A 114,471-nucleotide genomic window follows, 5' to 3' on the forward strand; every position below is an offset into this window, starting at 1 on the left:
CACCAGCGACGAGATATCCTGGTTGTTCTCATCCCCCGGCTCGGTTTTGGAAATAGCGATCTGGTTAAGCCGTGAAGGGTACAAACGCACCACCCGAAATTGGGAGATATCGCCGCCGTACTCTTTCAGCCGTTTTGCTGCCCAGGGCGACATCACGCTGCGCAGATAACGCTGAGGAATGCCGTACTCTTTCTCCAGCAGTTCAACATCCTCTTCGGGAGAGAACAGGCCCAGCGGCGACTCGTAAACCGGCGACCCCTTAATGGCATAAAACGGGATGCGCTCCATCAACAGCTTAAGACGCTCCGCCAGCGACGATTTACCGCCACCCACAGGGCCAAGCAAATAGAGAATCTGCTTGCGTTCTTCCAGCCCTTGAGCCGCATGACGGAAGTAGGACACGATCTGCTCAATGGCCTCTTCCATGCCATGAAACTCGGCAAAGGCAGGGTAGCGGCGAATCACTTTATTAGAAAAAATACGTGATAGACGCGGGTCTTTCGCCGTGTCGATCACTTCAGGCTCGCCTATAGCTTCCAGCATACGCTCGGAGGCGCTGGCATAAACCTTAGGGTCACGGCGACATAACGCCAAGTACTCCTCAAGGCTCATATCCTCTTGCTGGACGCGGGAAAAACGGTCTTGAACGTGATCAAAGATGCTCATGGAACTCTCCTGTGGCCCATCCCCAGGCAGTCACCGTAAACCAAGTGTCTTGCAACGGTGTGCCAAACGAGGTGTCGCTTTTTTAGCGTAGTCAGCATTAGCAAAAAGTGATGACTAAAACCTTCAACGCTGCAGCGATACAGATAAGAGAATTATTCAGACGAATAGTTGCGTTAGTCCAAGCATCACCAATAAACGCAAGGCACTAAACAAGCGACGCCGCTGCAATAGGCAGCGGCGTCGCTAGGCCGTAGGCGGCAAACCGTGGCGAAAAAGCGGCTATCAGCCGAGGTTAATCCGCGAGTACTGAGCGAATATCGGCCAGTAGCTCATCTAGCAGTTCAACGGTAGTGTTCCAAGCACATACAAAACGGGCACCGCCTGCGCCAATAAAGGTATAGAAGGTCCACCCTTTGGCTTTCAACGCTTCAATAGCCGGTGGCGGCAATTCAACGAACACGCTATTGGCTTGGGTAGGGAACATAAGCGATACGCCAGGTAGCGCTTGCAGGCCTTCCGAGAGGTAGCGGGCCATCGCGTTGGCATGCTGTGCGTTGGTTAACCAGGCACCGCTCTCTAATAGGCCTAACCACGGCGCGGATACAAAGCGCATTTTAGAGGCGAGCTGCCCTGCCTGCTTGCAACGGTAGGAGAAATCTTCTGCAAGCTCTCGGTTAAAAAACAGAATCGCTTCACCAAACGCTAAACCGTTTTTGGTTCCCGAAAAACACAGTGCGTCCACGCCTACCTGCCAGGTCAGCTCGGCCGGTGACATGTCTAAACTGGCACAGGCGTTGGCAAAGCGAGCCCCGTCCATGTGCAGGCGCAGGTCATGTTTATCGGCAATGGCGCGAATCGCCATGAGCTCTTCACGGGAGTAGAGCGTGCCCACTTCGGTGGCTTGCGTGAGCGATACCACTTTGGGCTTGGGGTAGTGGATATCGCTGCGCTTGGTAACCAGCGCCTCAATGCCTTCCGGCGTCAGCTTGCCATTGGCACCCGGTGAGGTGAGCAGCTTAGCACCGTTTGAGAAGAACTCAGGACCACCGCACTCGTCGGTTTCGATATGCGCCAGCTCGTGGCAAATAACGCTGTGGTAGCTGCGTCCCATTGCAGAGAGCGCCAGTGAGTTGGCGGCGGTGCCGTTGAAAACGAAGAAGACATCGCAGTCGTAGTCAAACATCTCGCGAAAGCGATCCGCAGCGCGGGCTGTCCAGAGATCGTTACCGTAAGCCAAATCATCGCAACGGTTGGCTTCTAACAGATATTCCATCGCCTCCGGGCAGATACCGGAGGTGTTATCACTGGCTAAAAAACGCGGGCTACACTCCGAGGTCATTACGACAGTCCTTTTTCTGGCGATCGAACAGCGCGAGCTGGGTGCCACTCGCGCCTTAAGTATCTAACTATGCTTAATAGATAGATTAGTCATTTAGTCTATCGCCATTTATGGCCTAACGTCACCTGCGCTTTTAAGCACTTTCTTATCAAGCCACCGTTATGCTTTTTTTACAATCTCGCCGCCAATCGAGTGCCCTGCTCAATCGCGCGCTTGGCATCCAATTCGCTGGCTTCATCCGCGCCACCAATAATATGTACCGCCGTTCCCGCACGCTCTAACGGCGCCAACAAATCACGTACCGACTCCTGCCCGGCGCAGACGACAATGCTATCAACGGCAAGTACTTGTTCGACGCCTTCGCGGCGAATATGCAACCCTTCGTCGTCGATTTTAAGATATTCGCAGCCGGTAAGGGTTTTCACTCCGCGCTGCTTAAGCGATGCCCGGTGTACCCAACCGGTTGTTTTACCCAGATACTTGCCCGGCTTGGAGGTTTTACGCTGGAGCATAACAATCTCGCGGGGAACCGCTGGCGGCGTCGGCGCTTTTAGGCCGCCCCGTTCGCCTACTGCCAAATCAACCCCCCACTCGTTGCACCAATCGGCGATGTCCAATGCCGGATGTCCTTGGTGGGCCAGCAATTCAGACACATCAAAGCCAATGCCTCCCGCACCGATCACCGCTACTTTACGGCCAACCCGCTCAGGGGATTCAATCGCTTCGGCGTAGCTCAGCACCTTGTTATGATCATGACCGGGCAGGCTTAGCTCCCGGGGGTGAACGCCGGTGGCCATGACCACCTCATCGAAGTCAGCAAGCGCTTCTGCAGTGGCGGTGGTTTTCAAGCGCACCTCTACCGCATACTTCTCCAACATCACCCGGTAGTAGCGTAGGGTTTCGTTAAACTCTTCTTTACCAGGAATCTTACGCGCATAGTTAAACTGCCCACCCAACTCGCGGCGCCGCTCAAACAGCACCACCTTGTGCCCACGGCTGGCTGCCGTCACTGCAGTGGCTAGCCCAGCAGGGCCGCCGCCCACCACGGCCACCCGCTTGGGCGTTTGCGCGGGTTCTACGACTAACTCAGTTTCGTGGCAGGCGCGGGGATTAACCAAACAGGAGGTTAACTTCCCAGCGAAGGTGTGATCCAGGCAGGCCTGGTTACAGGCGATGCAGGTGTTGATCTCGTCTGCCAGCCCCTCCTTGGCTTTGCGCACCCAGGCGGAGTCGGCTAGGAAAGGTCGCGCCATGGAGACCATATCGGCGTGGCCTGCTGCCAGCACGCGCTCGGCCACCTCGGGCATATTGATGCGGTTGGTGGTGATCAGCGGAATCGATAGCGCCGATTTGATGCGTTTAGTGACTTCAGTAAAGGCAGCGCGGGGCACGCTGGTCACAATCGTGGGCACCCGCGCTTCGTGCCAGCCGATGCCGGTGTTGATCACATTCGCCCCGGCGGCTTCGATCGCTTGGCCCAGCGTAACGACCTCTTCCCAGGTGCTGCCGTCTTCGACCAAATCAATCATCGAAAGGCGGAAGATAATCACAAAACGCTCCCCCACCGCCGCGCGAACTCGACGCACAATCTCGACCGCAAAGCGCATGCGGTTCTCGAACGCCCCGCCCCACTCATCGTCACGCTGGTTGGTACGCTGGCAGATAAACTGATTGATTAGGTAACCTTCTGACCCCATGATTTCAACGCCATCGTAACCCGCCTGTTGAGCAAGCTTGGCACAGCGCACATAGTCGGCAATTTGCTGATCGACTTCATCGCTACTCAGCGCCCGAGGCATAAAGGGGTTGATGGGCGCTTGAATGGCCGAAGGAGCGACCAAGTCCGGCGAATAAGCGTAACGCCCGGCGTGGAGAATCTGCATGCACAGATGACCGCCCTCCGCATGCACCGCATCAACGACTCCTCGGTGCTCTGGCAACTGCGCTTCATCAACCAGCGCGTTGGCTCCCTGGAACACCGCACCCTCTGGATTAGGCGCGATCCCACCGGTGACGATCAGGCTAACCCCTTCCCGCGCCCGCTCAGCATAAAAAGCGGCCAAACGTTCAAAGCCATTGGGTGCTTCTTCCAAATTGGTGTGCATTGAGCCCATTAAAATGCGGTTGGGCAGCGTTAAATGACCAATAGTCAGCGGGCGGAACAGATGCGGATAGGCGGGCGCACGGGTCATCACGGGTCTCCTTGATATTATTAGTTGCACGGTTAAAGCATATTCAAACAAGCGTATGACATACTCGCCGCAACGTACAGACCTTTACCTACCTGAATATTGCCAGATTTGCCGAGCTACCCTCTTGCCCAGCGTGCGAATCCACGTCACATTACCTGGCTAACGATAAGGAACCGTTGCTATGCCCTTGATGTATTTTCTGCCACCGCTCGCCACCGTGCTTATCTGGTCAGGCAATATGACCATTAACCAGCTTAGCGTAGGTGCCATCGCGCCCAGCAGCATCGCTTTTTTACGCTGGCTGCTCGCCCTGGCGGTGATGACCCCCTTTGTGTTGCCCGCAGCGTTACGCTACCGCGACGAAATCCGCCGCCAGTGGCCTAAACTAGCGCTGCTGGGGCTACTCGGCATGGGGCTATGGCAAGGGCTGGCCTATGTAGCGGCAGAAACCACGACCGCCACCAACATGGGCATTCTCGCCGCCATGGTGCCGCTGCTAACCGTATTGCTTAGCGCGCTGATTCTACGCGAGCCGCCGACCCTGGGCGGTATCGTGGGCGGCGTGCTGGCCTTTGTGGGGGTTACCGTTCTACTCGGGCGTGGCAACCCTCTCTCGCTGCTGCAGTTACAGGTGGCCCTCGGTGATGCACTGATGGTAGTGGCAGCTACCTGCTACGCACTCTATGGCGTAATGCTCAAACGCTGGTCGATGAATTTACCGCCCTGGGTGATGCTTTACGCCCAAGTCTGTTTTGCAGTGCTGTTCTTATTACCACCTTATTTGATGGGGCCAATGACGCCTATCGATGGCCATAATATCGGGCTGATTGTCTACGCAGGTATTCCTGCCTCGATCATTACCACCTTTTTATGGATGCGTGCGGTGCGCCAGATCGGCGCCAACCAATCAAGTATTTTCATCAACTTAATGCCGCTATTTAGCGCACTGATTGCGATGGCCTTCTTGGGTGAACAAGTGGCGGGGTTCCACTTTGCTGGCGGGCTGCTGATTCTGGCAGGGGTCATCATGGCGCAAACGCTGACACGCCCGTTAACACGGAGTTTAACCTCTGATAAACCGAGCAGCGCCCGATAATGCTAGAATGGCGGTCGATTTCTAACGCTGGGAAGCCCTGATATGTCCCTGGAAGAACTGCATCTTAATCTGCGCAACCTAATGAGCGATGACTACGATCAGCTCAAGGCATTGATGGACGCCGTCTATCACGATATCGGCGGCGCATGGCCGAAGCGCACCATCGACAAATTAATCCAGGAATTCCCCGACGGCCAAATAGCCATTGAAGACGATGGCCTTCTGGTGGGCGTAGCGCTCACCGTGCAGGTGGATTACGACGAATTCTCCAACCCGCATAAGTACGATGACCTGATTGGCCATCGCGAGATCATCCTCAACGATGAGGATGGCGATGCCATGTACGGGCTGGATGTGCTGATTCACCCGGATTACCGGGGCTACCGCCTGGGCCGCCGCCTTTACGAAGCGCGTAAAGAGCTATGCCGCTCCATGAACCTGCGGGCGATTCTTGCCGGTGGGCGGATTCCTGAGTACCACCAGCACGCTGATGAACTCACGCCCGCTCAATATATCGATAAAGTCTCGCGTAAAGAGATCTACGATCCGATCCTCTCTTTTCAACAGGCTAATGATTTCCAGGTAAAGCGCCTACTGCGCAAATACCTGCCCGAAGATGAGCAGTCTCGCGGTTACGCCACCCTGCTTGAGTGGAATAACATTCTGTTTGAGCCCGCGGCCAGCGTGCTCGACAACAAGCCGACCCAGGTGCGGGTGGGCGCAGTTCAGTGGCAGATGCGTGAGTTTTCATCGGTGGAAGCCGCGCTTCAGCAGATCGAATATTTCGTAGACGCGCTTTCCGACTACCAGAGTGACTTTGCAGTATTCCCAGAGCTGTTCTACGCACCGCTTATGGGTCTTCAGGATCGCGATGCGCAGAAAGATCAAATGGGCGCGATTCGCTTTTTAGCCGGCTTCACCGAACGCTTTAAAACTGAACTGTCGCGTATGGCGGTCTCCTACAACATCAATATTGTCGGCGGCTCGATGATTGAAGTGGGTGACGATGACCGCCTCTACAACATCGCTTACCTGTTCCACCGCGACGGCAGCGTTGAGCGCCAGGCCAAGCTGCATATTACGCCTCAAGAGCGCCGCGACTGGGTGATTGAGGGCGGCGATGAGCTACAGGTGTTTGATACCGATGCAGGTCGCGTGGGCATCCTGATCTGCTACGACGTGGAGTTCCCGGAGCTTGGCCGCCTGCTGGCCGACCAGGATATGGATATTCTGTTTGTGCCTTTCTGGACCGACACCAAAAACGGTTACCTGCGGGTGCGCCACTGCAGCCAAGCCCGGGCGATTGAAAACGAGTGCTACGTGGTGCTCTGCGGCAGCGTCGGCAACCTACCTTCGATTGAAAACCTGGATATCCAGTACGCCCAATCGGCGGTGTTCTCACCGTCTGACTTCGCCTTCCCCCACGATGCGGTGCTGGCGGAAACCACACCCAACACCGAGATGATCTTCTTCTCGGATCTGGATCTTACTCGCCTGACGGTGGTACGTGCCGAAGGCTCGGTGACCAACCTGAAAGACCGCCGCAAGGATCTGTTTGATCTGCGCTGGCGCGACTGGTCGTGGAAATCGGGCGCGAATCTCGAAGAGTGAGGTGTTAAATATACGATAACGCCGCCCAATGGGGCGGCGTTGTTATTTCTAAAACTGCCTTAGAAGGTTCAATCAGGCCAAACGAGGTGGGCTGGCACGCGTCCTTTGGCATCGAACAGCACGCCTTCATCGCGCAGTTTGCGGTGCTGGCGCTCGGCGCCGCCGTGATCGGCAAGCTTCAAAGAGGAGGCAATCACGCGATGCCAGGGCAACTGGTGGCCATCCGGCAGGTGGCGCATCGCTGAACCGACCATGCGCGGCGTAGCGCCTTCGGTCATCGCAGCAATGCGGCCATAGGTCGTCACCCGCCCCGGCGGAATCTGATCGACAATGGTGTAGATCTGTTCGAGCAACTCCGGCCGGGCCATGTGATTATCCTTATTCCTTAAACTATTCCTTGAGGGCGCTTATGAGCGTGCTTAAAGCCCCTCAACCAATTGATCGATCGCTTGGAAGGCTTCTTTAAGGGCAGTTGCGCGATGCTGGTCACCCATGTTCAGGCCTTCTGCGTAAACCACGTCTACATCGGTAATGCCCATCAAGCCTAGCATGGTTTTCAGGTGGGGCGTTTGGCTATCAAGTTCGGTGCCTGCGTACTGACCGCCCCGCGCGGCAAGAATAATCGCCCGCTTGCCTTCCACCAAGCCTTGAGGGCCATTTTCGGTATAGCGGAAGGTTTCACCGGCACGCAGTACTCGGTCAAACCACGCCTTCAGTTGCGAAGGAATTCCCAGGTTATACATCGGCACCGCAATCACCAGTACATCATTAGCATGCAGCTCAGCCAACAAGCCATCCGAGCGAGCGGCTAAAACCTGCTGCTCAGCAGTACGCTCTGCGGCCGCCACTTGCCAAGCATCTAGTTCACTAATATCCAAATGGGGCAGCGCGTTCTTGACGACATCACGCTGGGTGACCTCAATACCATTACGGGCATTAGCCTGTTCGATAAAGCGATTCGCCAACGCATTAGATTGGCCGTTTTCAGCCAAAATCGATGAGGTAATCACCAGGGCACGAGTCGTCATGGAAAGCTCCAAAATCATTAAGGGGAAGGAATGGGAGCTATTCTACGGCGCTTTCCAAAAAGCAAAAGCGCAACGTTTTCAGACTTGTATTCGATTAAATCGAATTATACAACGGCCAACCATAAGCCCCGCGACGCAAAATGCGAGGCGGGGCGCAGCCAGTATATGCAACGGCTATAGTTCGATTACCTCAGTTCGATTACCTCAGTTCAATTACTTCTTGGGCCAAGCCTTAGGATCAACTTTATTAACCAGCTTGGGAAAGCGGCTAGGATCAAATACCGGTTCTTTGCCCGCTTTTAGCTGTATTTCATAGTCGCGAAATAGCGCGAAAGCTACCGGTGAGAGCATTAAAATGGCGACCAAGTTAATAATCGCCATCATGCCCATAGAGAGGTCAGCAAAGTTCCAGATCGCCCCTAGGCTTGCCACCGAACCGACCATAATCATCGCCAACACTGCCAGGCGGTAAATAAACACGGCAACCGGCGCGCGGCGTCCGGCCAGGTACTCAATGTTGGACTCGCCGTAGGAATAGTTGGCTATCACCGAGGTAAATGCAAACAGCAGAATCGCCACCGCGATAAACATGCCGCCCCAATCGCCCACATGGCTGGACAGCGCCATTTGGGTCAACTGAATGCCGTTGCTCTCCTCACCCGCCATCAGCTCCGGCCCAGCCATAATGATGATGGCCGCCGTGGCCGTGCAGATCACCAGGGTATCCAGAAACACACCCAACATTTGAATAAAGCCCTGGGCAGCAGGATGATCTGGCCGCGTAGAGGCCGTGGCTGCCGCATTGGGTGCCGAGCCCATGCCTGCTTCATTGGAAAATAGCCCGCGCTGAATGCCGTTCATGATGGCCTGAGAGACCGCATAGCCCACCGCGCCACCGGCAGCCTGCTCGAAACCAAACGCACTGCGCACAATGGTCATTATGGCGGTGGGCAAGTCGCTGATATTTAGACCCACTACTACCAATGCCAGGATCAGGTAAAGCAGCGCCATAAGCGGCACAACAAGCTCAGCCACCTTGGCAATCGACTTTAAACCGCCAAAGATGATCGGTGCCACTACGACCATCAAAACTAACCCCATGGCCCAGGTGGGAACGGCAAACGCCTGCTCCATGGCCTGGGCGATAGAGTTGGCCTGAACGCTGTTAAACGCCAACCCAAAGGCAATAATCAAACAGATGGAAAACAGCACAGCCAGCCAGCGCAATCCCAGGCCACGCTCAATATAACGTGCGGGGCCACCACGGAAGGTGTTATCACCGTGGTCGGTTTTATACGCCTGAGCCAAGGTTGACTCTACAAAGCTGGTGGCCATCCCCACCATGGCGGTCATCCACATCCAGAAAATGGCCCCAGGGCCACCCAAAGAGATAGCGACCGCGACCCCCGCCAAGTTACCCGTACCGACTCGTGCCGCCAAACTGGTGGAGAGCGCTTGAAACGAAGAGATACCACCATTTGATTGGCGAGAGCTGCCCAGCAACTTAAACATATGGCCGAAATAGCGCAGCTGAATACCGCGGGTCATCACCGTGAAATAGAGACCGGCACCAATCAGCAGGTAAATCAGCACGCTGCCCCAGAGCAAGCCATTACCGCGATCCACCAGCGAGGTGAGCAACGGAGGAAGAGTAAAGTCCATGAAAAACACACCTTTTTAAACAATGAAGGCGCATCATTCTTCACGGTTGCACCAAAATGGCAAGAAAATTGGCAAAAAGACGTTAAGACAGCAATAACCACTTACCCTATTGAAGCGCACAGCCACTCCCACACCAAGGCGGCTTCGTCGCTAACATGGCGTCGGCTAGGGCGCACCAGCCAGAAGCGTTCATCGCTGGGTACACTGAGCTCAAAAGGCGCCACCAAATCCGTACGCTGTTCCATTAAGCGGCGGTGGGTTAGCGCGATCCCCCCACTTTGGCTAGCCAGGGCTAGCGTCATCACCTGGTTGTCGCAAGTCAGCGACCAGCACTGTGCCTCCAAATGGGCAACCCCCGCTTCGTGTAGCCACCCCGGCCACCCTACGCCAAACCCGACTGCGTGAAGCAGCGTATGCCCCGCCAAATCACTTGGCGCAGTTAGCGTCTGCGCCAAGGCTTGCGAGCAAACAGGCAGCAGTTGCTCCTCGCCTAGCGGCTGCATTTCAACGCCCGTCCACTCTCCTTTGCCATAGCGAATCTCGATATCCGCCCCTTCAGGGCCAAAGTCATCGGGCCAAATAGCGCTTACCACACGAATCGCCACCGGCGTGTGCGCACGGTGGAAAGCTATTAAACGCGGCGCCAGCCACGACTGCTGAATCGCAGGTGTGGCTCGCAGCGTTACCGGCTGCTCAGCTGTGCTGCCAAAGACTTCCAAGGTACCTTCGCTAATGCGCACAAAGGCATCGTGAATGCTCGGTAGCCACGCCTGCCCGGCGGGAGTGAGCGTTAAGCTGCGCGCATGACGCACAAACAGCTTCTGCCCCACACGGTCTTCCAGCAAGCGAACGCGCTGGCTAATCGCAGCCTGAGTGACGCCCAGCTCATTTCCCGCGGCGGTAAAACTCAACGTGCGCGCCGCAGATTCAAAGGCTTGTAACCATAGCAATGGCGGTAATTGACTCATGAAAAAGTGACCTATAAGTAAAATGACACCTTAGGGGTCAGATTAATCGTTTGTCACTGCCGTTGCTACTCCGCATCCTAGACACCATCTACGCACCCCCCTTATGTAATGCCGTTGAGGGAGCGAATCGGAGTTTTAATGAATAGCGCAGCACAGACCACACTCACGACACCTCATTCCCACGCCCCAGAGATGGGCGAATTAAGTCCTTATCAAGCGGGCCCGATACTCACTCAAGCGATGCTGACTCAAAAGGGCGTGGCGCTGAACTGGCAAGATGGCCAACAAACCACCCTGCCCCTGATTTGGCTGCGCGACCACTGCGCCTGCCCGGCCTGCCGTCACCCGCAGACCCGCGAACGGCTCTACCTGCCCCTTGAGGCAATCACTGAACCTCCCAGCGTGGCGCTACAGGATGGGCACTTACACCTGAAATGGCCGGATGGCCATGCCAGTGCCTTTCATAGTGGCTGGCTTTACCAGCGCCGTCCCGAAGCTAAGCAGATGAATACCGAGCCCAACACCCAGCCCTGGGTAGATAATTTCGCCCCGGAGCGCATCCGCCATAGTGATTTTCTTACCCCGCAGGGCGAGAAAGCCTGGCTCACCGCAATGCTGCGTGACGGCTTGGCGCTGATCACCGATGGCCCCTTGATAGAAGAAGAAGTGAGCCGCTTAGCTGAACGTATTGGCCCCCTGCGCGCCACCAATTTTGGCGCCCGCTTTGACGTACGCTCTAAACCCAACCCCAATAACGCGGCCTATACCGCAGTGGGATTACCGCTGCATATTGACCTGCCCAACTGGCGGCAGCCGCCGGATATTCAGTTGCTCTATTGCCTGCAAAACGGCGCCAGCGGCGGCGAATCGCTGTTTGCCGATGGTGCGCGGGTTGTAGACGCTTTGCGCCAGCAGTCTCCAGAAGCGCTGGCGATTCTCAGCGAAACACCGATTGATTTTCGCTTTCAGGATGAAACCCACGATATTTCTATGCGGGCACCTGTGATCACCCTGGATAGCGCGGGCAACTTGGTCGAAATGCGCTTAAACAACTGGATTCGCGATGCCCTGCACCTGCCGGTAGAGCAGATGGAGGCCTGGTACAGCGCCTACGCCTTACTGTGGAAACTGTTTCATAGCGAAGCACACCAACTGGAGTTCACTCTTCTCCCCGGCCAGATGGTGGCATTTGATAATCGCCGAGTACTGCATGGACGCCGCGAGTTCGATCCCAACAGCGGCGCACGCCATTTACAGGGCACCTATTTAGACCGCGACATGCTGGCCTCACGCCTTCGCGTGCTAGCCCGCAGCTAGTCGATTATAAAACCAAGCAAGGAGATCCTATGACACACCTCAAACCTCTCGCCTCAGGCATCGCCCTCGCCACCACCGCGCTATTCGCCTCAGCGGCGCAGGCGGACGACCAAACCCTGGACTTCGGTGTCCCCGCCTGGCCCGGCATTACCGTCAAGACGGCCATCGCCGAGCAGTTATTAAACCCACTGGGCTACGAGACCAGCACCCAGGAAATCGGCCTGCAGGTGATTTACCAAGGCATTGAAAGCGGCGATATCGATGCGTTCCTGGGAGCTTGGCTGCCGGCTCAACGAGAAATGTTTAATCCCCGTAAAGAGTCAGGTGTACTAATCGATGTCGCCAATAACGTCGATGGCGCACAAATGACCCTGGCGGTACCGGAATACCTGTACGAGAGCGGCATTCAGAGCTTTGCTGATTTAGACGAACATCGTGAACAGTTCGATGGCGAAATCTATGGCTTTGGCGCGGGCTCCGCCGCCAGCGAGATTCTCCACAATGCTATCGACAACGATACCTGGGGGTTAGGCGACTGGCAGATCGTCGATACCAGTGAAGTAGGCATGCTTTCCGCTGCACGTGATGCCATTTCCCGCGAGGAACCAATTGTCTGGGTAGGCTGGACGCCTCACTGGATGAACCTTGAACTGCCCATGCGCTACCTGGAAGATCCCGAAGATCTGTTCGGTGAGAACAACGGTGAAAGCGATGTGCTGACGCTACTGCGCGGCGACTATGCCGATGCCAACCCCAATTTAGTCACGTTCTTTGAACAGTTCACCTTCACTGCCGAAGAGCAGAGCTGGATGATTCAAGCCTATGGCCAGGAAGAGCAGGACCTTGCAGCGGTGGCCGAGCAGTGGATCACTGAGCACCCAGAGCGTATCGAAGCAGTGCTGGCTGACGTTACCACCACTGACGGCGACCCCGCATGGCCGGTCATTGAAGCGCAGCTCAACAACTAGCCCTTAGTGTAAAAGCGCCTTCATCCCATCGGACGGCTAGCGTATGCTAGCGCTTTTTTCGCCGATGGGAGTGGGTATGTCACGGACACTGCTTAAGGGCGTTGGCCTGCTGGTCGTCGTTGTGCTGCTAGGTATCATGTGGCATTTACTGCAGCGCTACGACCTGCTCACCCAGGCGCGCCTTAGTGAGTTGATTGGTTACATCCGCCAATGGCGTAACGCCCCTTGGATGTTTGCCGCGGTGATGGGCGTTTACACCAGCGCCCTGCTGGTGATGTTTCCCCTTAGCCTTCTCGTGGTCGTGACAGGCTTACTGTTTGGCCCAGTGTGGGGGCTCGTCTACGCCACGCTGGGAACGCTGTCTTCGTCGGTGGTCTCTTACTGGGTGGGGCACTGGTTGGGCCGTGAGGCGCTAATGCGTTATGGCGGCCAACATCTACGCGGTTTATCTGGCTATCTATCCAAGCGCGGCATTCGAACCATGACGGTGATCAACCTGCTGCCGCTCGCCCCGTTCACACTCACCAATATGCTGGCGGGCGCTTTCCACCTTAAATTTCGCGACTATATGATCGGCTCCACTCTGGGCATTGTGCCGGGGCTGGCGGCGGTGATTCTACTCGGTAGCCAGCTAGGTGCCTTGTTCACCGCCGCGTCGGCCAAGGAAATCGTTCTAGCGGCTGTCGGACTCGCTGCTGGGGTTGGCCTGTTAATAGGCCTTAAACGTTATGCCAACCGGCGCCAAGCCTCCAAAAAACCGTCTCATCGCGAAGGAGAGTGATATTTGGCCAGCACTTCGGCGTAGAAGTTAGCCACCGCTGAGGCAAAATTGGCAATATCGAACTCCTCGGCAAAGTGGCTGGCCTGCTTGCCCAGCTGTTGGCGCAGCGCTGCGCTATCTTTTAACTCCACCACTTTTTGCCCCCACGCCTGGCGATTTTGCGGTGTTTTGAAGCCGTTGACTCCCTGGCGTACCACGTCATCGATACCGCTGGAACGCACCGCCACCACGGGCAGACCCGCCGACATCGCTTCAAGAATCACCATACCCTGGGTTTCCGAGGTAGAGGCAAACACAAACAGATCGCCCAGATGGTAATAATGCGCCATTCGCTCAGGGGGCACTGCGCCTACCAGGGTTGCCTGCGAGGTTAGCTTCAAGGTGTCGATTTGGGTTTGAATCGCCTCGCGATCAGGCCCGTCTCCAATCAACAGCAAATGAAAATCCTCGTGCCCCTGAGAGCGAAGCTCGGCGAGGGACTCCAATATAAAGCCAATATTTTTCTCTTTGCTAATCCGCGAAACGCTGATCAATATTTTGCGTGAAGCGCTAACACCTAATTGCTCACGCAACGCGTCAAGTTCACTCTCATCAACTTGAGAGAAACGCTCAACATCAATGCCCGTTGGCTGTACCAGCGTAGGCGTCTTTACCCCGATCATGCGCAGATACTCTTCTGCCGAATAGGTCGGCACAATCACCCCTTGGCAGCGGTTAGAAAAGCGTTTGATCAAGTAATGCGAGATAAGATTACGAAACAGCGCACCGGGCAATGGCACAAAATGAGCATAGTGCTCCAAGCGGGTGTGGTAGGTGTAGATCACCGGCACCTTAAGCCGACGGCCCATAAACAGCCCCATGGAACCAAGCCAGAAGGGGTGGTGAACATGAATAAGATCAGGTTTGAAGGCCCGCAGGCAGCGGCGAAAACGCGCGCTAAACGGGTTAGTTAACCGGAACTCGCCCTTCTGCCCAAACGCCATCAGCGTCGGAATGCGCTTTATTGAGCTATCGTCCTGCCATGCTTCTCGATAGCGCGGCACGAACAGTTGAAGGGAGTGACCTAAGGCGCGTAAGCCATTACGCAAGCGATCCACCGACACCGACACCCCGGAAACAAATGGGAAGTAGTTATTGGAGACCATCGCTACGCGCAGTGATTTACCCAGGAAAGGCGTTGGATCAATATCAAAATCGGGGTAGTAATCACGATCTTCAAAAATCAGCCGATGCAAACGCAGGGTGAGTAGCGTAAGTACGCCTACAATCAGCAAAAACCGCGTGTAGCTGACATAAAAAAACGCATAAAGTGTCGACCAGACGCTGGTGACCATACGCCACCAGCCGGGGCTATCCACGTTCAAACGCACAGGGGCAATGGCGACATTGTCGCTTGCTACATCGACGATGACGTAGTGATGAAAGCTGCTATCGGCATCGATCAGAATACCGCCCGCACCGCCGGTGGTAACGTAATCCACACCGTTAACCGTCTGTTGGGAGAAGAGGGTTAGGTTGGCGGAGAACACCGTATCGACACCATACTCTTCCGCAAGCGCCATAATACCATCCGCCAGACGCGGATCATTGAGATAATTGTCCGCCTCAAACAGCGGCGCGTCGCTCACCACATTGTGCAGCGGCAGACCCACAAACAAAAACTTATGCTGTGCCTCAGAGGCCGCTAGCTCCCGGGATAACCAATCAAGCTGCCAAGAGGTGGATGACTTACCGGTACCGTCGAGAAAGATAAAGTGACTGTTGCCCGCTACAAAGGAGTAAAAGTGCGGGCCAAAGTACTCATAAAACAAGTAGCTGCCAAAGTCGCTATCTTCGTTGTCGCCGTAGGTGAGTAAGTAAGGAACATTGAGCTTCTCCAGACTTCGGTAAATCGCCTGATAGCTCTCCTGTTGTCCCCCATTCACGGCATTCCCCGCCGAAATCAGAAAGTCGATGCCACCCTGGTTAATCAGCGGCACAATCTCTTCTTGAAACACGCTCACCGAGTTATTGATATTGCCCACTACCGCAAAGCGGTAGTCGCTTCGCCCCGTCAGTACCTCACGAATATTAGCCACTTCAAGGGTGTGCACCGACTCAAACTTAGGCTCTGCCACGTACAGCCATACTTGGTGGGCGATCAGCCCCACCACCAGGGCGAGATTAAGATAGAAGAACAGCCGCAACCAGCGCTGGCGGGAAAAACGAAGAAAGGAGCGTCGTGGCATTTAAAAGCGCTTTTTCAAGAATAAAAACGAGGATATATAACCGCCACACTGGCGGCCTAAGTCTAAAAAACGCCTTTACTATACAGCAACGCCGCATAGAGTTGGCGTCTCAGGTTAGCGGGCATCGCTCCCATTTAGTGTGGCCAGTAACCGTCGCGGCCCGGCTTGATTGCGGTGTTCACCCAACCATAATCCCTGCCAGGTTCCTAAGGCCAGGCGCCCGTCGCGCACTGCTAAGGTGAGCTGAGTGCCCAGCAAGCTAGCAACCACATGGGCTGGCATATCGTCAGGGCCCTCCAAGGTATGGCGGAAATAGGCTAACTCTTCAGGCACCAGCCTGCGCAGAAAAGCATCTAAATCGTGGCGCACATCAGGGTCGGTGTTTTCGTTCAGCGTTATTGATGCGGAGGTATGCATCAGTTGTAAGTGCAACATGCCCATATGACAATCGCTTAAACACGGCAGTGCCCGGGCGACATCATTGGTAATCAAATGAAAACCACGCGCCATCTCGGGCAAATGAATCTCTTGCTGGCACCACATAAGCACCTCATATATTTGTTATGTAAACGGAAACGCGGCGTCACCAGCATCCCCCTCTTGTGTGGCAAAATGACGACAGATAGCACTAACCATAGTCGATTGGCCATAGTTCATGGCATTTAGTTCATGGCATTTAGTTCATGGCATATAGCTCATCGTATATAGTTCACCACTAAGGAGCGCGTTAATGAAAGTACTGCTAAGCAGCAGCGTCGTCAGCATGGCCTTACTCACTGGCTGCACCGGGATACCCGATGGCACGCAGCCAGTCTCGGGCTTCGAGCTAGACCGCTACCTCGGCCAGTGGTTCGAAATTGCCCGTTTGGATCACTCTTTTGAGCGCGGCCTAGATTGCGTCACCGCCACTTACAGCCTACGTGATGACGACGGCGTGCGGGTAATCAACCGAGGCTACAACTTGGAAGAGCAAACGTGGGATGAAGCCGAAGGCCGCGCCTACTTTATTGATGACGAAAGCGTTGGGCGCTTGAAAGTGAGCTTTTTCGGCCCCTTCTATGGCGGCTATAACGTCCTTGAGCTGGATGAAGATTACCAGTGGGCGCTTGTGGCTGGCCCTAACCGCGACTACCTGTGGATACTTTCGCGCACGCCGGAGATGGATAGCGCGACCGAAACCCGCCTGCGCGAGCGGGCAGCCGAGCTGGACTTCCCCACCGATGAGTTGATTGATGTTACCCAGGGCGAAGAGTGCCCCACCCAATAGCCCATTACCTCTCGGGCATTGCTGACACTCGCCTCGCGATCTCGCACTGAACATAGTCAATAAAGGCGCGCAGCCTGGCGGGCACATGGCGGCGCTGCTCAAACACCGCGTAAAAATCTGACCGTACCCCCTGCCAACCCGGCAGCAGCTCAACCAATGCGCCGCTGGCAAGGTGTTCATTGACATCCCACCAGGAGCGCAGCATTACCCCGTGCCCGTCCAAGGCTAAACGGGTAATCACCTCGCCATCGTTACTCGCCAGCCGACCGCTAACTTTGACCGACTGCACCTTTCCAGATACTAACTTGGTCGGCTGCTCGCTAGGCTCAAAGCGCCATAGCGGAAAATCGCTGTCGTTCTCGCGAATCACTAAACATTCATGCTGCTGTAAATCTGCCGGTGTGTGAATGGGCAACGCTTGGGCAATATAGGCAGGCGACGCGCAGAGTACCCGCCGATTGGCCAAAATACGCCGAGCCACTAAGCGCGACTCCGGTGGTTCGCCAATACGAATACCTATATCGAAACCGTGATCGCTAAGGTTAAGCGGAAAATTAGTCAGCTCTAACCACCCTTCCACCTCGGGGTGTTCGGCACAAAAGCGCGACAGCAACGGTGCGATATGGCGACGGCCAAAACCAAAGGTGGCGTTGACACGCAGCCGTCCACTCAGCGCCTGATCGGCCTCCTCTCCCAGAGAATTTTCCAGCTCATCCAACTCATCTAATATCAGCGTGCCACGCGCCAGGTAGCGCTCGCCTTCAGCGGTTAGCGTCAGCCGCCGTGTGGTGCGAGCCGCCAGCTCTACCCCCAGGCGCGCCTCCAACTGCTTCAGCCGTTTGCTTACCGCGGAGAGCGACAGCCCCAGCTCACGGGCGGTAGCGGTTAAGCTCCCCGCTCGGGCTAAGTGCTGAAAAAACGCCAAATCATCCAGGTGCGCCATATCGCCTCTCCGTCATTCTGCACTTTCACGCAACAATAACTTGAATAATAGCCTGATTATCTCCTCCAAAATAGCCGCTACACTCTATTCACGATTCACGATTCACGATTCACGATTCACGATTCACGATTCACGATTCACGATTCACAAGCATGCCAAGCAACTAACAAGATAAGGAAACACTATGACCCACCGTATTGCCATTATCGCCGGTGACGGCATCGGCACCGAAGTGATGCCCGAAGGCATTCGCGCCCTAGAAGCCACTGCCAAGCGCTTTAACATTGACCTTGAGTTCACCACCTTTGAGTTTGGTAGCTGCGACTACTACCTGGAGCACGGCAAAATGCTGCCGGATGACTGGTTCGAGCAGTTAAAAGGCTTCGATGCACTGTTTTACGGCGCGGTGGGCTGGCCGGATAAAGTGCCCGACCATATTTCCTTGTGGGGCTCACTGCTGCAGTTCCGCCGCCGCTTTGATCAGTACATCAACCTGCGCCCCTGCAAGCTTATGCCCGGCATTAAAAGCCCGCTGGCAGGACGCGAGCCCGGTGATATCGACTTCTATGTGGTGCGAGAAAACACCGAAGGCGAGTACTCCAGCGTTGGCGGCAAAATGTTTGAAGGCACCGACCGTGAAGTGGTTATTCAAGACACCGTCATGACCCGCACCGGCGTTGACCGCGTATTGAAGTATGCGTTTGAGCTGGCCCAGACCCGCCCGCGCAAGAAGCTTACCTCCGCGACCAAATCCAACGGCATCTCCATCACCATGCCCTACTGGGATGAGCGGGTGGTCGAGATGGCCAAAGGCTACCCGGAGATCGCGGTGGATAAATTCCATATCGATATTCTCACCGCCAACTTCGTTCTCCATCCGGATTGGTTCGACGTCGTTGTCGGCAGCAATCTATTTGGCGATATCCTCTCGGACTTAGGCCCCGCCTGCACCGGCACCATTGGCATCGCCCCTTCGGCTAACATCAACCCGGAGGGCATCTTCCCCAGCCTGTTTGAACCGGTACACGGCAGCGCGCCAGATATCGCCGGTAAAGGCATTGCCAACCCTATTGGCCAGATTTGGTCGGGTGCCATGATGCTTGAACACCTCGGCTATAAAGAGGCCGGTGATGCCATGGTCACGGCCATTGAGGCGGTGCTAAGTGAGGGTAACGCCAATGTACTTACCCGAGATGTGGGAGGGCAAGGCACCACAGAAAGCCTAGGCAAGGCGATTGCCGACAAGCTGGCAGAGTAGCCATCAGCCACTAAAAAAGCCTCGCTGGACTTCTCCAACGAGGCTTTTTAGATAACGAGTTAAACACTATAGAACTAGCTAGCTTAAACCAACAATTAACTGGCCAGTTTAGCCGCCGTTTTAGCCACTAGCTCACCCTGGAAATGGGCAATCTTCAGTTCACGTTCGTCAGGTTGGCGAGAGCCATCGCCACCAGCGAGGGTCGCTGCACCATAGGGTGTGCCGCCACTTACTTTAGAAATATCAAACTGCTCTTCGATACCATAACCAATCGGGACAATGATCATGCCGTGGTGGGCGAGCGTAGTCCAGGTAGAAGTAATGGTCATTTCGTCGCCGCCGCCAGTGCCGGTAGAGGTAAATACGCTGGCTACTTTGCCACGCAGAGCGCCGTTCGCCCACAGACCGCCGGTCTGATCCAGGAAGGTACGCATTTGACCAGCCATATTACCAAAGCGAGTGGGCGTACCGAAGATGATCGCATCGTAATCGGCAAGCTCTTGGGGCGTGGCTTCTGGCGTATCGTAGTCCTGCTTGCCACCCGCGTTTTTAAACGCCTCGGCAGGCATTGTTTCCGGCACGCGCTTAACGGTGACGTCGACACCATTGACGCCTTTTGCGCCTTCCGCCACAGCCTGGGCCAGCGTATCGATATGACCATACATTGAATAATAAAGTACCAGCACTTTCGTCATTACTATCTCCTTCGCTTATTCCTACACTCATTAGTCGTGTAGTGGGCGTCGCCCGATAAACAGTAACCACAACATAGCTCACCCAAGCATAGAAAAAAGCGAATGTTTTCGTCCGTGGGCGTCGATTTCATCGACGAACGCCACCTTGCACTTTACGCCATCCACCACTAGCTTTTGACTTGCCTATCTCAAACGTATCCAAGGAGTCTGGAATGACGATTTTTGAAGCCCTGCGCAAGGATCACGATATTCAGCGCGACCTGCTCGCTCGCTTAGTTGAGACACATGGAGACAGCGACGAGCGCGATAACCTTTATCAGCAAGTGCGTGCCGAGTTGCACTATCACGCTGCTGCAGAAGAGCGGGCGCTCTATATCCCCATGATGTCGATTGACCTGACCCAGGAAAAAGCCCGCCATAGCGTTGCTGAACATCATGAAATTGATGAGCTATTAGAATTGCTCGATGAAACTGACTACAGCGCGACTCACTGGCTGACCCACGCCAAACAGCTCCAGGATTTAGTCACCCATCACCTAGATGAGGAGGAGCAAGAGGTTTTCCAACTGGCTGGCCGCGGCCTGAAAGATAAGCAGAAAACATCGCTGGCCGGTGAGTATCAGGAAGAGATGCAGCGCCAACGCTCAGCGTAACCTGATAAGCCAATTGAAGAAGCGCTCATGTATCCCATGGGCGCTTTTTTGATGCTAGCGACTTAGTAGGGCCACTTTCGGATGCCTCTTGTTTCATGAATACGCTTTTTCACGAATACGCTAGGCTTTTACACGCGAACGACCTACAGGCTTGTGACACACGCTCAGCGTGGTAAATCTAGCCTTCTCTAATACTGACAATGACACTGGTTAACAGATGCTAAGGAGCGACAATGCTAGGCCAATGGCTCGACTGGTCGCTTGATGGGCAGCTTCCCGCCGCCAGCCAAGGCGTCTTCGCAAGCGGTACTTACCATTTGCGGGCACCTGGTATCTTGGAACTCATTCCCAACACACAAAGCCAATACGCCCGCGCGTGCATTTTTTCAGCGGCCATCCACGGCAATGAAACTGCGCCCGTTGAATTGTTAGGTGAATGGTTAAGCGGCGTAGAAGCGGGCAGCATATCGTTCGGCGCGCCCGTACTGGTGATATTAGGTAACTTGCCCGCGCTTAAGGCGCAGCAGCGTTTTCTTGCCACCAATTTAAACCGGCTATTTAATCGCGAGCTAACCGTGAAGGGCGAGGAGCCAAATCGCGCCAGAGAATTAATGGCCGCCGTAGATGGTTTTTATGCCCGCCATGCCGAGCTCCCCAAACTGCATTACGACCTACATACCGCAATTCGTGATAGCCGTTACCCCCGCTTCGTTGTAGAACCCTATGCCGACGTCCCCACAGACGCCGAGCAGTGGGGCTGGCTCGCGGCAGCGGGTATGCAGGCAGTGTTGCACCAACATCAGCACAGCTGGACGTTCTCCCACTACAGCAAGCACTATCACGCCGCCCAGGCATTTACCTTTGAGCTAGGCCGCGTCGCCCCTTTCGGTCAAAACGATATGGCCTCCCTAAAACCGATGCGTGCGCTGCTCTCGGCGCTTAGTGAAGGACGCGCCCCGCCCAGTCAGCCAGCCACAGAAATGCTATTTTTTCAGGTGCATCACGAGTTAATACGTCACTCCGATGACTTCCAGCTCTGTTTTGCCGACGATACGGCTAACTTCAGCCGCTTTGAGCCAGGCACCCTGCTGGCACTAGACGCTAAGACAGGAGAGTTTAGGGTCGGCGATATGCCACTCTACGTGGTGTTTCCCAATGCCCAGGTTGAAGTGGGCGCCCGCGCCGCGCTACTGGTGGCGCCTATCGCTTAGAGCCCCAGTCAGGCAAAGCTCTCGCTAAGATAATAACAATGGTAAGGCGATAACAGGCCCCTTGGCGTCGATACGACCAACGTCGAGTGCATAATGTTATAAGGAAAGCGCGCATAATGCGCCCAGCCTGATAGAATCGCCCCTTTTTTCGCGCCAGCCGCATCAAAGCATGTTCTTGATAACCCGTTGCTGCGGCAACTCTGTACTGGAGCCAATGATATGGCCGCTACGCCTACTCCCCTTGAAGTGCGTAATATTAAAAAACGCTTTGGCGATACGGAAGTTCTGAAAGGTCTCTCACTGCAAGCCCAAAAGGGCGATGTGATTACCCTGATTGGTGCCTCTGGATCGGGTAAAAGTACTTTTTTGCGCTGCATGAACTTGCTTGAACAACCCGACGATGGCGACCTCATTGTCCATGGCGAACCCATTCGCTTTAAAACCACTCGACACGGTCGTGAGCCCGAAGATTGGAAGCAGGTAGTACAAATGCGCGCCAAGCTCTCCATGGTGTTCCAGAGCTTCAACTTGTGGGCGCATATGACGCTGCTGGAAAACATCATCGAAGCGCCAATTCATGTGCTGAAAAAACCTAAAAAAGAAGCCTTGGAACATGCCCACGCCCTGCTTGATCGCGTCGGCTTAACGGCCCGCGCAAACGCCTACCCTGCGCAGATGTCCGGTGGCCAGCAGCAGCGCGGTGCAATTGCTCGCGCGCTGGCAATGGATCCTGAAGTGATGCTGTTTGACGAACCCACCTCAGCCCTTGATCCGGAATTGGTCGGTGATGTATTAAAAGTCATGCACGGCCTCGCCGAAGAGGGCCGCACGATGGTCGTGGTCACCCACGAGATGGGGTTTGCCCGGGATGTCTCCAGCCAAGTGATTTACCTTCACCAAGGCTTGGTGGAAGAGGCAGGCCCTCCCGACCAAGTGCTCAATAACCCGCAATCACCGCGCCTGCAGCAATTCCTGGCACCTAAATACTGATCCGCGAGGCTCACCATGATTGATTTGCAAGGTTATGGTCCCCGGCTGATCGAGGGGGCAGGCGTCACCATCCAATTAGCGGTGCTGTCGCTGATTTTAGCGATTATTTTAGGGCTACTGACCGCCAGTGCGAAAATGTCGCGCAACTGGTTTTTAAGACGCACGGCGACGGTTTACACCACGCTGATTCGCGGCGTGCCGGATCTCGTCTTGATGATGCTACTGTTTTTTGGCGGCCAGATTGGTGTTAACGCCATCAGCGACATGCTCTATTACAGCTACGACATCGATATTTACATTAACTTTAATGCCTTCGCTGCAGGCGTACTGACCATTGGTTTTATCTTCGGCGCCTATATGGGTGAGACCTTCAGGGGTGCCTTTATGGCGGTGGATAACGGCCAGATTGAAGCGGGCAAAGCCTACGGAATGAGCAATGGCCTCGTATTTCGACGCATCCGCTTTCCGCAAATGATGCGCCATGCGCTGCCGGGGTTATCTAATAACTGGATGGTACTGCTCAAAACCACCGCACTGGTTTCAGTCATCGGATTAACCGATATGGTACGGGTGGCCGCAGAAGCCTCCCGAGCGACCCATGAGCCCTTTACCTTTTTGATCCCCGTCGCCGTAGCGTACCTACTCATCGCCAGCGTGTCTGAATGGATTTTCGCGCGCCTGCAGAAACACTACGACATCGGCTTTGGAGGTCAGTGACATGCTCGATATTTCCACTTGGTTTAATGACCTGCTAGCTGGCAACACGATTTTCACCGCGGATACGCTGGGCTACTACTGGGAAGGCCTGGTTACGACCACTCAGCTGGTATTTTTATCGCTTGTTGCGGGGCTCATTCTCGCTGTTCCGCTGGCCATCATGCGCAGTTCCAAGCATAAATGGATCAGTCTGCCGATTTACCTCTACACCTACATTTTTCGTGGCACTCCGCTGCTGATTCAGCTCTATATCATCTACTACGGCGTAGTATTTATTGACGGCATTCAAGAGAGCTTTTTATGGCCGGTGCTGCGTGAAGCCTTCTACCCAGCGCTGATCGCCTTCACGCTGAATACTGCCGCTTACACTACCGAGATTTTTCGGGGCGCCATCAAAGCCACCGCTAAGGGCGAGATTGAGGCCGCTCGTGCCTATGGCATGTCGCAGAATTTAATGATGCGTCGAATCATCTTACCCAGCGCCTTTCGACGCGCCCTGCCCGCCTACGGCAATGAAGTGATTTTCATGCTTCACGCCAGTGCCATTGCCAGCGTGGTCACACTGATGGATTTAACCGGTGCCGCGCGTTTTGTCTACGCCCGCTACTACGCGCCGTTTGAGGCGTTTCTATTCGTGGCTGCGATTTATCTATGCTTAACGTTCGCGATTTTGTTCTTCTTTCGTTATCTGGAGAAAAAGTTGCTGGCGCATCTACGGCCTCAAGACGCTTAAGCATGGAAAACCGGTTGATCATGGAAAAACGGTGCAAGCGTCAAACAAACGTTGGTTCACAACGTAACGTCCCCTTTTCGTCAACGCCAACCTGGGTTAGTTTAATTGTCGGCTAACAACTATTTGTCAGTTAAAAACGGGGATCACTTTTAAGTGAACCCGCTTTCTACGGAGTAATAAGATGAAAAAACTACTATCTCTTTCGCTGTTAGGCTTGGCAGTCGCTGCCGCATCCTCGGCACAGGCGCGTGATTACGACAATGTACGCATTGGCGTGGACGTTCCTTACGAGCCTATGGAGTTCCGCACCGCTGAAGGCGAACTTACCGGTTTTGACATCGATCTGGGTAACGAGCTATGTGACCGCATGGGCGTTACCTGCGAATGGGTTGAGCAAGAGTGGGACGGCATTATTCCCGGCCTAATGTCACGCAACTACGACGCCATCATGTCGTCAATGACCATTAACGACGAACGCCGCGAGCAAGTGCTGTTCTCTGACCCCTACATCACTATGCCCTCTGCATGGTTTGCAGCAAGCGATCTGGGTATCAGCGAAGCCACCAAAGAGACGTTGGAAGGCATGACCATCGGCGTTCAGCGCGGCACCCTGCAGGACAACTACGTAACGGATAATTTCAGTGATGTGGCCGACATTAGCCGCTACTCCACCGCCGATGATATGGTGCTGGATATGGAAGCTGAGCGTCTGGACATTGTGTTCCTCGACTTCCCGATTGGCCAATCCACCCTGCTGGAAAGCGAAGAAGCTGAGTACGTAGTCATTGGTGAGCGCATCAGCGAGCCAAAAGAGTACTTCGGTGACGGCTTTGGCATCGCCTTCCGTCAACGCGACGAAGCACTGGCCGAAAAATTCAACGAAGCCCTGGCTGAAGTGCAAGAAGACGGCACTTACGACGAGATCTACAGCCGTTATTTCGGTGAAGAAGAGTAAGCATCAAAGCAAGTTTTAATATCTATCAACCGACCATCACCCCGGCAACCGCCGGGGTGATGCGTTTCTGCCTAATGCATTCAATTTAGTGAACTAGGTAAAGCTACCTCTGTCTGTGTATCATTGCGCCTATTCAACACGGAGGTTTTATGGCTCATTCGACTAGCCCACATGCAGGCACTCTCCCTCGCCCCTCTTCCCACTGGACAGGTTGGGGCCAGTGGCTGGCGCTGATCACCATGACCGTGGATCATCTTACCCGCTATGTGCTGCCCGGTGATTGGGATTTAAGCTGGGCAGGCTCTTCCATTGGCCGTATCGCCTTTCCACTGTTTGCCGCCATGGTGGCTTGGCACGGGCTATTTAATACCCGCAATCCGTTACGCTACTCACGGCGTATTTTAATTATCGGCCTGGTCGCCCAGCTCCCTTACATGATGATGCCGCGCTCATCAGACGCCTTTATCCTGAATGTCTGTTTTACACTGGCTAGTGGCTTGGCCTTGGGGACGCTGGTACGTCAGGGATGGCAACACTACCAACAGCAAACGCTAGGTTTACCCTGGCTGTTTGCAGGCGCGGCGGTAGGCGTTACGGTGTGGTACTTGCTCGGTTTTTGGGTGGAGTACGGTCACAACGGGCTGTTGCTAATTCCGCTGTTAATGTTTGCCATGCATGCGCTTAGCCAAGCAGAAAGCCATTTTCAAGCGCGCCTATGGGCAGGTCTAGCGGCGTTTCCGGTGCTTTGGATTGCCGGGCAGATGAATGCCTCTGATATGGCCAAATCGTTTACCGTAGGCACCTGCCTATTTGTGCTTATTCTTGCTGCAGGCGCAGCTCAGCGCATCCCCCCTGTCAGCTTAGCTATGCCGCGCCGTTTATGGCTGGCGTGGTATCCCGGCCACTTTGCATTAATTGCCTTATGGGTAGTGCTTAGCGGTCAACTGGCTTAAGCGCTCAGATCATTGCATCTTATCGCGCATCCAGGGCTGGTAGCGGCACAGCCGCGCCCGCCCTTCGATCTTGGCGCGGTACATCGCAACATCCGCCTGTTTAAGCACCTCCTCGTGGTCACAGTCTGCTGTCGTAAAGCAGGTATACCCTATGCTGGGTGTTACATCCGTATCCTGGCTTGCCAATCGGTAAGGCGGAGAGAACGCCTGCTGAACCTTGCGCATATAACTCTCAGCGCGTGCTTCGAGTGGCGCCTCAGCCTCCCCTTCCATCAGCGCTAGCAATACAAATTCATCGCCGCTGAGACGAGCAGCCATATCTCCCTCACGCAGACAACTTTCCAGGCGGCGAGCTACCTGCACCAATAGGTCATCCCCTGTAGCGTGGCCCCAGGTATCGTTAATCAACTTAAAGCGATCCAGATCTAAGAACATCAATAAACCGCTCTGCGTTTCGGTTTGATTTTGGTCGCAGAGCGTTTCCAGACGTTCGATAAATAGGCGGCGATTGGGTAAGTCAGTGAGTGAATCATAGAACGCCTGACGGTGAATAACCTCTTCATTGCGCTTACGCTCGGTGAAATCCTCAACAATCACAATACCGCCCACAATCTCGTCATCAACGCTACGCACTCCGTTGAAAAAAGCACGCACCGGCGTACCTTCCGCACGGCTAGATAAGCAAGACATTAACTGGGAGCCTTCATAATATCCGGCACCTTTATCCAGCGCATTTTGAGCAGCCGATGCTATATCCGCATCCACATCGTGCTGCATACAAAACCCCAGTAGTTTAGAACGGTCAAGGGACAAAATTTTCAATAAGTTTTCATTGCTGCCGGTAACGCTGCCTGTTTTGTCGAAATGCAGCACGCCTAACGGAGAGTGCTGAAAAATAGAGAGGTACCGATTTTCGCTTTCAAGCAGCTCTACTTCACGGGCTGCCATCGTCAAATTCAGCTCAATATTATTATGAATGAGACGGCCTAAACGATGACTGGTAGCGATTAGCAATGCCACAAAAACACCCAATAGAACACCAATCATGGTATGGGTTGGGGCATCAGAGAATATAAATAATAGCTGCAGTGGAATCGCAATAGGCAGTATGAAGAAAAGAACCATCCACCATAGAGCAGATAGCATCGTCACGCTTCCCGCCACCACACCAGCTAGAACAATGGCTAAAGCGGCAGCCTGCGCAGGCCGTTCACCGTCAAACATTAACAGGCCGCCCACGCCCCATACGCACCCCGTCAGGAATACCGTAATGACAAACAAACGCAGCCAACGTGGATGTTCTTGATCCGCGGAAGAGGCGCGTAAAAAGTGGACAGCAATTCTTAAACGTAACCCATAAACCAGCAATATCGCGATAAGCCAGCCCACTAACACAGCAGAGCTAGTCATTTCCTTCATAAGAAAAGCTAATAAAAAAGCGCCTAATACACCTGCAAAAACGGGCTGCCAAACATTGCCATATAGCAAACGTATTTTTTCGTGACGCAAACGTTTTGTAAGATTTTTCTCGTTGGATGAGTTAACCATTCACAACCTTCCATATATTTTTTTGTAATATGTTGAAGACTTATAAAAATAAATAAATTCAAGTATTTAAAATAAATTAGACTGGTCATATGCAAAAGAAGAGGATCAAATAACCTAATGAGGTCAGAATAAATAATAAACTAATACTCAGCACTGCAAAAATTGTTAAATTTCATGAATTTTGAAAAACAGAACTCCACTATCTACCTAAAATCAAATACACCTCAGCCCTTGGAGGTTAACCCAACGGCTGGGGTGCAGTTTAGAGAAGGCGGCTTGTGGCGCTACTGCTTAATGCAAAAGCTTAATGCTGGCGGCGGTGCCTCAGGCAGTAACGCGCTGCAGGCATTCACTTTTTCCAGCAGTTCGGCATGGTTAGGCGCGAGGATATTAACGTGGGCAAGCTTACGCCCGGCGCGCTCGGCTTTGTCATAACGATGCAGGTGCGTATTGGCAAGCGCGAGCATCGCCGCGTTGTCGCCCTCACGGCCAATGATGTTAATCATGCAGGTAGGCGCAATCGCCTGAGTATCGCCCAAGGGCAAGCCTTGTATCGCCCGCAGGTGGTTTTCAAACTGGCTGGTCACCGCGCCATCCATTGTCCAGTGGCCGGAATTATGGACGCGGGGGGCCATTTCATTGGCCAGTAGGCTGCCATCGCGGGTTTGAAACAGCTCTAGCGCCAGCACGCCTACATAGTCCAACTCATCGAGCAGAGCACGAATATAGCCATCAGCGGTCTGCTGAACGCTGGCATCCAGATCCGGCAGCGGCGCCACCGAGTAGCGCAAAATGCCATCGACGTGCTGGTTTTCCGCCATGGGGTAAAAAACCACCTCGCCATCGCGACCGCGCACGGCGATCATCGAAACTTCGCGCACGAAGTCGACAAAGGCCTCAACGACCAGTTGCGAGTGCCCGATAGCGTTCCACGCCTCGCCCGCTTGCTCAGGCTGCTTTAAGACCGCCTGGCCTTTGCCGTCGTAGCCCTCAGTGACCGACTTAGCCACCACCGGACATCCCAGCTCACGGGCAGCCGCTTCAAGCTGCTCGGCGCTCTCTACCACCCGATAAGCAGGCGTAGGGATGCCTAAACGGTCAAACAGTGTCTTCTCTTCGACCCGGTTCTGGCACACTTCAATGGCACGGCTACTAGGATAGACCGGCTTGTGCTGCTCGATCTCACGCACCAGTTCAACGGGTAAGTGCTCAAATTCGTAGGTCACCACGTCAACCTTGGCCAAAAACTCGGCTAAGTGCTGGTTGCCGGGATCAACAATCACCTCACCGATACCCGCACTGGGATTTCCCGTGGTATCCAGGAAGGTAAACCGATTGCCCAGCGGATAGCCCGCTAGCGCCAACATACGCCCTAATTGGCCTGCGCCAAGTACGCCGATGTTTTTTGCAATGTCGGTTTTGACAACGTCGCTCTTTGCGATACCAGAGCTCATGGGCAGGCTCCTTATTCTGCTTCCGGCTCAGGGCGCGGATCCGGGTTATCAAGGACTTTCTGCGTCTGCTCAGCACGAAATGCTTCTACTGCGCTGCGTACAGTGGCATCTTGCAGGCCGACAATTTGCGCCGCCAACAAGCCTGCGTTGGTGGCGCCCGCTTTGCCAATCGCCAAGGTGCCCACCGCAATGCCGCCCGGCATTTGCGCGATGGAGAGCAGAGAATCCAGGCCTTTCAGGGCTTTCGACTCCACCGGCACACCCAGCACCGGCAGCGCTGTTTGCGAAGCCACCATACCCGGCAAGTGAGCAGCACCGCCCGCGCCTGCCACAATCACCTGCAAACCGCGCTCGGCAGCACTCTTGGCATAGTCGAACAGCAGGTCAGGCGTGCGGTGCGCCGAGACGACCCGCGTTTCATAAGCCACGCCCAAACGCTCTAGCATAGAGACAGCGTGCTCCATGACCGGCCAATCAGACTTGGATCCCATGATCACGCCCACCTTGGGTGCGCTGTTCGATGACATGCAAAACTCCTCGGCCCAACGGCCTATAAAAAGCGAAACTAAATTGAAAAAACAGCGTGCACCGCGTCAGGCACACATCAAAATAGGAAGGCGAATAGTCTACCAGAGCTAGCCCCTTTGCGGGCTTTGCTGAGGTCGTGAAATTTTCATCAAAATAGGCATTGAAATGCGCCCCGGTTGGCGGCATTGTGTGTTTGTCATTTCAGACTGATGGAGCCACATGAGCACGGCACGCGCAACTGCCACTGCGGAACAGCTTGATCCTCCGCGAAGCAGCCCTGACCTCGACGTCAGGGAACTTGAAAAACGTACGCGATTGATGCGTATTATCACGCGTCTGATCGCTGTATCAGACCTAGGAAGCCGAGAAATTGCCCGCCGGGCAGGGCTTCCCGTTCAGAAAATTAGCGACTTGCTCGCCGGAAGGCTAGAGCATCTGGGAGTGGACGAACTCCACGCCCTGCGTCGCACCTTAGAGCTGGAGGCGCCATAGCAGACACTTTTTCTGCTGTTCCCACTCCGCTACTCATCACAGGCCGCCTCACGGCGGTCTGGCAAAGCGTTTTTCATTTCCTCTTTAGCTTTTCCTCAAGGCGCAATCGCAATCCCTCCCAGTGCTATCACTGCGACCACTACCCAAGCGGGCAGCTTCCAAACGGTTAGCAGTAAAAACCCTGTCAGTGCCAAAGCGAACTCTTCTTTCCCTACAATTGCGCTCGTCCATACCGGCTGATAAAGCGCTGCGCCTAAAATACCTACCACCGCTGCATTGGCTCCGCGCATTATCGCCTGGGCACTGCCCCACTGACGAAATTGATTCCAAAACGGCAACACCCCCACCAAGAGCAAAAAGCCGGGGATGAAAATCGCCAACAGCGCCAACAAAGCGCCAACTAAACCATTGATACCGGGCAACAGCGCGCCCAGATAAGCCGCGAAGGTAAATAACGGCCCTGGCACCGCCTGTGCCGCGCCGTAGCCTGCCAAAAACTCATCTGGGGTAACCCAGCCCGACTGCACCACTTCCGCTTCTAATAGCGGCAGCACTACATGCCCACCACCAAACACCAACGCACCTGAGCGGTAAAACCCATCAGCGATATCTAACCAAACCGTCGCTCCTGCTAATAGCGGCAGTAGAATCAACAGCCCACTGAATAAACCCAGCGCCACCATGCCTGCTCGGCGCGATACCGGAAAATGCAGCGAGTCACTTGTTTTACCAGCAGAGCTATCCCTACAAAGTGCGAGTCCGGCGAAGCCACCTAACACAATCGCCGCGACCTGGCCCAGCGGGCCACTGACTAGTACCACCGTAAATACTGCCGCAAGTGCTATTCCCGCACGGGTTTTATCGGGGCAGAGGTTGCGCGCCATGCCCCATACCGCGTGAGCAACAATGGCAACCGCCACCACTTTCAAGCCGTGAATAATACCGCTGGCGATAGGGCCATCGAGCACCGCTGCGCCAAAGGCAAACAGCACCAGCACAATCGCGGAAGGTAGCGTAAACGCTAGCCACGCCATGGCCGCGCCCCAGGGCCCTGCACGCATTAAGCCTAAGGCAAAGCCTACTTGGCTACTCGCGGGCCCTGGCAAAAACTGACAAAGCGCGACTAAATCAGCGTAGGCACTTTCGGTTAGCCACTTGCGGCGTTCCACAAAAGCGGTACGAAAATAGCCCAGGTGCGCTACTGGGCCGCCAAAGGATGTTAAGCCCAGCGCTAAAAATGCCCAAAAAATCTCACTGACACGACCTCGCGCCTGCGTTTGCTCCACCATGCTGGTCACCTGCTAACCAATTAAAAAAGCGCAAGGCTTTGATTATAAGCCTTGCGCTTTAACGCTTTATGACAACGTCATTTTAACGTGCGTTACTCCTGGTCAGTCACTGCGCCGGTACTCGCCGAACTAACCAAGCGCGCATATTTGGCCAATACGCCGCGAGTGTAACGGGGTTCCGGCTGCTGCCACGCAGCGCGGCGGCGGATCATTTCATCATCCGATATATCCACGTCGATGGTATCCGCTTCCGCATCAATGGTGATGGTGTCGCCATTTTCCACCAGCGCCAGCGGGCCACCGTCGAAGGCTTCTGGTGACACATGTCCGACCACAAAACCGTGGCTACCGCCCGAGAAACGTCCATCGGTGATCAGCGCCACATCATTGCCTAGGCCTCGGCCCATAATCGCGGATGTCGGCGTGAGCATTTCGCGCATACCCGGGCCACCTTTCGGACCTTCGTAGCGAATCACCACCACATCACCCGCGACCACCGTGCCATCGTTAATGCGCGCCTGCGCCTCTTCTTCCGAACCGAATACCCGCGCCGAACCCGAGAAGCGCGTGCCTTCTTTGCCGGTAATCTTCGCTACCGCGCCTTCCGGCGCGAGGTTGCCGTAAAGCATGCGCAGATGGCTCTCCGTTTTAATCGGGTTACCTAAGGGGGCGATAATCGGCGGCTCAGCAGGATAGGGCTCGACCTCAGCCAAGTTCTCTTCCAGCGTTTTACCCGTAACGGTTAAGCACTCACCGTTGAGTAGACCGGCATCCAGCAGCATTTTCATCAGCGGCTGAATACCGCCAATCGCTACCAGCTCGCTCATCATGTAGTGGCCACTGGGGCGCAGATCAGCCAGCACCGGCACACGCTTACCAATCTCGGTAAAGTCAGCAAGGGTAAGTTCAACGCCAATGGTGCGCGCCATGCCAATCAAGTGCAGTACCGCGTTAGTGGAGCCGCCCAGGGCAATCACCACGGTGATCGCATTCTCAAACGCCTCTCGGGTCATAATATCGGAAGGTTTGATATCGTCAGCCAGCAGCGCCATCACCGCCTCGCCCGCGGCTTTACAATCGTCACGTTTCTCTTGGGAAATGGCGTTCTGCGCCGAGCTACCCGGCAGGCTCATACCCAGCGCTTCAATCGCCGAGGCCATGGTGTTGGCGGTGTACATACCACCACAGGAACCTGGCCCAGGAATCGCCGTTTCTTCGATGTTTTTAAGCTCGATCAGATCGATATCACCACGGGAATGCGCACCCATCGCTTCAAACACCGAGACGATATCGGTGTGCCCTTTGCCGGGCATAATAGTGCCGCCGTACACGAACACACTGGGGCGGTTCAAGCGCGCCAACCCCATCAGGCAGCCCGGCATATTCTTATCGCAGCCGCCAATCGCGACCAAGCCATCAAAGCCTTCGCAGCCCGCGACGGTTTCGATGGAATCGGCGATCACTTCCCGGGATACCAGTGAATACTTCATACCTTCGGTGCCGTTGGCAATACCATCCGAAATGGTGATGGTATTGAAAATCACACCTTTACCACCGCCCGCGTCCGCGCCATCACGGGCAAACTCGGCCAGCTCATTAATATGGCTATTGCACGGCGTCACCATGCTCCAGGTAGAAGCAATCCCCACCTGAGGCTTTTTGAAATCTTCGTCATTAAAGCCCACGGCGCGCAACATGGCGCGGCTAGCGGCTTTGCCGGGGCCATCGACCACTTGAGCAGAGTGGCGGCGGGAATTATTGGTAGACTCGGTCATTAGGTTCTCTCTTAGCGTTGTTCACGGTATCCGCATAGCTTGGCGATATAATCCCCATCCCGCAAGACGATTAACTTATGGCACCATACACTTAGCTGCTACCCAGCCGTGAAGGAACCATCTTCCAAGCTACTCAGCCATTAGGGAACACCGTGCATGCCTGCAAACCCACTGCTCTCAAAAACGCCGTTAGCGCCGGGCTTTATGGTGGTACACGCCAATCGCCTGGAAGATTTGCGCGGTTTGGCAGTGGAGTGGATGCGCCGACACCCGCTCTCGCCGCTAGAAAATGAAACTATTCTGGTGCAGAGCAACGGTATCGGACAGTGGCTAAAACTGGCATTGGCAGAAGACCCGGCTCAAGGCGGGGCGGGCATTGCAGCAGCGCTGAACGTCACGCTGCCTGCGCGTTTTCTATGGCAGGCCTACCGCACGGTGCTGACGCAGCTGACCCATGACGATCAGGCGGTTCCCGAAACCTCGCCATTTGATAAATCGCGGCTGATATGGCGCTTACTGCGCCTGCTGCCTAGCCTTGCCGAGCAGAAAGCCTTTGCCCCGCTGGCACGCTTTTTAGAGATTGATCGCGACCAGCGTAAGCATTACCAACTAGCCGAGCGGCTGGCGGATCTGTTTGATCAGTATCAGGTCTACCGCGCCGACTGGCTGGACGCCTGGGCGAAGGGCAACGACGTATTAATCACCGCCCGTGGCGAAGCCCGCCCCCTAGAAGAACACCAGCTTTGGCAGCCCGCATTATGGCGCGCCCTACGCGATGACGTGGCCAACACCCAGGGCGAGGCAGGCCTTAACAGCAGCCGCGCCCAGGTACACAGCCGCTTTTTGGAAGTTGCTAAACAGCTTGAAGGCCAAGACTGCCCGAACGGGCTGCCCCGGCGGCTGATTATTTTTGGCATTTCATCGCTGCCGCAACAGACGCTGGAAGCTTTGGCGGCGCTGTCGCGCTGCTGCCAAATTGTGCTCTGTGTGCACAACCCCTGCCAGTACTACTGGGCGGATATCATCGAACATAAGGATCTGCTCCGCGCCAGCCGCTATCGCCAGCAGCGCAAAGCGGGCATGCCGGATGCGTTAGACGTGCTGGGCACCGGTGATGCCAGCGATGCCCTACACCTGCACGCTCAACCGCTATTAGCCGCCTGGGGCAAACAGGGCCGCGACTATCTTCGCCTGCTCGATGAACACGACGATTCGGGCAACTACCAGACCCTATTCGAACAGCAGGCGCTGCGTATTGATATGTTTGAGCCGTTTAGCGACGCCGAACACAGCTGCCTACTCAGCCAACTCCAAGACGATATCCGCGAGCTGCGCCCGGTAGCAGAGACCCAAACCCACTGGCCCGCGCTAGACCCGGCCAGCGACGACTCTATCGTGTTTCATATCGCTCACGGCCCCCAGCGGGAAGTGGAGATCCTTCACGACCAACTGCTCGCGGCATTTAGCGCCGACCCGGATTTACGCCCCCGCGATATTATCGTCATGGTGCCGGATGTTGACCGCTACGCGCCGCATATTGAAGCCGTGTTCGGCCAGTACCGTTCAGCTTCTGGTAGTTATCATTCGAAACCCGACGACCCGCGCTACATTCCCTACACGCTGTCGGATCAGGCCAGCCGCCACCGATTGCCGATGATGATTGCGCTGGAAAAACTGCTGCGCCTGCCGGAGCTGCGCCTATCGGTAAGCGACCTGTTAGACCTGTTGGAAGTCCCCGCGCTGCGTACCCGCTTTGGCATTGATGAGCACGACCTGCCGACGCTCAGCCGCTGGATTGAAGGGGCAGGCATCCGATGGGGGCTGAATGCAGAACAGCGCACTCGGTTGGATCTACCTGAAGGCCTGACCCAGAACACCTGGGCCTTTGGCCTGCGCCGCCTGCTGCTGGGTTACACGGTAGGTAGCGCCGACGCCTGGCAAGGCATCGAGCCGTTTGACGATATTGGCGGACTGGAAGCCTCACTGGCAGGCCCGCTGGCGAACCTGCTGGAAAAACTGGAAAGCACTTGGGAAACCTTCTGCCAGCCCACCGACGCCGCCACCTGGGTGGCCCGGCTGCGCGAGTTACTTGAAACGTATTTTCTCACCGACGACGCCCAAGAAAGCGTGATGCTCACAAAGCTGGAGACCGCGCTCCAGCAGCTGTTTGACAGCACCGAAGAGGCCGAGCTTGTTGATCCCTTGCCGCTCTCCATGGTACGCGAACACTGGCTGGGGCAGATCGACGAACATAGCCTCTCCCAGCGTTTTCTTGCAGGGGCGGTCAACTTCGCCACCCTGATGCCGATGCGTGCAATCCCCTTCAAACATGTGTGCCTGCTGGGTATGAACGACGGCGAGTACCCCCGCTCCCAGCCACCGCTGGATTTCGACCTGATGGGCAGCGACTACCGCCCTGGCGACCGCTCGCGACGGGAAGATGACCGCTACCTGTTTCTGGAAGCGCTGCTCTCCGCCCGCCAGCAGCTCTATATTAGCTGGGTAGGCCGCAGCCAAATCGACAACAACCCGATGCCGCCCTCGGTGCTGGTGGGCCAACTGCGCGATCATCTTGAAGCAGGCTGGCAAGCCCAGAGCGGCGAGCCGCTGTTGGAAAGTTTGACCACCGAGCACCCGCTACAGCCGTTTAGCCGCCGCTACTTTACTGATCAATTAAGCGACTCCCCCGCCCAAGCACGGCTATTTACCTACGCCCACGAGTGGCACGCCCTGCACGCCCCTAGAAATACAAACAGCCCTGGCGCGCCCCCACCAAGGCTGGAAGCAGAGAGCGAACAACCGGTTTCGTTAACCCTGGCCCAGCTAGGCGGTTTTCTGCGTGAACCAGCCAAGGCGTTTTTCAATCACCGCCTGGGCGTCTATTTCGAGCAGGAAGAACTCATCCAGCTGGACGTTGAACCCTTCACCTTGGACGGACTACAGAACTGGCAGTTACAGGATCAGTTAATCGCCGCCCAACGCCACGCCGTGGATAACGGCCAGCCGCGTATTGAAGCGCTGCATGCGGTTCTGGAACGTTTTAAAGGCCAGGGAGTGTTAGCAGTGGGTGCCTTTGGTGAACGGATGCGCGAAGCGTTGGCGGAGCCGATGGAAGCGTTGTTCGACGCCTACGAAGAAGCGCTGCAAGAGTGGCCTCAAGTAGTCTCAGCCCCCCAGGCGGTGCATGTTGTTGAAGGGGCTGAAGGAGCTAAAGGAAAGATAACGCTGGAAGATTGGCTGGGGGAGCTACGCCAGGATGATGCGGGTAACCGCTGCCGCCTGCTACTGCTCAGCAGCAGCCTAATCAGCCAAGGGCGCGGCCGTGGCCAATACCGCTGGCAGCACCTGCTGCGCCCTTGGGTGGCCCACTTAGCGGGCAATAGTGAGCGCCCAATGACCACCCAGCTACTCTCCAAAGCGGGCCATGTACGCTTGGAACCGCTAGACGCCGACAATGCCCGCTTCCAGCTACAAGCCCTGCTCAGCGCCTGGTGCGATGGCATGCAGGCACCGCTCCCATTGGCCCCGCAGGCGGCTTTCGCCTGGTTAGCTAAGCAGGGAACGCCAGAATTTGAGGCCGACAGCGACGCCTACGCCGCCGCCGAAACTGCCTACGAAGGCGGCCGTTTCCAAACCGGCGAAGTCGCCCAAAGTGCCTACCTTTCACACCAATGGCCTAGCTTTGAGCGGCTGTTTAGTGAGCGCGCCCTAGGACATAGTTTCGCCGCACTGACCGAGGCGCTCTATGCGCCGTTGCACAAATCGGTGAAGAATTAATGTTTAGTTACTGAAGACGCTTAACGTCTTCCAAAGTTAGCCCTGTCACCTTGGCGACGAACTGAGGATCGGCGCCCTCTTTCAGGAGGTTTCGAGCGGTTTCAATTTTGCCTTCGATTTTACCTTTGGCTTCCCCTCGTGCTTCCAACTGTGTGGCAATCGTCATAAAAGTATCTCCTATAGGTTAGGCCCTAATAGTTCTTCTGACTCAGCGACAATACCCGCTTCGCCAGGGCGATCATTTCCGGGTCGCCGGTGTTTTTTTCCGGCACATCGGAGAGCTTGATCACCGGCAGCCAGCCCTGCCCTTCTGGGCGCGCTTCGACCATTTTGACCACCATGTTCATCGGTTCGACGCCAACATCATTGGTGAAGTTAGTGCCGATGCCGAACGCCATCCCAATACGATCCTGACAAAAAGCGTGGATACGCTCGACCCGCTCCGGCGTTAATGCATCGGAGAAGATAATCGTCTTGCTCAGCGGGTTGATGCCCAGGCGCTCGTAGTGGGCGATGGTCTGTGAGGCAAACTCAATAGGGTCGCCGCTATCATGGCGCACGCCATCGAAGAGCTTGGCGAACTTCTTGTCAAAGCTTTCAAAAAACGCTCGCGAGGTGAACGTATCCGTTAGGGCAATACCCAAATCACCGCGATACACATCCACCCAGTGCTCAAGCGCCAAACTATTGGCCATTTTGAAACCAAAGCGGGCACCGTGAAACATAAACCACTCATGGGCGTGGGTGCCGATCGGTTTAACTCCGTGGCGCATGGCTAAAAGCACATTGCTGGAGCCGCTAAACGCCTCGCCACCATGGTGGCCAAGCTCGCCCACCACGCGGTCATGAACATCAAACGAGAAGCGCCTGCGAGTGCCAAACTCGGCAATCTTTAGGCCTAAGCGGCGGTAGAGTTCGATCTTCTCCTGGGCGCGCTGCTCAATCAGCGCATCAGCCTCCGGCGTGATCGTCACCCCGCGCACGCGGTACCAAAGCTCGCTGATCAACGCCATCAGCGGCACTTCCCACAAAATGGTGCGATACCACGGCCCTTCGATGATCACCGAAAGCTCGCTCCCCTGCTGCTCGATGATTATTTCGCTGGGGTTGTAATGAAACCCGGCGAGGAAATCGAGATAGGTAGGGTCGAGATAAGGGCAGGTGTTTTCAAGATAGCGCTTTTCCTCATCGCTCAAGCGAAGCTCCGCCATCTTATCAACTTCACGGCGCAGCTCAGCGCCGAATCCATCAGGAAAGGCGTGCTTGCCACGATTGATAAAGGCGTAGCGCGCATGGGCATAGGGAAAACGTTTAATCACGGCGTTTTGCATCGTGATTTTATAGAAGTCATTATCCAGCAGCGATGTCAGCATGAGATCCCATCGTTAGAGTGAACCGAAGCCGCCGGTAGCGTAAACTAAAATGCACCTAGTGTGGCTCAGTGACAAGATTATCAGGTGGCGGGGTTCTCATACAGTTTAGGAGCGGTCTTATGCGTATTACACAAACACATCGCGCTATCATCCTCTCTGGAGTGGAAGAGTTAATTGATGCTGATGTGGACGTTCGTGTCTTTGGTTCGCGGCTGGATGATACCCAGTTAGGCGGCGGTGTGGATCTACTGCTGATCTCTCAGCAAGAGATACCGTCAAAGGCTTGCAGTAAACTAAATGACATACTTGAAGAATACCTAAAGATGCCAGTGAATATAGTGACCTATATATCGACTGATGAGCCATCCCCCACCCAAGCGAAAGTTTTAGCCGAAGCGCGCCCTATTGGTTAGATAGGCTACTTAGGCGAACGGAATGCTTTAGGAGTGGCTGGGCACTCAATTGCTAGGTGACGAAGCTCCAGTAAATCCAGTAAGAGACCCTAACAAGCAAGGAGCTACCTTAATGCGACTTACTCAAACACAGCGTGCCATTATTCTTGCTAGTGTCCGCGAGTTCATTAAGCCTTCTGTGCAAGTCCACATGTTTGGCTCGCGACTGGATGATACCAAGCGCGGCGGTGATGTTGATCTGTTGATGATCACCCGTACAGCGATACCACTGCTTGCTTGCGCCGAACTTAAAATGGCCCTAGAGGAGCGCCTGCAGTTGCCGGTGGATATTGTGAGCTATGTATCGACTGATGAGCCCACACCCTTTCAGGCAATCGCCTTAGCACAGTCACACCCGATTGATAGCGAGGAAGCAGCATGAGTCAGTTGTTCCCCGCCAGCCAAGATTTCACCACTGAGTTTGACACTATTTTCTTATGAGCCAGCCCGCCCCACTCGATCCATTGAGCCTCCCGCTCCACGGCAGCCGATTGATAGAGGCAAGCGCGGGCACCGGTAAAACCTTCACCATCGCGCTGCTTTACGTACGCTTGGTACTCGGCGGCCACCGCGTTGACGACGACACCGCGTTTGTTCGCCCGCTCACGCCGCCGGAAATTTTAGTTGTTACCTTCACCAACGCCGCCACTCAAGAGCTACGCGAACGCATCCGCAACCGCTTGGTAGAAGCGGCTGAAGTGTTTCGTAAGGCGCCAGACGCGAAGGAAGCAGGTCACGGAGAGGGTCTTTTTCCAGGGATGGAAAAAGTAGCGCCCAGGGATGGGTTCACAGCGCCCTCGGAGTGGCCTGCTTCCGAGCCTGAGGACGATCCACTTCTCCTCCAACTCCGCGGCCAATACGACCCCGCCACCTGGCCCGCCTGCTCGCGGCGCTTAGCGCTGGCCGCCGAGTGGATGGACGAAGCTGCGGTTTCCACCATCCACAGCTGGTGCTACCGCATGCTGCGCGAGCACGCCTTCGATAGTGGCAGCCTGTTCTCGCTTAATTTAGAGAACGACCAGCGCGAGCTGGAACAGGAAGTAGTGCGCGACTACTGGCGCAGCTTCTACTACCCGCTGGACAGCGACGCCCTCGGCATTGTCACCCGCTACTGGCAATCACCAGACGACCTCCACGCCCCGCTGCAACGGCTGCTGCCCGAAAGCGAAGCGCTGGGCGGCGAAAAACCCGAACCCCGCGAAACCCTGGCCGCCACCCAGGCCGAACGCAGCGCCCAGCTCAAAGAACTCAAAGCCTCCTGGCCCACCTGGCTGGATGAACTGGTGCCCGCCCTGGAAGACGCCGCCAAAAGCAAAGCCTTCAAAGGCCAAAGCTTCAACGCCAAAAGCCGCGCCAACTGGCTAGGCGCGCTGCGCGAATGGAGCGAAAGCGACGCCGACCGCCCCGCGCTCACCGACGCCGCCTGGAAACGCATGACGCCGGACGGCATGGCCGATATCTGGAAAGAGGGCGCGCCGCCCTGCCCGCAGGTATGGCAAGCACTGGCGAAGCTACCGGCAGCGTTAGATGCCCTGCCCGAGCCCCGCAACGACCTGTTGATTCACGCCGTGCAGTGGTGCCGCGCCCGGCTGGAGCGCGAGCAAGAGCGCCGCGCCGAAATGGGCCCCAACGACCTGCTCACTCATTTAGACCGCGCTCTAAAAGGCCCTAATAAAGACGCCCTGGCAGCACAGATCCAGCGCCAGTTCCCCGTGGCGCTAATCGACGAGTTCCAAGACACCGACCCGATTCAGTACCGCATTTTTAACGCCGTGTATGACGTCGCTACGCCCCGCCGCGACAGCGCCATTCTGCTGATCGGCGACCCCAAGCAGGCCATCTACGCCTTTCGCGGCGCGGATATCTTCACCTACCTGCAGGCCCGCCACGACACCGATGGCCGCCATGTAACGCTAGGCACCAACTTTCGCTCCAGCAAAGCGATGGTCGATGCGGTCAACCACTGTTTTAGCTATGCCGATAAGCACGACGCCGGGGCCTTTCTGTTCCGCTTGGACGATGGCGACAACCCGCTGCCGTTTAACCCCGTCAAGGCCAAAGGCACCAAGGACACGTTGGTACTCAACGGCCAACCGCTACCCGCGATGACCCTATGGGATCTTCCAAGCGACGAGCCGCTCTCCAAAACCGCCTACCAAACCGAAATGGCCGAGCGCTGCGCCTCGCATATGGCCGCGCTACTGGAAGCAGGCCGCGAGTTGCAGGCGGGCTTTGCACCCGTTGTTGAACCTGGGGACGGTAACGGAGAGCAACCACTCACTCCGCCGGCCCCCTCGGACATGGCGGTGCTGGTTAACGGCCTGCAGGAAGCACGGGCGATTCGTCTGGCGCTGGCCAGCCGGGGCATTAAGAGCGTTTATCTTTCCGATCACGACAAGGTGTTTAGCTCCCCCATCGCCCCGCAGTTGGCCATTTGGCTGCGCGCCTGCGCCGAGCCCCAGGCCAACTCCCGCCAAGCGGAAGCCAAGCTGCGCGCCGCCCTGGCCACGCCGGTAATTGGGCTCAGCCTAGAAGAGCTCGACCACCTCAACCAGAGCGAGCTGGCCTGGGAAGCGCGGGTCGAACAGTTCAGCGACTACCACCGCCTGTGGCAACGCCAAGGCGTGCTGCCACTAGTGCGCCGATTGATGGTCGATTTTGATATTGCCGCCCGGCTGCTGGGCGAGTTCGCCGAGGGTGAGCGTTTGCTAACCGACCTGCTCCACCTAGGCGAAATGCTTCAACACGCCAGCCAAGAGTTGGATGGCGAACACGCGCTGATTCGCTTTCTGGCAGAAGCCATTGCCGACCCGGATAGCCACGGCGACAGCCACAAGCTGCGCCTGGAGAGCGACGCCGACCTGGTCAAGGTCGTCACCATCCACAAATCCAAGGGGCTTGAGTACCCGTTGGTGTTCCTGCCGTTTATCGCCAACCACCGCCCGGTCAGCGACAGCGACCTACCGCTTCGCTGGCACGACAGCGAAGGCAGGCTGCAACTCAGCCTAAGCGCCGATGAAGCCACGCTGGCCACCGCCGACCGCGAACGCCTGGGCGAAGACCTGCGCAAGCTCTACGTCGCGCTCACCCGCGCCCGCCACGCCACCTGGCTGGGACTAGCAGCGCTAAAAGGCAGCGAAAACAGCGCCATCGGCTACCTGATTAACGGCGGCAACGCCATCGCCCCCAGCGGGTTTACCCAAGCGCTAGGTGAACTGGTGGAAGGCAGCGATATCGCGCTTAGCCCCGCGCCGGAGCCCACCGCACTGCGCTTTACTCCCGCGCCGGAACAGCAGGCATTGGGCCACGCTCGCACCCCGCTACGCCCCGCCCGGGAACAGTGGTGGATCGCCAGCTACTCGGCGCTGTGCACCTCGGGGGCTATCTCAGCAGCGATACCCACGGCGCAGCCAACGCCCACGCCGGAACCCACCACGCCCCAGGAAGCCACCACCCTGGAAGTGCTGGACGAGCCCCACGACAACGCCATCAACACCGAAGCGTTTCACCTGCACCGCTTTCCGCGTGGCCCCGGCCCCGGCACCTTTCTGCATGGGCTTTTAGAGTGGGCAGGCCAGCTAGGCTTTAACAAGGCGTTGGAAGACCCCGCCGCGCGGGAAGATATGCTGCGTCGGCGGGTACAGCTACGCGGCTGGCAGGCGTGGCACGACACCCTGGCGGGCTGGTTTGAAGAACTGCTCAACGTCCCTCTTCCTCTGCCTTCGTCAAAGCCACTTTCACAACCTAGCGAAAGCGACCAAGTGGCGCTAAGCGAACTAGGCAGCTACCAGGTAGAGCTGGAGTTCTGGTTTGCCGCCCATCAGGTGGGAACGCGCAAGTTGGACGAGCTGGTAAGTGACCACTTACTGCCTGGGGTATCGCGCCCCGCGTTGGATGCCGACACCCTCAACGGTATGCTCAAAGGCTTTATCGATTTGGCCTTCGAGCATGAAGGCCGCTTCTACGTACTCGACTGGAAATCCAACTACCTGGGCAGCGACGACAGCGCCTACACCGTGGAGGCCCTGCGCAACGCCATGCTCGAAAAGCGCTACGACCTGCAGGCAGCGCTTTACCTACTCGCGCTGCATCGGCTGCTCAAAGCGCGCCTGCCCGACTACGACCCGCACCAGCATTTGGGCGGCTCGATGACAGTATTTCTGCGCGGCAGCCGCACCACCGCCCGCGGGGTACACGCCGTGCCCGCCCCGGTGGCGCTGATTGAAGCGCTGGACGCCCTCTTTGCAGGCACAACGGCAGACACCGCCGCAACTAATCAGGAGGCGGTGGTATGAGTAAGAAAGATACTGCTTTCAAGAACGAACCCATGAACTTCGACCTGTTCGCCGATTACGCACCGCCCGCTGCACCTGATTCACCCGCATCGGCTGCACCACCGACAGAATCAGCCGCCAGCGCCGCCCAACCCCACCCCGCGCTAAGCGATACCGCCGCGCTGTTACAACTGTGTGAGCGCTGGGTTTCCCGTGGCTGGCTGCGGGATTTAGACCTGGCCCTGGTGCGCTTTTTCGAGCGCGAAAGCCAACACGCCCCGCCGCTGCTACTGCTGGGCGCAGCGCTGGCCAGCCACCAGCTTGGCCGTGGCCACGTGTGCCTGGATTTAGCCGCCACCCTGGAAGCCCCAGATTTTGCTCTTTCACTACCGCCAGAAGGCGACGACCTGAACGACCCGCCGCCGCTACCCAGCCATGTGCTGGCAACGCTAACGCTAAGCGAGTGGCAAGCTGCGCTTAACCACCCCACACTGATCAGCGACGGCCCCGGCAATACGCCGCTGGTGGTAAGCCACAGCGGCAACACCAGCAAACTCTACCTGCGCCGCTACTGGCAGTTCGAGCAAACCCTACACCAGGAAATCGCCAACCGGGTTAACGCGGATAGCTCTTTGAACAGCTCGGCGGATAGCCCGCTACTCAAAAGCGCGTTAGACACGCTATTCCCCGCCAGCGACAGCCTGGATTGGCAAAAGAATGCCTGCGCCCTGGCCGCCCGCAGCCCGTTTGCGATCATCACCGGCGGCCCCGGCACCGGCAAAACCACCACGGTGGTACGCCTGCTTACCCTACTGCAAACCCTGCAACTGGCACAGCCCAACGCCCACCCGCTGCGCATTCGCCTAGCCGCCCCCACCGGCAAAGCCGCCGCACGACTAAATGAATCCATCGCCGGGCAGGTCAATGACCTGACCATTAGCGAGTTAGCCTCTTTATTAGCCGAGCACTCAGCCGCTTCCTCATCAAGCGCAATAGACATTCCTACGGAAGTAACCACGCTTCACAGGCTGTTGGGTGCCCGCGCCGACACCCGCCATTTCCGCCACAACGCCGCCAACCCGCTGGCGCTGGATGTGCTGGTGGTAGATGAAGCCTCAATGGTGGATATCGAAATGATGACAGCGCTACTCAGCGCCCTGCCCGCCAGCGCCAAACTTGTGCTGCTGGGGGATAAAGACCAGCTGGCCTCGGTAGAAGCAGGCGCCGTGCTGGGCGACCTATGCCGCCGCGCCGACGCTGCCCACTACACCCCCGCCACGGCGCAGTGGCTAGCCGAACTCACCGACCACCCCCTGCCGGAAGCATTAATCGACCCCAACGGCCAACCGCTAGACCAAGCCATTACCATGCTGCGGGTAAGCCACCGCTTTAATGCCCACAGCGGCATCGGTCAGCTCGCCCAAGCGATTAACCAGCCGTTAAGCGATGAACTCAGTGAACGTGAGAAGCATCAAGCGGTGCATGGCGTGCTGAATAACGGCTACGCCGACCTACACCACTTAGTGTTAAAGCCAGATGCGCAAAACGAAGACAGCGCCCTAGAGCGCCTGGTGATCACCGGCAGCCCGGAGCGTTTTCCCAACGCAGGCGAAGGCCGCATCAACCACAAGGGCGAACCAATAGCACCGCCCACCGGCTACCGTTACTACCTGAACACCTTAGCGAGAGAACGGCCCGATACGGCCTTGGCGTTTGAAGAGAACAGCGAAGTTTACGATGCCTGGGCAAAACAAGTGCTAAACGCCTACAGCCGCTTTCAACTGCTGTGCGCACTTCGCAAAGGCCCGTGGGGAGTAGAAGGCTTAAACCTACGCATCGCCAAAACATTGCGCAGCGAAAACCTGCTGTTCGGCAACGATCACACGCTGGAAAAAGGCTGGTTCGAAGGCCGCCCGGTGCTGGTCACCCAAAACGACTACGGCCTGAAATTGATGAACGGCGATATCGGCATCACAATGGCGGTGCCTGATCCGCGCACGCCTGGAAGGTCTCTTTTGCGCGTCGCTTTCCCAACCAGTGACGCAGAAAACCCCATCCACTGGGTGCTACCCTCCCGCCTACACGCGGTAGAAACCGTGTTCGCGATGACGGTACACAAATCCCAAGGCTCAGAGTTTCAGCACACCGCCCTGCTGCTACCGCAAACGCCCAATCCAATACTCACACGCGAACTGGTCTACACAGGCATCACCCGCGCCCGCGATTGGCTCACAGTGTTGGAAGCTAAACGTGGGATATTGAATGATGCGGTGACTAGGGAGGTTATGAGGGTTAGTGGGTAGGGGAGGTTGTAATCAAAGTCGACATTACCGTTGGTGATGTCGGTTTTCGGCAATGGAGCGGTCTTTTAGGCAACACTGATATAGCGCATTCTTCACCGGAAAATCGCGAGCGGAACGAGTAATTATCCGTGTGCAGCAACTTGTTAGACATCAGCTTTTCGGCGTAATAATTCTCCTGAATTGTTCAATGCTTGGCATCGGATCAATTCGATGAATAATCCGGTGGCAATTTGAGCAAACCACGGCTAGGTCAGCTAATGTTGTCACCTCACCTTTATCCATTTGACTGATTGGCTTCAAGTGATGAACCTCACAAAAGCCGTAACCGCTCTTCCCATACGTGGCTTCAAAATCAAACTCACAAGCTTCACAACAGAGCTTTCCATTAGCGGCAAGAACAGATTTCTTTTTCTTCTCCACTAACGAAGGACTGCGCTCTCGTCGTAGATGTGCCACAAGCCGAGGGTTTCCCTCACTAGCTGTAGTTTCTGTGTCTACATCGGGTAATCTGCTCGTTCGCGTACCGGATTGTATATATTTAATTACATCAGCAACTAAAGCAGCACTTTCCGGCTTATCCGCATACCAGACGTTACTTTGCCCGATACCACCTTTTACCCGTCGTGGAATAAGAAAGTCCCTTTCTTCAGCAGGGATTAGGTGTGCATTATCTGCCGATGCGACAATTCTATACTCTGAAATTTTGTTGTCTCGATGCTTCTTACAGGGACTAGGAATGTCTTGTAAATCACGAAATACTTTTGCGTTGGTATACCAGCCCACAATTGCCGTGCCACCAGTATCCGGGCCTGCAGTCCAAACAACCGTTACGCCATCTGCCTGCTCGGCACCTTTTGGCGCGCCTAATCGTTCTACCGAAATACGACCTGTTGGTTGTACATATCCGTAAATTTTTCCTCTGCAGTGCGTGAAATTACAGACTTCATGACCCACCGAGTCTTTGTTATATGAACCCCCGCGCTGAATAGCATCTCCCTGAATTCCATCATAGTTTTTCATCCAGCCGATGTTGCAGAACACAATGCTCATCTACACTTTCCTTTAATGCCTAACGCCTAAAAAAACCACGCATTTTTCGTCGATTTACTTCACTTGTTATGTCTATTATTTTTACAAAACCGTCTTAAAATCAGACTTAAATTCTTTATCCAGTTTGCTAGCCGCAATGAACTCTTTGAACCCTGACTTAATTATCAAATGCTCTTTATAATAATTATTCAAAGTATTCATTTTGTCTTTTTCAGTATGTTGATATGAATGTCCAAATCGATTCAAAAAACTCACAGCTAATAAGTGTGCACATCGCAGGATATTGAGTGCTTTGTCAGAATCGTTATTCTCAATTTTTGAAAAATATTCAATGACTTTTTCTAAATCATCATAGCTGTATTTCAGCTTAGAGTTAAAATCCTCGAAATCCAAAACTTTGCCATCAATTTCAACCCAAGAGCAGTATCCCTTGAGTTCGTCACGAAAGAAATGATTGGCATCATCATTTTGTTTATAGCCTAAATCAGCCAGAAGACTGAATTCGCAAAACAAATTTTTAAATGTCTTTACGTATTTCAAAAAAACAATATCATCCTTATCTGCTACTGTTGAGTCCATTGAAAGAGTACCTTCCTCAGTTTTGATGCAATAGCTCATAAACACCAAAAACCTATAAATAAAGCTATTTAGATAATATTGATTGGTATGAAACCAATTATCTCTATCAATACGATGATACCCTTCACTAATGTTTTTATTAAAATTCCACATTCTATAGTTTAATTCTTCTGCGGAATTCAATAGAGGTACTTTTGTTTTTGCTATCTCTACTTTGATAAGTTTCTTTTGTTCAAATAGGTACTCTTTCTTTAGCTTGTAATTTAACGAGTATGCTTCATAGGTAATTCTGAACAGCCAGCCCAAGCCAAATATAGCTAAAGATGTAATTGCCGAAATAAGTGCAGCTTGTACCTTTATATCCAATTCAGTCCAATCCATTATTCAATTCCATTATCTTACAAATGGCAATTATACAGTACCGCTCACATAACCGCTTGCAGCAGGGGCTCGATATCAGAAGCGACCTTTATCTGCACTTGTTAAATTTTTACGTCGGACAGATAGCTAGAAATAGTTTCTGCATTTAAAGCATATCGCTCAATTGTTTGAGCCAGATATTCAGCCTCAAGCTTTGCTGATGGAAGCTCCTCTGACAGATACTCCATGGCTTCTTTGAAATCATCGTAGCTGATCGCGCTACCAAACTCAGAAAATGCGGATTTTAAAGCTAAATGGAAGCGCTCATCGTCCTTTGGTTGAGTGGTGTGCCAAGTATCTACCCGCATCCATGGCTTTAATTTTTCAGCTAATTGTTCGATATTCATCCAGTCTCCATTTTAATGAAATTTAACGCCTTGCTCACCGGTAAATTGGGAGCGTAGCGAGTAATTTATCCGCGTGCAGCAACTTGTTATACGACCACCTATGAATCAACCCAAATTTACACTCACACAATTATCAAAGTAGTTCGATATATTTTTCACTTCCCCTAATTCATTGAGAAGTCGTACACAGCGCAAGTTTTTCTTTGCCCTAGAGCATGCTACATAAAGTAGCTTTCTAGTTAATGCTTGCCTAGCGGGGTTATCGTCTTCCGCTCTAAAACAACTTCCAAAATCATACTTGTTCCAATTGAACTCATCTAAGACCACAACAACATTTTCGATGCCAGTTCCTTTAGTTTTATGCATCGTCATGAAGTTGCTGTCGTCGTTTTCATATTTAAAAAAAGCTAAAACCTCTTTAAATTCTAATTCACTACCAAATAGTCCAGAAAAGAAAACTTCGCTCTTCACGTCTTTTGTAAGCTGGTCGTATTTTTCTTCAACCACCTCTGCAGTCAGATCAACGTCATCATTCTCACCAAGATAATCGCACATTTGCTTTTTCGTACTAAATCCATACTCTAGTAATTTTTTGAAAGCACTGATGTCATTATCTTCACTAATCCGCTCAAGCTCTTTATCCTTGCGCTTAAGATAAGATTGATGACTTTCCGACAATGAGATCAATCCTGCTTCGACAGCCTGTTCTATCACAGAATATGCCGCCTCATCAGACGAAGATAACTCATCGAGCATGTGATACAGCTCCCTTTTATCTTGCTTAGTTTTGATAACAAAACCCTGCTTTTTCAACAACCCTATCAGCTTATTGTATGAGCGATTGTCAGTAGAAGAGCTATTAAACAGTTGAATTATCTCGGCAAGCTGACCAAATTGTAGTCTATCGAGCTGTTTTTTAATTTCTTCCCTTGTATCGCGAAACCTACCATCAAATAGCTCATACAAATTACCGAAATTGGCATCACGAGCCACCGACTTATTTGGCAACTTCAACAACACATGCTCCCCAATATCAGCCTGAGCGTAAGCTGTGAGATCCGCTAATCTACGAGATATATCAAGTTTATACTCCTCTAATCGCAGATCATACTTGGCCCTATCCGTTTCATACGCACTATTCACCTCATCAGAATCGGTTTTCTTCGGTTTAGTCGGTTTTACTGGTGCTGGAGGCTTAATAGAGTAGTAAAAAATTGCTTCTCCCTCCCGCTCATCTGGATCTTCCAGTATTCCATCAACTTCCTTTAAACCGACTTTTTGAATTAGACCATCAGAACGAAATTTATTCGCAACATCAATTACTTGAGACGAACAGCGATAATTATCTTCTTTTTCAATTAACATTAACTGCTCATCATCGATAAGTTTTCTTGCTGAACCTATCCCGTCTTCGTAAATTGCCTGCTCACTATCACCGAACAAGCCTATAGTAAGGCCTTTATTAGGAGCGTGATAAATCAGTGAGTTTATAATTTTCTCATCAGTATCCTGGTACTCATCGATAAATATATAGTCGTATTTATCGCGAATTATTTTTCCAATATTTGAATACTGAGAAAATAATAACGCAGCTATTTTAATAAGTCCATCATGCCCAAAAGTGGCATTTTTAAAACTATCAAATGGCGTTTCATTATAAAATACATCATTAAAATGATGTGCTTTAAGAGCATCTCGTATGGTTTCGTTCAGCTGTTCAATATCTTTATTTAACGCGTTATTATATGAACTAGGATCTTTGTCGTATTCCCGTTTTCCAGTGACATTAGGAGTATCTTCCTGTGTTACGATAGAACGTCTATTAGTCAATAACTCATGTGATTTTTTAAACCTCTTATGCTCTTCATTTTTTCTGGTCTTATCATCATTATAATGAGCGCCCCCCAACTCCTCGAATAGAGGAAGGCAAAAAAGTTCTGGGAGAAGTTTTAAAAGATTACGCTTATAGGGTTTAACAAGTGCATTAACAAACGAATGAATTGTCGATACTTCAACTCCAACCCCCACACGATCGATTATTTCATCAACGGCTTTATTAGTATGTGTAATACAAACAACTTTCTTGTCAGAAAAAAGTTCTGAACAAAAGCTTACCGTGCGTTTTAATGTTTCCGTCTTACCACTTCCTGCACCGCCCTGCAAAACAAAAGATTGTTCAAGTTCTATACATTCTTTTATTTTTTCAAATGGAGGAGTCACTGGCTGATCCATTTTAGCCCCTCATTAATGTATTTAGGTGTAACCCAATTGGCCTCGCCTATCAGCGCTAAATAGAGGACAGAAGCAGCAAAGTCGGATTTCTTATCAAGCACACGTTCTGTTAATTCAAAAATATTCGCAGTTTCAATTTCTTCGAGATCGAGTTTATGCTTTAGGCCTAGAAGGCCACTATTTTCACGTAGCCTTTTTAATTCTGCCTTATTTGAATTGAAAAATGCGTCTTCAAAAGATCTTGCTTGATAGTCATGTTCTTCCGTCTGATATACGACTTTGACACTGCTAACCGTATCCGTGGGCTTACCGTTTTTTAGCTTGCTAAACCATTCAGAGAAAGCTGCGGCATTTATATCGGGCGCACCAAAGAAATGTTTCAAAGTTTCGTTACTGGTATGAGTAGATTCGCAAACCGGACAAGCAACATATGAAGTCCTATTTTTTTCGGACTTATCTGGTTTTACTTCTTTTTTCGTTGAGTCTAAATCGGTAATGATTAATGATTTGACACCAATAAAATCCAAGAACGGCGCAAAAGCTTTAGCATTAGCACCAGCTTCAATTATCGATATGTTTTGCGAAGATATATGCCAACCATCGTCACCACAGCTCTCGTCATGCTTCTTTATAAACCAAGGCAGAAGAATTCTCTCTGTTGTGCCTTCTATAAAAATTGCCTTGTCTGCAAAGAACAATTCAGCATTTTGTATTTTTAGATACTGCTCTAAAAACTGGTATAACTTTGAACCTTCTTCGCCTTGTTCCGATTTATATTTAGCAGAAAGTTCAGTATGAAAATTCTTAAACTCAACATTCAATCCCTCGCGCTTAAAAAGGTATCGAATATTTTCAAAATTGGAATTTGCAACTATATATGAAGAATGTGTAGTAATTACGGCTTGCAAACCTAGTATATCGTTTAATACCTCTCGAATTTTTTTTGAAAAAACCGATTGCATCTGGGGATGAGTATGTGCTTCTGGTTCTTCGATAAACAACAAATTAATGTCAGAAGAAGACGCTTCAAACTCCTGCTTAACCATCTCAACTTTGAGCAAGAGATATAGAATATTTAAATGCCCAAGACCATTAAGGTTTTCAGGAAGGTAATCATCTGTTGTTCCATAAATAACCTTTGAAGAAGAACCTATTAGTGAGTTCGCCTCAATGTCTGAAATCACTTTCAAACCGTCTAAACTAAGAAAGCTTGCAGCACTTGATAAAAAGCCGCTAAACACCTCTGAATATTGCGTCTCTAAACTTTTATCTATATCTATTAATGCGGATCTAACCTGCTCTAAACGTTCATCATCTGCATCATTCAATTTCTTAAAAAATTGAGTCGTAACGGTAGATAACGGGCTTTTACCCGTTTCTTCTGAGCTGGCAACATTTCGTCGGGCATGAATTACTTGAAAATTGATAAAACTTGAAACAACTTTGAACTCTTTTTCTTCTAATTCATCTCTTTTTTCAAGATAATACGGCCTTTGCCCCTCATAGCCAGAGTCATCGTACGCATAAATTTTTGTTTTTATAAACTTACCGACATTTCTTTCTATAAAGCTTCTTTTTTCTGCAAGATATTTATCTTCATCAGCGCCATCTTTTTTTGTTGGAACCCGATTAAGTAAACCATCATGATCTATACGAGCTTCAAACATTATGTTGATAGCTGATTTATCTGGATCTAAATCCAGCATGAAATCAGAAATATTTTTTAGATTGTCTTCATCTGTATATTCCACAGAGATACATAGCCTTATGCTCAACTCATCTATATCTGTTTCCTCTGAAATTTCATAAAGCTTACCTCTTAAGGAAACCGGAAAATCACTAAAACTAAACGATGGATTGGGCTTGGATAGAAATTTTTCGAGTAATGCGACAAAAGACGTTTTACCGGTATTGTTTTTTCCTACAATCAGAGTTAGCCCGTCAGTCATATCCAGCGAGCTATCTTGAAGCAATCGAAAATTCTTAACCTTTATATTTTTTATTCTCATTGTTCCCTCAAAATTTGTCGTTGCTAATCTAAAACCACTTTATTACTTTAGAGCCTGAGTCGCCGATCAAACATTACCCAATGATCGATGTGAGCTTAAAACTGATTCTAGTGCCGCTCTGTATAACGTTTGAATTCACCGGACTGCGGTGCTTTTCGCGCAGGCCCGGTGGAATGACGGGTTGGGCGGATGACAAGAGGGCGCATAGTCGTGGGTTAAACATCGGTCAGTATGTATTGGGTGGTTCTCTCTTTACGCCGTGACTCGATATCAGTCTTATTTCTTTCCATGTACTCGGATGGATTCCATTCGCCAATGTCTCTTAGGGGCAGCCCCACATGGACGCGCAGCTTTTTTGCCAACTCCAACGCCGCCAAACCAAGGCGTGCGTATTGCAATTGGCGCTCTTCAAACCCCTCCCAATAATCGGGGGGAGTGGCCGCGTACTCGAACGCAGCGGAAACACTTTGGGCTGCGAGTTCCGTTTTGTACGGAAAATCGAGAACTTCGTACATGAGGAGTGCCGGCAATGCCTTCCACTCAACACTAAATGCATGCGAATCGAACTTCGGAGCCTGCACCTGAATAGAGCTGTAGCCGTTTTCATCAGGTCGCCCCTCGCAAAGACCATCATCCCCAACCACCTCAGCACAATGGGCAGCGTAACGTTCAAGCGCGCATGACACTAAAATTGAGAGGTACTCGGCGTCTTTCTTATCCTTACGACTCTGGAACCACCACTCTCTAGCAACGGTTAATAACGCACCGAGAGCTACGCCAACAAGTCCGAAGACAGCGGATTCCATGCGTTTCCCCTATGCAGCCCAACAGCGTATTAGACGGCGCGTTCTATTATTAAATGAACGTGCTGGCACTTTTTCCCGGCAAATGCAGCCCACCACATTCTCCCAAGCCTATGATTCTTTTTTATATTAATTTCCATTAGGCAGTATAGCCAAAATTCTCGCTCCTGCTGCATTTCCATGAATGTCCGCTTTGGGTCGAAAAGCATCATTCGCTAACTTCCTCAGAAAATGCCACCCTACCCGCTATAGCCTCCATACCCTCTTGCAGCTCCTCATAACTCCAAGCAATATTCCGACGTTCACCCAGCGAAAAATACACCGTATGACCTTTAAACGGACAATAAGTGGTCGTTTCTGAAACGGTGAGTAAGTCCAGCCGCACGTCTTCACGTGGGAAGTAGTGACGTAGCGGATAGCCATGTTCGCGAAGTTCAAGCGTTTTGGTGGAGTCGGCTAGCAGAATGCCATCAACCTGCACTTGCATGCGCTGCTTGCTTGGGTGAAGCGTTATGCGGGCATTCTGCATCGTATTGTCCCTGCGGCGTTTTTCGCTCTAATAATTCGAGACTAGCAGCAAACATAAGTTAAGCCTACCTCGGCAGCTTAGTTTTTAGTCGATAACTGATTCTTTGTAATGAGGGTAAGTCATCACTTCCACTCTACCGCTTAATGCACCGTGATGAATGTGACACAACACTAAGCATTGCTGCGTGCCATTGGCTTTAACGGTTTGCTCGCCTCCTGCGTTCCAGCCGCCGCTGTTGCCGCAGGTTTGCCAGCCTCCCGTGGTGGAAACGTGGTTAGCGAGCAGTACCGGCAGTTGGTGGCGTTGGGCAATGTCGGCAGCTCGGCATCTTGGGCGTAACCGCCTGGGGAGATCAGCGCGCTGGCTAGATAAACGTCCGCTTGTTGGCTGGCAGCAGTGGCTGAGTGGGGTGAAGATCAGTGTGTCGATTGCTGAGGCGAAAAGCGCTAGGTCGCCTGCCACCATTCCAGCAGGTTCGGCTCAAGCTTGCCGGTCGGGGGTAGCTGACCGGTGCGGGCGAAGTCGGCCCATAGGGCGCGCAGCCGCTGGCCGTGCTCACGCAAGGTGGCTTCGTCTACGTCTTTTACGATATCGGCGTGCTGCCAGCTGGCGGGTTCGCCCAGTAGCAGCGGTAGGTCACTGGTGTGTGCAGCGCCAAACGGGTAGCGGCCTTTGCCCCAATCCAACCTATACACATAAGCAAGCCCGCCCGCCTGGGCATGGCGGCGGGCAAACGTTAGCGCGTCGCGCTGATACACCTTGCGGGTGGTAGTCGCCACCATTGCTTTGCACAGCGCCTCACCTACCCACGGTGTTTTACGCAGCCGCATCAGGCGCGGCGACATCACTAAAAACAGCGCGGTTTCTTCTGCGGTGGTGCCAATCAACAGGTCGATCTTTGCGGCGACACGACGCCAGGCAGCATCGGCCTGATCTTCGCTAGGCAACGGGTAGTGGCCGTACTGGGTGCCAAACGGCATGGCCGCTTTTAGGCCAAAGCCGCGGGCGGATTCGGCCACCTCGGTCTGTCGGCGCAACACCTCATCAATCGGCGCATCGTCTTTTAAGCTGGCGGCTTTTTGGCCCATCTTGGTATTCATTTTTGCTCGGCCACGGCTAATGCCCAGCGGCGCGCTCTGGATAATGGCGCGCTGAAAAAGTCCTTCGGTGCCCTCGGCAATCATCAGATGCGCCGCTGCATCGCCCCCGGCGGAGTGGCCAAACAGTGTGACATTGGTTGGGTCGCCGCCCATGGCCGCAATGTTGGTGTTGATCCAGCGCAGGGCCGAGATCATATCGAGCAGCCCCAGGTTCGCGGGGCGGTTGGCGTAGCCGCCCAGAAAACCCAGCAGGCCGAGCCGGTAGGTGACCGACACGACAATAACATTGCCTTCGAGTGCCAGCGGGCGCACGTCGAACACCGCCAGATCCCCGGCACCAAAGACGTAAGAGCCACCGTGAATCCATACCATTACCGGGCGCGGCGCTTTAGCGGGGTTATCCGGCAGGGTGACCGATAAATGCAGCTCGCCCTCAACGGCGTGGAACTCCTGTTCGGTAACGCCTAATGCATCATTCAGCTCTGGAATGGTGTTTTGTGGCGAGGCCGGCGACCACTGGGTGGCCTGGATGGGCGTGGTCGATGGCGGCTCATCTTTTGGGGCGCAAAAACGCTGAGCACGGGCGTAGCGAATGCCCGTGGCGCGAATAACGCCGCTATCCCGCCAGCCGATAATCTCCCCGGCGGGGGTCGTAAAGCATGGCGCATCAAAGTCGTTTCGCTCAGCACGGCCGTTTAGCTCTTCGTAGTGCATACCGCTCCTTGGTTTGCTTGATGAAATAAGCGTAGCACCGTTACTGGTCACCTACGCTGGCTCGTTCCTTTTCAGATGATGTTGCCTTGCTCAGCCCTCGCTTGCCACCCTTCCTTATCGTGGCCCTCTCGCTGCCATCGGCTAGAGCGGGGCACATTCCGCGATAGGCGTACCTAGGTATTGGCCGATGCACGACAGACAATCGTTGCTTGTCGGAAGTGTGCTATTTATTCTTAGATATGCTTTTTTTTTGCGATGCAATCTCGCTGGCACATTAAACAAGGAGTGCGCATGGCGGATACTACTCACAAACACCACGATACCGGCTACAAGGAGCTGTTTAGCTACCCTGAGTTTGTTCAACAGTTGATCGAAGGCTTTGCGCCCGCAGACATCGCCAAGCTGATGGATTTCTCCACGCTGAAGAGCCATAGCGGCAACTACATTACGCCGCTGTTTGAGGAGAAGATTGAGGATGTGGTGTGGTCGGTTGAAGTGACCTGGGAAGGCGTCACCCAACGAGTATTTCTTTACATACTGCTGGAGTTTCAATCCTCGGTGGATCGCACCATGCCCATTCGGCTGCTGCACTACGCCGCCTGTTTCTATAGCGAACTACTCAAACAGAAAATAATCACACCCGGCCAAGGCTTGCCGCCCGTGTTTCCGGTGGTGCTTTATAACGGCTCGGAGCGCTGGACGGCACCGCTAGATATCTTCGAGATGATCACCCCTGAACCGCCCGACTTTCTAAAGATTTATCAGCCCCACCTGCGCTATTACCTGGTCGATGAAGGGCGCTATACTGATCAACAACTAGGCTTGGTTCAAACACCGCTCAGTGGCGTGTTCAGCGTCGAAAACGCCGGAGAGAGTTGGGAAACCCTGCAGCGAGCTGTTGATCGTATTGTGGCCATCATTCAAGCGGATCCGAACAAAGAGCGCATTGATAAGGTCATAACGCGCTGGATCAAGCGCCACCTGCAACGGCTTGAGGCAGAGGTGAATCTGGAGCAGCTCAACAGTTTGGTGGAGGATAAAGATATGTTGGCAGAAAACTTAGAAAATCTGGTGCAAAAAGAGCGCCAACAAGGGCGTCAGGAGGGTCGACAGGAAGCCGAGCTACGCGCTTTGGAGAGCAAGCGTGATACTGTTCGCCATTTGCTGGCGTTTGGTGTGCTTACCGATGAGCAGATTGCTGAGGCAACAGGGTTAACGATTGATGATATCGCTAAGCTGCGTCGCGAAGATAAACACTGAGAGCTAACGGCTCCCGAGGCGAGTCTAATCGTTAGCTGGGCGCCTAACGGTTGGGCACTAGAACAGCCTTCCACGGGTGCTTGTAGCTTGCCGACTTCCTTACGCTTTCCGCGTTAATGAAGTGACAAGGCGTGAGCCCCTCGCTGATATCACCCACCTTTACGGGCAATGACCACTGTCCTAAAACCTTGTTTTATTAACTTTACTCACTATCGCATCGTATGGGGCCAGCACGTACTCCTGATAGGCCGTGCCATCCTAAGCAGGCCGAGTTTCCAGGATATCCGCTTCAACTAACCGACCCTGCAGCGAGCCGTTGATCGTACCATTATCAAAATCGATCCAAACAAAGAGCGCATTGATAAGGTCATTACACGTTGGATCAAGCGCCACCTGCAACGGCTGGGGGCAGAGGTGAACCTGGAGCAGCTCAATAGTTTGGTGGAGGATAAAGATATGTTGGCAGAAAATTTGGAAAATCTGGTGCAAAAAGAGCGTCAGGAAGGATGGCAAGAAGGACGAAAGGAAGCTGAACAGCGCGCTTTGGAAGGCAAACGCAACGCAGCCAGGAAGCTGATCGCTCGCACAGAAATGGACGATCAAATGATCGCGGATATTGAAGAGCTTCCGGTTGAAGAAGTGGAAAAGTTGCGAGCTGAGATCCAGCACTAAGCCCGCTTTAGTTGCTAGAGATGTTTGCCTTCCCAGCGCCCGATGTAGGCTTGGCCGAAATTTTCAAGACAAGCCCCCGCCCGGTCATAGTCACTCACTTGCATCGAGCGAAAAGCCATACAACTAACCGGAGTAACCAGGTTCACGACGATGAACCCAAAATGGATGATCCGACCACCGTCGCTCCAAGCTATATTGGCCTTGCCACTCCTTGAGAAAGCGGTTAATTCCCCTGTTTGCCCGAAGCGCATACTGTTCTGCCGCTTGCAGGTCATGCCTGTTCAGCCACTCGGTGATTACCGGTGCCGCCGCTAGGCCATCGCCCAGTGCGTTGGAAATTCCCGAAGAGGTCAAAGGATCAAAGGCAGCCAGGGCATCGCCCACTGCGATCCAGCCCGGCCCAGCTGCTTGGGTAACAAAACCGCTGTAGGCGGCAAAGCAGGTAAGCGAGAGTGCGTGCTGGCGAGAAGGTTGCAGCCGCTGTTGTAACTCTTCTGTCTGGCCCCAGAGCGCATAGAATGCTTCGTGATTTCGTAACCCCTTCTGGCGCACAACGGATGCTTCTGACATCAACGCCAGCAGTGCTGAACCATCGGGCAAACCGGTAGCGTACCACCAGCCGTCGGCCACCGATTCCACCAAAGTGATACCTTCCAGCCTGCCGGCATTGGGCCATTTACACGCCACCGCCACCAGATCGTCGAGACGCTTTCGCTCTACCCCCAGTCGCCTACAGAGAGTAGCTCCGCGCCCGGAAGCGTCGACGAGGTAACGACAACTTAGTAGGTGCTGTTTGTCTTGATGCGTTATTTGCAGTTGCCACTCACTACTATCCCAGCGTAGAGATTCCAACACTGCTGGCGTTAGTAGTTGCGCACCTCTCTCACAACTAGCTTGACGCAGATCTTCGTCAAAGCGCTCCCGATCAAGATGCCAGCCATCCCCGGTCGAGCGATGGAGAAAATCGTCGAACCTGCGCTCTCCTGCCCATAGGGAGAGATTGGTGAAGTAGGGCCGGTGCCCTCTCGCCTCAAGGTCATCCGATATACCCAGCAGCCTCAATTTGGCAACTACGTCAGGCGCTGCGGATTCCCCCACTTTGAAGGCCTGCCTGGCGGGCCTGTCCAGTATCGCCACGCGCTCGACCCCCGCCGCTATCGCGGCGAGAGCCGTGGCGCAACCCGCAGGGCCAGCGCCGAGGATAACGAGATCGAAGTCAGCTGCCATTCGGTGTGAAAGGTCGGGGTAAGGTGCGTGCAACCTCCACAAAGCGGCGCTCTCCTTGAACCTCTTTTTCCATCACGAAACCCAGTCGCGACCAGTACTGCACCATCTGTACGTCGTCGGCAAAGGAGATGAAATCTCCCCGCATCTGATCGAAATCGGTGCCGACCCAGGCAACCTGCCCTCCCGTCTGCTCATCCGGTACCGGAATAGTCGCCTGGCGTACTCCTTGAGGTTGCGGTTCCAGGTAGACGAATTCAGGCCGCTGTGCGGGCCACCACCACAACACTCGTTCACCGATGGGTTGTGAGGAGCACTCATTGAAGTCTGCCTGCCAGGGTATGGCCATATAGCGAGTGAGATCCCCGGGCTCCATCGCCGTAGGCGTAAAGCCCAGGTTGAGTGGCCCTGCGGTGGGCGGTGCGGTGTTGATACGGAAAGGGTCGTCATGATTGTAGATGGCTCGATTGCGGGTGATCCAGGTGAGCTCGATACCGGGAGAAAACGCGCCTCCTACACAGTTTTCCAGAACATTGCGCGTCAGTGATTGAGGGCCACTATCGGCAACAGGCTCGTTGACAAAGTGCCCCGCCGCCCACTGTTGAACAAAGAAGAACTGGGTATCTGTCAAACGCAGATAAGTGGATGTAAACGTCCCACCGATAAGGCAGTTGTCTCCCGCCAGGTAGGGCATCATGGTGGCACCCCGCCCGGAGATAATGGTGTTCTCAGCTGCCGGTGGTCGTAGGACATCCAGTATCCAATTGCGCAGACCACGGTAGTGATCCTCATGGTCCGGTACTGCCCCCAGCATCTCCATGTCGAAGCTGTGGGGTTTGGGAGGAATTGCCGCAACCCAGCTGTAGGTGGTGGCCCGCTCCAGTAGTGGTTTTATCTCGCTCTGGAAGTTGGGCTTGTAGCCATCGGGGCCGCTTTGCCATATACCCTGATTATTTATCTGTGGGTTGTGTCCAGCGCGCACAGCGCTGTCGAAGATGGTGTCCCAGAGCGTTACCAGGTTGGCGATCTCTGGTGCATAGGAAGGCGGCGCCACAGACACCCAGGCCGGATCAACCGGGTTGCTGCTGCCATTGTCCCACTCGATTACCGCGCTGACGGGGCCGTCACCGGTGTCGTCCCACCAACCATCATTATTAGCGTACTGTTTGATCACGGCGCTTTCATCTTCGGTTCCGGAAACACCCAAACCGCCCAACACCAGCAGGCGACCGGCTGCGTCGGTACGCAGCTCGCCTAAAGTGTCGATACACTCCCGGTTGGGATACAGAATGCCCGTAGGGAAGTTTGCGCCCTTATAGCCCTCGGGAATTGTATTGCGGTCCATGTGGACGGGGGCGGCATCGGCGCCGCTGATCTGGCGTGGCCCTGGGTCGATAATCAAGCGGTGTCGGTCTTCCACATCGGCGTTGCGCAAGGGATGATTGCTGGCGTAACCCTGCTCTCCCTCGTTGGTGGCGAACTCATACCAACTGGCTTTCTTGTTCGCCATGTGCACGGTCCAGGTGATCGCCTTTACTCCGGGCGTATCCAGGGTAATCTCTTCGTCGCCGTGAAAAATATGAAAGCGCGCAGCCTGGCGGCACATGCGTCCCTGCTCATCCCGGAAGTCATCCTGGGTGAAGTCTCTTCCGTCAGGGTTAATGGGCAGACCGCGATATGTCTCGGGGCCGATATAGCATTTTTCCGGTGCGTTCCCCACACGGGCGATGCCAATAGGCGGGTAAATTTTGTAGTCAGTCATGATGATTTCCTTTCAACTTTAGCCCATTACAAGCCTAACGCTTTGGCTGACGTCAAAATCTCCTTGTCGCCTGCCAAGGCTGTCTTAAGGTGCGTGCGCAACGCGTTTTCCCTGGGTGATGTCGACAGCTGATCGAGCTCGTCTTCAAGCTCCTGCGTCAGTTCCCCAAAGGTGCGCTTGGTATCGCTTCTGTAGCGCCATGCTGGTGCGGCATTGGGGCCAACGGAGCTGTCGCCGTCGGCAAAGGCCGGGGTAGACATCAACGCTCTGGCGAGATGCGGCAGCACCCGGTGCATGATTGACAGGACGACACTGAAGTAAGGGTCGGAGTCGCCAGCCTTGAATGTGGCTTCGAAGGCGTGCAGCATCAGGCTGTAGTGATCATCAAAGCTGTCAGACAGCCGTTTAGCCTGCGGGTTGGTGTAGTCGCTGCTATCGGGATTGGAGAGAATGGGGAGCGTCGCCGGAAAATTAGCGCTGTCGAGCGAAACCTCGCGGAACTTGAGGAAGTGGCTCAGCTCGTACGGGGTGCCGAGGATGGGCCCGTAGGTGCCATCGGTGCGCTTGCCATAGTGGTTGTAAGTACCAAAGCTCTCAACCGGCACCAGGGGCTTTTCAGGGGGAACGGTTCCTTCTCCTTGCTCAACGATTTCGTTTACCGCCGCGTGGAAGCTCTCCTTGCCCATCACTTCGTTGACATTACCGCCAAATTTGCCGAGATAGATATTGGTTCTTTGCCGACCAGGAACACCGGTTGTACTGAAGGGGTTTCCAGGATAGGCATCCACCGCCGCGACCAAGGCGCCGTACAGCTGCGCGATGCTGTCGTAGTTGTCGCCCTGGGGAGGCGCGCCGTACTGCGACGGGCTTTCAATGGCGGCAAAGACATTGGCGAATACATCGGGGGATGCACGAAACAGGCCGACCATAGGGGTCGTCTTTGGGTTGGCCTGTGGCAGATAGCCGGGGAAAGTAGGCACCGCATCACCAGTAAATTTGGGCAGCGCGCCCAAGGCAACGATGATGTTGGCCGCCTGGTTGACATGGAACATCTCCTCCATCGCAACACTGCGCAGGGTCTGGTAGACGTGGCTACCGGTGTCTGATATGGAATAAAGTGCCGAGAGGTAGACAGGTATGGTGGTAAATTCCACCTGTAAAGCGAGCTGCGCCGCCTCCTGGAGATCCTGCAATGCGGGTTCACTGGTGCTTATAAGCCTGTCGAACAGGCCTGGAGAAACGTTCTCTCTCGCTGTTTCTGATGGCGCCATGGTTTTCATCTCCTTATGTTTCGTTACCCCGATGAGCCTGTTTCCGCGGCAGATGGAGGGAATTCGACACCTGCCGTCATTAACAGCGTCGAGGCTCCGTGCGGCCAGGCGTACTGTTACGCTTTTTTGCGTAAAGTGTTGATCTGAATGTGTGGCCAGCGGGTCGTGCCGCCATCAGTGCCGAATTGAAATTCAAAATACTGAATCTGCTCGTACTGCAACTGCAGAACTTCCTTGCCGTTTTCAACGACCGTCTCGATCCACATCCGCAAGTTCATCTCGGTTACGCGGGCGAATCGCTCTACGAATGGGGTGTTCAGTAGTCCTCCCTCGGATCCGCCGGTCTCCCGGGTGCGCATCTCAATCAGGACGAATCTTTTGATCTCCTGATCCTGAATAGCATCGCGCAAGCGAAGATCGGGACGCACCGAATAGGGGTAGTGATCGTCGGCCAGAATGCGTTGTGTATAGGTTCTGTTGCCGCTTGGGTCTCTCTCCGCCAGACTGGGGTCGTGAACCCAGGCCGGTGCCGGTTCATCGAGATTAATGGGAGTGTTGGCGGTGGTGCCTGCCAGCCCCATACTTGGAGAGATGGCCAGGTGATTGGGATCCCAGGCGGCTGTGCCATGGGGAAATTCCGGGCTCCCGTTCTTTTCAGAGTCTGTACCCAGCAACAGCACGGTGCTGCCATGGGGAATCGTACCGCTGCGGGAGACCGTATAAGGCGGCACATACACCGGGCCGTCGGAACTGGCGCCCGCCGCCAGTTCGGGATAACCGATATCGGTCATGATGGAGTCGTCATCGGCGGGATGGTTATAAAGAGTACTCAGCCAGAGGTACATACCGTTTTCATCATGAAGCAGATTGCCATCGAGATCATGGATACTCTGTTCGTACTTTACCGCTCCGCTGAACTGCTCGTTGGCGCCACCGCGGTTGCGTACTCCGCCGGGTACTAATGTAAAAGTAAGCTCCTCCTTGTAGTCTTGGCAGAGAAAATGAAACTTGCCGGGAATGGTTTCGGAGTTGGTTCCTGGGGAAGGCAGGCACGTGGTGTGCAACCCCCATCTGGTCTTGTTGTTGTCTGGGTTGTAGTTAACCCAAGTTCCCGCCAGCTGTTCCAGAACGCCGTAATTCGCAGGCTCTTTGAGTACAGCAGGGGTATATCTCGGTTGTTGGGTAGGCATGATTTCAACTCCCTCTTGTTATTCTTGATCTGCTATTTTTGTTCGCTGTTTCCTAAGGTAAGGAACGTAGCCGTACGCCATTCATTCGGTTCTGCTCGGCTCTAGGGGAGTGGCTACTCACCCGCCCTAGACGGTCGTGCGGGAGTAAAGTGAGTCGGAGTTCGGCGGCCCTGCGCGTTCCCTGCGTATAAGCCGTGTCATTATGGTGTTATTAATATTCTAGTATTCAGACTAGCACCGAAGAATGATTTGTCCATATGACATGTTCTTTAATGCTTAGGAACAAAGTTCGACTTCGAATGGGCGGTGTGCCCAGATAGGCGTCACCCAGCGAGTATTTCTCTACATACTGCAGGAGTTTCAGTACTTGGTGGATCGCACCAGGAAGCTGAGTTGCGAACTTTGGAAGGCAAACGCAACGCAGCCCGTAAGCTGATTGCTCGCACCGAAATGGACGATCAAATGATCGCGGATATTGAAGAGTTTCCGGTTGAAGAAGTGGAAAAGTTGCGAGCTGAGATCCAGCCAGCACTAAGCAAACATGACCCCACTTCTCCTGATAGCAAGCCCTAACCGAAAGCCGTCTGCTGAAAGCTCTCGCGCGCAGTAACGCCAGCGTGCCATGCCTGAAGCGGCGGGTAGTCTTCTTTCCAGCTCACCTCTGGCAGTCTGAAAGCGAGGTAATCCAGCGTCAACCCAGTGGCGGTTTCGCCGAATTTTATGGCAGAGGCCAGCTGTCTACTACGCCTGTTGCCCTGAGCGTGGATAAACTATGCTCGCATGGGTACAAACAGTACTCTCCATTACGTTGCCCTTTTCACTCAAATCTGGAGGGCCTGCGATGCCTGGGCCACAGCCTGGGTACGAATGGCGTGGCGCTCACGGGTTGCATCAAGACAGCGCTTTACGATGTGTTCAGGCGAGGTGCGCTGCGTGCCACCAGTAAATGGGGGCTCCGGGTCGTACTCAATCTGGAGTTGTATCTGGCGTGCGGTGTCTTCATCAACCATTAAGGCAACGGCCCTAATAGCCATATCAATTCCTGATGTCACGCCACCTGAGGTGAAGATATTTCCATCCACGCACATGCGCGACTCATCCGGGATAGCCCCGAATGCAGGCAGAAACTCTCGTGCTTGCCAATGACAGGCTGCACGCCTTCCCAGCAACAACCCAGCAGCGCCGAGCAACAGGGATCCTGTACAGATGCCAAGAATAAACCGGGCTTGGCTGCCTTGATGTGCGGTGAATTCTACCCAACGTGGGTCAATCAATGTGTCATCCGTACCGGGGCCGCCTGGTACCACCAATAGATCGCAGGGTTGGGCGTTTTCAAACGTTACCGTGGGCAGCATTGTTAAACCACGATCCGACACTACCGGCTCCATAGAAGTAGATACAAAATCGATGTTGACGCCAGGTATCCGAACAAGCACTTCATAGGGCCCCGTCAGGTCAAGTTGAGTCAGCGCTGGAAACAGCAGAAAATTGATTTGCATGAATACCCTCCGTTGAAAGTCATTAAGGTAGAGGTTGCCGTGAATAAATGTGTGCCAAAAACAGGTGAAATTGCGCCAATCCATATTGGCTTTCTCGTTTTCCCGGGTTTTCAACCCATTGACCTGAGCGGCCCATGGCAAGCCTTTTCGACGGCTAACGAAGAATTGGGCCAACCGCTTTACCTGCTTGCAACCTACGGGCCTTCAGCCGACGTGAGCACTAGCGACGGTGGATTACGCATTTTTGTTGAACACTCACTAGAAACATTAATCCCGCAGCGTTTACACACAGTCATCGTTCCAGGAGGTTTCGGCGTCTACCACGCTGCCCAAGATAGGAATATCCAGTATTGGCTCAAATCCCAAGACTTGTCTTCGATACGCACCTGCAGCATATGTACAGGGGCCTTCCTTTTGGCGTCAGCAGGGCTACTTGAGGGTCACTTGGTCACAACTCATTGGCGAGCTGCTGAACAACTTCGCCAAGCATTTCCAAGTTTGGACGTGGCCGATGAGAGAATTTTTTGTGAAAGCGGGAAGTACTGGACAACAGCAGGTGTGACAGCAGGCATCGATCTTGCACTTGCATTGATTGAGCGAGACTGCGGCCCCTTGATCTCTCAGCAAGTCGCTCGACGCCTTTTGGTATATTTGAGGCGCCATGGCGATCAGCGCCAATACAGCCAGACGCTAAGAATGCAGGATCGTGCAGGAATGCCCTTCCAAAAGCTTATCGAACAGATAGAGAAGGATCTTGCATGGTCATGGTCGGTGGACGAGATGGCTGCGGTAAGCAATATGTCACGTCGCACATTCCAGCGAAAATTCAAGAAGTGCTTCGGCGTATCATCCGTGGAAGCACTTAAGGCCTTGAGGCTAGAGAAGGCACAATTACTGATGGCTGCTGGAAGCATGTCAAAGAAGGAAGTTGCTCGTCAGGTTGGATTGCAGCTAATTGATGTTCCCGACAAATAAATTGTAATGCCTGACTGCTCAATTACCTTCGCATTAAAGCTACTGGCTAAACGCAAAGGCCCATATGCTATCAGTAGAGAACAGTACTCATCATATTCTATCTAGCAATGATGCCTTGCGATTAGCCCCTCCTTCCTTCCGCCCCGTTAGAGGCTTTTTTTGCTCACGTCCTCGCATCGCTTGGCGAGTCTGTGCGATCCGCATCAGTCGTTGAAAGGTAGGACATTCCAGATGACTTGGCGCCTCGCACGTCACAACATGACGCAAACCATCACGTAGTGCTGTCAGCTCTTTGATGCGGCGATCCAGAAGATCGGCCTTGGTACTCACCATATCACGATCGATTTCCGGCTGTCGTTCAGAACCCAGCATTTCGCGCATCTCGGTCAGGGAAAACCCTGCGACCTGCCCTAGTGCAATCAGCGATAAGCGCGTCAAAACGTCCGTTTCGAAAACCCGGCGTAATCCATTGCGCCCTACTGACCTGATCAGCCCTACTTCTTCGTAATAGCGCAGTTTCGATGCGGGAATGCCGCTTTTACGGGAGAGTTCGGAAATATCAATCATGGCACTTGACTTCAAGTCGACTTGAAGTAATAGGCTACTTCTCCTCACCCTAACCTTCAAGGAGATTGAGGAAGATGCTTATTTTCAATAATCAGGCTCGTTTCACTCACAGAGTTGGCCCTGCATTTACGCTATTGGCCGTCATTCAGGCCACACTGATTTTCACCATCACCTTGGTTGCAGTGCCTCTGCCTTTAATTGCTTCGGAATTTGACCTAACAACGGCTGATCTGGTCGTACTTCAAATCGCCTATGGCCTGCCCTACAGCGGCCTATTACTACTAGGCGGGAACCTAACTGACCGCTTCGGCGGGACAATCCTTTTAAAAATAGGGCTTTGGGTCTTCGGTCTAGCGTCACTAGGGGCGGCGCTAGCGTCAGGCTTTGAGTTACTCGTCGCAATGCGTGGGTTACAAGGAATTGGCGCAGCCATGGTGGCACCCGCTGCATTGGCACAGGTCGCAGTGCTATTTCCTCACGCTAAAGACTTTGACCGAGCCATGGCACGCTGGGGTGGTATTTCGGTATTGGGAGCCGCAATAGGGACTGTTCTTTCGGGGATCGTGACTACCTGGGTTTCGTGGCGATGGATGTTCTTGGTTCCTTGCGCAGTTTCGGCGATAGCGCTGATGGTTGGTGGGAGGCTTTTGCCCTTGGTACTACGGAGCAAGCATCAAGAACAATCGCTGGATCTTCTCGGCGCGGGGCTTGCCCTTTTGGGTTTCTCGGCAGGCGGATACGGTTTGGCCATGGGCAGCGAAATAGGCTGGGCCTCGCCTTCAGCTCTGACTGCATTGGTGCTGGGTTTAGCTTCTTTGGTTGGCTTTGCTTGGCATGAGCACCGGGTAGATGCGCCACTACTACCGCCAGATTTTCTGCGACACAAAGACCGTCTTGGGGGAGCCTTTGGCATCTTTTTGGCAGCGGCCAGCATGGGGCTGGTGACCTTTATTCTAGCGATCTACCTACAAGGAAGCCCCGGGTGGAGCCCGCTGGCGACGGCTGGTGCAATGGTACCCTTCCTTGCGGTTCTTATTCTGGGCGGTGCGCCGTCAGGACAAATTGTTCTTCGCATGGGCGCATGGAATGCCATGCTTCTCGGGCTAGTGCTCTCTGCCATCGGGCTTTGGCTGTTGGCAGGTTTCGGGCCAAATTATGTGCTCGATATACTGCCAGGTTTGGTCATTTTACCCGCGGGCACTTCTCTGATCTTCGCTGCTTCGGCGGTCTTGATGACCCAAGGCGTTGCCCCTGCACAAATGGGACTTGCAGGCGGTGTAATGAATACGGCGATGGAACTTGGCCCAACCGCCGGGCTAGCAGGCTTCATGACTCTAACCGCGCTACATACGGAGATTGAGGCAGGCTGGTCTCTTGCTTTCATGGCGGCAGGCGTCACTGCATTCCTGTTGGCGCTATGGGCGTGTTTTGTGATTAAAGCAGCAAGGATAAAAGGAGCGCAGCGATGAACGGGCTGCTGATCGATGCCCTACGGCTCGGTGTTGGGGCGACCGCTTGCATGGATATCGTAGCGCTGTTGCAGAAACGCCTGTTAGGTATTCCTTCACTGAATTACGCAATGGTCGGGCGTTGGCTGGGACACTTGCCGAGCGGCAGGTTCATCCATCGACCTATCGGTAAAAGCACACAGATCCAAGCCGAGTCGGCTCTGGGGTGGTTTGCGCATTATCTGATAGGGATCGCTTTCGCTATCATGTTCCTTGTACTTGTCGGGCCAGACTGGCTGGCCCGCCCTACGCTCGTGCCTGCTTTAGGTTTCGGTGTGATGACGGTGCTTGCGCCTTTTCTTGTCCTGCAACCTTGCTTGGGCGCTGGGGTCGCCGCTCGTAAGACACCTCAGCCAAACATCGCTAGGCTGCGCAGCCTTTTGGCACACTCAAGCTTCGGCCTGGGCCTATGGATTGCGGGCTTGCTTTGACTTAGTCAGCATTGCCGTGCAGGCAGATACCCGCACGAGCTAGCGACAATGTCTTTACCTCATCGCCTTGAGTTACGTCACGATGCCCACGGTGCCCAAAATCAGCCGTGCATTTTGGGCACCTGCTGCATTTGTTCGTTATGCAGCCCCTTGAGAAACTCTGGTGCTAAATCCGCACCATTTGGCCAGACAACCGTTTCAAGCTCAGGATCGACTGATACTTTTCGAAAAACGGCTATATCTTTTAGCGGTTCAAATACCGGGCCGCTCAACACGCCATCAAGATCCACTTCACCTGACGTCCCGTCATCAAACGCCACCCAGATTTTGTAATCAACCACATATTCAGCAGATTTGATATGCAACATGATTTACTCCAGCGGTGCAATGTCATTGAGAGGCTCTCCTGCTCTAGCTCGACGCCAGTTTTCTTCAAGCTCAACTTCATGCAGCGAAATCCACTCTTTAACAAAGATCGTCGCCCTCTTCGGCAGTTCGCCTTCCAGTATGGTTCCATCGAACGCAAATAGTGCCTCATAACCGGAATATTTAGCGTGAAAATGCGGTGGATTATGATCGTTGAAATACATAGCAATCAAAATTCCATAAAATCTACTAATAACTGGCATGGTCAATGCTCTCAATGAAAATCAGCACCACATGATATTACGATCGAACTCCAACATGACAATGGTTGTTAATAGTGGCCATCATGATAACGTTCCGCAGGAGTATTGCGATTAATGGATAACGTCACTTCCGCTAACAGAATGCCGTCTCCTGAAAGCTCTTTATTGAGACCATCCCAGCGTGCCAAACCTGAAGCTGTGGGTACTCTTCTTGCCAGTTCACCTCTGGCAGCCTGAAGGCGAGATAATCCAGCGCCACTGCGGTGGCGATTTCACCGAGATGAACTGACGAAGAAAATGGTTTTTTAAGCTCACTGTCCAGCTGTTTTAAGATTCGTTGAATAGCCCGAGAACGCCGCTCTCCCAACACGCTATCATCAATCTCGTTGCCGTAATGCTTTCGGGCAATCACGGTATTGAACGCGGCATCCATCAGGTTTTGGCCCAACCCCGCCAGATGCAGCACCTCAGCCAAACGGTCTTGAGGAATCACCAGCTTGTTAGGGCTTACGCCATCCAGGTAAACGGCAATCAGCAGTGACTCGCTTAGTGTGGTGCCCTCCTCCGTTATCAGCGCTGGAATACGCCCGGCAGGGTTGGCTTTCAATAGATCGGCATCGTCTGCCCAGGGGTCGCACCACTTTAGCGTGACACTTTCCGCTAAGCCTTTTTCCACTAAAACGATTCGCGCCAGGCGCGCATAGGGTGATGTGCCGTTCAGGTAGAGTTCCATTATTGCCTCCCGTGGTGTGAAGTTTGTTTTGTCGATTGCTGAGTAGAAAGGTGCCCGTGGCGCTGCTGTACGCCACGGCTTAGCAGCACCAATAAAAAGCCTACCGCTAGCATAAAGCCGCTGATGGCAAATAGCGGCGCGTAGGTGCCCCAGGCACCATAAAGCGCAGACATGGCATATCCCGCCAGCGCCTGGGCAGCAGCAAAAGCAGCGGTTGCCTGCCCCCAGAGCTTTTTGTGTGCGGTAGGGCCTACTAATTCGGCAAGACGGCCAGAGGTCAACGCGACAATGCCGGGGATCATTGCTCCCACCATGAAAGAGGATATCGATTGACTAAGGAGCGCTAGCGAAAATACCGGCAGCGATACAGTGGCAGCCTTCGCCACAAAGGCGATCGCCAAGCCACGATGCCAACCCACTCGATGCGCCAAGGCACCCACCATTAGCGGCCCACATACGGCGCCTAACCCGAAGATGCCCCACTGCAAGGAAGCTGCGTGATTACCCAGGGCGTTTTCCCTGGCGAGATAGTCCACCCAGAACACGGTATGGGGCACAAACCCAACCGCGTCCAGGGCATAAGCGCCTATGACCAGCAGCACCACTAGCTTTACTCCCGCAACTTCCTTCTGACTATTGACCGTTGGGCTAGTTGCCAAAGGTGGGGCTACATGTAAATGGTTAACACCCCAGTCGCCTAAAAGACCCGCCGCGATGCAAAGCAACCCCAGCGTGCCCCAGGTTACCGTTAGGCTTAACTCAAGAAGCACAGGCACGATGAAAGCTGAAAGCAGCGCGCCCAAGCCAATACCAGTAAACACCATGGCACCAACGCTAGCTCGCCTTTCAGGCGGAGTGGCCGCCAACGCCAGCGAGGGGCCAACCACCATTAAAACGGCCCCAGCAATACCGGAGACCAATCGCCAGCAGAAGAACCAAGCAAAATTGCCCGCGCCAGCGCAAAGCATAAAGCTGAGGGCGATAGCCGCGAAACTTGTGCCGATTACCAGCCTAGGAGAAAAGCGCTCACTCAAGGCGTGGGCGGAGAGCGCGCCGATAAAGTAGCCCAGCAGGTTAGCGGCCCCGAGATAAGCACCTTGGCTGGCGGTGAACCAGCCTTCCTGAATAATCGCAGGCAGTAGCGGCGTGTAGGCGAAGCGCGCAATGCCAATGCCCGCCAAGGTTGCCATTATGCCGGTTATTAGGGCGGGTAGGTCTTGGGCAGTGAGTGTTCGATTCATCATATTGTGTCCTTTTCGTGCCGCCATTCGGGCAAGGTGGGCAGCGCGTTGGTACACAGCCAGACTACGCGCGAGGAACTATTTCTAGAAACGATTAGTTATGATCACTACTATCTTGTTTTGAGATAGCCTGACGATTAACGACGGGGAGATGGGGTATGCAACTTAAATCACTGCGGCTATTTATGGCGGTGGCCAAAACGGGCAGTTTCGTGGCGGCGGCAAATCAGCTGCACACGGTGCAATCCAACGTGACGGCCCATATCAAGAAACTTGAGGATGAGCTAGACGTACAGCTGATTCAGCGTGCGGGCCGCGTTCGCCCTACGAGCGCTGGTTTGGCATTGGTGGAGTACACTGAACGCATGTTGACGGCCCACGATGAAGCGGTATCGCTCTTCAAGGGCCAGGAGAAGGCGTGTGGCCGACTACGTATTGGCGCCATGGAAACCACCACAGCTATACGCCTTCCGCCGATACTGGCGGCGTACCACGCCGCGCAGCCTGACGTTGATATCCAGATCAAAACCGGGCCAACGGCGGAACTGGTCGAGTTGTTGCTAGACGGGCAGGTGGACTGTGTCTTTGTGGCCGGGCGGCTTGAGCATAGCCGCTATCACTTGCTTAAGGCTTTCAGCGAGCAGCTTGTGCTGGTGGGTTCAACGCCAATGTCGACGATGCCCTCTTCACAAAAGCTGCTGACATCGGCCTTCCTGGCGTTTCGCCAAGGGTGTAGCTACCGCCAACGTATCGAGCTATTGCTGGCCTCCCACGGCGTGAATGCCGGACGGATATTCGAGTTTGGTTCACTGGACGCGATGCTAGGCTGTGTCGCGGCTGGAATGGGTTACACGGTGCTGCCCCGTGGGACAGTCGAGGCTCACCAATACCGATTCGGGATTCACACCCTGGAACTGCCCTCGTCCATCGCCAATATCGATACCTACTTTGCCGCCTTCGAACCAGAAACCTGGACACCCGCCCTGGCAAGTTTCGCTGAAACCTTGCGCGAAGCGGTGGTGGATGAGCCTCAGCTGACTGCATCTTGAATGGGGTAGCTGGCTGACCTCTGAGGCTTTATCAGCTTCTCTCCGCCCTACCAAGCAACAAGACAGATAAACCCGCGGCGATAAACGTAATGCCAGCACCAATATTCAACCCAAAAATAGTGCGCGGATGGCCTTCTAGCCATCTCGCAAATAAGGATGAAAAGGTACCTAACACTGTAAAAACCGCGAATGCCAGCAACGCAAACCATGTACCTAGCAAGAGCGTTTGTAGCTCGACTGTTCCATGCAGGGGAGATACAAACTGAGGAACAAAGGCCAAAATAAACAGCGCTGGCTTGGGATTAAGTACATTGGTTAAAAAGCCGGTGAGAAACACAGCCCGATGGGACAAGTGGCTCTGAGACGAGAAAACAATCAACTCTCTTGAGCGCAAGGTTTTGATCCCTAGCCAAACCAAATACCCAGCCCCAGCGAATTTAACCACACTAAACGCTACTGCCGATGTTTGAATGAGAACCGTCAATCCCAGAAAAGCGACTAGAACATGCACCATCAGGCCAAGACCAGCCCCGGCACTAGAGATAGATGCCGCTAGACGTCCCTGACTAAGCCCCCGACTAACGGCAAGAATATTATCAGGCCCCGGCACAAGAATGATTAAAATGCATGCGACGGTATACGTCAGCCAGGTTTCGATAGGTACCATGCTATCTCCTAGGAAGCTAATGCTTGGTTCTTAATGGCTTGTTATAGCACAACATTGAAATGGACGATCCTGTTATGAAAGGACTCAAGCGCTGATTATTAACCTTCATTCTCTTTATGCACCATTCTATTGGCTAACACCGGCTTACCGTTGTACCAGCCCTCAAACTCCCCAACCATACTGAAGCCATATCGATGATAAAACGCTTTTGCCGTCACATTGCTTTTCGCGACACAAAGCTTAGCGGGCCTAGCGATCATGTGGTCAACCAGTTGACTGCCTGAGTGAGCTTCAGCTCACTGCGCCGTAAGTGGGTAGCTGGCTGATCAGTGAAGTTGATCAAAGATTTCCGGGCGTTGCTCAGCAATACGCAAAAGAGCAACCGCCGGGCCCTGTGGCTCTCTTCGACCTTGTTCCCAGTCCTGAAGCGTACGTATGCTTACCCCCAGCAGCCCCGCAAAAGCTGATTGAGAGAGCTTCAGTTTCAACCGAATCATTTTGGGGGGTGAAGGCGCTGCTAACTCATTAGTTCGCAGCGCAACTCTGCCTTTCTTGAACTGTTTAATCTCATTAATCCCGTCGAGAATCTCTACTCCAAGGTTTCTATCAACCATTTTTGATTGCCTCCGCTATCTGCTTGAGCATGTGCCCAGGAATACTGGCGCGCTCCGTTTTACTGTACAGCGTGAGCATCCATATCTCGTGGTCAGATTTCTTCCAATAATAGACAGCTCTGATACCGCCGCTCTTTCCCGAACCTGTTGATGACCAGCGAACTTTACGAACACCACCGGAGCCTTTGATGAGGTCGCCTGCATCCGGTTTCTGCAACAAATACGTTTGCAGCCCACGGTACTCCTCATCCGTGAGGTAGCTTGGTAGCAGCTTGGTGAACGTAGAAGTTTCGATGAATAACATCATCTAAATATACGGCCTTGCCGTATAGAAAACAAGGCTAGATCGCAACTTCACCCCCTTCGTTAACCACCTTGGGCTCGAATCCGCTCTGCAAATAACGTAGCGTGTACTAGTACAACATTGAGGTCTTTGGATATTGGCTCACTCTATTAGACTCTTACTCAACGCAACGAGATCCTCAGCCACCACATCCCAGGCTTGCTCTGCTGCTAAATCCTTGCGCTGCTCCGGGCCATATTCTGTACGGCGGGGTATAAACGCCGTTTTCATTCCCAATGCACGGGCAGCCCCCAGGTCGTAATTGTGCGCTGCGCATAGCATCACCTCTTCAGGCGGCAGGCGCAGCAGGCGGCAAGCGCCTAAATATACCTCAGGATCAGGCTTATAGTGTTGGAATAATTCGGCGCAAAACACCATGTCCCATGGCAGTTTGGCATAACGGGCAACGTCCACCATTAACGACAAATTGCCATTCGTCAGGGTGGCGATGATGTAGTGCTCCTTCAATTGCTGAAGGCCACGCTGAACATCCGGCCATGGGTCTAACTGATGCCAAAAGTGATTGACGCGATCAATGGTCGCCTCGTCTAGCGTAATCCCATGTTGCTTGAGTAGTTTGACTAGGCTTTCTCGATGCAGATCGTCCAACCCCGTCCATGGAATTTCACCTTTACGCACCCGATCCATCGAAGACGCATAATGCTGACGCCATTGATCCGTCAGCGCTTCACCGGGTAGCTCAATCCCCAACTCCTTCTCTAATGCCCTGAATTGATTAATCAAACTGGAACGCCAATCAACAATAGTGCCGAATACATCAAACACGATGGCTTTCATTAACGTCTCCTTGCCGTTGGATGGTCATTAATAGTCCCAATAGTGTCATGGCGATCAGCAGGCTCCAGCCAAGTATAAAGCTGCCCGTTACATCCAGCATCCACCCTAGCAGTGGCGGTACCGATACAATCGCCAGTTGGTTAATCGCCATGGCTAGCCCCAGCACAAAGCCGGTTTTATTGGCGGGTGCCGACTCTGCTACATAAGCCACCCAAGGGCCGTACCAACCGAAACCAAAAAAACCCAGCCAGGCCATCAAGCAACCCAGCATGAACATTGAACTGAGCGGTAGCCAAACCAGTACCAGCAATCCAACGATCACCGCCACCATGCACACCATTACCGGAAAATAGCGCGTGCGACAGCGATCGCTCCAGGCCGCCAGCAAAATACGCCCGGCAACCCCGGCCCCCTGAGCCACAAATAACAACGTCGCGGCCTGCAGCACTTCCATCTGTAAGCGGCTGTGCAGATAAAGCACGGTAAAAATCAACATACCGTACTGAACCGAGATCAAACTAATACCGGACGCCATAATCTGTTTCATGGCCGGTTCGCGAATCATCGCCAGCCGCGACAAGACTACGTTTGTTAGGCTGCCTTCAGAGGCTCTTGCGACCGGTGCCACGCCTGCAGGTGCACGATAAAAAAGCATAAAAACCAACGCGCCAAAGATCGCAATCAGTCCACCCACCAGAAAAGAGGCACGCCACCCCCAAGTGATAGCGACGGTTGGCAATACGATCGCCGCCAGCGCACCGCCCAGGGGCAAGCCCGCCTGACGAATGCCCATGGCAAAACCGCGCTGAGATTTATCAAACCATGCCGCTACCGATTTGCTACCGCCGGGCTGGGCGGTACTGTAGCCTGCCCCGACGATAACCAAAAACAGCAGCATGGCCCAGTAGCTTTCAGCCAGTATGGCAGCGCACAGCGCGATGCCTACTACTAGAGTGCCTACCCCCACCACTAAGCGCTCACTAAATCTGTCCAGCAATTCCCCGGCAACCAACAGCCCGATCAAAGGCACCAACTGAGCCGCCGAGACCAGCGCCCCAATCTGAAATGCGGAGAGCCCCATATCGGCCTGTATATAGACGCTAATGGCACCGATACCCTGAACGAAGAAACACGCCGCTGCCTGAGCAAGAGTGGCTATCAGCAAAATGATCCAGCGGTAGTGTTGAACAGAAGCCATCGGCAGCATCGTCGTCATAGGGGTTCTCAGCACATTGAGCCTTTCCCTAGCATTAGCCATTTATGGGCGTTAAGCCACGACGATTTCGCAACGCTTGTTGCCAAATCAGCAAGCACAGTGTGTATTCCGATCTGGGTTGCACGACAGGCTAAAAAGAGGCGAAAACACTGCCAACGCTGCAACGTGCTCTCAACGTACCAATCAAACAACGTTAGAAAAAGCTCTCAAATCCTTCATTTCCAGGAGGCCATCCCATAGTCGCTGGGCTTCAGCGGTTAAGGGCGCTGTTCGTCGCAGCAGGGTAATGTTTAATGGCACATCAAAGGCTGTACTTCCGGCTCGAACTAGCCGCTTAGCACTGAGATCTTCTCGCACTAGCGAATAGGGAAGCCATGCAACACCCAGTTTTGATAACGTCATATGGCGCAAGTTGTCAGCGAGTCCAGCATCATGATGTTGCTGCAGATTTAAGTCTTGCTGCGCGAGCATGGCAGTCAGCGACCACTCCAAGTGGCACTGTTGTGGGTAATTCAGAAATGAGAGTGAAGAGCCGTCTGTCACATGTAAATTAAACAGTGGCTGACCGGCAACATTGGGCGCGCTAACAGGGATGAGATACTCGGTATCCAGCTCAATAGAAGCGTAGCTATCACTCACTACCCCCAAGCGCCTTGCAATAAGGTGTTCACAATCGAATAGCGCCGTTACGAAGTCGGTTTCTCCCTGGTTGAGCGCGGTCAGGCATTCCGGCAAGGTATTCGAGTCGATGCTAAATTTAGCCTGTGTGAACTGCTCTTGTAAGCGCGGTAGCCACTGGGGAAAGAACATCGTCGCCATAATGTGTGGTGAGCAAAAACGTATCCGCTGTTTTTGGTCATTAATATCGTCAGCAACGGAGCGACGAAAGCAATCTAAAGAGCTAAGTGCTTGCGAGGCTACCGTTTGCAGTCTGTGTCCTGCCTCCGTCAGCACTAACATCCCTTTACGCCGCTCAAACAGCGCGGTGCCTGCCCACTCCTCAAGCCCTTGAATACGGCGACTCAACCCTGACACCGACACATGCCGGTGCTCCGCCGTACGACTGAAACTTTTGGTCTCGCAAAGAACCAGAAAATCTCTCAAGATTATTAAATCAGTCATTGGCGGCCTTTCAGCAGGTAAGTGTTCATCATATAGCTGAGATAGCTGTTGCAATGGGAGCCATCACGGCTTCCCCTGCCATGATGCTTAGGACTACGCCATCTTCTGCCAGTGTTGGATACTAGAGAGATCCTCATGCTCTAGCTACTCTGCTTTGAAGAGATCCCAGCGCATTTGTAAATTCAGCCAAAAATCTGCTGAAACACCAAAAAATCGTGCCAGCCTTAGTGCCGTGCTGGGCGTAACACCCCGCTTTTTATTCACCAGTTCATTGATCCGTTGGTAAGGAACGTGGATAGCAGCGGCCAACTCACGCTGGGTAATGTCCATGGGCTGCAAAAACTCTTCCAGTAACATTTCGCCGGGGTGTGTCGGTTCGCGATGTGTGGGGACACGAATCATAGTTTTCTCCTTTTAGCCTCCTGTTAGTGATAATCGACTAATTCGACCTCATCAGGCCCAGCCTCAGTCCACTTAAAACAAAGGCGGTACTGCCCATTGATTCTGATACTGTGTTGCCCGGATCTATCGCCTGATATCACTTCAAACCGGCTCCAGAAGCCAACCCTGCTCGGTTGCCAGCAGGCGGTCTGTTAGCGCTAGATTTTTCAGAAAGGCGTCGTCGTGGGATACCACCACTAACGCACCCTGGTAACTGCGCAGCAGGGCTTCCAGTGCTTGTGCGGATGGCAGGTCGAGGTGATTATTGGGCTCGTCGAGCAGCAGCAATTGCGGGCGCGATTCGGCGTAGAGGATGCAGGCCAGTGCTCCTTTTAGGCGTTCACCTCCACTTAGTCGGCCGCTGGGCGTGGTGATCTTATGCGTGTCCAGGCCTAGTTGGGCCAGTAGCATGCGCAGCTCACCTTCTGTCATTGAACGGTTAGCCAGTTGCAGCTGTTCGAGCACGCTCTTTTCGGGCTCAAGATTTTCCAATCGCTGGTCGAGATAAGCACTTTCTGGGGTCACCTTGCAGGTTCCGGCTAATGGCTCCATCTGGCCCGCTAGCACGCGAAGCAGCGTAGATTTACCACAGCCGTTGGGGCCGATGATACCGATGCGCTGCGGCCCTCTCAGCATTAGGCTAATGCGACGAGTGGCACCCTTAACAAACGGTAGCTCTACCCTTTCCAATTCTGCCAAACAGCGCTTGGCGACTTGATTAACGGGTATTTCATGCAGGGTGATGTGCGCTGCGTCTTCAACCTGCTTTGCGGCTTCCCGCACGCGCTGGTTAAGTTGTTCACGGCTGGCCGCCTGCTTTTGGCGCAGCGCGCCGGTGGAGTTTTCGCTTCGCTCTTTCTGGCCATCCAGTATTGACTTGGCCTGATTGGCTTCCTTGCCCTGTCGGTTACCGCGGGCTTGCCGTTTCTCCTGTCGTTCACGCTGCTTGCGCATTGCCCGTTCCTGGCGTTGGCGCTCCAGCTTATGTTGATTGAGTTGGTCAATCGCAGTTTGCTGCTCGTGAGCTTTCGCTTCGGCATAGAAGGTGTAGTTGCCACCGTAACTGTGTAGCCCTGAGGGTGAAAGCTCCACAATGCGCTCCATGGACTCTAGCAGTTGGCGGTCATGGCTGACCACGATCAGTCCACGCGGCCAGCGCTGCAGCTGTTCAATAAGTGCTTGACGGTTGGGTCGGTCGAGATGGTTGCTTGGCTCATCAAGAATCAGGAAATTGGCATCCGAGAGCATGGCGCCCATTAGGGCAATCCGCATGGCTTCCCCACCGCTCAGTGTGCTGGCCGGGGTAGTGGCTTCAAGATAGCCCAAGCCATTGCGATCAAGCTCATGGCGAAACCGCTGGGGCAAATCCCAACGATCATCGACTGCCTCAAAATCCTCTGGTGCCGTGCTGCCAGTTTCAATTCGCGCCAGCGCATCCAATGTTGCTCGCACATTCGCGAGATCAGCAACAGACGCCTCCTTTAGTTGGGCAACTTGCTGGGCAAGGTAATGCACGTTGTCGGGGCGCTGACAGTGGCCGCTGGCAGGTTGCAACAAGCCCGCGAGAATTTGGGCTAAGACTGTTTTGCCGACCCCATTGCGGCCCACCAGCCCCGTGGGGCGTGTGTCGAACTGTTCATAAAGATCGGTAAAGAGCGTCCTGCCATCCGGCAAAACGTAGGAGACACCCTTTAAGGTGAGATGGGTAGTGGTCATAGGTGATTCCATAGATGCCAAGTACTCCCCCTGGGTCAGGGGCTAATGGAGACTGGCCGTTATTGCAACGGCGGGCATCAATGGCTCATTGGACAACTACCTTTACTTAGCGTGAAAAGGACTTCAATAGTACAAATAACAATAGGGGGTCGGCAAGAACATGACCGTCCTGGCCTAAATATTTAAATTATCCCCGCTAACAAACGAGTAGAGCAAAACGTCAGATCGGTACGCCCAACCCTGGCTTGCCCAGAACTTCTGGGCGGCTTTGTTCTGGGGAAGAATCATCAGGTGCGATTTTAGTATTCCATCGTTTTTAAGGGCTTCTAGACAAAGGTTTACCTGCTCTGTTGCTATGCCCCTTCGACGATGCGAGTCCACCACCGACAAGCGCTGAACATAACCACGCTTGCCATCGTGGCCCGCCATAATTGTTCCCTCAAGCTTGCCTTCTACTTTTGCCACAAAGCTCAGGCCGGCGCTAGTGTTGAGTAAATCTCTAGTGCCGACCGTTACTGGGCAGGATCACTTTGATGTTTTGGATAGGGCGCCCCACCTTGGCACATAGGCAGCGAATACGGCGATCACTTTAGCGTTTCATAGAGATTCTTGCTGCCCTCGGCTAGCGAGAACGCCGCCACTCCGCCAGCGATTGAATGTCGCTTGGTGATGTTCGGCAGCAGCCGCCAATGCCTGATGCACCTGCTGCCAGCCACTGCTCAACCCCTTGCTCCAAGCCCGAAGGGCCGGTAACGGTATGGTCGCATGTAGCGGAGTGCCAGGTTTTGGTCACTGGATCGTAGACTTCCCCTGAATTGGGATACACCACTATCGGCAGATCACACTCACGGCGGATTTCCTGAATCAATGATTCGATGTAAGCAAGCGCCGTGCAGTTCACACCAATCGCCGCCACACCTGGGCAGTTGGCCAGAGCGGCGGCACATTCTGCGATAGGCGTTCCATCGCTAATATGTTGGCCATCCTTTGCTGAGAAAGTGATCCAGGCCTGGGCACCTGGGTGCTCGGCCAGCAGATCGGTGATCGCCAGCGCCTCTTCAAGGGAAGGTAACGTTTCGACGGCCAATAGATCAGCACCTGCGGCCAGCAGCAGCTCAAACCGCTCGCGGTGAAACGCCACCAGCCCGGCACGATCCAAGCCATAGCCGCCGCGGTATTCACTGCCGTCTGCTAGGTAGGCGCCATACGGGCCGACGGATGCGGCTATCAATGGCTTGGGCCGGTCGGTTTGACCGGGTTGCCACACCGCTTCCCGCGCCTGCCGGGCCAGCGTGACCGATAGCTGAATTAACGCCCGCGCCTCTTCTGCCGTCAGCCCTGCCTGCATAAACCCTGGCACCGTGGCTTGGTAGCTGGCGGTAATCGCGCAGTCGGCTCCGGCCGCAAAGTAGGCCTGGTGAACCTGACGGATCTTCTCCGGTGCCTGGGCCAGCAGGCGCGCCGACCAGAGGTTGTCATTGAGGTCGCAGCCCAGCGCTTCAAGCTCGGTGGCCAAGGCACCGTCGATGACCATAAAGGGCACTTGCGCCAAGAGAGCTTTGATCGGATTCAACTCATTCATAGGGGCACTCATACGGTCTTTTCCTCGACGGAGTTGGGCGAATATTCAGGACGCTGGGAGGCCGCACGGTGGCGCACAAAGTGCACCAAGTAGCACAGGCCAATAAAAGGCACACCGAAATAGAGCGCGACACGTTGCTGCGGGTCAAAGGCGATGCCAATGCACGCCGCCAAGCAGGCTGCAAATGCAGTGAGCGGTACCCAGGGGTAGAACGGCGTACGATAGACCAGGTCCTTCAGTTGCCCTCCTCCTCGCAGGTAATGGCGCCGGAAGTTGAACTGGCTGAGCGCAATCGCCATCCAGACCACCACCACGGCTAAACCGGAAATCGAGACCAATACCAGATAGACGGTTTCAGGCGCATAAACGCTGGAAAACAGCGCGCCTAGGCCACCCACCATGCTCAGTAATACGGCATTCATCGGGATACCGCGCTTGTTGAGTCGGCTCAATGACTTCGGCAAAGTGCCCTGATCAGAGAGCGTCCACAGCATGCGCGAAGAAGCATAAAGTCCAGAATTCGCTGCTGAGAGCAACGCGGTGATGATCACAAAGTTCATAATATCGGCGGCACCCGGTACGCCAAGGCGCTGGAATACGGCCACAAAGGGGCTTTGACTGAGCCCGGCCTGATCCTGAGGTAACAGCGCCGCAATCACGACGATGGTGCCGACAAAAAACAGGATCAACCGCCACAGTGTCGCGCGAATGGCTTTGGGCACATTGCGGCCCGGATCGACGGTTTCCCCAGCGGCAATCCCAATCAGCTCGGTGCCAGAAAAGGCAAACATGACCGCCAGTAAGGTAGTGCCAATGGCCAGCAGGCTGGGCGGCATGGCGCCTTCTCCCCACAGCGCCGAAAGGCCTGGTGAGGCAACCTGCGCACCAGCGGCGTCATGCAGCGGCACCCAGCCAATAATCGCCACCGCGCCCACCAGCACAAACACCACCACCGCGATCACCTTGATCAATGAAAGCCAGAATTCAGACTCGGCAAAGAAGCGTGTGGTAAACGCATTGACGCCAAAGACGATTGCCGCAAACAGCCCACTCCAGTACCAGCCGGGGATATTGGGAAACCAGCGGCCCATAAACACCGCCGCGGCGGTGAACTCTGAGCCTAACGCTACCGTCCAGGTAAGCCAGTACATCCAGGCCACCATGTAACCGGTGCCGGGACCGATATAACGGCTGGCATGGGCACTGAAAGCCCCCGACTCCGGCATATGCACGGCCAGCTCACCCAGGCACATCATCACCAGCCAAGCGACGATGCCGCCTACCAGGTAGGCCAAAACAGCGCCGATAGGCCCAGCCTGCTGCACTGTATAACCGGAACTCAAAAACAACCCGGTACCAATTACCCCACCCAACGAAAGCATCACCAAATGGCGCGTCTGCATACTGCGCTTGAAGTGCGCACGTTCTTGATATTGGACTTGGTCACTGCCTTGATAAAGATCTTGATCCCTTGCTTGCTTACTCATGGTGCATCCCTATCGTTGGCCTAACGAGGCAGCAAGCGCCCAGCAGCCTAACTCAGAAAGGGCGCTATTTTAGGGCATTCTTAACTTTCTAAAAAGCATAAAAGAATGATTGCATATTCTTATTTTGAATATAAAAACCTGTTTTGGGTGATAAGCGCGGGCTCCGGCCTGTTTTTTTGCCCGCCCTTTCAGCATTGACCCGCTTAACATGGCAAAAAAAAGCGCCCTGTCCGGGCGCTTTGTGATTGCGTCAGGCGTTTAGAACGACGCCCATTCTTCGGTGTCTGGCTTGCCACCAATCACATGAGAGGGTGGGCGTTTAGTGGCCTTTGGCAGGCTGTTGCTTGGCTGCTGCGTAGCGGGCAGTGAACGCTGGCTAGGGCCCGTAGTGGTTCCCTTAAAGAACGACACTTCCTGCAACAAGGCTGCGGCTTGAACCTGCAGTGTACGGCCTGCAGCGCTGGACTCATCTACCAGGCTCGCATTCTGCTGGGTGACACTGTCCATTTGCGAGACGGCGGTGTTAACTTGTTCGATACCCTGAGACTGCTCGCGGCTCGCGGTGGCGATTTCAGCCATCAACACGGTGACGCGCTGAACGCCATTGACGATCTCTTCAAGCGACTTACCCGCTTTGTTGACCAGGCTTGAACCGGTGTCAACTTGGCTGATACTTTCTTCCACAAGCTTTTTGATGTCTTTGGCAGCATCAGCACTGCGCCCAGCCAGGTTGCGCACTTCATTGGCCACCACGGCAAAGCCCCGGCCTTGCGCGCCCGCCCGAGCGGCTTCTACCGATGCATTCAGCGCCAGCAAATTAGTCTGGAAGGCGATCTGATCGATCAACCCTACGATACCGGCAATCTTTCGGCTTGAGATGTTGATGTCTTCCATCGCCTTAACGGCTTGCCCGGCGATCTCTCCCCCGGCGTTGGCTTGTTGGCTAACGCCATGTACTAGCTTGTCGGCTTCGGCGGCATTGTCTGCGTTCTGACGCACTGTCGAAGTAATTTCATCCATCGATGCGGCAGTTTGCTCGATGTTAGCGGCTTGTTCTTGCGTCCGACGACTTAGGTCGTCAGTCCCTAGCACGATTTCATCGGCGGCAACGTTCACGGACTCTGCATTACTGCGGACGGACATCACTACCTGCGAGAACTTGGTCTCCATACTCTTTAACGCTCGGAGCATCACACCAAACTCATCTTTAGCGCTAACGTCGATGTGGTTATCCAGCCTTCCTTCCGCCATGGCGTTGGCGAGTTCTTGCGCCTTACCCAGCGGCGTCATGATGCCTCGAATCAACCATATCGCAAGCAGAATACCGAAGATGACGGCCGCCGCCATCACGCCGATAACAACGTTACGCGTCCACACATAGTCGCTCGAAGACTGCTGGTTAGCGGCGGCAGCTTGGGTGCTATTAAGGTCAATTAGCTGTTGGATCGCCGTCAGTACCTTGGGATACTCAGCCCTCAGCGTGGTAGTGGCTATCTCCCGAGCGGCTTCAAAATCATTGTCGATCATTGCCGTGTTAATCTGGTCGATACCGTCGCGAAGACTGGCCAACGCAGTAATAAATTCATTGGCGATGGCGCGTTCTTGATCATTAGAAACACGGGCTGGAAAGTAATTTCCCCAGGCAGCGTCGATAATGGCATCGTTCTCAGCGACTTCCTGCTTAGTCGTAATCGCAGATGCCGGATTCCGATCACGCTGTTCAGCCGTCACTTTCACCCGGTTGCCGAGCACCGCCTGGTTGATCTTAAGAAGATCCCCCAATTTGAGCACGTTGCCCTCATAGGTAGTATTGAGGGCAACGTTGGTTTTGCTGAGGCTATACAGACCGAGCGTACCGACGACAATCAACATCAAGATGCAAACGCTCAAACTCACGGCAAGCCGCAATTTAACGCTTCGATTCAGAAGTAGCATAGGAATAGTCTCAAGAAGCCCGCCGAACGCTGCACGAGCTAGGGTAGAAGGACGCACTCTCTGTAGCGATATGTGCTCAGGGAGAGCACGTCTTGCTACCAACTATTTTGTAATATCGGCTTTTACATAAAAAAGTTGAATGTGTTCGAGGAAAAATGGCCAATGTTTTACGGGACCATGGCTGGGTTCGGCATGCGTAAGACAGAGGCCAATAACAGGCACTCGCTACTAAACGTTATGATTATCCCCGTTCACAAACGAATAGAGCAGAATATCAGATCGGTAGGCCCAACCCTGGCTTGCCCAGAACTTCTGAGCGGCTTTGTTCTCGGGAAGAATCATCAGGTGTGATTTCAGAATATCTTCACTTTTCAGCGCTTCCAGGCATAGGTTTACCAACTCTGTTGCTATGCCCATTCGACGATGGGAGTCCGCCACCGACAAATGCTGCACATAACCGCGTTTGCCGTCGTGGCCCGCCATGATCGTTCCCACCAGCTTGCCTTCTGCTTCTGCCACAAAGCTCAGACCGGGGTTGCGCAGTAGGTATTTCTCGATGCCTTCTCGTGAATCGGCATCGCGCAGCCGCACGCCTTCACTTTCGCCCCACAAGGCAATGGCAGCTTCATAGTCTTTGATAGTCATGGTGCGGTAGTGCATCAGGTGGTTCTCACTGGGTGGGCGTTAGGTTAAACCGGAGTATCTAAGGCGGACTATTATCCTGAACGTTCACGCATAGCGCGAATATCGTCGATATCGACCGGCCGTGAGAGCACAGTCTTATAGCGGATCAAGTCTTCCTTCAACATCACAGGAAGCGCCAGACCCAGCAAAGTGACTGTTACATAGCGGTCAAACGCTATCTTCAGCGGCACCCAGGCTTGGCTGGCTACATCAAATATTTGCGCACCATCAGCGTTGCCAACCTCCACCTTGATGCCTTCATACTTGAACTGGACGTAGGTTAAATCCCAGCCCTCCTCGCAGTAGTGCTTGGCGGGCTTGGATATAAACGACTGGCCCGCCTGCACCACTTTTGGAAAATGCTCGCCAGGGACAAACAGATCAATATCGTTCAGTTCACGCTCAGCGCCATACCCCTTTGCGGCGAGTCCTCCGCAGATTTGAAAAGGGATATTGCTATCTCTCAGTACTTCTACTATCCATTTGGCTGCTAACTGATGCACAAATCCTCCCACGTCTGCCGATCAAATCGCCCCCTATCGTTATTTGAGAGGCACCAGCTGATTATGAAAAAGTATCTGTTAGTGCTTTTATGTAATTTCAGGCTCGACAATCACTACGTTAAACCCCTCAGAGTCTGAGGGTGGTTCAAAATAGCTAGTCACCATTTTAAACACCTCTTCGGTATCGAAATGTGCCCGCCCAGGTTGCTGCTTCTGTCTTTCTTTCAGTTGCTTTAAGCAGCCTGCGTCACCAATCGTCAGGTAATAGAGCTCGTGAGGTATTTCGTCTTCTGTGTATATCCCCTTGAACCAGTCTCGCTGTTTTCGGGTATTGCCGGGCATGTCTAAGACAACAGATGCCCCTGTCATAAGAACCTGCTTAACGTGCTCTCTTAGTATTGGCTTAAGGCGCGAAGAGTAGTTGAGGTAGTCGTTAAAATTCTCGATTTCTCCAGGGTAAAGGGCCTCTAACCATGCATCTTCTGAAATAAGTACAGCTCCTCGCTCTTGAGCGATTTTTACTGATAGGGTGCTTTTCCCGGCCCCCATCTTTCCGCAGAAAAACAGGAGTGTTCCGTAGTGATTCAACGCCCTTCTCCTTTCTGTTAAACGCAGCGTGCGTGTCAGCCATTTTATATGGATTTTACGCTCTTCAAGATTGGATTGATGAAGCGAGTGAATAATCTTACTTTCACGGCTATCAATTATCTCTAAAGCTCTTGTAGGCATGCCATATATCAACTGCCCTTTTAGCTCTTAAGCATCTGAATCTTCTCGCTAAAAGAAAATCAAGCTTCAACTCTGGATGCTGCTTGGCTGCATCGCTTAGCGGCTTTTTGCGTGAGTGAATTAGATGGCATAGCCACTTGGTGGCAATTGCGGTGGGTGTGCGGAAGCGTTAACTGACGACTATGTTCTTGAAAGTGATCGCTTCATCCGCTGCGGCAATCTACATTGCACCTATACGGCCAAGGCCCTGATAACTGAAGAAGCCAACTGGTGGAGATAACAAGATGAAAGATACTGGCCGCATGAAATACTTGTTTGTTTTCTCAGTAGTTTTGGTAGGTAGCGTCAGTGCTGATGATAGTTTGGCAGACGACCAAATTACCTTCGTATCCCAGGGAGGGGCGTACCAGGAAGCACAGACGGTCGCCATACTCGACCCAGTTGCCGAGGCGCTCGGCATCACCATTAATCAAGAGAGCGCCCCCAACGCCTGGCCGATGATTAAAGTGCAAGGCACCACCGGCCAGGCGGTATGGGACGTGGTCGACACCCCACCATTGAACTGCGTGCGGGGCGGCAACCAGGGGCTGATCGCGGAACTCGACTTCAGCCAGATCCCCAACGCCGACTCAATGCCCGATGAATACAAGACGCCCTACTCCGTGGCCTATGAGTTCTATTCCAGCGTACTGGCCTACGACCCCGAGGCCTTCGATGGTAATCCGCCCCAAAGCTGGGAGGATTTCTGGAATGTCGAGGAGTTCCCCGGCAACCGTGCCCTACGTAACCATTCACTAGGGACGCTTGAAGCCGCCCTAATGGCCGATGGGGTGCCGCGAGAAGAGCTTTACCCGCTGGACGTTGACCGTGCCTTCGCCAAGCTTGAGGAGATCAAACCGCACATCACCACCTGGTGGACGTCTGGTGGGCAGTCAGCGCAGCTGCTCTACGACGGCGAGGTCGACATGCTGATGATGTGGAATGGTCGCGTCAGCGCGATCATTAATGAAGGCGCCAGCGCGGCGTTCACCTATAACGATGGTGTGCTGCAAAACACGCACCTGTGCATTATTGAAGGTGCGATCAATCAGGAAACGGCCGTCGAGTTTATCAACGCGGCGATTGCCCCCGAGTACCAAGCCAATCTGCCGCTACATATCGATTACGGCCCCGGCAACCCGGCTGCCTTCGATACGGGCAAAATTCCCGATGAGCGTGCCAAGGAGCTACCAAGCTTTCCCGAAAATGCCGAGCGTCAGGTGTTGATGTCGTACGAATGGTGGGCCTCCTCTGCAGGAGAGGAAGCGGAGCGCCGTTGGCTGGAGTTCATGCAGCGATAAAAGTGTCGTTGCGGTATGTCCTTGCCAGCCAGGCACTGAACTGATCAGGAAATAGGCGGCTGTATACCACCGATGATCATGGATTTGGAAATATGCCTAAAATCGTCTTCGCCTCATGTAGCTGTTCAACCTAAAAAATTTTGCTTTCCTCGCAAAAATGTCCATATGCTCAATCTAGTCACTCGAATTAGTCATATAAAAAAATACGCGATGATTTTCAGAATTGACGCCGAACCTCACCAATATCTCACCTAACTAGGCGGAGTAAGAGACTATGGCTTTTATCGAAAATTTCTTTGGTGTACTGGAAGACCTAACCTGGGGATGGGCACTGATACCCCTGCTGGTCGTCTTTGGGCTGTTCATTACCTTAATGACCGGATTTGTTCAATTTAGGTTCTTCACGCGTATGTTCCGCGTTCTGTCAGCTAAAAGTGAGTCGTCTGACCCAAATAGTGTGAGCGCCCGCGCTGCCTTGATGCTCTCTGTGGGTGGGCGTGTGGGCGGCGGCAATATTGCGGGGGTTGCTGTGGCGATTACCCTCGGTGGCCCAGGGGCGGTGTTCTGGATGTGGGCGATTGCCTTGGTGGGCATGGCCACAAGCTTGGTGGAATCTTCACTCGCGCAGCTTTTTAAACGCCGCCAGGCCGATGGCACCTTCAGAGGCGGCCCCGCCAATTCGATTATTTACGGCTTAGGTGCTGAGTACAAATGGCTCGCGGTCTTTTATGCAGTGTGTTTGCTGGCTGCTTTTGGCCTTGGTTTTAATGCTTTTCAGGGCAATACCGTGGCGGGGTCAATCGAGAGCAGCCTGGGCGTCAGCCGCTATGTCACCGGTACGCTGCTGGCCGGTGCAACAGGCTTGATCGTGTTTGGTGGCATTCGACGCATTGCCAAGGTTTCCGAAGCGGTGGTGCCGATTATGGCAATGGGTTACATCCTGATGGCACTGATCATCATTGTGATGAACATCACTGAAATTCCCGGCGTCATTGCCACTATTGTTGCTAATGCGTTTGGTTTCGAGGAAGCGGTAGGCGGTGGTATGGGGGCTGCGATTGCGCAGGGTATTCGGCGCGGGCTGTTTTCTAACGAAGCCGGCCTGGGGTCAGCGCCAAACGTTGCCGCTGCCGCTGATGTGCGTCACCCCATTAGCCAAGGAATCACGCAATCGTTCTCAGTCTTTATCGATACCATGCTTATCTGCTCATGCACGGCGTTTGTGATTCTGCTGGGAGGTGTTTATATCCCTGGCGCCAGCGATATCGACGGTGTTGTGCTAACACAACAGTCATTGGCCTATCATCTGGGTGATTGGACGCAGTATCTGCTGTCTTTGATGGTGCTGCTGTTTTCGTTCAGCTCGATCATCTATAACTACTACCTTGGCGAAAATGCCGTGGCCGTGATGACCGAAAACCCGATGGCCATTCAAGTGCTGCGCGTGGTGATTATCGGCATCGTTTTTCTGGGCGCCATTGCGCCAGGGGCAACATCGGTGTTCTTCTTCTCAGACCCGATGATGGGGCTACTGGCCTTAGTTAACCTGGTGGCCATTATGATGCTGCTACCCACGTGCCTACGCCTGCTGAAGGATTTTCGCGAGCAGCTTGCTCAAGGTATTAAACGCCCGGTGTTTGATTCCAATAAATTCAATGACCTGGATATCGATCACACGGCCTGGTCAGAATATAGCGATGAGCAACGCTAACCTATTTAACCTATCAAACCTATGTTGCTAGACACTGTTCACTAACGCATCAGGCCCACGTTAAATGTTTGATCGGCATCCCCGTTCACATCAGTGCTCGGGGATGTTTCTATCTCATGGCTCAACGTCGCCGCTCTCTCTCTTCACCAAAACTCCATGCATACCCCACTGCCGATTAGCAATTATGTACAAGCATAAACAGGCGGGGCTGGCATAAGCTAGGCGGTGTGACTAATCAGGAGAGGCGGCATGAGTAACGCAAGCCGGTTTCAATTCATCAAGAGCCAGCATGTGCCCACGTTAACGGTGCTTCATGCCGCTATTGAGGACTTCAGCTACGACCGCCACGCCCACGAGGAGTATGCCTTCGGCGTCACGCTGGCGGGGCGTCAAGATTTCTTCAGCGGGGGGCAGTTTCACCGCAGCCCACCAGGCAACGTAATCCTGTTCAACCCAGAAGAGGTTCACGACGGCCAACCGGGCGGAGAGCGCTCACTGGATTACCTGATGGTATATGCGCATCCCGAGCAGGTTAATGCCCTGTTTGCTGATGCCCTGGGGCACGAGAACACGGCTGACTTTCGCTCAAATAACACCCTTATTCAGGACGTTCATCTACGCAATGCCATTTTGGAACTGGCGCGCTTAGTTACTTCTCACTCTGGTAGCTGTATCGATCAGGAGAACGCGCTTTATCAGGTGATCGAGCGCACTGTGCAACTCGGTGGGGTTTCTCAACCCAACCTGATTTCCACTCGGCCCGATTCGCTGCTGGGCTTGGCGAAAGAGTATATCCACGCCCACCTGGATTCGGATATCTCCCTTGATGATATCAGCCAAGCTGCGCATATCTCCAAGTACCACTTCTTACGCCTGTTTCGTCAGCATTACGGCATTACGCCGCATCAGTATGTGATTAATTGCCGAATCAATGCGGCCCGTGCGGCGCTGGACCTAGGCGCTTCACTGACGGAAGTCGCTTTGCGCTATGGGTTTGCCGATCTTAGCCATTTCAATCGCCGCTTTAAGCGCATTTACGGCATGACGCCCCATCAGTACCAGCGCGATATCGCGCGCTAGGTGCCCCCCCCCCTCCTAACTCAAGAACAGTCAAAATAGAGGTTTCACCATGTTAGCAATCGTCGCCTATGCCCTAGGCGCCATGTATTCGCCTGGGCCTGTGAATCTGCTTGGTTTGAACGTTGGCATTAATGGCCAGGCCCAAAAGTCGTTAGGCTTTTGCCTGGGAGTGGGTACTTCGATGCTGATCTACTTATTGTTATTGGGCTGGGTAGGAACTGCATGGATCAATGATGACGCAATGATCGTGGTGAGCGCCTTGGGCTGTGGCTATATTGTTTATCTCGCGAGCAAAATTGCCCGATCCAGTCTTGATATAAGCACGCCAGATAATGCCCCACGACTAGTCAATTATCGTGATGGGCTGGTCATGCAGTTGCTTAATCCCAAGGCCATTGTCGCTACACTGCCGATTACCACACTGCAATTTCCTGCGGCGGGTATTGAGGGAGTTAGCTTAGTGGTTTGGGCATTAGGACTGGCGGTGTTGGCCGCTGGCGCGCCCGGCAGTTATATCCTGATCGGCAGCTTGGTAGGCCAGCGTATTGAAAACGCCAACATCGTTAAGCGCTTCAATTGGGTAATGGCCGGGTTGCTGGTCGCCGTGGCACTTTCGATTGGCTATGAGCATGTGTGGGTGCCGCTCACTTCTATGGCTACCTAACCTGGTTGCTTGATTAGGGTCGTAACTCCGACCAAACCGCAAACTCGTTGCCACTGGGCTCCTGAAAATGAAAACGGCAGCCACCAGGAAACTCGAAAATGGGCCGAATGACCTCGCCGCCGCTCTTTTCAACCTTGTTGAGCGTTGCGCCAATGTCAGCACTATAGAAAACCAGCAGTGCACCGCCTTTTGAGGTTTGGTTACAGGTATCCGCTTGGTAGAAGCCTCCATCCAACCCCTGATTTGAAAACGCGGTGTATTCCGGGCCGTAATCGACAAACTCCCAACCAAACGCCGCCGAGAAAAAAGCCTTTGTTGCGGCTAAATCTTTCGCGGCGAATTCGACGTAGTTGAGCTTTTCATGCTGGTTCATCGCCAGGCTCCTTAGTTGTTTTTCTTCAGACGACAGATGCGTTATCTATTGGCCGAAGCCGATGCCTAAACGTAGTGCTTGCAGACCATCGAATTCGACACTTACTTCGTCAGAGAAAAGGGGGTGGCCCTGCACTATCAAATCCAGCGTCGCCTGAGAGCCGCGATAAGTGACCGTTACCGCTATTTCTGCAGAAGTGCTGACGGGAGCCAGTAGCTCATACTCAATGTTATCCACGCTGACTGCAGAGAGGCCACGGTCATCCAACTGCTGCTGAACTTCCCGTTCAACGACAACGCCATAATAGAAGTAGATTCCTGCATAGCCAAGCGCTACCAGTACGATTAGTGAAAAGAGCTTTCCCATTGTTTCTCTCTGTTTTATAAAATATTGGATGGTTGCTGCCTGCAGTAAATATGCTTGTATCGCGCGCCTAAGCGTATGCTATGGGTAAGATCAGCCGACAGTACGAGCCGTGATAATGCCTGGGGCGACGGGAGCACACAAGCGAGACTCCACATCCTCTACCCTGCCACTTAGCGTTCTTTGATGGATGCTGCATAGCACTAGGCTAGGCTTTGCACCATTAGCAGCAATGGTTAGCTCACCATCTGCACTCCAACCGCCACTTTTGCCGCAGGTTTGCCAGCCGCCTGTGCTGGAGATGTGATTAGCAAGCAGCACTGGGAACTGATGGTGCTTCGCCATTGAAGCGAGTAGATTCGCATCGGCCTCATACCCTGTTTCAGAGATTAGCGCGCTGGCAATATAAACGTCCGCTAGCTGGTCGGCAGCCATTTCTGCATGGGCAGGATTGGCAAAGTCTGCGCAGATCGCCAAGGCGATTCGAATGCCATTAACCGTGAATAGATAACTCTCGCTGCCTGTCGAACAGTAAACGTCTTCTCCTTCGTGCAAGTACTGCTTTGCATAAAAATCTCGCTCGCCGTTGGGGTAGCAGATAACAGCTCCTATCTGCGGTTTTCTGCCTTCGCTAACGAGCGGGCAGCCCACTATAACGACTATATTACCCGCCGCTGCGGCATCGGAAAGCGTGCTGAATACCTCTGAATCTTTCGGCATCGCTAGCTGTTCTAACAGCTCAAGCTCGTAGCCGGCTAGCGAAAGCTCAGGAAAAACGACCACATCGGCGGCTAGTGCAGCGGCGTGCTCAATGTAAGCAATGTGCGTTTCAAGGTTCTCCGACACGGCGCCTTTTACAACGGGCAACTGAGCGAGCGCGATGGTGGTGTCTATTTTCATTCGAGCCTCATATAAGCAAATGTGCCCTGAGTATTTACGCGATTACTCTTACAACGCATTCACTCTTTTTTAGCGAGCATTAGACCTACCCCTGCGCTGGCTAATAGACCAGCGCAAACACGGTTGAATAAACGCCGCATGGAGGGGCGTGAAAACCAGTGACTTAAAAAGCTGCCTGCGTAGGCATACCCAGCAATTGCTACCCACTCCAACAGCAAAAACAGCACACCTAATACTAAAAATTGCTGCCCTACATTACCGCTTGGTTCCACAAACTGCGGCAGGAATGCGGTAAAAATTAGAATGGCTTTGGGATTACCTGCGGCAAGTAGGAACTCTTGTCGCGCCAGCTCAAAAAGGTTCTGGGGCTTAGCGCCAGCGTCATCCTGTTCAGAGGTATCGGCCCCCCACAATTGATATGCCAGCCATAACAAGTAGAGACCACCGATAACCTTAATGACTAGGAATACTTTTTCAGAGGTGTAAAGCAATGTCGCCAAGCCGGTCGCTGCCAGCGTAATCATGCCTACGAAGGCTATTAGCCGCCCAATACCCGCTAAACAAGCTGTTCGAATGCCATAGCGTTTAGCATTGGTTAATGAAAGCAGGTTATTAGGGCCAGGCGCCATATTGAGGGCGAAGCAGGCAGGTATAAATAGCAGCAGCGTGGTTAGGTTCATAACAGCGCATTCCTATAAGCTCGCACAAGCATTCACAGTTATTTCAATCCCGATCTACCTAGGTTAGCCATTAATTAAGTTTTTTCTCAACCTTAAAAAAAGAGCAGGCGCTGCTGGCCTGCTCTTTTAACGTATCGTTCTTTTTACGGTGCTTGTATCAACCAGCCTGCAGCTCGCGCTCTGTGCGGCATGCTCTGACACTTTTAGCCAGCTCTCTAACCAGGCCGTGTACTCGTTCAACGGCTTCATCAGGGTTGTTGGCGTGTTCAATACAGTCAACCAGCGCAGAACCTACGACGACGCCATCGCTATAGCGGCCGATGGTAGCTGCTTGCTCGGCGGTGCGAATACCGAAGCCGACCGCAATAGGCAATTCAGTATGTTCGCGAAGTCCAGCGACAGCGCTTTCCAACCTTGCTGGCGTCGGCGCATTGCCACCGGTAACACCCGCCACGGAGACGTAGTAGATAAACCCGGAGGCGTTAACCAACACTTTCGGCAGGCGTTTGGCATCGGTCGTCGGTGTCGCTAAGCGGATAAAGTCGATACCGTGTTGTGCTGCTGGTTGGCAGAGCTCTTCATCGTGCTCTGGGGGGAGATCCACTACGATCAGACCATCAACCCCGGCATTGGCGGCATCCGCTAGAAAACGCTCAACGCCGTAGCAGAAAATAGGGTTGTAGTAGCCCATCAGCACAATCGGAGTAGTGCTGTTTTCTTCACGGAAGCTACGCACCATTTCCAGGGTTTTGGCTTGGGTTTGGCCATTTTTCAGGGCACGCAGCGCGGCTTTCTGAATAGCGGGGCCATCGGCCATAGGGTCGCTGAACGGCATGCCTAGCTCGATGATATCCACCCCTGCGTTTGGTAGCCCATGCAGCAGGCGCCGGGAAGTCTCGGCATCTGGATCACCGGCGGTCAGGTAGCTGACCAGCGCTGGGCGGTTTTGTTGCTTGAGTTCGGCAAAGCAATTTTCCAGACGTGAGATGTTACTCATGACAGTCTCCAGGATTGCGCTCATAGCTGTTTCACTCCGAACTTATCGCCGAGATGATGGGCAACGCTCATCATATCTTTGTCGCCGCGACCGCTTAGGTTGACCACCATTAGGTGCTCACGGGGAAGCGTAGGCGCACGCTTAGCGACTTCCGCCAACGCGTGGGCGGTTTCCAGGGCGGGGATAATACCCTCTTGGCGACAGCAGACCTGAAACGCTTCCAGCGCTTCGTCATCGGTGGCGGAAACGTACTCGACCCGCTTCTGCTCATGCAACCATGCGTGTTCTGGCCCAATGCCAGGATAATCTAGCCCCGCTGAAATTGAGTGAGCGTCGGTAATCTGGCCGTCCTCGTTTTGTAACAGGTAAGTGCGGTTGCCGTGCAATACACCCGGCGTACCACCGTTTAGGCTCGCCGCGTGCAGGCCACTTTTTACGCCTTTGCCACCGGCCTCGACGCCAATCATCTGAACGTCTAAATCATCAAGAAAGGGATGAAATAGCCCAATGGCATTAGAGCCACCGCCTACGCAGGCCACCAATGAATCTGGCAGGCGACCGTGCTTTTCGAGCATCTGTGTGCGGGTTTCGTGACCGATCACGGCTTGGAAGTCGCGCACCATCGCGGGATACGGGTGCGGCCCGGCCACGGTGCCGATGATGTAGAAGGTGTCGTCGACGTTGGTGACCCAGTCGCGCAGTGCTTCGTTCATGGCGTCTTTGAGCGTGCCTGTGCCGGAGGTGACAGGGATAATCTCTGCGCCCAGCAGCTTCATGCGGAATACGTTTGTCTGCTGACGCTCGATATCGGTGGTACCCATATAGATCACGCAGGGCAGACCAAAACGTGCCGCCACCGTGGCAGTGGCCACGCCGTGCATGCCCGCGCCGGTTTCCGCGATAATGCGTTTTTTACCCATCTGCTTGGCCAGCAATACCTGACCGATGCAGTTATTAATTTTGTGGGCGCCGGTGTGGTTCAGCTCTTCACGTTTGAGGTAAATGCTCGCCCCGCCAAAATGCTCGGTCAGGCGTTCGGCAAAGTAGAGCGGGCTGGGCCGCCCCACGTAGTCGCCTTGGAAGTAGGCTAGCTGGCGCTGGAACTCTGGATCGTTTTTGGCGGTGGCGTATTCGTCTTGCAGCTCTAAAATTAGCGGCATCAGCGTTTCCGCGACGAAGCGGCCGCCGAAGCTACCAAATAAACCGTTGGCGTCGGGCAGGCTATTGGTTAAGTCTACAGGTTGATTCATTACGACCTCTGAATGCGTTATCAAACATTACAGTGAAAACAATGCAGTGAAAGTAGCGCAAGCAGGCTGGGATAAAAATCGATAAGATGTCAGCTATCTGTGAGTTTTAATCAACTATAAACCCGGACATTCAATGCAGAACAGCATGCCACCGCTTAGCGCCTTGCGCGCCTTTGAAGCTACTGCCCGGCTGGGCAGCGTGACTGCCGCGGCAGAAGAGCTAAGCGTTACTCACGGCGCCGTAAGCCGCCAGCTAAAAAGCCTGGATGAGCATTTTGGCGTGGCGCTTTTCGTAAAAGTGGGTAGGGGCATTGCGCTAACCCCACACGGTGAGCAGCTACAAAGCGGTGTGGGTGAGGCATTTTCCCGCTTGAAGGATAGTTGCGCAGCGCTCAAGCGTGATGTAGAGGAAGCACCCTTCACTCTCGCTTGCCCTGGCAGTCTTTTAGCCCGCTGGCTAATTCCCCGGTTAGATCGCATGCACCGCGAGTTACCCCAGCTAAAGCTGAAAGTGGTCGTGAGCGAAAGCGAGCAGCCCGGCAAGCAAACGGATGCCAGCGCCACGCTGGCGTTTTCCGAACCGCCCTGGCCTGAAGATGTGGAAGTGATTGAGCTAATGACGGAAGAGATCTGCGCGGTGGCAAGCCCACAGTTAGCGGCACAATTCGACCCTGCCAGACCAGAAACACTTTTTGCTAACACGCTATTACTTACTGCATCACGCCCTCAGGCTTGGCCCCAGTGGGCTAACGCACAAAGGCTTGAGTTGGCGCAACTTGAAAAGGCACTTAGCAAAGGCCAAGGATTTGATCATCTCTACTACTTAATGGAAGCGGCAGTGGCGGGCTTGGGTGTGGCGATAGCGCCCACGTTGTTGGTGAAGGATGACCTTAAGAGCGGACGACTTATTGCCCCCTGGGGAAGTATCGAAACCCACGCGAGGCTTTGTCTATGGTCACCCAAAAACACCAACAGCCGCCGCAGCGAGCCACTGGCGGAATGGCTTAAAAGGGAGCTAATAACATGACGATAACAACTCACACTTAGAACACCTTACAAACCTTTTAATGGCAAAAACAAAACAATTCACACCTGCGATTTTAATAGCCGCTTCGATATATCACCCACTCAAGCGCTCGCGGTTACTCGCCACCAGCGCAGCCAGAAAGTCCGCCACGGCCCGGATACGGGCTGATTGGGTGAGATCCGTCTGGATAACGAGATAAATGGGCTGATCTAGACCAATATCCGCGACAACACCAACCAAACCAGCCTCTCTGGCCAGAAAATGCGGCAGTACCGCTATGCCCAACCCGGCCTTGGCAGCGGCTAATTGAGTCGCCATAGAGGTCGTGGTTAGCGCAGGTGCGCGCCCTCGTAGAACCCGTTCAACCCACTGGGCGGCGGGCAAGTGCGCTTGCGTTTCACCCCAGGTGATAAAGGCATCCGTGTCGAAATCGCCAGCATCATGAAGAGACTCGCGCTGCGCTACATAGCCGGGGCTCGCGTAAAGCCCGAAACCCAGCGTGCCCAAGCGTCGAAGGGTGACATTGCCCCGCTCGGGTTTGACCATTCTAAGCGCTAAATCGGCGTCACGGCGATGCAGGTTGACGGTAGTGATATCGGTCACCAGTTCAAGCGTGATGCCGGGGTACTGCGCATAAAATTGCGGCAACGCGGGCAGAATCAGCGCCGTGGCGAGGTTTTCAGCGGTCGCTAAACGCACTCTGCCGCTCAATTGCGCAGCACTGGAAACCCCTCTGGTAAACGCCGCAGCCGCAGCCTCCAGCGCTTCGGCTTTCTCAATCAACCCCGCCCCCTCCTCTGTAAGCTGATAGCCCGATTGCTGGCGAACAAACAGGGGCAGCTTTAAAGCGTTTTCCAGCCGTTCGATACGCCGGGAGAGCGTGGCGATGCCCAGGTTCAGCTCAGCGGCGGCACTACTCAGCGTGCCGTGGCGCGCCACTGCCAGAAAGGTGCGCGTATCGTCCCATACCCAACCCCGCGGCATGTGTTTTTCATAATCGGAAATCGGCTTACCAAACTCGTTCATTTTTTTCATTATTGGATAGTGCCACGCTGTTACTGCGCCACTCAAGAACGCGTCACTTCTGGAGAAACATCATGCAAAAACGAACGCTAGGCAGCGATCTAACCGTTTCCGCTATCGGCTTAGGCTGCATGGGGATGAGCGAGTTCTACGGCCCTCGGGATGACAGCGAGTCGCTGCGAGTATTAGCACAAGCAGTAGAGTTGGGTATCGACTTTTTCGACACGGCGGATATGTACGGGCCGCATCATAACGAGGAGTTGATTGCCCGCTTTCTCGCCAGTCACAAACCCAAGGTTCGTATCGCCACCAAGTTTGGCATTGTGCGCAACCCTGGAGAATATCAACGTCGCCTGGATAGCAGCGCCCACTATGCCCAACAAGCCTGCGAGGCATCGCTTCGACGGTTGAACGTCGAGCAGATTGATCTCTACTACGTCCACCGCGTTAACCCGGACACGCCAATTGAGGAGACGATGGAGGCCCTAGCGCAGTTGTTGAAAGAGGGGAAAATTGCCTATATTGGCCTCTGCGAGGTCAGCGCTGACACTTTGCGCCGAGCACACGCGGTGCACCCGGTAACAGCGGTACAAACCGAATACTCACTCTGGACGCGGGACGTAGAGCAAACGGTGCTGCCCACCTGCAAGGAACTCGGCATCGGCTTTGTGCCTTATTCGCCGCTGGGCCGTGGCTTTTTGACCGGAAAACTTCACGAGAATGCCGACTTTGGCGAAGGTGATTTTCGCCCTAACCTGCCGCGCTTTTCTGAACAGGCGATGCATGCCAACCGCCGGATCGCCGACGTAATCGGCGAAATGGCCACCCATAAAGGCTGCACCCCGGCGCAGCTGTCGATAGCTTGGCTGCTATCCAAAGGCGATAACATCGTGCCGATTCCCGGCACTAAGCGGCTGCGCTACCTTGATGAGAATGCGGCAGCCGCGACCATCAACCTAACCGCCGATGAACAGCAACAGCTTGAAGCGGCCACCCAGCACCTTCCGGTGACCGGTGAACGTTACACTCCAGAAGGCATGAAGGGGGTTAATGCGTAGACGATCGCGGCCGCCGTTAAGGGAGTATTACTGAATAATCTCGTCAATTGAGCGCTTGCCATCCAGCAGCAGGTATTCCTGATTAGTCACGCCCGGGCTTTGCACCGTGTGCAGTAATGCGTGCGCAACATTGGCGCGGGAGATTTGATTATCACCAGCTTCATCAAACGAGCTAGCAAACTGCTGACTGGCAGCTTCGTCGGTCAAGCGCCCAGGTTTGAGAATGACATATGGGACGCCGCTGTTGCGCAGATGGGCATCGGCGGCAAATTTCGCTGCCATGTAGGGGCGCATTTTCTCGGGCGCGTCCAATGGCTGTTCCGCCCGCATAGCGCTAATCATGATGTAGCGGGAGAGGCCTTTCTGCTTGGCGATATCGGCAGTCCGAATGGCACCGAAAAGGTCAATCATCAGGGTTTTATCCGGCCCGGTGTGGGGGCCTGACCCCGCTGTAAAGACCACTTGATCGCAGCCTTCAAAGGCATGTTCAAACTCACCCTCTAAATCAGCAATCACGGTGTCTATGCCATGCTCGTTAAACCACGCTACCTGCTCTTCACTGCGGATCATCGCCTTGATGGGAGTGCCCGCTTTTTGGGCCAGTTCACAAAACTGTTTGCCAATCTGTCCGTTCGCGCCAATCACTAACGTTGTCATAACGCCTCCTTGTGAATTACTTACCCTTCTATGAGTGCAGGCACTTAGTTGGAATTCAACCCTTCAGTGTGTTGTTCCTACAGCGGTTCAGGTATTTAAGCCATCACGCCAAACACATGCCCTATAGCGGATGTTAAGGCCATGGCGAGCGTGCCCCAGAACATCACTCTTGCCGCAGCTTTTAGCATTGGCGCGCCCCCCACTCGGGCAGCTATAGCGCCCAACAAAGCTAAAAAAAGCAGAGAAAACAGTGCTACCAGTGGCACCAGCAGTGAAGATGGCGCCCACCAAGCGATTAGTAGTGGTAGCAGTGCGCCGATAGTAAACGTAGCCGCCGACGAGAGTGCTGCTTGGAGTGGACGCGCTTGGCCGGTGTCGGTGATGCCGATCTCATCTCGCGCATGGGCGCCTAAGGCGTCGCTGGCCATCAATTGCACCGCGACTTGGCGTGCCAACGTTGGTTCAACCCCACGGGCTTCGTAGATGGCAGCGAGCTCTTCTTGCTCTAGCTCGAAATGTTCCATCAATGCTTTACGTTCGATATCTAGATCGGCGTTTTCGGTATCCGATTGCGAACTTACCGAGACGTACTCCCCTGCGGCCATCGACATGGCACCGGCTACCAGGCCCGCAATACCCGCCAGCATAATATCGCTTTGTGTGGTACTAGCTGCCGCAACGCCCAGTATCAAGCTGCTGGTGGACACAATGCCGTCATTGGCACCTAGTACCGCGGCACGCAACCATCCGTTACGGTGAGATCGATGATGTTCAGTATGGATCATGGGGCTAATGCCATCGTTGGTTTATCTAAACGCCGACGTTTAAATACACTTATCTTTTTCAGAGCCTAGCAGAAACTGGGCGCCAGCTATCTATTTGCGAGTCAATTATGGCGTTTTCCTCCATCCAGAACGAGCGCTTGGCATGAAGGTTTCCAGCCTGACGGTTTGATCCTGGCGATGTTTAGCGTCCCCTCTCTGCTTGTCTTTCATCACTTACTCCGTGTAGGGTTATTAAACAGGCATTCAACAAAAGGTATTTTCATGCAACGCCGTTTACTGATTACTTCAATATCTCTGGGTCTTTTATCTGGTGCTGCCACGTCTATTGCGCTGGCAGAAACTTCACCGCTGGAGCAGCAGCTAAAGGATCTTGAATCATTCCAAGTGATTGCTCACCGAGGGGCTAGCGGCCATGCGCCGGAAAGCACTATGGCAGCCTATGAGCTGGCCCATGAATGGGGGGTTGATTACTTAGAGCTGGACGTCCAAATCACCGCTGATGGTGAATTGGTGGTGTTCCATGACGACGCCATTGATCGCACCAGCAATGGTGAAGGCCAGATTAATGACTACACCCTGAAGGAACTAAAAGCACTGGATACGGGCACTTGGTTTAATGAAGCCAACGCCGATAAAGCAGACGATGACTTTGCAGGGGCAAAAATCCTCACGCTGGATGAGCTATTCGAGCGCTTCGGTAACGATACCCGCTACTACATTGAAACCAAGTCTCCACAGCTAAACCCAGGTTTGGAAGAAGCCCTGGTAGAAAAACTGGAAGAGTACGACATGGTCGAGAATGGCCACGTATTAGTGCAGTCTTTCGAACAGGGCAGCCTGTTAAAAGTGCAGCAACTTAACGACGACATTCCGCTGGTTCAATTGGTTTGGTATTACCCCAGCGAAGAGGACGAGTCGCGCCTGGTGGAGTGGACTGGCGTGACACCGGGCCCAGCAGAGATTACTGATGAAGACTTCCGCGCGGTGGCGCAATATGCGTCGGGAATCGGCACCAACTATATTTACGAAGGCCAAGAAGTCATCGACGCCGATTTTATCCGTCAGGCGAATGAAAACGGTCTGCCGGTACACATTTACACCGTCAATGAAACCGATGACATGAAGCGTTTGATGGAAATGGGTGCAAATGGCCTGTTTACCAACTTCCCTGATCGTCTGCTTGAACTCGTTGAGTAAGCACCCTTAATTGTAGTGATTACGCCCGGTAATGGCCGGGCGTTTTTATTGCACAGTATTAATCCTTACCTTCAGATTCTAAGCCAAGCTGTTCCAGTACTTGCTCGACTATTCTCCTGTCATCACCTTGTAGCGTTTTTAACGGCTGAGGCAGGCAGGGCTGGCTCACTTTTCCAGTCATTTCCGCAATGGTGGCCACCACTCGCAGGCTACCGCCGTATTTACGGTAGAGTGCCCATAGCGGCTCAAGGGCGTCTGAAAGCGCTTTGGCTTGTTGAGTATCCCCTGCCTGAGCGGCCCGGGTTATCGCCAGTGCTGCTTGAGGGTATACCCCAGCGATCACGGAATACCAGGCATCGCAACCCGCATTTAGACCGGTGGCTGCCGCTGAGTCGCCACTGATGCCGATGGTGACATCACCGGGAATTAACTTGCGCAGCCGTGCAACCCGCTCACTTGCGCATGCAATATCGTCCTTAATCGGCGGAATCTTGATAGAGCGAACCTGCGACAGTTGGGCGATACGCCCATGCAACTCATCGCTGAATTCAAAATGGGTAGTACCAGGGTTATCGTATACGCACAGCGGCACACTCAGCGATTGGCAGACCGTAGCGTATAGACTGAAAACCTCATCATCAGTGAGTCTTTGGTAGGACACCGGTGCTAGCAACACCCCGCTTGCGCCTGCTTGCTGGGCGCTTTCTGCATTAGCCAACACATCGCGGGTACGTAGCGCACCAATACCCACAACAACAGGCACGCTACCTGCGCTTTCAACGCTAAGCTGGGTAACACGGGCGCGCTCATCGCTGCTTAAATAAGCGTAGCTACCCGTCGAGCCCAACACGCCTATGGAGTCCACCCCTGCCCCAGCTAAATGTTCCACTAAGCGGGTAAACTCGCGCTCCTTAATATTCTGCTCGTTCATGGGGGTTAGCGGAAAAGCACTTAGGCCGGTGAACATGATGGACGATCCTTTTCAAGAGGGAGGGCAATCGCAATGTTACATAGGCGATTGGCTATTATGTACACGCCTATGGAAATGGAATAGTCATAATCTAATACTCACTGTTCGTTGACATGACTTCCTGTTATTTTTTTTGAATTGATGTAGTGTTTGGTAATGTGCCGTATCGATATGGCACAGTCATTTCTGGATGCGTATCTTTCAGTCATACCATTAGAGCTGAATATAAAAACAGTTTTGCTAGTGCTGCGAGGGAGAACACGTCATCAATTCATACACATTTAATATGCAGGGCAGAACTGCATCGTGCGTGAACCTGGCGTTCATTAATCAACCAGTAAGCCGCCACTAATGCCATCACTCGTTATAAGCGGTTCTCCATTGCGATTGGCCTTACTGGCAGTGACTACCCTTATTTTGCTGGTGGGTATCACTTTCGCAGCAACAAATGCCATCGCTAGGGAAGCACCACTTTATTTAGTGGCTCATCCTGATGTCGCTACCCGCTTACTAAATAGGGATACCACCCGTGCGATTTTCGCGATGCGCCAACGCACCTGGCCGGATGGCCAAGCAGTCAGGGTCTTCGTCTTAAGTAATAGCCACCCCGTACATGCTCGCTTTGCCAAAGAACAGTTGGCGGTTTACCCGCACCAGCTTCAGCTAGCCTGGGATCGCATGGTCTTCTCAGGTACCGGGCAAGCCCCTGACCGAGTAAGCGATCAGGCAGAAATGCACGAGCAGGTCGCCACGACACCCGGTGCTATTGGCTATCTTGAAAGGGAGTATCTGGATGATAGCGTTCAAGTTATTTCGATGGAATGAATGTCGAGCCCTTGCCACGCTGCTGGGCACCGTTGTGATGGGTTTATCTGCTCATTCCCAAAGCGGTGAGCACGTTCTTGATACTCTGCAAGTGCACGGATTTCTTAGCCAGGCACTAGTGGTCACTGACGAAAACAATTTCTTTGGTCACAGTAGCCAAAGTGAAGGTAGCTTCGAATTCACCGAAATAGGTCTCAACGCCTCCTTACGCCCTCACCAGGATGTGCTTGTTGCTACTCAGATACTCAGTCGTCGAGCTGGAGGCGATAGCTCCGATGCTGAACCTAAGCTGGATTATGGCCTAATTGATTATCAAGTGATTTCAGACCAAGAACGAACCTTTGGTATTCAGTTAGGAAGGTTCAAAAACCCTTTTGGATTTTATAACCAAACCCGTGATGTGGCATTTACACGCCCTAGCATACTGCTGCCTCAATCTATTTATTTTGATCGCACACGGTCTCTCGGACTTTCAGGAGATGGGATAAGTCTTTACCACGAAGAAAGACTGGCTACCGGAGTTCTTCGCACGCAGGTAGGTATTGGCCAAGCTCAAGCAGATGAGGATTTACAAAGCTCGCTTCGTCTAGAAGATGTGCCGGGAACACTAGATGCTAAGCAGTCAGCTATAGGTCAAATTCGTTATGAGCATGATGGAGGGCGTATTATTGCAGCATTGAGCACTGCTCAGGCGAAAGCACGCTTTGATTCCAGCACTGCGGAACAGACAGATGTCTCCTTTCGGTTTCGTCCAGTTGTTCTGTCATTACAATACAACGAAGAACTCTGGAGCTTAACGAGCGAGTTCGCCCTAAGGTCAACTAAACTTGGTGGCTTAGAAAACCGTTGGGTAAATGATGTCACGGGCGAAAGTTGGTATATCCAATACACGCGGCGTTTTGCCAGTGAATGGCAATGGTTAGTACGTTACGACAGCCTCACCAGCAATCGCGCAGACCGCAACGGTAAATCTTTTGAGGAGAGCACCGGGGGTATCGTCCCAGCCCATACCCAGTTTGCAGATGATCTAACCTTTGGTCTGCAGTGGAACCCGCATCCTCAAGTTATGCTAGCAGGTGAATATCACCATGTGGACGGCAGTGGTTGGCTGCCCATTCGGGATAATCCAGATTCATCAGCAACCAGCCGAAGATGGAACATGTGGTTATTCCAGCTATCGCTACGCTTCTGATGCCTCCCCCGATCCTGGCTAGGACGTTACCGTAATGAAAACACCTACCCTTTTTCGAATGCCTCAGCGTCTTAGCCTAACCTGGCGGGTTATCACCTTAAGCAGCCTCCTGCTTTTAGCGTTGGTAACACTTTTTACTTGGCTAGGACACGACAACTTAACTCGTCAGTTTCAGGAAAGTCGGACTCAGCACCACGAACGCCAGCAGCGAGAAATCCGTTTAGCGTTGCTCCGTTCATCGGAAAATTTACGTCAGTTAGCTGGCTTAACTGCCGCCTCAGCAAGCCTGGGCCTGCCCTTACAAGCGGGTAGCACAGCCGATGTCGAGCGAGCGCTGGACTCCCAATGGCCCGCACTTCAGCTCGAGGCGGGAATTGATGAGATTCTAATCATCAATACGCTCGGTCAAGTATTGGGCAGTTGGGGCGCCGGAAACTCGCAAGCACAGCTTCCCATACGGAACTGGGTAAGCCAGGTTATCAACACCGAACGACCACTTGCAGCGCTTCGCTGCTCAGCTAGCTGCCAGCAATTTGCTGCCGTGCCGGTACTGGTGAGGGGAGAAAGCGTCGGTATGGTCGTGCTATCTCGCTCGTTAGCCGATGTCACTCGGCAAGCCAAAGAAGTCTCTGGCAGCGAAGTCGCGCTACTTGTTACCGGGCCCGCTGAAGACAGCCAGGTAACGGCAACAAGGCAGCTGCAAGCGTGGAATGGCCAATTGCTGGCACTCACAAGCGAAGAACAAAGTTTAGTACCTTTGCAGCGAGCGGCAGATACGGCCCCTGTACGTCGCTTGATAGAAGCACCACTAAGTCTTGAATATAGCGGCAGGCACTTAGAACTCAGCGCAGTGCGCATGGAAGAGGATAACGAACGTAGCAATATCGGATACTTTCTGCTGATATCAGACATTACCGAGCAAATTCAGGCAATTAACCAGGATACTCGCAAGCTGCTGTTCGTTGGCGTGCTCGGCTGGATTGCCGCTGAACTACTGCTATTAATTATATTACTTGGCCCAATGGCTAGGCTACGTAGAGTCGCCGGATTGCTTCCTGCCCTGGCCGACGGGAAGTTTAGCGATATACGTTCCGCCATTCCTAGCCACCGCCGTCGCATTCCCGACGAGATAGATGTTCTTGAGAGCACCACACTCGAGCTGTCGCGCCAACTTGAAATGCTAGAAGGTGAAGTTCAGGAGCGCGGCCATCAGCTAGCTGAGCGTATTGAAGAGCTAGCCAAAGAGCGTGATTTCATCAGTGGCCTGCTGGACACAGCCCAGGTGTTTATCATTGCTCAAGACTGCACTGGACGGATCAGCCTAGTCAATGAGTATGCTCAGCTGATGCTAGGGCTCAATGAGGCTTCGCTACTTGGGCGACATTTTGTTGATGTCTTCGAGGCGGGAGTCCCTAGCACAGTGAATACGTTTTCCCATCCTCAGCAAGAGGAAAAAACACTACGTACGCCCGACCACCGCCTTCATACTATTGCTTGGTATCATGCACCTTTACAGACAGGTAGCGAGGGGAAGGTATCCCGCATATCAGTCGGGCTCGATATTACCGATCGCAAGGCTGCCGAAGCGCGGTTAACTTGGTTGGCCGAGCGCGACCCGCTGACGGAGCTTTACAACCGGCGCTATTTCCAGCATGCACTGCAACTTGCGCTTGAACGCCCATCGAAGAAAAAAGGGGCGGTACTGCTGCTGGATTTAGACCAGTTCAAAGAGGTTAACGAGCTGAGCGGGCACCATGTAGGCGACAAATTACTCCGCGAAGTTGCCGACACACTCCTCCACAACCTTGGCCGCCGTGGTGTTATTGCCCGCCTTGGTGGCGATGAGTTTTCCCTCCTATTAGAAAATACCAACGCCGATCAAGCCGTCAGTGCCGCGCAATATATTGCCCAACTGCTAGAGGGCATCGGCTGCGTTGTCGGCGAGCGGCGGCATCGAGTAACGGCCAGTATTGGCATTGCCCTGTTCCCAACCCATGGCAATACACCCGCTGACCTTATGGCTAGCGCTGATGTGGCTATGTACAAAGCTAAAGCGAATGGTCTCCAGCATTGGCATCTACTTTCCAAGTCAGAAAATGCCAAAGACGAGTTGCAAGAACGAGTTTACTGGGTTGAACGCATACGCAATGCGCTTGAAGAGGATAGCTTCGAGCTAATGGTGCAGCCCATCATGCGCCTGGCAGACCAAGACGTAAAACACCACGAGGTACTACTGCGAATGCGCGACGCAGATGGGAGCCTAATTGATCCTGCACACTTTATTCCAATTGCCGAGCAGAGCGGACAGATTATCTTAATCGACCGTTGGGTATTGCGGCACAGCTTAAAGGCGCTTAGCCAATTGCAGGATAGAGGTATCACCTTAGCGGTGAACCTTTCCGGCCAGTCCCTTCATGATGGAGGGCTAAAGCAGTATTTGGCAGACGAGCTGACTGCCAGCGGAGCTGACCCCCACCACCTAATATTGGAAGTAACAGAAACAGCGGCGGTTACTGATTTTTCTACCGCACGCGGCGTACTACAAGCAGTACGCGACCTTGGTTGCCGCACCGCTCTGGATGACTTTGGGGTGGGCTTCAGCAGTTTCCATTACCTAGGGCAGTTACCCGTCGATTATATCAAGATTGATGGTTCTTTTATTCGCAGCATGCTAATCAGCCCAGACAGCCGAGTCATTGTTCGCGCGATTGCTGACATTGCTAAAGGTTTTGGCAAGCAAACAATTGCCGAGTACGTTGATCAGGAAGCCCTATTGCCAATAATAAAATCCTATGGGATAACTTATGGTCAAGGATTTCACTTAGGGCGTCCAATTCCAATCCATATAGCTTTCACCAACTATTAATGAACAGCATTATTTTCAACGAAAGAAAACACAACACCATCCAACAAATTAACTAACCAAGGAAAAACAGTGATGGAAGCAATTCAAAAAAAGGAGAAAACTAGCAACATACCGATAGATATCTTCACATCTTTTAATGACGAATTTAATTTCAGCCTTGCTATCACTGAAAATCAAAAGAACAGGATATATAAGCTCCGCCACGAAGTTTATTGTCAAGAAATTGGTTATCACCCAGCCCAAATAACTAATCAAAATATCGAATCGGATATTCACGACTCTCATTCCATTCACTGTTTGATTGAACATCGACGATCTGGACTGGCAGCTGGCTGCCTTAGATTGGTATTACCAGCGCCTCACCATGATGGAGAACTGAAGAGACTACCTCTTCAAGATTTTGGTGAGCACACGCTTCCCCACGAAGTTTTGCACCCCGCTAAACTACCATATGAGAGTATTTGTGAAATATCGCGTTTTGCTATCGCTAGAGCATTTCGCCATAAAGCAATAAATCATGAAACTCTTGCCTCAAACGCTTTTGATTACCAATTTACAGAAGCTGAAAAAAAGGCGTTTCCTTTGATAATTATTGCCTTGTTCCTTGCAACATATGCACTCGTCGGCTTAATGAAAAAACGTCACGTATTTGCCATGATGGAACCAAGACTTCCAAGACTTCTCTCCATGTCCGGCTTCAAGTTTAAAAAGGTTGGCGAACCTATTGAAATGCATGGTAAGCGAAATGCTTTTTACATCGACCACAGCAAAGCAGAAAAAGAGATGAACAAAGAACTAATGCCGTTTTACCTTCACATCCGAAAAACTTTAGAACCACAATTAAAAGAACTGCTGACAATCAAGGACAGCAGTTCTATTAATTAGTTTAATAACAACTTCAACTATAGTGCACTGTTATTCTCGACTGTAGACGCGGGCCTAAAATCATTAATCGTTACACTAGTGAATTTCTCTAAGAAAAACACTAGCGTTTCGGGATATTGGAAGCGCTCTTCAAAGCGCTCTTGGCCTTCTTTCGAGCGCCGTGTCACGCTTGCCTTATAACCTTCATTTGATTTAAAAACCTTTACGCTATTCTCACGACTACCGTCACGTTTGATGGCCGTTATGGGAGAGTTATCGCTCAGTAAAACGTCTAGTTGTCGAGCAGCTGTGCGCTCTTCATCGGACGCCCAAAGAGGTTGGTCTCGGTCTCCATAGCGGTAGAGCATAATGACCAACATGACGGAAAAAATGCTACTGGTCAGCATCCAGGTTAATAAAACGCTCGAAAGCGGTGTTGTCAGCATGATGAATAACTGAACGACAATGCCCACAGCAAGCACACAGGCCAAGGGCCGCCACATGCGTGGATTCATAAATCTGCGCTTCAAGATGTATCCCCAAAGCCCAACCACTGCTAATGCCCCCAACAGCAAATGCACGGGAGCAAGTAGAGTCCCCCCACCAGCCAATATGGCAATTACCCCCATAATTACCATTAAACTGTAGAAAGCAGCTAACAGGTAGTAAGCGCGATCAAGGGTCATATGCAGTCTCCATGCGGGTTAACCGATGGCCTGCGGCGCCATCGGTTTTATTGTTATCGGTTATCGACTTGCGATTATAGCCTTGGAATCCAGTATAGATGATCACGACAATTCTTCACTATTGCCGTATCAACCTTTACTACTGTTTATAACCCCTGAGCGCCGCGACGCAGCCAATCATGGACAAACGCAAGCTTACGGCGGGCCGTCTCTGACAGCACAAAAGGGTAAAGATCCGGCAAGCCCATCGAGCGGTTAACGTGGTTAACCCCTACGGTAAGCGCCGCAGCCACGTATATTAATCGCTCCGCGTCTGGCTCTGCATATGGATCCCACTGCGGGCTAGGCAGCTCCGGCGAAGAGAGGTCTGATGCCGCAAAACTATCGGCAATATCGGTTAAATGCAGCAGGTGCGCGGCAGTTTCGGCCCAATCTTCGTGGGGATGTGCTGAGGCGTAGGTGGTTAAATAGCGCTCTTTCCAATCAGGCGGCGGCCCGGCTTGGTAGTGATGCTGTAGCGCGGCCTGATAATCCTGACGCTCGTCGCCAAACATCTCACGAAAGGCATTCAAAAAATCTTCGCGCAAACTAAGCCGCCACCACAGCATGTGTGAAATTTCGTGGCGCATATGGCCAATCATCGTGCGGTAAGGCTCTTCTAACGCTTCCCGACGCGTAGTAACCAGCACGGGGTCTACCTCGGCCACACTGATGGTCACTACGCCCTCAATGTGCCCCATCGGCACAGGTGTGGGGCCTTCGGCAAGCAGATGGAAAACCGGCGGGGCGCCTGGATCTTCGGGTCGGAACCAGTGCCAACGGCCCAGATTATCCAAAACCCAGCGCTTAGCCGCTTCCGTTTGTGCCCAGTTAGGAATAGCGTTGGGAAGGTTAGGGTCTGGCGCCAGTGCTGTCATGGCACAAGCGCGGCAAAAAGCACCCTCTTTAGGGGCAATCCAGTTGCAGCCAATAATGTCACGATTGATGCAGAAAGGCGGCATTGGCACAAAGGCACGGGCCTGAGGGTCATAGGCGACGGGAACCCCGTCTGCAGTTGCAAGGTTGTCGAACCAGAGAGAGCCCGAACCGACGGGATTTGAAAATACGCGCATACGGTGAAGCTCCTGAAAGCGAGAAAAGAGAACCCATAACCGACTGAACGTTCTCTTTTCCAAAAATCCTATTAAAAAAGTGTCCAGCGCCCCTTACTTCATCTCAAAGCTAGGTCATGTCAAAGCCAGGTCATGTCAAAGCCAGGTCATCTCAAGACTATTTCATTTCAAAGCCGCGCTTGATCAAAAAGGCACGCATATGAGGGCGTAACTTGCTATCAAACAAAGGCTTAAGATTGCGGGACCAGTCGGTGTCTTTGTTACTGCTGCTGCGAGCCTGATAGTAAGTCTGCATAGTTGTATCGAAGGCCTCTACCTGCTCGACGTCTTCAGTGTAGTAGTCTTCTTTAAGAACCGCCTCCACGGGTAAGCGTGGCTTTACTTCAGGTTCTTGGTCTGGATAGCCGAGGCACATACCAAACACTGGGTACACGTGCTTGGGTAGACGTAGCAGATCGCTAATCTGTTGAGGATTATTGCGGATACCGCCGATATAGCAGATTCCCAGCCCTTCAGACTCCGCTGCCACCGCCACATTTTGCGCCATTAGCGCCGTATCGACGGTCGCCACCAACAGTTGCTCGGTCATTCCTCGAACAACGTTTGCGCCAGTGCGCTCAGAAGCCTCTGTCGGACGCTTCATATCAGCACAGAAAACCAAAAAATCGGCACAGCTAGCAATGTAACCCTGACCGCCGGCCAGCTCTGCTATCTGCTCACGGTTCGCCTGATTTTTCACATGGATAACGGTATATGCCTGAACATGGCTGGACGTAGCCGCTCCTTGACCGGCTTGAATAAGCTCCAACAGCAACTCACGCGGAATCGGTCGATCGTTAAATTTACGGATCGAACGGTGGGATTTCAGTAACTCAATAACGTCGTTCATGGAACCTCGCTTATCTGCATAACGCTTATCTGAAACAACAAACGAATAGGGTAACAGATTTGTACAAGATGACAGGAGTGGCTGATCGCTTTCAAAACAGGCTAGAGCAAATGCATAATTGCGCCGCGCACGCCGCGTTGATCTATCCATAATTTGCCTAGCGTAATAGGCAGTTTGAATCGGCGCTTTCCCGCTGCTCCAGGATTGAAGAACAGCTTTCCGTCCTGATGTTGATTGCGGGGCTTATGGGAATGGCCATGCAGAACAGCCACGCAAGGAGTCTTTGGGTCGAAATCTTCTAAGCGGTGAACAAGGTGCAGGTGTTTTTCGTTCACAATAATGTCCTGATGTATCGGCAAACTCGTCGCCCACGCCGCCCTGTCTATATTGCCCTTTACGCAGTGCACTGGCGCCACTGTCTCCAAACGCTGCAAAATCGCTTTATCCGCTTCTTTGCTACCCACATCCCCCAAGTGCAGAATGAGTTCACACCCCTCCAGGAGACAAAGTGCCTCATCACGCAGCAACCCATGGGTATCGGCAATCACCCCGACGGGAGAATTGACGCTATAGCACGGTTTAGATTGGCTCATTCCCCCCCCTGTCAGCGGATGAAAATGTCATTCTAGCTTTTTTTGCTAGGACGCTATCAAAAGTTGCCTACCAAAGCCGATATCTAAGTTATCAAATAGCTAGCGATAGCGAGTCATTTATTAGATTTTCATTGTCTATCTAATAAGTTAGGCATCAGCAAGCTATACTGCTAAGGCTATACGTTGATAACTGACACTTGATGGAATAATAACGACGCCAGGAAGCCGATATGACCAATACCCCTCAAAATGCACCCGGGCAAGAGTGGAATGCCAGCGACTACGCCCAGAATGCTAATTTTGTACCTAAGCTAGGCAGCGAAGTGGTCAAGCTGTTAGCGCCTCAGCCCGGCGAACGCATTTTGGATCTTGGCTGCGGCGACGGCTCGTTGACCGAGCGCCTTGTGCAACTTGGCGGTGACGTGCTCGGTGTAGACGCTTCAGAAGAGATGGTGAACGCCGCACGCCAACGCGGGATTACCGCGCGTGTCATTGATGGGCACCAGCTGCCTTTTGACCATGAATTTGATGCAGTATTTAGCAATGCAGCGCTGCATTGGATGCTAGACCCCCAGGCGGTACTAGCAGGCGTTAAGCGTGCATTAAAGCCGGGAGGCCGTTTTGTGGCTGAGTTCGGTGGCCATGGCAATGTCGCCGCTATTTGCACCGCACTGATTGCTGCCCTGCAGTTTCGGGGCATTAGCGCCCGCGGCCGCCACCCCTGGTACTTTCCGACCACCCACGAGTACGGCCATTTGCTGGAAACAGTCGGTTTCAAAGTAGAAAGCATTGAGCTGATCCCACGCCCTACTCCCTTGCCTACCGGCATGTTGGGGTGGCTGGAAACCTTTGCCAGCCCTTTCCTGCATGGGCTCGACGAAGATGTGCGCGAAGCAGTACTTGAAAACACTTTAACGCTGCTGGGACACAGTCTGCGCGATGAACAAGGCAACTGGACGGCAGATTATGTACGACTGCGCGTTTCAGCCCGTGCGTAAGCTGAACCGCCTATTAGCGGCCACGTTATAGCGGCAAACAGCCGCCGGCAATAAGTACACTTATCATCGGCGGCTTTTAGTGATTTAAGACCTAGAACTCATTCCATTCATCGACGGTTTCTGATTGGCTCTGCTTCATCTGTTGGCGTGGCGCTGACTCAATGCGTGGGTCTACTGCTTGCCCTAGGGCCTTTCCCTTATGCGTCATCGCAATAGCGCTGACAGCACTCTCATCAATGCGAAAGGTAGCCATCAAATCGGCCAGCTCGCGGGCCTGCTCTTCTAAAGAACTAGCGGCCGTGCTGGTTTGTTGCACAAGCGCAGCGTTTTGCTGGGTCACCGAGTCCATTTCGGTAAGGGCAGCATTAATTTGCTCAATACCACTGTTCTGCTCACGCGTAGCGGTTGAAATTTCGCTCATTAGAGTAGTGACTTGGCGAATCGCATCCACCGTTTGGTGAATCGTCTGCCCGCTGCGCTCCGCTTGTTCAGCGCCACCGTTAATTTTCGTGGTGGTCTGCTCAATCAAACTACGAATCTCTTTGGCGGAGTCAGCACTTCGCGTCGCTAATGTACGCACCTCGCTGGCCACAACGGCGAAGCCGCGGCCTTGCTCGCCTGCGCGGGCTGCTTCGACTGACGCATTGAGTGCTAATATATTGGTTTGGAAGGCAATGGAGTCAATCACGCCAATAATATCGTTTACCTGGCTCGCACTGGCCGCAATCTCACGCATAAGTTGCACCGTGCGCTCTACCTCTTCGCCACCTGACTCCGCTGACCGTGACGCCGCAACCGAAAGCTGATCCGCCTCTTGGGCCGTTTCAGCGTTTTTAGCTACCGTCGTCGACATCTCCTCCATGCTGGAAGCGGTTTGCTGAAGCGCGGAGGCCTGCTGCTCAGTGCGCGAAGAGAGATCCTGACTTCCCGCAGAGATATCACCAGCCCCGCTGAAAACCCGCTCGCTGCTGCCTCTCAACGCAACAACCAGTTGTTTTAGCTTCTCCTGCATCGCCGATAGTCCACTGAACAACTGACCAATTTCGTTACGCCCGCGATCCTCAATCTGGCCTGTCAGATCACCATCGGCAATCCGCGCAAAGTGTTCACTGGCACGTCGAAGTGGCCTTACTACGCTGCGCATCATTGCCCACCGAATCACCACCACTGCCACCAGTGAAATCACTAAAAGGGTAATAGCAATGGCACCAATAATAGTCGCCAAACGATTGAGCTGTTGGAGGACATTCGCGCCACGCTCTTCGGTATACGCGATAAAACCACTCATTGCCTGATCCAATTCAGCGCTTAATGTCCCCAGTTCCTCTTGCCTGCGCTGAATTTGAAAAGGGGCGGCTTCTAATAGTGGCGAAATGCCCTCCGTCACAAAAGCATTGTAAGCGCTGATAATCGCATCACGGTGGGGTGCCAGCGTACCTTCAGGATTGATTGGCACGGCACTAAACTCATTAAAGCGCGCCTCTGCCTCAGCCACCGCCTCTGCTGCCATGGCAAGACTTTCCTGCCCTTTCTCTGGGTTACCCTGGGTGCTGAAACTCGCCGATCGGTCTAAAAACGTTTGCGCTCTAAGCGCGTGCACCTGTGTGCGGTTGGCTAAGTTAACGAGTCGTACGTTGGTGGCAGCCAATTCTTCAAGTGCTTGCGAGCTATTATGATTGGAATAAAACCCGAGGCCGCTGATCAAGCCAATCATAAGCACCAGTAGGGCTAATGCAGCAGTCAGGCTCCATTTAATAGAGAGGTGCTTCATTCTGTTAATTCCTTAATATTTATAATTTATTCAATAAGATATCGGCCAAGCTAGCAAAAACTGAAGCACCGAAGCGCGAATCCAGACGTTGGGCTAACGTATAGTGTGATAAGCAACCGCCCGCAGCCTTTAAGATACCTAAGACACCATGGCAACGCTTTGGCGACTGGCAGCCTGGGCCACATCTACCTGAAGCCAAGCCCCCGCCATACACTCTAAGCGAGGAGCTTCGACCACCCCCTGTAAGCGCGCTCGCGTTAGTAGCGTGGCCTTAGTGTTGGCTTTAAGCGTACCGACCATATACCCGTCAATATCGACACAACTCCCCTCAATATAAGACGCTACATGGCCAGAGGCAGTCACAGAGACGGGATGATTGGGCGCAATGAGGGTACCCTCCAAACGCCCCTTAATGACCACCGGCTCATCGGCGATTACCTTGCCTAAAATATGGGTGGCTGACCCAATTCGGCTACCACCAGGTATGGGCTCTATGGCGGGAGACGCCACAGTGGTGGCATCTGTTTCAGGTGGCGACATCACTTCATAGGGTGATACTGGGTTGGGAACGGTATCCATAGCAGGTACTTTGCGCGCTATATCGGCCACGATTAAAGAGCGCTGTTTTAGTTTACGGCGCTTGCCGTCCCATACGATCAGCGTCATTACGCCAACGCCCAGCACAATAAACCATACTTGAATGCCCATACCGCTTCCTGCCGCTTTAGATGTGGTTACCCCAGCTAACGTTATACTCGCTCTGCTATATTGCGGCGGCGTGAATAAGCCCATTCACTTGGCTTAACTCCTGGCTTTAAGACGCTCATAAGCCGATTAAGGTATTTAGTGCTCACTACTTCGCACCCCAAAGGCGCACTGGCGTCATTTACTAGGAGTCACCCTATGTTTAACAAAGCCAAGAATGCCCCACCTGAAAATAAAACCTCAACGCTAATACCACCTGATACACGCTCATCAGCCACACAAGGAACCCCGACCAGCAGTGCGCGACCAAGCCTTTCCGTGATTGGGGCGCATACGCAAGTTGAGGGAGACATTAATAGCGATGAAGATTTAACGGTAGAGGGACGCGTAAGCGGCATTATCACCTGCAAACAGCACACCGTTACCCTAGGTGCCAATGGCTATATCAACGGCGATGTATTTGCCCATACGCTGCATGTATCCGGTGAAGTGATAGGCAATTTAGTGGTACTTCACCGCGCGACTATTCACAAAGGCGCCCAGGTCTCAGGCACTATTGTTGCCCCTTGCCTGGTGTTGGAAGATGGCAGCGTTTTCCACGGCAGTATCGATATGGATCCTGACAATGAGGTATTGAAAAGCGCCTTTGGCGATGCCACCGGCGGCGTTACAAAAACCTCCGCATTGAACAACGCCTCCGTGGCTAACTCGCGTAAAGCATCGGTCGATAAACATGCAACCGCTAGCGCGAACGCCGCGGAACACGAC

Annotated in this window: 108 protein-coding genes and 1 pseudogene (2 of these 109 running past the window's edge); 40 read left to right on the forward strand and 69 right to left on the reverse strand. The window is 53.4% G+C overall.

All coding sequences use genetic code 11. The features are described 5' to 3' along the window. The 3 genes from A6R74_RS11990 to A6R74_RS12000 all read right to left on the reverse strand — a co-directional run. Positions 1-666 carry the beginning of a PrkA family serine protein kinase gene (locus A6R74_RS11990; protein ID WP_064234708.1) on the reverse strand. Its footprint begins 1,257 nt before the window's first position, so only the first 666 of its 1,923 coding nucleotides appear in the window; it begins with the start codon at positions 664-666; its stop codon lies off the left edge, out of view. A 292-nt stretch (positions 667-958) separates the two neighbouring features. Next, positions 959-2,005 (reverse strand): threonine aldolase family protein, encoded by a 1,047-nt coding sequence (locus tag A6R74_RS11995; RefSeq protein WP_064234709.1) that lies wholly within the window; start codon positions 2,003-2,005, stop codon positions 959-961. 170 nt (positions 2,006-2,175) lie between these two features. Further along, a complete protein-coding gene (locus tag A6R74_RS12000) occupies positions 2,176-4,197 on the reverse strand; it encodes an NADPH-dependent 2,4-dienoyl-CoA reductase (RefSeq protein ID WP_064234710.1) in 2,022 nt (673 codons plus the stop codon). 181 nt (positions 4,198-4,378) lie between these two features. Between A6R74_RS12000 and A6R74_RS12005 the strand changes: the two genes are divergently transcribed. After that, entirely contained in the window at positions 4,379-5,293 is a 915-nt protein-coding gene (locus A6R74_RS12005; protein WP_064234711.1) for a DMT family transporter, read from the forward strand. Positions 5,294-5,335: 42 nt separating this feature from the next. Then, complete coding sequence (locus A6R74_RS12010) at positions 5,336-6,904, forward strand: bifunctional GNAT family N-acetyltransferase/carbon-nitrogen hydrolase family protein (RefSeq protein WP_064234712.1); 1,569 nt, start codon at positions 5,336-5,338, stop codon at positions 6,902-6,904. Positions 6,905-6,972: 68 nt separating this feature from the next. On the opposite strand, the gene A6R74_RS12015 is transcribed toward A6R74_RS12010, so the two are convergent. The 4 genes from A6R74_RS12015 to A6R74_RS12030 all read right to left on the reverse strand — a co-directional run bounded on the left by A6R74_RS12015 (position 6,973) and on the right by A6R74_RS12030 (position 10,562). Further along, positions 6,973-7,272 carry an MGMT family protein gene (locus A6R74_RS12015; protein ID WP_022522712.1) on the reverse strand — a complete coding sequence of 100 codons (300 nt, stop codon included), beginning with the start codon at positions 7,270-7,272 and terminating at the stop codon, positions 6,973-6,975. Positions 7,273-7,323: 51 nt separating this feature from the next. Next, entirely contained in the window at positions 7,324-7,932 is a 609-nt protein-coding gene (locus A6R74_RS12020; protein WP_064234713.1) for an FMN-dependent NADH-azoreductase, read from the reverse strand. A gap of 213 nt (positions 7,933-8,145) precedes the next feature. Continuing rightward, on the reverse strand, positions 8,146-9,594 hold the full coding sequence (locus tag A6R74_RS12025) for an alanine/glycine:cation symporter family protein (RefSeq protein WP_064234714.1): 1,449 nt from the start codon (positions 9,592-9,594) through the stop codon (positions 8,146-8,148). Positions 9,595-9,695: 101 nt separating this feature from the next. Next, entirely contained in the window at positions 9,696-10,562 is an 867-nt protein-coding gene (locus tag A6R74_RS12030; RefSeq protein WP_064234715.1) for a LysR substrate-binding domain-containing protein, read from the reverse strand. Between the two features lie 138 nt (positions 10,563-10,700). Here A6R74_RS12030 and A6R74_RS12035 point away from each other — a divergent pair, with 138 nt between their 5' ends. The 3 genes from A6R74_RS12035 to A6R74_RS12045 all read left to right on the forward strand — a co-directional run bounded on the left by A6R74_RS12035 (position 10,701) and on the right by A6R74_RS12045 (position 13,628). Next, a complete protein-coding gene (locus A6R74_RS12035) occupies positions 10,701-11,879 on the forward strand; it encodes a TauD/TfdA family dioxygenase (RefSeq protein ID WP_064234716.1) in 1,179 nt (392 codons plus the stop codon). Positions 11,880-11,908: 29 nt separating this feature from the next. Continuing rightward, positions 11,909-12,847 (forward strand): ABC transporter substrate-binding protein, encoded by a 939-nt coding sequence (locus tag A6R74_RS12040; RefSeq protein WP_064234717.1) that lies wholly within the window; start codon positions 11,909-11,911, stop codon positions 12,845-12,847. A gap of 76 nt (positions 12,848-12,923) precedes the next feature. Further along, entirely contained in the window at positions 12,924-13,628 is a 705-nt protein-coding gene (locus A6R74_RS12045; RefSeq protein ID WP_064234718.1) for a TVP38/TMEM64 family protein, read from the forward strand. On the opposite strand, the gene A6R74_RS12050 is transcribed toward A6R74_RS12045, so the two are convergent. Continuing rightward, entirely contained in the window at positions 13,610-15,856 is a 2,247-nt protein-coding gene (locus A6R74_RS12050) for a glycosyltransferase (protein ID WP_064234719.1), read from the reverse strand. The genes A6R74_RS12045 and A6R74_RS12050 overlap by 19 nt on opposite strands. 114 nt (positions 15,857-15,970) lie before the next feature. After that, positions 15,971-16,399, reverse strand: coding sequence for a secondary thiamine-phosphate synthase enzyme YjbQ (locus A6R74_RS12055; protein WP_064234720.1), 429 nt, complete (start codon positions 16,397-16,399; stop codon positions 15,971-15,973). 187 nt (positions 16,400-16,586) lie between these two features. Between A6R74_RS12055 and A6R74_RS12060 the strand changes: the two genes are divergently transcribed. Next, positions 16,587-17,123, forward strand: coding sequence for a lipocalin family protein (locus A6R74_RS12060; RefSeq protein ID WP_064234721.1), 537 nt, complete (start codon positions 16,587-16,589; stop codon positions 17,121-17,123). A 4-nt stretch (positions 17,124-17,127) separates the two neighbouring features. Here the strand turns inward: A6R74_RS12060 and A6R74_RS12065 are convergent, their stop codons facing one another. Next, positions 17,128-18,066 (reverse strand): LysR family transcriptional regulator, encoded by a 939-nt coding sequence (locus A6R74_RS12065; RefSeq protein ID WP_064234722.1) that lies wholly within the window; start codon positions 18,064-18,066, stop codon positions 17,128-17,130. A 184-nt stretch (positions 18,067-18,250) separates the two neighbouring features. Between A6R74_RS12065 and A6R74_RS12070 the strand changes: the two genes are divergently transcribed. After that, positions 18,251-19,324, forward strand: coding sequence for a tartrate dehydrogenase (locus tag A6R74_RS12070; protein ID WP_064234723.1), 1,074 nt, complete (start codon positions 18,251-18,253; stop codon positions 19,322-19,324). A gap of 95 nt (positions 19,325-19,419) precedes the next feature. On the opposite strand, the gene wrbA is transcribed toward A6R74_RS12070, so the two are convergent. After that, entirely contained in the window at positions 19,420-20,019 is a 600-nt protein-coding gene (gene wrbA / locus A6R74_RS12075) for an NAD(P)H:quinone oxidoreductase (RefSeq protein WP_064234724.1), read from the reverse strand. Between the two features lie 212 nt (positions 20,020-20,231). Here wrbA and A6R74_RS12080 point away from each other — a divergent pair, with 212 nt between their 5' ends. The 7 genes from A6R74_RS12080 (at position 20,232) to A6R74_RS12110 (ending at position 26,231) form a co-directional block, all read left to right on the forward strand. Further along, entirely contained in the window at positions 20,232-20,672 is a 441-nt protein-coding gene (locus A6R74_RS12080; RefSeq protein WP_064234725.1) for a hemerythrin domain-containing protein, read from the forward strand. Positions 20,673-20,905: 233 nt separating this feature from the next. Then, positions 20,906-21,883 (forward strand): succinylglutamate desuccinylase, encoded by a 978-nt coding sequence (locus A6R74_RS12085; RefSeq protein WP_064234726.1) that lies wholly within the window; start codon positions 20,906-20,908, stop codon positions 21,881-21,883. A gap of 219 nt (positions 21,884-22,102) precedes the next feature. Further along, positions 22,103-22,873: an ABC transporter ATP-binding protein gene (locus A6R74_RS12090; protein WP_064234727.1), complete on the forward strand. Its 771-nt coding sequence runs from the start codon at positions 22,103-22,105 to the stop codon at positions 22,871-22,873. A 15-nt stretch (positions 22,874-22,888) separates the two neighbouring features. Then, positions 22,889-23,590, forward strand: coding sequence for an ABC transporter permease (locus A6R74_RS12095; RefSeq protein ID WP_064234728.1), 702 nt, complete (start codon positions 22,889-22,891; stop codon positions 23,588-23,590). A gap of 1 nt (position 23,591) precedes the next feature. Further along, complete coding sequence (locus tag A6R74_RS12100; protein WP_064234729.1) at positions 23,592-24,323, forward strand: ABC transporter permease; 732 nt, start codon at positions 23,592-23,594, stop codon at positions 24,321-24,323. Positions 24,324-24,504: 181 nt separating this feature from the next. Further along, a complete protein-coding gene (locus tag A6R74_RS12105; protein WP_064234730.1) occupies positions 24,505-25,278 on the forward strand; it encodes a transporter substrate-binding domain-containing protein in 774 nt (257 codons plus the stop codon). A gap of 149 nt (positions 25,279-25,427) precedes the next feature. Continuing rightward, a complete protein-coding gene (locus A6R74_RS12110; RefSeq protein ID WP_064234731.1) occupies positions 25,428-26,231 on the forward strand; it encodes a TraX family protein in 804 nt (267 codons plus the stop codon). 9 nt (positions 26,232-26,240) lie between these two features. Here the strand turns inward: A6R74_RS12110 and A6R74_RS12115 are convergent, their stop codons facing one another. The 3 genes from A6R74_RS12115 to purE form a co-directional block, all read right to left on the reverse strand. Beyond that, on the reverse strand, positions 26,241-27,641 hold the full coding sequence (locus tag A6R74_RS12115; protein WP_240488221.1) for a diguanylate cyclase domain-containing protein: 1,401 nt from the start codon (positions 27,639-27,641) through the stop codon (positions 26,241-26,243). 422 nt (positions 27,642-28,063) lie between these two features. Then, positions 28,064-29,233, reverse strand: a complete 1,170-nt coding sequence (locus A6R74_RS12120; protein ID WP_064234733.1) for a 5-(carboxyamino)imidazole ribonucleotide synthase — start codon at positions 29,231-29,233, stop codon at positions 28,064-28,066. An 11-nt stretch (positions 29,234-29,244) separates the two neighbouring features. After that, positions 29,245-29,760 (reverse strand): 5-(carboxyamino)imidazole ribonucleotide mutase, encoded by a 516-nt coding sequence (purE, locus tag A6R74_RS12125; protein WP_064234734.1) that lies wholly within the window; start codon positions 29,758-29,760, stop codon positions 29,245-29,247. A 220-nt stretch (positions 29,761-29,980) separates the two neighbouring features. Between purE and A6R74_RS12130 the strand changes: the two genes are divergently transcribed. After that, on the forward strand, positions 29,981-30,253 hold the full coding sequence (locus A6R74_RS12130; RefSeq protein ID WP_008958942.1) for an XRE family transcriptional regulator: 273 nt from the start codon (positions 29,981-29,983) through the stop codon (positions 30,251-30,253). 95 nt (positions 30,254-30,348) lie between these two features. Here the strand turns inward: A6R74_RS12130 and chrA are convergent, their stop codons facing one another. After that, positions 30,349-31,542 carry a chromate efflux transporter gene (chrA, locus tag A6R74_RS12135; RefSeq protein ID WP_064234735.1) on the reverse strand — a complete coding sequence of 398 codons (1,194 nt, stop codon included), beginning with the start codon at positions 31,540-31,542 and terminating at the stop codon, positions 30,349-30,351. Positions 31,543-31,634: 92 nt separating this feature from the next. After that, positions 31,635-33,317 (reverse strand): dihydroxy-acid dehydratase, encoded by a 1,683-nt coding sequence (gene ilvD, locus A6R74_RS12140; RefSeq protein WP_064234736.1) that lies wholly within the window; start codon positions 33,315-33,317, stop codon positions 31,635-31,637. A 156-nt stretch (positions 33,318-33,473) separates the two neighbouring features. Here ilvD and recC point away from each other — a divergent pair, with 156 nt between their 5' ends. Beyond that, on the forward strand, positions 33,474-37,094 hold the full coding sequence (gene recC / locus A6R74_RS12145) for an exodeoxyribonuclease V subunit gamma (RefSeq protein ID WP_064234737.1): 3,621 nt from the start codon (positions 33,474-33,476) through the stop codon (positions 37,092-37,094). Between the two features lie 7 nt (positions 37,095-37,101). On the opposite strand, the gene A6R74_RS22795 is transcribed toward recC, so the two are convergent. Both A6R74_RS22795 and pncB read right to left on the reverse strand, forming a co-directional pair. Beyond that, positions 37,102-37,260, reverse strand: a complete 159-nt coding sequence (locus tag A6R74_RS22795) for a hypothetical protein (RefSeq protein WP_165603380.1) — start codon at positions 37,258-37,260, stop codon at positions 37,102-37,104. Between the two features lie 25 nt (positions 37,261-37,285). Beyond that, on the reverse strand, positions 37,286-38,467 hold the full coding sequence (gene pncB / locus A6R74_RS12150) for a nicotinate phosphoribosyltransferase (protein WP_064234738.1): 1,182 nt from the start codon (positions 38,465-38,467) through the stop codon (positions 37,286-37,288). A gap of 119 nt (positions 38,468-38,586) precedes the next feature. On the opposite strand from pncB, the gene A6R74_RS12155 reads away from it, so the two are divergent. From A6R74_RS12155 to recD, 4 genes are all read left to right on the forward strand, one after another. Beyond that, a complete protein-coding gene (locus A6R74_RS12155; RefSeq protein WP_064234739.1) occupies positions 38,587-38,880 on the forward strand; it encodes a hypothetical protein in 294 nt (97 codons plus the stop codon). A 112-nt stretch (positions 38,881-38,992) separates the two neighbouring features. Continuing rightward, positions 38,993-39,301, forward strand: coding sequence for a nucleotidyltransferase domain-containing protein (locus tag A6R74_RS12160; RefSeq protein ID WP_064234740.1), 309 nt, complete (start codon positions 38,993-38,995; stop codon positions 39,299-39,301). Between the two features lie 55 nt (positions 39,302-39,356). Continuing rightward, positions 39,357-43,214: an exodeoxyribonuclease V subunit beta gene (gene recB / locus A6R74_RS12165; RefSeq protein ID WP_064234741.1), complete on the forward strand. Its 3,858-nt coding sequence runs from the start codon at positions 39,357-39,359 to the stop codon at positions 43,212-43,214. 32 nt (positions 43,215-43,246) lie between these two features. Beyond that, positions 43,247-45,496: an exodeoxyribonuclease V subunit alpha gene (gene recD, locus A6R74_RS12170; RefSeq protein ID WP_064234878.1), complete on the forward strand. Its 2,250-nt coding sequence runs from the start codon at positions 43,247-43,249 to the stop codon at positions 45,494-45,496. Between the two features lie 150 nt (positions 45,497-45,646). On the opposite strand, the gene A6R74_RS12175 is transcribed toward recD, so the two are convergent. The 9 genes from A6R74_RS12175 to A6R74_RS12215 all read right to left on the reverse strand — a co-directional run bounded on the left by A6R74_RS12175 (position 45,647) and on the right by A6R74_RS12215 (position 55,279). After that, positions 45,647-46,546, reverse strand: a complete 900-nt coding sequence (locus A6R74_RS12175; protein WP_064234742.1) for an HNH endonuclease — start codon at positions 46,544-46,546, stop codon at positions 45,647-45,649. Positions 46,547-46,627: 81 nt separating this feature from the next. Then, entirely contained in the window at positions 46,628-47,506 is an 879-nt protein-coding gene (locus A6R74_RS12180) for a hypothetical protein (protein WP_064234743.1), read from the reverse strand. Between the two features lie 101 nt (positions 47,507-47,607). After that, positions 47,608-47,892: a hypothetical protein gene (locus tag A6R74_RS12185; protein WP_064234744.1), complete on the reverse strand. Its 285-nt coding sequence runs from the start codon at positions 47,890-47,892 to the stop codon at positions 47,608-47,610. A 105-nt stretch (positions 47,893-47,997) separates the two neighbouring features. Continuing rightward, positions 47,998-50,124 carry a UvrD-helicase domain-containing protein gene (locus A6R74_RS12190; protein WP_064234745.1) on the reverse strand — a complete coding sequence of 709 codons (2,127 nt, stop codon included), beginning with the start codon at positions 50,122-50,124 and terminating at the stop codon, positions 47,998-48,000. Beyond that, positions 50,109-52,133, reverse strand: coding sequence for an ATP-dependent nuclease (locus A6R74_RS12195; protein ID WP_064234746.1), 2,025 nt, complete (start codon positions 52,131-52,133; stop codon positions 50,109-50,111). Before A6R74_RS12195 ends, A6R74_RS12190 begins: the two co-directional genes overlap by 16 nt. Positions 52,134-52,348: 215 nt before the next feature. Continuing rightward, positions 52,349-52,939 (reverse strand): hypothetical protein, encoded by a 591-nt coding sequence (locus tag A6R74_RS12200; RefSeq protein ID WP_064234747.1) that lies wholly within the window; start codon positions 52,937-52,939, stop codon positions 52,349-52,351. Between the two features lie 205 nt (positions 52,940-53,144). Further along, entirely contained in the window at positions 53,145-53,465 is a 321-nt protein-coding gene (locus tag A6R74_RS12210) for a DUF427 domain-containing protein (RefSeq protein ID WP_064234749.1), read from the reverse strand. Positions 53,466-53,549: 84 nt separating this feature from the next. Next, on the reverse strand, positions 53,550-53,930 hold the full coding sequence (locus tag A6R74_RS22645) for a hypothetical protein (protein WP_125410299.1): 381 nt from the start codon (positions 53,928-53,930) through the stop codon (positions 53,550-53,552). Next, positions 53,912-55,279 carry a carboxylesterase family protein gene (locus A6R74_RS12215; RefSeq protein WP_064234750.1) on the reverse strand — a complete coding sequence of 456 codons (1,368 nt, stop codon included), beginning with the start codon at positions 55,277-55,279 and terminating at the stop codon, positions 53,912-53,914. Before A6R74_RS12215 ends, A6R74_RS22645 begins: the two co-directional genes overlap by 19 nt. A 291-nt stretch (positions 55,280-55,570) precedes the next feature. Between A6R74_RS12215 and A6R74_RS12220 the strand changes: the two genes are divergently transcribed. Both A6R74_RS12220 and A6R74_RS12225 read left to right on the forward strand, forming a co-directional pair. Continuing rightward, complete coding sequence (locus A6R74_RS12220; RefSeq protein ID WP_064234751.1) at positions 55,571-56,539, forward strand: Rpn family recombination-promoting nuclease/putative transposase; 969 nt, start codon at positions 55,571-55,573, stop codon at positions 56,537-56,539. Between the two features lie 414 nt (positions 56,540-56,953). Next, entirely contained in the window at positions 56,954-57,211 is a 258-nt protein-coding gene (locus A6R74_RS12225; RefSeq protein WP_205634185.1) for a hypothetical protein, read from the forward strand. Between the two features lie 123 nt (positions 57,212-57,334). Here the strand turns inward: A6R74_RS12225 and A6R74_RS12230 are convergent, their stop codons facing one another. From A6R74_RS12230 to A6R74_RS12245, 4 genes are all read right to left on the reverse strand, one after another. Then, positions 57,335-58,480, reverse strand: a complete 1,146-nt coding sequence (locus A6R74_RS12230) for a tryptophan 7-halogenase (protein ID WP_125410300.1) — start codon at positions 58,478-58,480, stop codon at positions 57,335-57,337. Continuing rightward, a complete protein-coding gene (locus A6R74_RS12235) occupies positions 58,428-60,197 on the reverse strand; it encodes a LodA/GoxA family CTQ-dependent oxidase (RefSeq protein ID WP_064234754.1) in 1,770 nt (589 codons plus the stop codon). The genes A6R74_RS12230 and A6R74_RS12235 overlap by 53 nt, the downstream gene beginning before the upstream one ends. A 26-nt stretch (positions 60,198-60,223) precedes the next feature. After that, positions 60,224-61,468, reverse strand: coding sequence for a ferritin-like domain-containing protein (locus tag A6R74_RS12240; RefSeq protein WP_064234755.1), 1,245 nt, complete (start codon positions 61,466-61,468; stop codon positions 60,224-60,226). A 116-nt stretch (positions 61,469-61,584) separates the two neighbouring features. Next, positions 61,585-62,658: a peroxidase, FMP-type gene (locus A6R74_RS12245; RefSeq protein ID WP_064234756.1), complete on the reverse strand. Its 1,074-nt coding sequence runs from the start codon at positions 62,656-62,658 to the stop codon at positions 61,585-61,587. 393 nt (positions 62,659-63,051) lie between these two features. On the opposite strand from A6R74_RS12245, the gene A6R74_RS12250 reads away from it, so the two are divergent. Next, positions 63,052-63,231: a hypothetical protein gene (locus A6R74_RS12250; protein ID WP_064234757.1), complete on the forward strand. Its 180-nt coding sequence runs from the start codon at positions 63,052-63,054 to the stop codon at positions 63,229-63,231. Positions 63,232-63,479: 248 nt separating this feature from the next. Here the strand turns inward: A6R74_RS12250 and A6R74_RS12255 are convergent, their stop codons facing one another. Then, on the reverse strand, positions 63,480-64,157 hold the full coding sequence (locus A6R74_RS12255) for a DJ-1/PfpI family protein (RefSeq protein WP_064234758.1): 678 nt from the start codon (positions 64,155-64,157) through the stop codon (positions 63,480-63,482). On the opposite strand from A6R74_RS12255, the gene A6R74_RS12260 reads away from it, so the two are divergent. Next, positions 64,152-65,132 (forward strand): GlxA family transcriptional regulator, encoded by a 981-nt coding sequence (locus A6R74_RS12260; RefSeq protein WP_205634186.1) that lies wholly within the window; start codon positions 64,152-64,154, stop codon positions 65,130-65,132. The two genes, A6R74_RS12255 and A6R74_RS12260, sit on opposite strands and share 6 nt — an antisense overlap. Positions 65,133-65,222: 90 nt before the next feature. On the opposite strand, the gene A6R74_RS12265 is transcribed toward A6R74_RS12260, so the two are convergent. Continuing rightward, entirely contained in the window at positions 65,223-65,699 is a 477-nt protein-coding gene (locus A6R74_RS12265; RefSeq protein ID WP_064234759.1) for a helix-turn-helix domain-containing protein, read from the reverse strand. Between the two features lie 74 nt (positions 65,700-65,773). Here A6R74_RS12265 and A6R74_RS12270 point away from each other — a divergent pair, with 74 nt between their 5' ends. Together A6R74_RS12270 and A6R74_RS12275 are read left to right on the forward strand one after the other, a co-directional pair. Then, positions 65,774-67,168, forward strand: a complete 1,395-nt coding sequence (locus A6R74_RS12270; protein WP_064234760.1) for an MFS transporter — start codon at positions 65,774-65,776, stop codon at positions 67,166-67,168. Next, on the forward strand, positions 67,165-67,638 hold the full coding sequence (locus tag A6R74_RS12275; protein WP_064234761.1) for a DUF2938 domain-containing protein: 474 nt from the start codon (positions 67,165-67,167) through the stop codon (positions 67,636-67,638). The genes A6R74_RS12270 and A6R74_RS12275 overlap by 4 nt, the downstream gene beginning before the upstream one ends. 101 nt (positions 67,639-67,739) lie before the next feature. Here A6R74_RS12275 and A6R74_RS12280 read toward each other — a convergent pair whose 3' ends face one another. The 4 genes from A6R74_RS12280 to A6R74_RS12295 form a co-directional block, all read right to left on the reverse strand. Beyond that, positions 67,740-68,006, reverse strand: a complete 267-nt coding sequence (locus A6R74_RS12280) for a DUF2442 domain-containing protein (RefSeq protein ID WP_064234762.1) — start codon at positions 68,004-68,006, stop codon at positions 67,740-67,742. A 3-nt stretch (positions 68,007-68,009) separates the two neighbouring features. Continuing rightward, positions 68,010-68,267 (reverse strand): DUF4160 domain-containing protein, encoded by a 258-nt coding sequence (locus A6R74_RS12285; RefSeq protein WP_064234763.1) that lies wholly within the window; start codon positions 68,265-68,267, stop codon positions 68,010-68,012. A 133-nt stretch (positions 68,268-68,400) separates the two neighbouring features. Next, positions 68,401-69,000, reverse strand: a complete 600-nt coding sequence (locus tag A6R74_RS12290) for a glutathione S-transferase family protein (RefSeq protein ID WP_064234764.1) — start codon at positions 68,998-69,000, stop codon at positions 68,401-68,403. After that, positions 69,000-70,241 carry a YbfB/YjiJ family MFS transporter gene (locus tag A6R74_RS12295; RefSeq protein ID WP_064234880.1) on the reverse strand — a complete coding sequence of 414 codons (1,242 nt, stop codon included), beginning with the start codon at positions 70,239-70,241 and terminating at the stop codon, positions 69,000-69,002. Before A6R74_RS12295 ends, A6R74_RS12290 begins: the two co-directional genes overlap by 1 nt. Before the next feature lie 158 nt (positions 70,242-70,399). On the opposite strand from A6R74_RS12295, the gene A6R74_RS12300 reads away from it, so the two are divergent. Then, positions 70,400-71,290: a LysR family transcriptional regulator gene (locus A6R74_RS12300; RefSeq protein ID WP_064234765.1), complete on the forward strand. Its 891-nt coding sequence runs from the start codon at positions 70,400-70,402 to the stop codon at positions 71,288-71,290. Positions 71,291-71,321: 31 nt separating this feature from the next. Here the strand turns inward: A6R74_RS12300 and A6R74_RS12305 are convergent, their stop codons facing one another. From A6R74_RS12305 to A6R74_RS12375, 16 genes and pseudogenes are all read right to left on the reverse strand, one after another. Continuing rightward, positions 71,322-71,957 (reverse strand): LysE family translocator, encoded by a 636-nt coding sequence (locus A6R74_RS12305; protein ID WP_064234766.1) that lies wholly within the window; start codon positions 71,955-71,957, stop codon positions 71,322-71,324. 326 nt (positions 71,958-72,283) lie between these two features. Continuing rightward, positions 72,284-72,571: a helix-turn-helix domain-containing protein gene (locus A6R74_RS12310; protein ID WP_064234767.1), complete on the reverse strand. Its 288-nt coding sequence runs from the start codon at positions 72,569-72,571 to the stop codon at positions 72,284-72,286. Then, positions 72,564-72,878, reverse strand: coding sequence for a transcriptional regulator (locus tag A6R74_RS12315; protein WP_240488223.1), 315 nt, complete (start codon positions 72,876-72,878; stop codon positions 72,564-72,566). Before A6R74_RS12315 ends, A6R74_RS12310 begins: the two co-directional genes overlap by 8 nt. Before the next feature lie 138 nt (positions 72,879-73,016). Further along, complete coding sequence (locus A6R74_RS12320) at positions 73,017-73,712, reverse strand: haloacid dehalogenase type II (RefSeq protein ID WP_064234768.1); 696 nt, start codon at positions 73,710-73,712, stop codon at positions 73,017-73,019. Continuing rightward, entirely contained in the window at positions 73,693-74,943 is a 1,251-nt protein-coding gene (locus tag A6R74_RS12325) for an MFS transporter (protein WP_240488224.1), read from the reverse strand. Before A6R74_RS12325 ends, A6R74_RS12320 begins: the two co-directional genes overlap by 20 nt. 168 nt (positions 74,944-75,111) lie before the next feature. Then, complete coding sequence (locus A6R74_RS12330) at positions 75,112-76,050, reverse strand: LysR family transcriptional regulator (protein WP_064234770.1); 939 nt, start codon at positions 76,048-76,050, stop codon at positions 75,112-75,114. A 144-nt stretch (positions 76,051-76,194) separates the two neighbouring features. After that, positions 76,195-76,452, reverse strand: coding sequence for a HigA family addiction module antitoxin (locus tag A6R74_RS12335; RefSeq protein WP_064234771.1), 258 nt, complete (start codon positions 76,450-76,452; stop codon positions 76,195-76,197). Positions 76,453-76,475: 23 nt separating this feature from the next. Continuing rightward, on the reverse strand, positions 76,476-76,592 hold the full coding sequence (locus tag A6R74_RS22345; RefSeq protein WP_082906664.1) for a type II toxin-antitoxin system RelE/ParE family toxin: 117 nt from the start codon (positions 76,590-76,592) through the stop codon (positions 76,476-76,478). 1 nt (position 76,593) lies between these two features. After that, entirely contained in the window at positions 76,594-78,207 is a 1,614-nt protein-coding gene (locus A6R74_RS12340; RefSeq protein WP_064234772.1) for an ABC-F family ATP-binding cassette domain-containing protein, read from the reverse strand. Positions 78,208-78,381: 174 nt separating this feature from the next. Then, positions 78,382-78,684 (reverse strand): annotated as a pseudogene (locus A6R74_RS12345) (GNAT family N-acetyltransferase); the annotation flags it as partial. A 145-nt stretch (positions 78,685-78,829) separates the two neighbouring features. Next, positions 78,830-79,801: a homocysteine S-methyltransferase gene (gene mmuM / locus A6R74_RS12350; protein WP_240488226.1), complete on the reverse strand. Its 972-nt coding sequence runs from the start codon at positions 79,799-79,801 to the stop codon at positions 78,830-78,832. Beyond that, on the reverse strand, positions 79,798-81,276 hold the full coding sequence (locus tag A6R74_RS12355) for an amino acid permease (RefSeq protein ID WP_082906666.1): 1,479 nt from the start codon (positions 81,274-81,276) through the stop codon (positions 79,798-79,800). Before A6R74_RS12355 ends, mmuM begins: the two co-directional genes overlap by 4 nt. Positions 81,277-81,534: 258 nt before the next feature. Beyond that, entirely contained in the window at positions 81,535-83,211 is a 1,677-nt protein-coding gene (locus A6R74_RS12360; RefSeq protein WP_064234773.1) for a methyl-accepting chemotaxis protein, read from the reverse strand. 228 nt (positions 83,212-83,439) lie between these two features. Beyond that, positions 83,440-83,871, reverse strand: a complete 432-nt coding sequence (locus A6R74_RS12365) for a GNAT family N-acetyltransferase (protein ID WP_082906667.1) — start codon at positions 83,869-83,871, stop codon at positions 83,440-83,442. 56 nt (positions 83,872-83,927) lie between these two features. Next, positions 83,928-84,398: a hypothetical protein gene (locus tag A6R74_RS12370; RefSeq protein ID WP_064234775.1), complete on the reverse strand. Its 471-nt coding sequence runs from the start codon at positions 84,396-84,398 to the stop codon at positions 83,928-83,930. Between the two features lie 87 nt (positions 84,399-84,485). Then, the gene (locus A6R74_RS12375) at positions 84,486-85,127 is read right to left on the reverse strand and encodes an AAA family ATPase (RefSeq protein WP_082906668.1); all 642 of its coding nucleotides are present in this window, start codon (positions 85,125-85,127) and stop codon (positions 84,486-84,488) included. Between the two features lie 284 nt (positions 85,128-85,411). On the opposite strand from A6R74_RS12375, the gene A6R74_RS12380 reads away from it, so the two are divergent. The 4 genes from A6R74_RS12380 to A6R74_RS12395 all read left to right on the forward strand — a co-directional run bounded on the left by A6R74_RS12380 (position 85,412) and on the right by A6R74_RS12395 (position 89,922). After that, positions 85,412-86,467 (forward strand): ABC transporter substrate-binding protein, encoded by a 1,056-nt coding sequence (locus A6R74_RS12380; protein ID WP_240488227.1) that lies wholly within the window; start codon positions 85,412-85,414, stop codon positions 86,465-86,467. Positions 86,468-86,741: 274 nt separating this feature from the next. After that, a complete protein-coding gene (locus A6R74_RS12385) occupies positions 86,742-88,178 on the forward strand; it encodes an alanine/glycine:cation symporter family protein (RefSeq protein ID WP_064234776.1) in 1,437 nt (478 codons plus the stop codon). A gap of 249 nt (positions 88,179-88,427) precedes the next feature. Further along, positions 88,428-89,258 carry a helix-turn-helix transcriptional regulator gene (locus tag A6R74_RS12390; RefSeq protein WP_064234777.1) on the forward strand — a complete coding sequence of 277 codons (831 nt, stop codon included), beginning with the start codon at positions 88,428-88,430 and terminating at the stop codon, positions 89,256-89,258. 49 nt (positions 89,259-89,307) lie between these two features. After that, positions 89,308-89,922: a LysE family translocator gene (locus A6R74_RS12395; protein WP_064234778.1), complete on the forward strand. Its 615-nt coding sequence runs from the start codon at positions 89,308-89,310 to the stop codon at positions 89,920-89,922. 13 nt (positions 89,923-89,935) lie between these two features. Here A6R74_RS12395 and A6R74_RS12400 read toward each other — a convergent pair whose 3' ends face one another. The 6 genes from A6R74_RS12400 to trpB form a co-directional block, all read right to left on the reverse strand. Beyond that, positions 89,936-90,295, reverse strand: coding sequence for a VOC family protein (locus A6R74_RS12400; RefSeq protein WP_064234779.1), 360 nt, complete (start codon positions 90,293-90,295; stop codon positions 89,936-89,938). Positions 90,296-90,340: 45 nt separating this feature from the next. Beyond that, the gene (locus A6R74_RS12405; protein WP_064234780.1) at positions 90,341-90,661 is read right to left on the reverse strand and encodes a hypothetical protein; all 321 of its coding nucleotides are present in this window, start codon (positions 90,659-90,661) and stop codon (positions 90,341-90,343) included. A 90-nt stretch (positions 90,662-90,751) separates the two neighbouring features. Beyond that, positions 90,752-91,558: a carbon-nitrogen hydrolase family protein gene (locus A6R74_RS12410; RefSeq protein WP_064234781.1), complete on the reverse strand. Its 807-nt coding sequence runs from the start codon at positions 91,556-91,558 to the stop codon at positions 90,752-90,754. Between the two features lie 59 nt (positions 91,559-91,617). Beyond that, the gene (locus A6R74_RS12415; RefSeq protein ID WP_064234782.1) at positions 91,618-92,238 is read right to left on the reverse strand and encodes a LysE family translocator; all 621 of its coding nucleotides are present in this window, start codon (positions 92,236-92,238) and stop codon (positions 91,618-91,620) included. Positions 92,239-92,395: 157 nt separating this feature from the next. After that, positions 92,396-93,235 (reverse strand): tryptophan synthase subunit alpha, encoded by an 840-nt coding sequence (gene trpA / locus A6R74_RS12420; protein ID WP_064234783.1) that lies wholly within the window; start codon positions 93,233-93,235, stop codon positions 92,396-92,398. Between the two features lie 20 nt (positions 93,236-93,255). Further along, the gene (trpB, locus tag A6R74_RS12425) at positions 93,256-94,485 is read right to left on the reverse strand and encodes a tryptophan synthase subunit beta (RefSeq protein ID WP_064234784.1); all 1,230 of its coding nucleotides are present in this window, start codon (positions 94,483-94,485) and stop codon (positions 93,256-93,258) included. Positions 94,486-94,618: 133 nt separating this feature from the next. On the opposite strand from trpB, the gene A6R74_RS12430 reads away from it, so the two are divergent. Next, positions 94,619-95,512, forward strand: a complete 894-nt coding sequence (locus A6R74_RS12430; RefSeq protein ID WP_064234785.1) for a LysR family transcriptional regulator — start codon at positions 94,619-94,621, stop codon at positions 95,510-95,512. 93 nt (positions 95,513-95,605) lie between these two features. Here A6R74_RS12430 and A6R74_RS12435 read toward each other — a convergent pair whose 3' ends face one another. Further along, positions 95,606-96,547 (reverse strand): LysR family transcriptional regulator, encoded by a 942-nt coding sequence (locus A6R74_RS12435; RefSeq protein WP_064234786.1) that lies wholly within the window; start codon positions 96,545-96,547, stop codon positions 95,606-95,608. 62 nt (positions 96,548-96,609) lie between these two features. Here A6R74_RS12435 and A6R74_RS12440 point away from each other — a divergent pair, with 62 nt between their 5' ends. Continuing rightward, entirely contained in the window at positions 96,610-97,593 is a 984-nt protein-coding gene (locus A6R74_RS12440; protein WP_064234787.1) for an aldo/keto reductase, read from the forward strand. A gap of 27 nt (positions 97,594-97,620) precedes the next feature. Here the strand turns inward: A6R74_RS12440 and A6R74_RS12445 are convergent, their stop codons facing one another. Next, positions 97,621-98,250 (reverse strand): SDR family oxidoreductase, encoded by a 630-nt coding sequence (locus tag A6R74_RS12445; protein WP_064234788.1) that lies wholly within the window; start codon positions 98,248-98,250, stop codon positions 97,621-97,623. Positions 98,251-98,345: 95 nt separating this feature from the next. Further along, positions 98,346-99,035, reverse strand: coding sequence for a VIT1/CCC1 transporter family protein (locus A6R74_RS12450; RefSeq protein ID WP_064234789.1), 690 nt, complete (start codon positions 99,033-99,035; stop codon positions 98,346-98,348). A 261-nt stretch (positions 99,036-99,296) separates the two neighbouring features. Between A6R74_RS12450 and A6R74_RS12455 the strand changes: the two genes are divergently transcribed. Further along, the gene (locus A6R74_RS12455) at positions 99,297-100,232 is read left to right on the forward strand and encodes a glycerophosphodiester phosphodiesterase (protein WP_064234790.1); all 936 of its coding nucleotides are present in this window, start codon (positions 99,297-99,299) and stop codon (positions 100,230-100,232) included. 58 nt (positions 100,233-100,290) lie between these two features. Here A6R74_RS12455 and A6R74_RS12460 read toward each other — a convergent pair whose 3' ends face one another. Beyond that, positions 100,291-101,199 carry a dihydrodipicolinate synthase family protein gene (locus A6R74_RS12460; protein WP_064234791.1) on the reverse strand — a complete coding sequence of 303 codons (909 nt, stop codon included), beginning with the start codon at positions 101,197-101,199 and terminating at the stop codon, positions 100,291-100,293. 354 nt (positions 101,200-101,553) lie between these two features. Between A6R74_RS12460 and A6R74_RS12465 the strand changes: the two genes are divergently transcribed. From A6R74_RS12465 to A6R74_RS12480, 4 genes are all read left to right on the forward strand, one after another. Beyond that, a complete protein-coding gene (locus tag A6R74_RS12465; RefSeq protein WP_205634188.1) occupies positions 101,554-102,027 on the forward strand; it encodes a hypothetical protein in 474 nt (157 codons plus the stop codon). Then, positions 101,996-103,219: a hypothetical protein gene (locus A6R74_RS12470; RefSeq protein ID WP_165603381.1), complete on the forward strand. Its 1,224-nt coding sequence runs from the start codon at positions 101,996-101,998 to the stop codon at positions 103,217-103,219. The genes A6R74_RS12465 and A6R74_RS12470 overlap by 32 nt, the downstream gene beginning before the upstream one ends. A 34-nt stretch (positions 103,220-103,253) precedes the next feature. Further along, complete coding sequence (locus A6R74_RS12475) at positions 103,254-106,085, forward strand: bifunctional diguanylate cyclase/phosphodiesterase (RefSeq protein ID WP_064234792.1); 2,832 nt, start codon at positions 103,254-103,256, stop codon at positions 106,083-106,085. 72 nt (positions 106,086-106,157) lie between these two features. After that, on the forward strand, positions 106,158-106,970 hold the full coding sequence (locus A6R74_RS12480) for a PEP-CTERM/exosortase system-associated acyltransferase (RefSeq protein WP_064234793.1): 813 nt from the start codon (positions 106,158-106,160) through the stop codon (positions 106,968-106,970). Between the two features lie 17 nt (positions 106,971-106,987). Here the strand turns inward: A6R74_RS12480 and A6R74_RS12485 are convergent, their stop codons facing one another. From A6R74_RS12485 to A6R74_RS12500, 4 genes are all read right to left on the reverse strand, one after another. Then, positions 106,988-107,635 (reverse strand): hypothetical protein, encoded by a 648-nt coding sequence (locus A6R74_RS12485; protein ID WP_064234794.1) that lies wholly within the window; start codon positions 107,633-107,635, stop codon positions 106,988-106,990. 146 nt (positions 107,636-107,781) lie between these two features. Next, positions 107,782-108,747 carry a zinc-binding metallopeptidase family protein gene (locus A6R74_RS12490; RefSeq protein WP_064234795.1) on the reverse strand — a complete coding sequence of 322 codons (966 nt, stop codon included), beginning with the start codon at positions 108,745-108,747 and terminating at the stop codon, positions 107,782-107,784. A gap of 157 nt (positions 108,748-108,904) precedes the next feature. Further along, positions 108,905-109,636, reverse strand: coding sequence for an oxygen-insensitive NADPH nitroreductase (nfsA, locus tag A6R74_RS12495; RefSeq protein ID WP_064234796.1), 732 nt, complete (start codon positions 109,634-109,636; stop codon positions 108,905-108,907). Positions 109,637-109,737: 101 nt separating this feature from the next. After that, positions 109,738-110,229 (reverse strand): metallophosphoesterase family protein, encoded by a 492-nt coding sequence (locus tag A6R74_RS12500; RefSeq protein ID WP_064234797.1) that lies wholly within the window; start codon positions 110,227-110,229, stop codon positions 109,738-109,740. A 230-nt stretch (positions 110,230-110,459) separates the two neighbouring features. Between A6R74_RS12500 and A6R74_RS12505 the strand changes: the two genes are divergently transcribed. Beyond that, a complete protein-coding gene (locus tag A6R74_RS12505; protein WP_064234798.1) occupies positions 110,460-111,227 on the forward strand; it encodes a class I SAM-dependent methyltransferase in 768 nt (255 codons plus the stop codon). Positions 111,228-111,318: 91 nt separating this feature from the next. Here the strand turns inward: A6R74_RS12505 and A6R74_RS12510 are convergent, their stop codons facing one another. Together A6R74_RS12510 and A6R74_RS12515 are read right to left on the reverse strand one after the other, a co-directional pair. Continuing rightward, the gene (locus A6R74_RS12510; RefSeq protein ID WP_064234799.1) at positions 111,319-112,998 is read right to left on the reverse strand and encodes a methyl-accepting chemotaxis protein; all 1,680 of its coding nucleotides are present in this window, start codon (positions 112,996-112,998) and stop codon (positions 111,319-111,321) included. 138 nt (positions 112,999-113,136) lie between these two features. After that, the gene (locus tag A6R74_RS12515; RefSeq protein WP_064234800.1) at positions 113,137-113,706 is read right to left on the reverse strand and encodes a bactofilin family protein; all 570 of its coding nucleotides are present in this window, start codon (positions 113,704-113,706) and stop codon (positions 113,137-113,139) included. 195 nt (positions 113,707-113,901) lie between these two features. On the opposite strand from A6R74_RS12515, the gene A6R74_RS12520 reads away from it, so the two are divergent. Continuing rightward, positions 113,902-114,471 carry the 5' portion of a bactofilin family protein gene (locus A6R74_RS12520; protein WP_064234801.1) on the forward strand. Its footprint extends 27 nt past the window's final position, so the window shows 570 of its 597 coding nt (coding positions 1-570); it begins with the start codon at positions 113,902-113,904; its stop codon lies off the right edge, out of view.

Source organism: Halomonas sp. ALS9, from assembly GCF_001651035.1.
GTDB lineage: Bacteria > Pseudomonadota > Gammaproteobacteria > Pseudomonadales > Halomonadaceae > Vreelandella.

Excerpts from the sequence above, each read along its gene's own strand:
- A6R74_RS12115 (WP_240488221.1), bottom strand. The coding sequence starts at position 27,641 with ATGACTAGCTCTGCTGTGTTAGTGGGCTGGCTTATCGCGATATTGCTG.
- A6R74_RS12290 (WP_064234764.1), bottom strand. The coding sequence starts at position 69,000 with ATGGAACTCTACCTGAACGGCACATCACCCTATGCGCGCCTGGCGCGA.
- A6R74_RS12505 (WP_064234798.1), top strand. The coding sequence starts at position 110,460 with ATGACCAATACCCCTCAAAATGCACCCGGGCAAGAGTGGAATGCCAGC.
- A6R74_RS12490 (WP_064234795.1), bottom strand. The coding sequence starts at position 108,747 with ATGCGCGTATTTTCAAATCCCGTCGGTTCGGGCTCTCTCTGGTTCGAC.
- A6R74_RS12500 (WP_064234797.1), bottom strand. The coding sequence starts at position 110,229 with ATGAGCCAATCTAAACCGTGCTATAGCGTCAATTCTCCCGTCGGGGTG.
- A6R74_RS12100 (WP_064234729.1), top strand. The coding sequence starts at position 23,592 with ATGCTCGATATTTCCACTTGGTTTAATGACCTGCTAGCTGGCAACACG.
- A6R74_RS12470 (WP_165603381.1), top strand. The coding sequence starts at position 101,996 with ATGATAGCGTTCAAGTTATTTCGATGGAATGAATGTCGAGCCCTTGCC.
- A6R74_RS12020 (WP_064234713.1), bottom strand. The coding sequence starts at position 7,932 with ATGACGACTCGTGCCCTGGTGATTACCTCATCGATTTTGGCTGAAAAC.
- wrbA (WP_064234724.1), bottom strand. The coding sequence starts at position 20,019 with ATGACGAAAGTGCTGGTACTTTATTATTCAATGTATGGTCATATCGAT.
- A6R74_RS12460 (WP_064234791.1), bottom strand. The coding sequence starts at position 101,199 with ATGTTCACCGGCCTAAGTGCTTTTCCGCTAACCCCCATGAACGAGCAG.
- A6R74_RS12065 (WP_064234722.1), bottom strand. The coding sequence starts at position 18,066 with ATGGCGCACCTGGATGATTTGGCGTTTTTTCAGCACTTAGCCCGAGCG.
- A6R74_RS12480 (WP_064234793.1), top strand. The coding sequence starts at position 106,158 with ATGGAAGCAATTCAAAAAAAGGAGAAAACTAGCAACATACCGATAGAT.
- A6R74_RS12430 (WP_064234785.1), top strand. The coding sequence starts at position 94,619 with ATGCAGAACAGCATGCCACCGCTTAGCGCCTTGCGCGCCTTTGAAGCT.
- A6R74_RS12510 (WP_064234799.1), bottom strand. The coding sequence starts at position 112,998 with ATGAAGCACCTCTCTATTAAATGGAGCCTGACTGCTGCATTAGCCCTA.
- trpA (WP_064234783.1), bottom strand. The coding sequence starts at position 93,235 with ATGAGTAACATCTCACGTCTGGAAAATTGCTTTGCCGAACTCAAGCAA.
- A6R74_RS12375 (WP_082906668.1), bottom strand. The coding sequence starts at position 85,127 with ATGCCTACAAGAGCTTTAGAGATAATTGATAGCCGTGAAAGTAAGATT.
- A6R74_RS12235 (WP_064234754.1), bottom strand. The coding sequence starts at position 60,197 with ATGACTGACTACAAAATTTACCCGCCTATTGGCATCGCCCGTGTGGGG.
- A6R74_RS12025 (WP_064234714.1), bottom strand. The coding sequence starts at position 9,594 with ATGGACTTTACTCTTCCTCCGTTGCTCACCTCGCTGGTGGATCGCGGT.
- A6R74_RS12190 (WP_064234745.1), bottom strand. The coding sequence starts at position 50,124 with ATGGATCAGCCAGTGACTCCTCCATTTGAAAAAATAAAAGAATGTATA.
- A6R74_RS12080 (WP_064234725.1), top strand. The coding sequence starts at position 20,232 with ATGACGATTTTTGAAGCCCTGCGCAAGGATCACGATATTCAGCGCGAC.
- A6R74_RS12405 (WP_064234780.1), bottom strand. The coding sequence starts at position 90,661 with ATGGGAAAGCTCTTTTCACTAATCGTACTGGTAGCGCTTGGCTATGCA.
- A6R74_RS12415 (WP_064234782.1), bottom strand. The coding sequence starts at position 92,238 with ATGAACCTAACCACGCTGCTGCTATTTATACCTGCCTGCTTCGCCCTC.
- A6R74_RS12045 (WP_064234718.1), top strand. The coding sequence starts at position 12,924 with ATGTCACGGACACTGCTTAAGGGCGTTGGCCTGCTGGTCGTCGTTGTG.
- purE (WP_064234734.1), bottom strand. The coding sequence starts at position 29,760 with ATGTCATCGAACAGCGCACCCAAGGTGGGCGTGATCATGGGATCCAAG.
- trpB (WP_064234784.1), bottom strand. The coding sequence starts at position 94,485 with ATGAATCAACCTGTAGACTTAACCAATAGCCTGCCCGACGCCAACGGT.
- A6R74_RS12380 (WP_240488227.1), top strand. The coding sequence starts at position 85,412 with ATGAAAGATACTGGCCGCATGAAATACTTGTTTGTTTTCTCAGTAGTT.
- A6R74_RS22795 (WP_165603380.1), bottom strand. The coding sequence starts at position 37,260 with ATGACGATTGCCACACAGTTGGAAGCACGAGGGGAAGCCAAAGGTAAA.
- A6R74_RS12180 (WP_064234743.1), bottom strand. The coding sequence starts at position 47,506 with ATGGATTGGACTGAATTGGATATAAAGGTACAAGCTGCACTTATTTCG.
- A6R74_RS12245 (WP_064234756.1), bottom strand. The coding sequence starts at position 62,658 with ATGCCTACCCAACAACCGAGATATACCCCTGCTGTACTCAAAGAGCCT.
- recC (WP_064234737.1), top strand. The coding sequence starts at position 33,474 with ATGCCTGCAAACCCACTGCTCTCAAAAACGCCGTTAGCGCCGGGCTTT.
- A6R74_RS12515 (WP_064234800.1), bottom strand. The coding sequence starts at position 113,706 with ATGGGCATTCAAGTATGGTTTATTGTGCTGGGCGTTGGCGTAATGACG.
- A6R74_RS12160 (WP_064234740.1), top strand. The coding sequence starts at position 38,993 with ATGCGACTTACTCAAACACAGCGTGCCATTATTCTTGCTAGTGTCCGC.
- A6R74_RS12435 (WP_064234786.1), bottom strand. The coding sequence starts at position 96,547 with ATGAAAAAAATGAACGAGTTTGGTAAGCCGATTTCCGATTATGAAAAA.
- A6R74_RS12095 (WP_064234728.1), top strand. The coding sequence starts at position 22,889 with ATGATTGATTTGCAAGGTTATGGTCCCCGGCTGATCGAGGGGGCAGGC.
- A6R74_RS12485 (WP_064234794.1), bottom strand. The coding sequence starts at position 107,635 with ATGACCCTTGATCGCGCTTACTACCTGTTAGCTGCTTTCTACAGTTTA.
- A6R74_RS12085 (WP_064234726.1), top strand. The coding sequence starts at position 20,906 with ATGCTAGGCCAATGGCTCGACTGGTCGCTTGATGGGCAGCTTCCCGCC.
- A6R74_RS12240 (WP_064234755.1), bottom strand. The coding sequence starts at position 61,468 with ATGGCGCCATCAGAAACAGCGAGAGAGAACGTTTCTCCAGGCCTGTTC.
- A6R74_RS12110 (WP_064234731.1), top strand. The coding sequence starts at position 25,428 with ATGGCTCATTCGACTAGCCCACATGCAGGCACTCTCCCTCGCCCCTCT.
- A6R74_RS12270 (WP_064234760.1), top strand. The coding sequence starts at position 65,774 with ATGCTTATTTTCAATAATCAGGCTCGTTTCACTCACAGAGTTGGCCCT.
- A6R74_RS12105 (WP_064234730.1), top strand. The coding sequence starts at position 24,505 with ATGAAAAAACTACTATCTCTTTCGCTGTTAGGCTTGGCAGTCGCTGCC.
- chrA (WP_064234735.1), bottom strand. The coding sequence starts at position 31,542 with ATGGTGGAGCAAACGCAGGCGCGAGGTCGTGTCAGTGAGATTTTTTGG.
- A6R74_RS12320 (WP_064234768.1), bottom strand. The coding sequence starts at position 73,712 with ATGAAAGCCATCGTGTTTGATGTATTCGGCACTATTGTTGATTGGCGT.
- A6R74_RS12195 (WP_064234746.1), bottom strand. The coding sequence starts at position 52,133 with ATGAGAATAAAAAATATAAAGGTTAAGAATTTTCGATTGCTTCAAGAT.
- A6R74_RS11995 (WP_064234709.1), bottom strand. The coding sequence starts at position 2,005 with ATGACCTCGGAGTGTAGCCCGCGTTTTTTAGCCAGTGATAACACCTCC.
- A6R74_RS12120 (WP_064234733.1), bottom strand. The coding sequence starts at position 29,233 with ATGAGCTCTGGTATCGCAAAGAGCGACGTTGTCAAAACCGACATTGCA.
- A6R74_RS12275 (WP_064234761.1), top strand. The coding sequence starts at position 67,165 with ATGAACGGGCTGCTGATCGATGCCCTACGGCTCGGTGTTGGGGCGACC.
- A6R74_RS12300 (WP_064234765.1), top strand. The coding sequence starts at position 70,400 with ATGCAACTTAAATCACTGCGGCTATTTATGGCGGTGGCCAAAACGGGC.
- A6R74_RS12395 (WP_064234778.1), top strand. The coding sequence starts at position 89,308 with ATGTTAGCAATCGTCGCCTATGCCCTAGGCGCCATGTATTCGCCTGGG.
- A6R74_RS12055 (WP_064234720.1), bottom strand. The coding sequence starts at position 16,399 with ATGTGGTGCCAGCAAGAGATTCATTTGCCCGAGATGGCGCGTGGTTTT.
- A6R74_RS12385 (WP_064234776.1), top strand. The coding sequence starts at position 86,742 with ATGGCTTTTATCGAAAATTTCTTTGGTGTACTGGAAGACCTAACCTGG.
- A6R74_RS12035 (WP_064234716.1), top strand. The coding sequence starts at position 10,701 with ATGAATAGCGCAGCACAGACCACACTCACGACACCTCATTCCCACGCC.
- A6R74_RS12475 (WP_064234792.1), top strand. The coding sequence starts at position 103,254 with ATGAAAACACCTACCCTTTTTCGAATGCCTCAGCGTCTTAGCCTAACC.
- A6R74_RS12360 (WP_064234773.1), bottom strand. The coding sequence starts at position 83,211 with ATGCTACTTCTGAATCGAAGCGTTAAATTGCGGCTTGCCGTGAGTTTG.
- A6R74_RS12280 (WP_064234762.1), bottom strand. The coding sequence starts at position 68,006 with ATGTTGCATATCAAATCTGCTGAATATGTGGTTGATTACAAAATCTGG.
- A6R74_RS12340 (WP_064234772.1), bottom strand. The coding sequence starts at position 78,207 with ATGACCACTACCCATCTCACCTTAAAGGGTGTCTCCTACGTTTTGCCG.
- A6R74_RS12010 (WP_064234712.1), top strand. The coding sequence starts at position 5,336 with ATGTCCCTGGAAGAACTGCATCTTAATCTGCGCAACCTAATGAGCGAT.
- A6R74_RS12440 (WP_064234787.1), top strand. The coding sequence starts at position 96,610 with ATGCAAAAACGAACGCTAGGCAGCGATCTAACCGTTTCCGCTATCGGC.
- A6R74_RS12305 (WP_064234766.1), bottom strand. The coding sequence starts at position 71,957 with ATGGTACCTATCGAAACCTGGCTGACGTATACCGTCGCATGCATTTTA.
- A6R74_RS12040 (WP_064234717.1), top strand. The coding sequence starts at position 11,909 with ATGACACACCTCAAACCTCTCGCCTCAGGCATCGCCCTCGCCACCACC.
- recD (WP_064234878.1), top strand. The coding sequence starts at position 43,247 with ATGAACTTCGACCTGTTCGCCGATTACGCACCGCCCGCTGCACCTGAT.
- A6R74_RS12050 (WP_064234719.1), bottom strand. The coding sequence starts at position 15,856 with ATGCCACGACGCTCCTTTCTTCGTTTTTCCCGCCAGCGCTGGTTGCGG.
- A6R74_RS12455 (WP_064234790.1), top strand. The coding sequence starts at position 99,297 with ATGCAACGCCGTTTACTGATTACTTCAATATCTCTGGGTCTTTTATCT.
- A6R74_RS12175 (WP_064234742.1), bottom strand. The coding sequence starts at position 46,546 with ATGAGCATTGTGTTCTGCAACATCGGCTGGATGAAAAACTATGATGGA.
- A6R74_RS12215 (WP_064234750.1), bottom strand. The coding sequence starts at position 55,279 with ATGCACTACGAAGAGCTAAACGGCCGTGCTGAGCGAAACGACTTTGAT.
- A6R74_RS12210 (WP_064234749.1), bottom strand. The coding sequence starts at position 53,465 with ATGCAGAATGCCCGCATAACGCTTCACCCAAGCAAGCAGCGCATGCAA.
- A6R74_RS12200 (WP_064234747.1), bottom strand. The coding sequence starts at position 52,939 with ATGGAATCCGCTGTCTTCGGACTTGTTGGCGTAGCTCTCGGTGCGTTA.
- A6R74_RS12310 (WP_064234767.1), bottom strand. The coding sequence starts at position 72,571 with ATGGTTGATAGAAACCTTGGAGTAGAGATTCTCGACGGGATTAATGAG.
- A6R74_RS12410 (WP_064234781.1), bottom strand. The coding sequence starts at position 91,558 with ATGAAAATAGACACCACCATCGCGCTCGCTCAGTTGCCCGTTGTAAAA.
- A6R74_RS12450 (WP_064234789.1), bottom strand. The coding sequence starts at position 99,035 with ATGATCCATACTGAACATCATCGATCTCACCGTAACGGATGGTTGCGT.
- A6R74_RS12335 (WP_064234771.1), bottom strand. The coding sequence starts at position 76,452 with ATGATTCGTGTCCCCACACATCGCGAACCGACACACCCCGGCGAAATG.
- A6R74_RS22645 (WP_125410299.1), bottom strand. The coding sequence starts at position 53,930 with ATGGTGGCAGGCGACCTAGCGCTTTTCGCCTCAGCAATCGACACACTG.
- A6R74_RS12130 (WP_008958942.1), top strand. The coding sequence starts at position 29,981 with ATGAGCACGGCACGCGCAACTGCCACTGCGGAACAGCTTGATCCTCCG.
- A6R74_RS12400 (WP_064234779.1), bottom strand. The coding sequence starts at position 90,295 with ATGAACCAGCATGAAAAGCTCAACTACGTCGAATTCGCCGCGAAAGAT.
- A6R74_RS12355 (WP_082906666.1), bottom strand. The coding sequence starts at position 81,276 with ATGAGTAAGCAAGCAAGGGATCAAGATCTTTATCAAGGCAGTGACCAA.
- A6R74_RS12285 (WP_064234763.1), bottom strand. The coding sequence starts at position 68,267 with ATGCCAGTTATTAGTAGATTTTATGGAATTTTGATTGCTATGTATTTC.
- A6R74_RS12365 (WP_082906667.1), bottom strand. The coding sequence starts at position 83,871 with ATGCACTACCGCACCATGACTATCAAAGACTATGAAGCTGCCATTGCC.
- ilvD (WP_064234736.1), bottom strand. The coding sequence starts at position 33,317 with ATGACCGAGTCTACCAATAATTCCCGCCGCCACTCTGCTCAAGTGGTC.
- A6R74_RS12155 (WP_064234739.1), top strand. The coding sequence starts at position 38,587 with ATGCGTATTACACAAACACATCGCGCTATCATCCTCTCTGGAGTGGAA.
- A6R74_RS12265 (WP_064234759.1), bottom strand. The coding sequence starts at position 65,699 with ATGATTGATATTTCCGAACTCTCCCGTAAAAGCGGCATTCCCGCATCG.
- A6R74_RS12090 (WP_064234727.1), top strand. The coding sequence starts at position 22,103 with ATGGCCGCTACGCCTACTCCCCTTGAAGTGCGTAATATTAAAAAACGC.
- A6R74_RS12000 (WP_064234710.1), bottom strand. The coding sequence starts at position 4,197 with ATGACCCGTGCGCCCGCCTATCCGCATCTGTTCCGCCCGCTGACTATT.
- A6R74_RS12330 (WP_064234770.1), bottom strand. The coding sequence starts at position 76,050 with ATGACTGATTTAATAATCTTGAGAGATTTTCTGGTTCTTTGCGAGACC.
- A6R74_RS12030 (WP_064234715.1), bottom strand. The coding sequence starts at position 10,562 with ATGAGTCAATTACCGCCATTGCTATGGTTACAAGCCTTTGAATCTGCG.
- recB (WP_064234741.1), top strand. The coding sequence starts at position 39,357 with ATGAGCCAGCCCGCCCCACTCGATCCATTGAGCCTCCCGCTCCACGGC.
- mmuM (WP_240488226.1), bottom strand. The coding sequence starts at position 79,801 with ATGAGTGCCCCTATGAATGAGTTGAATCCGATCAAAGCTCTCTTGGCG.
- pncB (WP_064234738.1), bottom strand. The coding sequence starts at position 38,467 with ATGCTGACATCGCTGCTGGATAATGACTTCTATAAAATCACGATGCAA.
- A6R74_RS12255 (WP_064234758.1), bottom strand. The coding sequence starts at position 64,157 with ATGCAAATCAATTTTCTGCTGTTTCCAGCGCTGACTCAACTTGACCTG.
- A6R74_RS12070 (WP_064234723.1), top strand. The coding sequence starts at position 18,251 with ATGACCCACCGTATTGCCATTATCGCCGGTGACGGCATCGGCACCGAA.
- A6R74_RS12220 (WP_064234751.1), top strand. The coding sequence starts at position 55,571 with ATGGCGGATACTACTCACAAACACCACGATACCGGCTACAAGGAGCTG.
- A6R74_RS12445 (WP_064234788.1), bottom strand. The coding sequence starts at position 98,250 with ATGACAACGTTAGTGATTGGCGCGAACGGACAGATTGGCAAACAGTTT.
- nfsA (WP_064234796.1), bottom strand. The coding sequence starts at position 109,636 with ATGAACGACGTTATTGAGTTACTGAAATCCCACCGTTCGATCCGTAAA.
- A6R74_RS12185 (WP_064234744.1), bottom strand. The coding sequence starts at position 47,892 with ATGAATATCGAACAATTAGCTGAAAAATTAAAGCCATGGATGCGGGTA.
- A6R74_RS12390 (WP_064234777.1), top strand. The coding sequence starts at position 88,428 with ATGAGTAACGCAAGCCGGTTTCAATTCATCAAGAGCCAGCATGTGCCC.
- A6R74_RS12295 (WP_064234880.1), bottom strand. The coding sequence starts at position 70,241 with ATGAATCGAACACTCACTGCCCAAGACCTACCCGCCCTAATAACCGGC.
- A6R74_RS12005 (WP_064234711.1), top strand. The coding sequence starts at position 4,379 with ATGCCCTTGATGTATTTTCTGCCACCGCTCGCCACCGTGCTTATCTGG.
- A6R74_RS12060 (WP_064234721.1), top strand. The coding sequence starts at position 16,587 with ATGAAAGTACTGCTAAGCAGCAGCGTCGTCAGCATGGCCTTACTCACT.
- A6R74_RS12465 (WP_205634188.1), top strand. The coding sequence starts at position 101,554 with ATGCCATCACTCGTTATAAGCGGTTCTCCATTGCGATTGGCCTTACTG.
- A6R74_RS12015 (WP_022522712.1), bottom strand. The coding sequence starts at position 7,272 with ATGGCCCGGCCGGAGTTGCTCGAACAGATCTACACCATTGTCGATCAG.
- A6R74_RS12315 (WP_240488223.1), bottom strand. The coding sequence starts at position 72,878 with ATGATGTTATTCATCGAAACTTCTACGTTCACCAAGCTGCTACCAAGC.